The 86,825-nt window shown below is 73.6% G+C and carries 84 protein-coding genes and 1 riboswitch; of the genes, 54 read left to right on the forward strand and 30 right to left on the reverse strand.

Annotated elements, in window-relative coordinates; translation table 11 throughout:
• The first annotated feature begins 154 nt into the window (after positions 1 to 154).
• From H6X67_RS05770 to H6X67_RS05780, 3 genes are all read left to right on the forward strand, one after another.
• Positions 155 to 2,581: a glycoside hydrolase family 3 N-terminal domain-containing protein gene (locus H6X67_RS05770; protein WP_249368802.1), complete on the forward strand. Its 2,427-nt coding sequence runs from the start codon at positions 155 to 157 to the stop codon at positions 2,579 to 2,581.
• An 82-nt stretch (positions 2,582 to 2,663) separates the two neighbouring features.
• The gene (locus H6X67_RS05775; RefSeq protein ID WP_249368803.1) at positions 2,664 to 3,434 is read left to right on the forward strand and encodes a carboxymuconolactone decarboxylase family protein; all 771 of its coding nucleotides are present in this window, start codon (positions 2,664 to 2,666) and stop codon (positions 3,432 to 3,434) included.
• 120 nt (positions 3,435 to 3,554) lie between these two features.
• Positions 3,555 to 6,158: an MMPL family transporter gene (locus H6X67_RS05780; protein WP_249368804.1), complete on the forward strand. Its 2,604-nt coding sequence runs from the start codon at positions 3,555 to 3,557 to the stop codon at positions 6,156 to 6,158.
• Positions 6,159 to 6,308: 150 nt separating this feature from the next.
• Here the strand turns inward: H6X67_RS05780 and H6X67_RS05785 are convergent, their stop codons facing one another.
• On the reverse strand, positions 6,309 to 6,854 hold the full coding sequence (locus H6X67_RS05785) for an NAD(P)H-dependent oxidoreductase (protein ID WP_249368805.1): 546 nt from the start codon (positions 6,852 to 6,854) through the stop codon (positions 6,309 to 6,311).
• Positions 6,855 to 7,061: 207 nt separating this feature from the next.
• Between H6X67_RS05785 and H6X67_RS05790 the strand changes: the two genes are divergently transcribed.
• On the forward strand, positions 7,062 to 7,589 hold the full coding sequence (locus H6X67_RS05790; RefSeq protein WP_249368806.1) for a methylated-DNA--[protein]-cysteine S-methyltransferase: 528 nt from the start codon (positions 7,062 to 7,064) through the stop codon (positions 7,587 to 7,589).
• A 24-nt stretch (positions 7,590 to 7,613) separates the two neighbouring features.
• Here the strand turns inward: H6X67_RS05790 and H6X67_RS05795 are convergent, their stop codons facing one another.
• Positions 7,614 to 8,114 (reverse strand): protease inhibitor I42 family protein, encoded by a 501-nt coding sequence (locus H6X67_RS05795; protein ID WP_249368807.1) that lies wholly within the window; start codon positions 8,112 to 8,114, stop codon positions 7,614 to 7,616.
• 189 nt (positions 8,115 to 8,303) lie between these two features.
• Here H6X67_RS05795 and H6X67_RS05800 point away from each other — a divergent pair, with 189 nt between their 5' ends.
• Together H6X67_RS05800 and H6X67_RS05805 are read left to right on the forward strand one after the other, a co-directional pair.
• Positions 8,304 to 11,699 (forward strand): ATP-binding cassette domain-containing protein, encoded by a 3,396-nt coding sequence (locus H6X67_RS05800; protein WP_249368808.1) that lies wholly within the window; start codon positions 8,304 to 8,306, stop codon positions 11,697 to 11,699.
• Between the two features lie 368 nt (positions 11,700 to 12,067).
• Positions 12,068 to 12,664 (forward strand): DJ-1 family glyoxalase III, encoded by a 597-nt coding sequence (locus H6X67_RS05805; protein WP_249368809.1) that lies wholly within the window; start codon positions 12,068 to 12,070, stop codon positions 12,662 to 12,664.
• Between the two features lie 104 nt (positions 12,665 to 12,768).
• Here the strand turns inward: H6X67_RS05805 and H6X67_RS05810 are convergent, their stop codons facing one another.
• Positions 12,769 to 13,635, reverse strand: coding sequence for an aldo/keto reductase (locus H6X67_RS05810; protein WP_249368810.1), 867 nt, complete (start codon positions 13,633 to 13,635; stop codon positions 12,769 to 12,771).
• Positions 13,636 to 13,812: 177 nt separating this feature from the next.
• Here H6X67_RS05810 and H6X67_RS05815 point away from each other — a divergent pair, with 177 nt between their 5' ends.
• Complete coding sequence (locus H6X67_RS05815; protein ID WP_249368811.1) at positions 13,813 to 14,580, forward strand: aldo/keto reductase; 768 nt, start codon at positions 13,813 to 13,815, stop codon at positions 14,578 to 14,580.
• A 163-nt stretch (positions 14,581 to 14,743) separates the two neighbouring features.
• On the opposite strand, the gene H6X67_RS05820 is transcribed toward H6X67_RS05815, so the two are convergent.
• From H6X67_RS05820 to H6X67_RS11855, 3 genes are read right to left on the reverse strand one after another with little or no spacing between them, the layout of a single operon-like run.
• On the reverse strand, positions 14,744 to 15,289 hold the full coding sequence (locus H6X67_RS05820; protein ID WP_249368812.1) for a glutathione peroxidase: 546 nt from the start codon (positions 15,287 to 15,289) through the stop codon (positions 14,744 to 14,746).
• 44 nt (positions 15,290 to 15,333) lie between these two features.
• Positions 15,334 to 15,903, reverse strand: coding sequence for a hypothetical protein (locus H6X67_RS05825; RefSeq protein ID WP_249435472.1), 570 nt, complete (start codon positions 15,901 to 15,903; stop codon positions 15,334 to 15,336).
• A 54-nt stretch (positions 15,904 to 15,957) separates the two neighbouring features.
• Positions 15,958 to 18,315, reverse strand: coding sequence for a PspC domain-containing protein (locus H6X67_RS11855; protein ID WP_283251326.1), 2,358 nt, complete (start codon positions 18,313 to 18,315; stop codon positions 15,958 to 15,960).
• A 115-nt stretch (positions 18,316 to 18,430) separates the two neighbouring features.
• Here H6X67_RS11855 and H6X67_RS05835 point away from each other — a divergent pair, with 115 nt between their 5' ends.
• The 18 genes from H6X67_RS05835 to H6X67_RS05920 all read left to right on the forward strand — a co-directional run bounded on the left by H6X67_RS05835 (position 18,431) and on the right by H6X67_RS05920 (position 35,310).
• Entirely contained in the window at positions 18,431 to 19,834 is a 1,404-nt protein-coding gene (locus H6X67_RS05835) for an ATP-binding protein (RefSeq protein WP_249435473.1), read from the forward strand.
• On the forward strand, positions 19,831 to 20,571 hold the full coding sequence (locus H6X67_RS05840) for a LuxR C-terminal-related transcriptional regulator (RefSeq protein ID WP_249435474.1): 741 nt from the start codon (positions 19,831 to 19,833) through the stop codon (positions 20,569 to 20,571). The genes H6X67_RS05835 and H6X67_RS05840 overlap by 4 nt, the downstream gene beginning before the upstream one ends.
• A gap of 28 nt (positions 20,572 to 20,599) precedes the next feature.
• Positions 20,600 to 21,865 carry an exo-alpha-sialidase gene (locus tag H6X67_RS05845; protein ID WP_249435475.1) on the forward strand — a complete coding sequence of 422 codons (1,266 nt, stop codon included), beginning with the start codon at positions 20,600 to 20,602 and terminating at the stop codon, positions 21,863 to 21,865.
• Positions 21,862 to 22,581 carry an L-threonylcarbamoyladenylate synthase gene (locus H6X67_RS05850; RefSeq protein ID WP_249368295.1) on the forward strand — a complete coding sequence of 240 codons (720 nt, stop codon included), beginning with the start codon at positions 21,862 to 21,864 and terminating at the stop codon, positions 22,579 to 22,581. Before H6X67_RS05845 ends, H6X67_RS05850 begins: the two co-directional genes overlap by 4 nt.
• Positions 22,578 to 23,729: an MraY family glycosyltransferase gene (locus H6X67_RS05855; RefSeq protein ID WP_249368297.1), complete on the forward strand. Its 1,152-nt coding sequence runs from the start codon at positions 22,578 to 22,580 to the stop codon at positions 23,727 to 23,729. The genes H6X67_RS05850 and H6X67_RS05855 overlap by 4 nt, the downstream gene beginning before the upstream one ends.
• Positions 23,726 to 24,169, forward strand: a complete 444-nt coding sequence (locus H6X67_RS05860) for a hypothetical protein (protein WP_249368299.1) — start codon at positions 23,726 to 23,728, stop codon at positions 24,167 to 24,169. Before H6X67_RS05855 ends, H6X67_RS05860 begins: the two co-directional genes overlap by 4 nt.
• 177 nt (positions 24,170 to 24,346) lie before the next feature.
• Positions 24,347 to 25,183 carry a F0F1 ATP synthase subunit A gene (gene atpB, locus H6X67_RS05865; protein WP_249368301.1) on the forward strand — a complete coding sequence of 279 codons (837 nt, stop codon included), beginning with the start codon at positions 24,347 to 24,349 and terminating at the stop codon, positions 25,181 to 25,183.
• Positions 25,184 to 25,282: 99 nt separating this feature from the next.
• Positions 25,283 to 25,486 (forward strand): ATP synthase F0 subunit C, encoded by a 204-nt coding sequence (atpE, locus tag H6X67_RS05870; RefSeq protein WP_311765843.1) that lies wholly within the window; start codon positions 25,283 to 25,285, stop codon positions 25,484 to 25,486.
• Between the two features lie 14 nt (positions 25,487 to 25,500).
• The gene (locus H6X67_RS05875; protein WP_396121332.1) at positions 25,501 to 26,100 is read left to right on the forward strand and encodes a F0F1 ATP synthase subunit B; all 600 of its coding nucleotides are present in this window, start codon (positions 25,501 to 25,503) and stop codon (positions 26,098 to 26,100) included.
• The gene (gene atpH / locus H6X67_RS05880; protein WP_249368305.1) at positions 26,097 to 26,912 is read left to right on the forward strand and encodes an ATP synthase F1 subunit delta; all 816 of its coding nucleotides are present in this window, start codon (positions 26,097 to 26,099) and stop codon (positions 26,910 to 26,912) included. The genes H6X67_RS05875 and atpH overlap by 4 nt, the downstream gene beginning before the upstream one ends.
• 74 nt (positions 26,913 to 26,986) lie before the next feature.
• Positions 26,987 to 28,618: a F0F1 ATP synthase subunit alpha gene (gene atpA, locus H6X67_RS05885; RefSeq protein ID WP_249368307.1), complete on the forward strand. Its 1,632-nt coding sequence runs from the start codon at positions 26,987 to 26,989 to the stop codon at positions 28,616 to 28,618.
• A 1-nt stretch (position 28,619) separates the two neighbouring features.
• Entirely contained in the window at positions 28,620 to 29,564 is a 945-nt protein-coding gene (locus tag H6X67_RS05890; RefSeq protein ID WP_249368309.1) for a F0F1 ATP synthase subunit gamma, read from the forward strand.
• A 65-nt stretch (positions 29,565 to 29,629) separates the two neighbouring features.
• Positions 29,630 to 31,066 carry a F0F1 ATP synthase subunit beta gene (gene atpD, locus H6X67_RS05895; RefSeq protein ID WP_249368311.1) on the forward strand — a complete coding sequence of 479 codons (1,437 nt, stop codon included), beginning with the start codon at positions 29,630 to 29,632 and terminating at the stop codon, positions 31,064 to 31,066.
• 17 nt (positions 31,067 to 31,083) lie between these two features.
• On the forward strand, positions 31,084 to 31,428 hold the full coding sequence (locus H6X67_RS05900) for a F0F1 ATP synthase subunit delta/epsilon (RefSeq protein ID WP_249368313.1): 345 nt from the start codon (positions 31,084 to 31,086) through the stop codon (positions 31,426 to 31,428).
• Between the two features lies 1 nt (position 31,429).
• On the forward strand, positions 31,430 to 31,834 hold the full coding sequence (locus H6X67_RS05905; RefSeq protein WP_249368314.1) for a DUF2550 family protein: 405 nt from the start codon (positions 31,430 to 31,432) through the stop codon (positions 31,832 to 31,834).
• A gap of 94 nt (positions 31,835 to 31,928) precedes the next feature.
• A complete protein-coding gene (gene nucS, locus H6X67_RS05910) occupies positions 31,929 to 32,624 on the forward strand; it encodes an endonuclease NucS (RefSeq protein ID WP_249368316.1) in 696 nt (231 codons plus the stop codon).
• A 45-nt stretch (positions 32,625 to 32,669) separates the two neighbouring features.
• Complete coding sequence (locus tag H6X67_RS05915; RefSeq protein ID WP_249368318.1) at positions 32,670 to 33,989, forward strand: DNA glycosylase AlkZ-like family protein; 1,320 nt, start codon at positions 32,670 to 32,672, stop codon at positions 33,987 to 33,989.
• Between the two features lie 94 nt (positions 33,990 to 34,083).
• Positions 34,084 to 35,310, forward strand: a complete 1,227-nt coding sequence (locus H6X67_RS05920; protein ID WP_249368320.1) for an N-acetylglucosamine-6-phosphate deacetylase — start codon at positions 34,084 to 34,086, stop codon at positions 35,308 to 35,310.
• 228 nt (positions 35,311 to 35,538) lie between these two features.
• On the opposite strand, the gene H6X67_RS05925 is transcribed toward H6X67_RS05920, so the two are convergent.
• The 11 genes from H6X67_RS05925 to rpmB all read right to left on the reverse strand — a co-directional run bounded on the left by H6X67_RS05925 (position 35,539) and on the right by rpmB (position 41,700).
• Complete coding sequence (locus H6X67_RS05925; RefSeq protein ID WP_249368322.1) at positions 35,539 to 36,105, reverse strand: beta-class carbonic anhydrase; 567 nt, start codon at positions 36,103 to 36,105, stop codon at positions 35,539 to 35,541.
• Between the two features lie 125 nt (positions 36,106 to 36,230).
• Positions 36,231 to 36,833: an NADPH-dependent FMN reductase gene (locus tag H6X67_RS05930; RefSeq protein ID WP_249375364.1), complete on the reverse strand. Its 603-nt coding sequence runs from the start codon at positions 36,831 to 36,833 to the stop codon at positions 36,231 to 36,233.
• A gap of 1 nt (position 36,834) precedes the next feature.
• Positions 36,835 to 37,872, reverse strand: a complete 1,038-nt coding sequence (nrdF, locus tag H6X67_RS05935; RefSeq protein ID WP_249368326.1) for a class 1b ribonucleoside-diphosphate reductase subunit beta — start codon at positions 37,870 to 37,872, stop codon at positions 36,835 to 36,837.
• Between the two features lie 38 nt (positions 37,873 to 37,910).
• Positions 37,911 to 38,378: a class Ib ribonucleoside-diphosphate reductase assembly flavoprotein NrdI gene (gene nrdI / locus H6X67_RS05940; protein ID WP_249368328.1), complete on the reverse strand. Its 468-nt coding sequence runs from the start codon at positions 38,376 to 38,378 to the stop codon at positions 37,911 to 37,913.
• Positions 38,379 to 38,587: 209 nt separating this feature from the next.
• Complete coding sequence (locus H6X67_RS05945) at positions 38,588 to 39,304, reverse strand: metal-dependent transcriptional regulator (RefSeq protein WP_249368330.1); 717 nt, start codon at positions 39,302 to 39,304, stop codon at positions 38,588 to 38,590.
• Between the two features lie 9 nt (positions 39,305 to 39,313).
• Positions 39,314 to 40,201, reverse strand: coding sequence for a formyltetrahydrofolate deformylase (purU, locus tag H6X67_RS05950; protein WP_249368332.1), 888 nt, complete (start codon positions 40,199 to 40,201; stop codon positions 39,314 to 39,316).
• Between the two features lie 233 nt (positions 40,202 to 40,434).
• Entirely contained in the window at positions 40,435 to 40,557 is a 123-nt protein-coding gene (rpmJ, locus tag H6X67_RS05955) for a 50S ribosomal protein L36 (RefSeq protein WP_249368335.1), read from the reverse strand.
• Between the two features lie 53 nt (positions 40,558 to 40,610).
• Positions 40,611 to 40,874: a type B 50S ribosomal protein L31 gene (locus H6X67_RS05960; protein ID WP_249368336.1), complete on the reverse strand. Its 264-nt coding sequence runs from the start codon at positions 40,872 to 40,874 to the stop codon at positions 40,611 to 40,613.
• 87 nt (positions 40,875 to 40,961) lie between these two features.
• On the reverse strand, positions 40,962 to 41,267 hold the full coding sequence (rpsN, locus tag H6X67_RS05965; protein WP_249368339.1) for a 30S ribosomal protein S14: 306 nt from the start codon (positions 41,265 to 41,267) through the stop codon (positions 40,962 to 40,964).
• The gene (rpmG, locus tag H6X67_RS05970) at positions 41,267 to 41,437 is read right to left on the reverse strand and encodes a 50S ribosomal protein L33 (protein ID WP_249368341.1); all 171 of its coding nucleotides are present in this window, start codon (positions 41,435 to 41,437) and stop codon (positions 41,267 to 41,269) included. The genes rpsN and rpmG overlap by 1 nt, the downstream gene beginning before the upstream one ends.
• On the reverse strand, positions 41,437 to 41,700 hold the full coding sequence (gene rpmB / locus H6X67_RS05975) for a 50S ribosomal protein L28 (protein ID WP_502797303.1): 264 nt from the start codon (positions 41,698 to 41,700) through the stop codon (positions 41,437 to 41,439). Before rpmB ends, rpmG begins: the two co-directional genes overlap by 1 nt.
• A 22-nt stretch (positions 41,701 to 41,722) precedes the next feature.
• On the opposite strand from rpmB, the gene H6X67_RS11860 reads away from it, so the two are divergent.
• From H6X67_RS11860 to H6X67_RS05990, 3 genes are all read left to right on the forward strand, one after another.
• A complete protein-coding gene (locus H6X67_RS11860; RefSeq protein WP_283251327.1) occupies positions 41,723 to 42,892 on the forward strand; it encodes a CobW family GTP-binding protein in 1,170 nt (389 codons plus the stop codon).
• Positions 42,893 to 43,002: 110 nt separating this feature from the next.
• A riboswitch (ZMP/ZTP riboswitch) is annotated at positions 43,003 to 43,103 on the forward strand.
• A gap of 49 nt (positions 43,104 to 43,152) precedes the next feature.
• On the forward strand, positions 43,153 to 44,457 hold the full coding sequence (gene glyA / locus H6X67_RS05985; RefSeq protein ID WP_283251328.1) for a serine hydroxymethyltransferase: 1,305 nt from the start codon (positions 43,153 to 43,155) through the stop codon (positions 44,455 to 44,457).
• A complete protein-coding gene (locus H6X67_RS05990) occupies positions 44,454 to 45,359 on the forward strand; it encodes a bifunctional methylenetetrahydrofolate dehydrogenase/methenyltetrahydrofolate cyclohydrolase (protein WP_249368345.1) in 906 nt (301 codons plus the stop codon). The genes glyA and H6X67_RS05990 overlap by 4 nt, the downstream gene beginning before the upstream one ends.
• A gap of 100 nt (positions 45,360 to 45,459) precedes the next feature.
• Here the strand turns inward: H6X67_RS05990 and H6X67_RS05995 are convergent, their stop codons facing one another.
• Positions 45,460 to 46,293: an exodeoxyribonuclease III gene (locus H6X67_RS05995; RefSeq protein ID WP_249375366.1), complete on the reverse strand. Its 834-nt coding sequence runs from the start codon at positions 46,291 to 46,293 to the stop codon at positions 45,460 to 45,462.
• A gap of 42 nt (positions 46,294 to 46,335) precedes the next feature.
• On the opposite strand from H6X67_RS05995, the gene H6X67_RS06000 reads away from it, so the two are divergent.
• From H6X67_RS06000 to H6X67_RS06010, 3 genes are all read left to right on the forward strand, one after another.
• Positions 46,336 to 46,671 (forward strand): acylphosphatase, encoded by a 336-nt coding sequence (locus H6X67_RS06000; RefSeq protein ID WP_249368357.1) that lies wholly within the window; start codon positions 46,336 to 46,338, stop codon positions 46,669 to 46,671.
• Positions 46,672 to 46,679: 8 nt separating this feature from the next.
• Positions 46,680 to 46,898, forward strand: coding sequence for a hypothetical protein (locus tag H6X67_RS06005; protein ID WP_249368347.1), 219 nt, complete (start codon positions 46,680 to 46,682; stop codon positions 46,896 to 46,898).
• 513 nt (positions 46,899 to 47,411) lie between these two features.
• Complete coding sequence (locus tag H6X67_RS06010) at positions 47,412 to 48,242, forward strand: hypothetical protein (protein WP_249368349.1); 831 nt, start codon at positions 47,412 to 47,414, stop codon at positions 48,240 to 48,242.
• A 270-nt stretch (positions 48,243 to 48,512) separates the two neighbouring features.
• Here the strand turns inward: H6X67_RS06010 and H6X67_RS06015 are convergent, their stop codons facing one another.
• From H6X67_RS06015 to galK, 4 genes are all read right to left on the reverse strand, one after another.
• Positions 48,513 to 49,847, reverse strand: coding sequence for an ABC transporter permease (locus tag H6X67_RS06015; RefSeq protein WP_249368878.1), 1,335 nt, complete (start codon positions 49,845 to 49,847; stop codon positions 48,513 to 48,515).
• A complete protein-coding gene (locus tag H6X67_RS06020; RefSeq protein ID WP_249368879.1) occupies positions 49,844 to 50,584 on the reverse strand; it encodes an ABC transporter ATP-binding protein in 741 nt (246 codons plus the stop codon). The genes H6X67_RS06015 and H6X67_RS06020 overlap by 4 nt, the downstream gene beginning before the upstream one ends.
• A complete protein-coding gene (locus H6X67_RS06025; protein WP_249368880.1) occupies positions 50,581 to 51,621 on the reverse strand; it encodes a permuted SH3 domain-containing protein in 1,041 nt (346 codons plus the stop codon). The genes H6X67_RS06020 and H6X67_RS06025 overlap by 4 nt, the downstream gene beginning before the upstream one ends.
• A gap of 192 nt (positions 51,622 to 51,813) precedes the next feature.
• Positions 51,814 to 53,127 (reverse strand): galactokinase, encoded by a 1,314-nt coding sequence (gene galK / locus H6X67_RS06030; protein ID WP_249368881.1) that lies wholly within the window; start codon positions 53,125 to 53,127, stop codon positions 51,814 to 51,816.
• A gap of 190 nt (positions 53,128 to 53,317) precedes the next feature.
• On the opposite strand from galK, the gene H6X67_RS06035 reads away from it, so the two are divergent.
• From H6X67_RS06035 to H6X67_RS06105, 15 genes are all read left to right on the forward strand, one after another.
• Positions 53,318 to 53,878 (forward strand): 2'-5' RNA ligase family protein, encoded by a 561-nt coding sequence (locus H6X67_RS06035; RefSeq protein ID WP_249368882.1) that lies wholly within the window; start codon positions 53,318 to 53,320, stop codon positions 53,876 to 53,878.
• 84 nt (positions 53,879 to 53,962) lie between these two features.
• Positions 53,963 to 55,213 carry a YihY/virulence factor BrkB family protein gene (locus H6X67_RS06040; RefSeq protein WP_396121343.1) on the forward strand — a complete coding sequence of 417 codons (1,251 nt, stop codon included), beginning with the start codon at positions 53,963 to 53,965 and terminating at the stop codon, positions 55,211 to 55,213.
• Positions 55,214 to 55,222: 9 nt separating this feature from the next.
• On the forward strand, positions 55,223 to 56,401 hold the full coding sequence (locus H6X67_RS06045; RefSeq protein WP_249368883.1) for a mannose-1-phosphate guanylyltransferase: 1,179 nt from the start codon (positions 55,223 to 55,225) through the stop codon (positions 56,399 to 56,401).
• A 212-nt stretch (positions 56,402 to 56,613) separates the two neighbouring features.
• Entirely contained in the window at positions 56,614 to 57,705 is a 1,092-nt protein-coding gene (locus tag H6X67_RS06050) for a BMP family lipoprotein (protein WP_249368884.1), read from the forward strand.
• 182 nt (positions 57,706 to 57,887) lie between these two features.
• Entirely contained in the window at positions 57,888 to 59,438 is a 1,551-nt protein-coding gene (locus H6X67_RS06055; protein WP_249368885.1) for an ABC transporter ATP-binding protein, read from the forward strand.
• Positions 59,438 to 60,703 (forward strand): ABC transporter permease, encoded by a 1,266-nt coding sequence (locus H6X67_RS06060; protein ID WP_249368886.1) that lies wholly within the window; start codon positions 59,438 to 59,440, stop codon positions 60,701 to 60,703. Before H6X67_RS06055 ends, H6X67_RS06060 begins: the two co-directional genes overlap by 1 nt.
• Positions 60,704 to 60,706: 3 nt before the next feature.
• The gene (locus tag H6X67_RS06065) at positions 60,707 to 61,990 is read left to right on the forward strand and encodes an ABC transporter permease (protein WP_249368887.1); all 1,284 of its coding nucleotides are present in this window, start codon (positions 60,707 to 60,709) and stop codon (positions 61,988 to 61,990) included.
• Between the two features lie 98 nt (positions 61,991 to 62,088).
• A complete protein-coding gene (locus H6X67_RS06070) occupies positions 62,089 to 62,601 on the forward strand; it encodes a cytidine deaminase (protein ID WP_249368888.1) in 513 nt (170 codons plus the stop codon).
• Between the two features lie 29 nt (positions 62,602 to 62,630).
• The gene (locus H6X67_RS06075; protein ID WP_249368889.1) at positions 62,631 to 63,968 is read left to right on the forward strand and encodes a thymidine phosphorylase; all 1,338 of its coding nucleotides are present in this window, start codon (positions 62,631 to 62,633) and stop codon (positions 63,966 to 63,968) included.
• A 28-nt stretch (positions 63,969 to 63,996) separates the two neighbouring features.
• Positions 63,997 to 64,749: a hypothetical protein gene (locus tag H6X67_RS06080; RefSeq protein ID WP_249368890.1), complete on the forward strand. Its 753-nt coding sequence runs from the start codon at positions 63,997 to 63,999 to the stop codon at positions 64,747 to 64,749.
• An 86-nt stretch (positions 64,750 to 64,835) separates the two neighbouring features.
• On the forward strand, positions 64,836 to 65,489 hold the full coding sequence (gene deoC, locus H6X67_RS06085; protein ID WP_249368891.1) for a deoxyribose-phosphate aldolase: 654 nt from the start codon (positions 64,836 to 64,838) through the stop codon (positions 65,487 to 65,489).
• 235 nt (positions 65,490 to 65,724) lie between these two features.
• On the forward strand, positions 65,725 to 66,933 hold the full coding sequence (locus tag H6X67_RS06090) for a metal ABC transporter substrate-binding protein (RefSeq protein WP_249375424.1): 1,209 nt from the start codon (positions 65,725 to 65,727) through the stop codon (positions 66,931 to 66,933).
• 18 nt (positions 66,934 to 66,951) lie between these two features.
• Positions 66,952 to 67,836, forward strand: coding sequence for a metal ABC transporter ATP-binding protein (locus tag H6X67_RS06095; RefSeq protein WP_249435476.1), 885 nt, complete (start codon positions 66,952 to 66,954; stop codon positions 67,834 to 67,836).
• Positions 67,833 to 68,810: a metal ABC transporter permease gene (locus tag H6X67_RS06100; RefSeq protein WP_249367674.1), complete on the forward strand. Its 978-nt coding sequence runs from the start codon at positions 67,833 to 67,835 to the stop codon at positions 68,808 to 68,810. Before H6X67_RS06095 ends, H6X67_RS06100 begins: the two co-directional genes overlap by 4 nt.
• Positions 68,807 to 69,667 carry a metal ABC transporter permease gene (locus H6X67_RS06105; protein WP_249367637.1) on the forward strand — a complete coding sequence of 287 codons (861 nt, stop codon included), beginning with the start codon at positions 68,807 to 68,809 and terminating at the stop codon, positions 69,665 to 69,667. Before H6X67_RS06100 ends, H6X67_RS06105 begins: the two co-directional genes overlap by 4 nt.
• A gap of 91 nt (positions 69,668 to 69,758) precedes the next feature.
• On the opposite strand, the gene H6X67_RS06110 is transcribed toward H6X67_RS06105, so the two are convergent.
• Positions 69,759 to 71,474 carry a phospho-sugar mutase gene (locus H6X67_RS06110; RefSeq protein WP_249367638.1) on the reverse strand — a complete coding sequence of 572 codons (1,716 nt, stop codon included), beginning with the start codon at positions 71,472 to 71,474 and terminating at the stop codon, positions 69,759 to 69,761.
• Positions 71,475 to 71,639: 165 nt separating this feature from the next.
• On the opposite strand from H6X67_RS06110, the gene H6X67_RS06115 reads away from it, so the two are divergent.
• Together H6X67_RS06115 and H6X67_RS06120 are read left to right on the forward strand one after the other, a co-directional pair.
• Positions 71,640 to 72,434, forward strand: a complete 795-nt coding sequence (locus H6X67_RS06115) for an LOG family protein (RefSeq protein ID WP_249367639.1) — start codon at positions 71,640 to 71,642, stop codon at positions 72,432 to 72,434.
• Positions 72,435 to 72,609: 175 nt separating this feature from the next.
• Positions 72,610 to 72,777 (forward strand): DUF3117 domain-containing protein, encoded by a 168-nt coding sequence (locus H6X67_RS06120; RefSeq protein WP_166855599.1) that lies wholly within the window; start codon positions 72,610 to 72,612, stop codon positions 72,775 to 72,777.
• A gap of 199 nt (positions 72,778 to 72,976) precedes the next feature.
• Here the strand turns inward: H6X67_RS06120 and H6X67_RS06125 are convergent, their stop codons facing one another.
• On the reverse strand, positions 72,977 to 73,612 hold the full coding sequence (locus tag H6X67_RS06125; protein ID WP_249367640.1) for an O-methyltransferase: 636 nt from the start codon (positions 73,610 to 73,612) through the stop codon (positions 72,977 to 72,979).
• A 200-nt stretch (positions 73,613 to 73,812) separates the two neighbouring features.
• Here H6X67_RS06125 and H6X67_RS06130 point away from each other — a divergent pair, with 200 nt between their 5' ends.
• Positions 73,813 to 74,916 carry a twin-arginine translocase TatA/TatE family subunit gene (locus H6X67_RS06130; RefSeq protein ID WP_249367641.1) on the forward strand — a complete coding sequence of 368 codons (1,104 nt, stop codon included), beginning with the start codon at positions 73,813 to 73,815 and terminating at the stop codon, positions 74,914 to 74,916.
• 36 nt (positions 74,917 to 74,952) lie between these two features.
• On the opposite strand, the gene H6X67_RS06135 is transcribed toward H6X67_RS06130, so the two are convergent.
• From H6X67_RS06135 to H6X67_RS06145, 3 genes are all read right to left on the reverse strand, one after another.
• The gene (locus tag H6X67_RS06135) at positions 74,953 to 76,101 is read right to left on the reverse strand and encodes an Mrp/NBP35 family ATP-binding protein (protein WP_249367642.1); all 1,149 of its coding nucleotides are present in this window, start codon (positions 76,099 to 76,101) and stop codon (positions 74,953 to 74,955) included.
• A gap of 82 nt (positions 76,102 to 76,183) precedes the next feature.
• Positions 76,184 to 76,798 carry a DUF1003 domain-containing protein gene (locus H6X67_RS06140; protein WP_249367643.1) on the reverse strand — a complete coding sequence of 205 codons (615 nt, stop codon included), beginning with the start codon at positions 76,796 to 76,798 and terminating at the stop codon, positions 76,184 to 76,186.
• Positions 76,791 to 78,098 (reverse strand): magnesium transporter MgtE N-terminal domain-containing protein, encoded by a 1,308-nt coding sequence (locus tag H6X67_RS06145; protein ID WP_249367644.1) that lies wholly within the window; start codon positions 78,096 to 78,098, stop codon positions 76,791 to 76,793. The genes H6X67_RS06140 and H6X67_RS06145 overlap by 8 nt, the downstream gene beginning before the upstream one ends.
• Positions 78,099 to 78,175: 77 nt before the next feature.
• Here H6X67_RS06145 and H6X67_RS06150 point away from each other — a divergent pair, with 77 nt between their 5' ends.
• Positions 78,176 to 78,895 (forward strand): YflT domain-containing protein, encoded by a 720-nt coding sequence (locus tag H6X67_RS06150; protein ID WP_249367645.1) that lies wholly within the window; start codon positions 78,176 to 78,178, stop codon positions 78,893 to 78,895.
• A gap of 1 nt (position 78,896) precedes the next feature.
• Positions 78,897 to 79,754, forward strand: coding sequence for a sugar phosphate isomerase/epimerase family protein (locus H6X67_RS06155; protein ID WP_249367646.1), 858 nt, complete (start codon positions 78,897 to 78,899; stop codon positions 79,752 to 79,754).
• A 55-nt stretch (positions 79,755 to 79,809) separates the two neighbouring features.
• On the opposite strand, the gene H6X67_RS06160 is transcribed toward H6X67_RS06155, so the two are convergent.
• The 3 genes from H6X67_RS06160 to H6X67_RS06170 all read right to left on the reverse strand — a co-directional run bounded on the left by H6X67_RS06160 (position 79,810) and on the right by H6X67_RS06170 (position 83,088).
• Positions 79,810 to 80,784, reverse strand: coding sequence for a cation diffusion facilitator family transporter (locus H6X67_RS06160; protein ID WP_249367647.1), 975 nt, complete (start codon positions 80,782 to 80,784; stop codon positions 79,810 to 79,812).
• On the reverse strand, positions 80,781 to 81,161 hold the full coding sequence (locus H6X67_RS06165) for an ArsR/SmtB family transcription factor (RefSeq protein WP_249367648.1): 381 nt from the start codon (positions 81,159 to 81,161) through the stop codon (positions 80,781 to 80,783). The genes H6X67_RS06160 and H6X67_RS06165 overlap by 4 nt, the downstream gene beginning before the upstream one ends.
• A gap of 325 nt (positions 81,162 to 81,486) precedes the next feature.
• Positions 81,487 to 83,088, reverse strand: coding sequence for an aminopeptidase P family protein (locus tag H6X67_RS06170; protein ID WP_249367649.1), 1,602 nt, complete (start codon positions 83,086 to 83,088; stop codon positions 81,487 to 81,489).
• An 83-nt stretch (positions 83,089 to 83,171) separates the two neighbouring features.
• Here H6X67_RS06170 and H6X67_RS06175 point away from each other — a divergent pair, with 83 nt between their 5' ends.
• The 3 genes from H6X67_RS06175 (at position 83,172) to H6X67_RS06185 (ending at position 86,596) form a co-directional block, all read left to right on the forward strand.
• Positions 83,172 to 84,041 (forward strand): PHP domain-containing protein, encoded by an 870-nt coding sequence (locus H6X67_RS06175; protein WP_249367650.1) that lies wholly within the window; start codon positions 83,172 to 83,174, stop codon positions 84,039 to 84,041.
• Positions 84,042 to 84,128: 87 nt separating this feature from the next.
• Positions 84,129 to 84,758 carry a MarC family protein gene (locus H6X67_RS06180; RefSeq protein WP_249367651.1) on the forward strand — a complete coding sequence of 210 codons (630 nt, stop codon included), beginning with the start codon at positions 84,129 to 84,131 and terminating at the stop codon, positions 84,756 to 84,758.
• Positions 84,759 to 84,856: 98 nt separating this feature from the next.
• Complete coding sequence (locus tag H6X67_RS06185) at positions 84,857 to 86,596, forward strand: inorganic phosphate transporter (protein WP_249367652.1); 1,740 nt, start codon at positions 84,857 to 84,859, stop codon at positions 86,594 to 86,596.
• Positions 86,597 to 86,825: the final 229 nt, after the last annotated feature.

The following is an 86,825-nucleotide window of genomic DNA, read 5'->3' on the forward strand; positions in this document are numbered from 1 at the left end:
ACCGAGGAGGTGGGTGGGAGAGGGGCGGAGGAGAGGCAGGGGCTGGCGCTTTTTTGTACCGGGCGGTAAGATAATCTGCGTCGCCGGTCACAGCGTCCAGCCATACCCCTGTGGCCCGGCAGCACCCGCAGCAACGACGGCGAAGGAGCCAGACGTGGAACAGTTCGAGATCGACCACCTCGCGACCGTGAGGGCCGCCGCCCCCGAGTCCATGGTCCTGCTCAGGAGCGACGGCAGCTTCCCGCTCGCCGCCCCCTGCCGCATCGACGCCTACGGCACCGGTGTGCGCCGCACCGTCAAGGGCGGCACTGGCTCCGGCGACGTCAACTCCCGCCACGTCGTCGGCGTCGAGGAGGGCCTGGCCCGGGCCGGCTTCGAGGTCACCACCGCCGCCTGGCTCGACGCCTACGACGCCCTCGCCGACGCCGAGTACCAGGCCTTCGTCGCCGACATCAAGACCAGGGCCAAGGCCGCCGGCGTGCCCCCCATCTTCTTCGGCATGGGCGCCGTCGTCCCCGCCCCCACCATCGACCTGCCCCTCGACGGCGACGGCGACGTCGCCGTCTACGTCGTCTCCCGCGACTCCGGCGAGGGCGCCGACCGCCGGCCCGTGCCCGGCGACGTCATGCTCACCGACTCCGAGGTCCGCGACATCCTCGCCCTCGAGGCCGCCGACAAGCCCTTCCTCCTCGTCCTCAACGTCGGCGGGCCCGTCGACCTCAGCCCCGTCAAGGACGTCGCCAACATCCTCGTCCTGTCCCAGCTCGGCGCCGTCACCGGCGACGCCTTCGCCGACGTCCTGCTCGGCAAGGCCTACCCCTCCGGCCACCTCGCCACCACCTGGGCCGCCTGGGAGGACTACCCCGCCGTCGGCACCTTCGGCGAGAACGACGACACCGAGTACCGCGAGGGCCTCTACGTCGGCTACCGCTACCTCGACTCCGTCGGCTCCCAGCCCCTCTTCGCCTTCGGGCACGGCCTGGGCTGGACCACCTTCGCGATCGGCGAGGCCACCGCCGCCATCGAGGCCTCCACCGTCACCGTCACCGTCCCGGTCACCAACACCGGCACCCACCCCGGCAAGGAGGTCGTCCAGGTCTACGTCTCCGTCCCCGCCGGCGACCTCGACCAGCCCTACCAGGCCCTCGCCGGCTTCACCAAGACCGCCGAGCTGGCCCCCGGCGCCGGCGCCGGGGTCTCCGTCTCCTTCGACCTGGCCGATCTCGCCTCCTACGACGAGGCCACGGCCGCCACCGTCCTCGAGGCCGGCGACTACGTCGTGCGCGTGGGCACCTCCAGCCGCGCCACCCGCCCCGCCGCCGTCGTCACCCTCGACGAGACCGCCGTCGTGCGCCGCCTCCACGACGTTCTCGGCGACCCCGGCTTCACCGACTGGCGCCCCGAGGCACCCACCGCCGTCGAGGTCCCCGCCGGTGCTCCGCGCCTGGCCGTCGCCGCCGCGGACCTGCGCCGCGAGGACACCCAGGACGCCGTCGACCTGAGCGAGGAGCTGGCCTTCGTGCGCGCCTTGAGCGACGACGACCTCACCTACCTCGTCCTGGGCGACTACGCCGAGGCCGCCGACAAGCAGTCCATCATCGGCCAGGCCGCCTCCAGCCTCATCGGCGCCGCGGGCCAGTCCACCACCCGCGTCGAGGGCGTGCCGCCCCTCGTCCTGCCCGACGGCCCCGCCGGCCTGCGCCTGACCCCCCAGGTCGGCGTCGACGAGCGCGGCGCCTTCCCGCTCGGCAACGCCTTCGGCGGGCTCATGGGCGACCTCATGGACGAGGAGTCCCTCGCCGCCCTGGGCGTCGTCGAGGAGCCCCGCACCCCGCAGTCCACCTACGAGCAGTACACGACGGCGATCCCGATCGGCACCGCCGTCGCCCAGACCTGGGACCCCGCCCTCGCGGCCGCCTACGGCGACCTCGTCGGCACCGAGATGGAGCACTTCGGGGCCCACCTGTGGCTCGCCCCCGCCTTCAACCTGCACCGCTCCATCCTGTGCGGACGCAACTTCGAGTACTTCTCCGAGGACCCGCTGCTCAGCGGCCGCATCGCCGCCGGCATCACCCGCGGCGTCCAGCAGCACCCGGGCCGCGGCGTCACCGTCAAGCACTTCGCCTTCAACAACCAGGAGACCAACCGCCTGAACTCCAACAGCAGGGTCTCCAAGCGCGCAGCCCGCGACCTGTACCTGCGCTCCTTCGAGATCTGCGTGCGCGAGGCCCAGCCGCACGGCCTCATGACCTCCTACAACCTCGTCAACGGCGTCCACACCTCCGAGTCCGCCGACCTGCTCGAGAAGGTCCTGCGCGAGGAGTGGGGCTACCAGGGGCTCGTCATGACCGACTGGGTCGTGCGCTCCATGACCCGCACCGACCTCAAGCACCCGCGCGCCGCCGCGGGCGCCACCGTCGCCGCCGGCAACGAGCTCTACATGCCCGCCTGCGAGGAGGACCGCCAGGACATCCTCGCCGCCCTCGCCGGCGGCTCCGAGTCCGGCGCCGCCCTCACCCGCGAGCGCCTGGAGCTGCAGGCCGCCCGCGTCGTGCGCATGGCCTGGAGGCTCGCCCGCTGAGACGCGCACGCGTGCCGCGCACCGTTCGCTTGCCACCCACTGACCGAGCACCGCTGACCACACACTGCTGACCGGAGACGACATGCCCCTGACCCCCGCTGCCCGCGAGACCTACTCCCGGCTCTTCGGCGCCGAGCCCGAGCCCAGCCCCACCGACCCCGAGCTCATGGAGACCCTCCAGAACCACATCTTCGGCGAGGTCTTCTCCGCCGGGGTCCTCACCGACGTCGAGCGCGAGCTGATCACCGTCACGTGCCTGGCCTCGATGCAGACGCTGCCGCAGCTGCGCGCCCACGTGGGCGCGGCCCTGGGCGCGGGCGCCACGCCCGAGCAGCTGCGCGAGACCCTCTACCAGTGCCAGCCCTACATCGGCTACCCCAAGACGCTCAACGCCGTCGCGGTCCTCAACGAGGTCCTCACCGAGCGCGGTGTCGCCCTGCCGCTGGAGCCCGCCGCCACGGTGGCCTACGAGGACCGCGAGGAGGCCGGCGCCGCCATCCAGCGGCCCCTCTACGGGGACGAGGTCAAGGAGGTCTTCGCGGGCCTGCCGGAGCCCTTCGACACCCAGGTCCCGCACCTGCTCACCGCCGTCGGCTTCGGCGAGGTCGAGTCTCGCGGGGTCCTCGACCTCTCCTTCCGCGAGCTCGTCAGCCTCGTCGCCATCGCCGCGCTCGGCGCCGCTGTCCAGCTGCGTCCTCACGTGGCCGGGGCGGTGAGGGCCGGCAACACCCTGCAGAAGGTCGCCGCCGCCCTGGTCCAGGCAATGCCCTACATCGGCGGGCCCTACGCGCTCAGTGGCCTCGTCCTCGTCGCCGGCTACGAGGAGGGGGCGTCCGCCGAGGCCTACCGCTGAGCAGGGTGGGGCCGCCGCCCCGCGGCTTGCCGGAGAGCCTGAGGCCCCTGGTCTCAGTCCCCGACCAGGGGCGCTGACTACCATGGGACACAGCCCCGAACCCGCCTCCAGGAGGCCCCCGTGCTCGCCAAGCTCGCCTCACTCGTCGTCGACCACCGCCGCGTCGTCGTCGCCCTCCTGGCCGTCCTCACGGCCGCCACCGCCCTGCTCGTCCCGCGCGTCGGCGTCATCACCGATCAGCGCGAGTTCCTGCCCGACGACTCCCAGATGCGCGCCGGCATGCGGGTGATGGAGGACGAGTGGGGCCAGGAGGAGGCCACGGCGAGCGTGCGCGTCATGGTCACCGGCCCCGCCACCGAGACGGACCGCGCCGCCGTCGCCGACCAGCTCGCCGCCATCGATGGGGTCACCGACGTCGACTTCGCCGAGGATGAGCACCACGTCGCCCAGGTCGACGGCGCCACCGCCTCCCTCTACACCCTGAGCATCGACGGGGACTACGACTCCGAGGCCTACGTCCGGGTCGCCGACGCCCTCGAGGCCCAGGAGGCCTCCGGCCTCGTGTGGAGCACCGACAACCCCTCCAACGCCTCCCAGGTGCCCCTGTGGATCCTCGTGGCCGCCGTCGCCATGGCCGTCGTCATCCTCATGCTCATGTGCGCCTCCTGGATCGAGCCGCTGCTCTTCCTCGTGACCGTCGGGGTCGCCGTCGTCATCAACATGGGCACCAACGTCATCCAGGGGCAGATCTCCGACGTCTCCAGCTCCATCGCCGGCATTCTGCAGATGGTGCTGTCGATGGACTACTCAATCATCCTCGCCAACCGCTACCGCCAGGAGCGAGCGGCCCAGCGGGCCACCGGCACCGACGCCGAGGCCGGTGCCACCACCACCGCCATGAAGGCCGCCCTGGCCAAGGCCTTCACCGCCGTGTCCTCGGCCTCGCTCACCACCTTCGTCGGCCTGCTCATGCTCACGCTCATGAGCTTCCGCATCGGTGAGGACCTGGGCATCGTGCTCGCCAAGGGCGTGCTCATCTCCCTGCTGTGCGTCCTGACCCTCCTGCCCGCGCTGCTCATCTGGTGCGACGGCCTCATCACCCGCACCGCCAAGCCCTTCCTCGAGCCGCACCTGGGCGGCCTCGCCCGGGCCGAGCACCGGGGACGGTGGGCGATCACGGCGGTTTTCGTCGTCCTGCTCGCCGGTGCCGGCCTCGCCCAGGGCCAGGTCACCACCGCCTACACGCTCGAGCGCGATGACGCCGTCGCCGAGGTCTTCGCCAAGGACAACCAGGTGGTCCTCGTCTACGCCAACGAGGACGAGGCCGCCGCCACCGCCCTCGGCGAGCAGCTCGCCGCCGACGATGACAGCCGGGTCCGCTCCGTCCAGGGCTACGGCACCACCCTCGGCGCCCCGCTCACCGCCCAGCAGATGCAGGCCTCCCTCACCGCCCAGGCGGGCCAGTCCGACGGTGCCCCCGCCCTGGACGCGCAGTCCCTCGCCCTCATCTACTACCGCTACCACGGCGGCGAGGCCGGCACGATGAGCGTCAATGACCTCGCCGCCTACGTCACCGAGCTGCAAGCCGCCCAGGCGGAGGGCGCCGCCGGGGGGCAGGCGCCGCCGTCGGCCCTGACGCAGGAGGACGCCGCCGCCCTGGCCGGGCTGTCCCAGCTCGGCGACGCCGCAGCCGCCGGCCTCATCGACCCCGCCCTGCTCACGGCGCCGCTCACCCCCGAGGAGATGGCCGCCACCCTCACCCGCATCCAGGTCTTGCAGGCCCAGGCCGCCGCGGCCCAGCAGGGCACGGTCCTGGACGAGGCGAGCGCCGCCGCCACGGTCGGGCCGGGCGTCGACGCCGCCACCCTCGAGATGCTCTACCTCAACCGGGCGGCCGCCACCTCATCGGACCCCGCCTGGACGATGAGCACCGACGAGCTGCTCACCTACGTCACCTCCACCGTGCTCGCGGACCCCGCCTACGCCGATCTCGTGAGCCAGGAGCAGGCCGATGCGCTCACCGCGGCCAAGGAGCAGGCCGACGCGGCCCGCGCCGAGCTCGTCGGCCAGAGCCGCTCGCGCATGGTCATCACCACCGGGTACCCGGAGGAGAGCCCCGAGACGAGCGCCTTCATCGAGGACCTCACCGCCCGGGCCGACGACGCGCTCAGCGCCCCGCACTGGACCATCGGCTCCTCCGTCATGGTCCAGGAGATGCGGTCCGGCTTCGCCTCGGAGAACCTGCGCATCGCCCTGCTGACGGCGCTGGCGATCTTCGTCATCGTCGCCCTCACCTTCCGCTCGCTCGCCGTGCCGGCGATCCTCGTCCTGCTCGTTGAGTGCGGCGTGCTCGTGACCGTCGCCGCCTCCGGCCTGGTGGCGGGCTCCATGTACTACCTGGCGATGCTCGTCGTGCAGTGTATCCTCATGGGCGCCACCATCGACTACGCCATCGTGCTGACGACCTACTACCGCCAGCACCGGCGCACTGAGGACGTCATCGACTCCCTCAAGGGCGCCTACGACGGGGCCATCCACACGATCCTCACCAGCGGTCTCATCATGGTCCTCGTCACCGGTGTCCTCGGCTGGCTCTTCGAGAACCCGACCGTCGGCCAGATCTGCCAGACGATCTCCGTCGGCGCGCTCAGCGCGGTCCTGCTCATCGTCCTCGTCCTGCCGGCCCTGCTGGCGGTCAGCGACCGGTGGGTGAGGGGGCGCTGAGGGCATGGCTGTCACGATCCAGGCCATTGCCCCGTCCTGACGCGACGTAGCGCCGAGGCGCCCGCGGAGTCACGCGGCATGGCAGCGCGCTGGGCGGGTGGGGCAGCGGCAATGGCCTGGATCGTGACACTGACGCAGCAGGCGCGCCGGTCAGACCTCGAGGTCGCCCAGGACCTGCCGCGGGGCGGTGAGGGCCTCGGCGTACTCGACGGCGCGGGCGGCCAGCGCGTCGTCGGAGATGCTCATGGTCCCGGCGGTGACGAAGGGGCGCAGGAAGGTGGTGCCGATGAGGTTGCTCGTCGCCTGCAGGGGACGCAGCAGCTCGGCCACCTCGTAGCGGTAGGCGCCGTCGCGGCGGTACCTGTCCGCCCCGGCGCCCGGGGAGACCGCCACCAGCAGCTCCTTGCCGTGCAGGGCCGTGCCCCTCGAGCCGTAGGCCCAGCCCCAGGTGAGGACGTCGTCCTGCCACTGCTTGAGCAGGGCGGGCGTGGAGTACCAGTACATGGGGAACTGCAGGACGATCCGGTCCGCGGCCTCGAGGACGGCCTGCTCGGCGGCCACGTCGATGCGGAAGTCCGGGTAGAGGTCGTAGAGGTGGCGCACCTGGACGCCGGCGGCCTGGGCGGAGGCGGCGAGGGCGGCGTTGACGCGCGAGGTGCTGCGGTGCGGGTGGAAGACGAGGACGGTGGTGGTCATGGTGCTGATGGTGCTCCGGGTCTCAGGTGCGGCTGTCACGATCCAGGCCATTGTCCCTCGGTCTGGCGGCCCGGCGCTCAGCCGACCGTGGAACCACGTGGGGCAGCGGCGCGCGCGACGGCTGGGGCAGCGCCAATGGCCTGGATCGTGACACGAGGGCCGTGCCCCGTAGGATCCACGCAGGACTGCCACCAGGAGGAGGACCCCGTGCGCACCGTCACCACCGCCTACGACTCGCCGCTCGGGCCCATGACGCTCGCCGCGGGGCAGGGCCTGCCCGACGGCGACGCCCTCACCGGCTGCTGGTTCGACGGCCAGCGCCACGACCGGGCCGGGCTGAACGAGGACGCGGCCGCCGGCACGCCGGACGAGGTGCCCGTCCTGGCCGAGGCCACCGCCTGGCTCGACGCCTACTTCGCCGGGCGCGACCCCGGCCCCCGCCCCGCCCTCGCCGCCCGGGGCACGCCCTTCCAACGGCTCGTGTGGGACGCGCTCCTGGCGGTCCCCGCAGGGCAGACCCGCACCTACGGCGAGCTGGCGCGCGCCCTCGAGGCCCGCACCGGACGGCGCACCTCCGCCCGGGCCGTCGGTGGGGCCGTCGCCCGCAACCCGGTGAGCGTCATCGTCCCTTGCCACCGCGTCCTCGGCGCCGACGGCTCCCTCACCGGCTACGCCGGCGGCGCAGAGCGCAAGGCGCACCTGCTGCGCCTCGAGGGCGCTGACCCCGGGCTGTGACCGGCCCGCGCCCCCTGACCGTGCTCACTGCGACATGCGCGCGATGACGCCGTCCTCGACCGTGAGACGGTAGACGCGCGAGTCCGCCGGCTCGCGCGTGCCCTCGCCGCCCAGGTGCGCGTAGGTGAAGGTCAGCGTGGTCTCGCCGTCGGCAACCGCCTCGAGCACCCACCAGGCGGTCCCCCCCCCGAGGCCGGACATCCCCTCGGGGTTGGGCTCCGGCGTGTACCCGGAGTCGACCTCGGCGAGCACGCCCTCGGGCTGCGCGGTGTAGCGCCACTTGAACGGGGTCGTGTTGTTCGCTCCCAGGCTGAGGCGCACCGCGGTCGCGTCGCTCGAGAGCTCGACCCCGGGGGCTGCGCCCACCCACGCGGTGGGCAGCGGGTCGGACGTGGGGGAGGGGGACGCCGGGCTCGCGCCCCGCCCACCGCCCGTGCCCTCGCTCCCGCAGGAGGTGAGCGTGAGCGCGGTGAGGACCGTGGCGCACAGGTGGCCCAGGCCACGGCGGTTGAGGTGGGTGGTCATGCGGCTCCTTCGACGGCGGGACGGCGTGCCCCAGCCTGCCCGAGGCCCGCGCCGGTCGGCGACGGGCTGCTCTCCCCACCGGGCGGGTGCTCGGTCTGCCCGTCCGCTGCGGGCTGAGCGCAGGGGCCACCGGCCCGCGCGCCCCCGTAGGCTGAGGAGCGCACCACTGACCCCACGGGAAGAGGCACTGTGCTCGAGCTGCGCTCCGTCACCAAGGCCTACCGCACGGCCTCCCTCACGCAGACCGCCCTCGACGGCGTGACGCTGGCCTTCCGGGACAACGAGTTCGTGGCCGTCCTGGGCCAGTCGGGCTCCGGCAAGACCACGATGCTCAACGTCATCGGCGGGCTCGACCACTTCGACTCCGGCGACCTCGTCATCGACGGCGTGTCCACGCACGACTACAAGGACCGGGACTGGGACACCTACCGCAACAACCGCATCGGCTTCGTCTTCCAGTCCTACAACCTCATCCCCCACCAGAGCGTCCTGGCCAACGTCGAGCTGGCGCTGACCCTCTCCGGCGTCCGGCGCGCCGAGCGCCGCCGTCGGGCCCTTGAGGCCCTGGAGCGGGTGGGGCTGGAGGACCACGTCCACAAGCGCCCCAACCAGCTCTCCGGCGGGCAGATGCAGCGCGTCGCCATCGCCCGCGCCCTCATCAACGACCCCGAGATCCTGCTGGCAGACGAGCCCACCGGCGCCCTCGACTCCGCCACCAGCGTCCAGGTCATGGACCTGCTGCGCGAGGTCGCCTCCGACCGCCTCGTCATCATGGTCACCCACAACCCGGAGCTCGCCCACGAGTACGCCACCCGCATCGTCGAGCTCGCGGACGGGCGGGTGCGCTCCGACTCGCGCCCCCTGGACCCCGCCACCGAGCCGGCCCGCGCCGCCAAGGAGCCGCGCCGCACCCGCATGGGCCCCCTGACGGCCCTCGCCCTGTCCTTCGACAACCTCATGACGAAGAAGGGCCGCACGGTCATGACCTCCTTCGCGGGGTCCATCGGCATCATCGGCATCGCGATGATCCTCGCCCTGGCCAACGGCGTCAACGCCTACATCGCCCGCACCGAGGAGGAGACCCTGGCCTCCTACCCCCTGAGCATCCAGGCCACCGGCTTCGACATGTCCTCGGTGCTCACCTCGCCGCCGTCGGACACCGAGCCCGCCACCGAGGGCACGGTCAGGACCCAGGCCGGCTTCACCGCGACGATGGGCTCGCAGACCAGCAACGACCTCACCTCCCTCAAGGCCTACCTCGACCGCGACGGCGGGGGCGTCAGCGCCCACACCAACGCCATCGAGTACACCTACGACATCGCCCCCCAGATCTACCGGGTGGACACCTCCGACGGCGTCGTCCAGCTCCACCCCGAGCAGGCCTTCGCCCAGATGGGCGCCGCGATGGGCGGGGCGGGCATGTTCTCCTCCCTCGTCTCGGTCGACGCCTTCCGCCAGCTGCCGGAGCAGTCCAGCCTGTACGAGTCCACCTACGACGTCGTGGCCGGACGCTGGCCCCAGGCGGCGGACGAGCTCGTGCTCGTCGTCCCCGAGTCCGGGCAGATCGAGGACGTCTACGAGTACACCCTCGGGCTGCGCGACCACGCCGAGCTGGACGAGCTCATGGCCGCCTACATGGCCGGGGAGGCCCCCGAGGACAGCGAGGGCCGCGGCGAGCAACGCAGCTACACCTACGCGCAGATCATCGGGCGCAGCTTCTCCCGGGTGGCCGCCAGCGACCGGTACACCTACGACGAGGCCTACGGGGTGTGGACGGACCGCTCCAAGGACACCGCCTTCATGCGTCAGGCGGTGGCCGACGGCGAGCGGCTGAGCATCGTCGGCGTCGTGCGCGCCAACGACGACTCCGCGCTGCTGGGTCAGGGCGTCTACTACACGCCCGCCCTCACCCACCTGGTCATGGAGGAGGCGGCCGCCTCCCAGGTGGTGCGCGACCAGATCGCCCGCCCCGGCACGGACGTCTTCACCGGCCGCACCTTCGAGGACCTGGCCTCCGGCGAGGGCGCCACCTCCTTCGACATGTCCTCCTTGTTCACCATCGACGGCGCGGCCCTCGAGGCGGCCTTCACCATCGACCCCACCGCCCTCCAGCTCGACCTGTCCGGCCTCGACCTGTCCGGCGTGGGCCCGGGATCCCTCGACCTCGCCGGCCTGGACATGTCCGGCATCGACATCTCCGCCCTGGACCTGTCCAGCGTGGGCGCGGTGGACATGAGCGGCGTGGACCTGTCCTCCCTCGACCTGTCCGACCTCACCACCCGCTACCCCCAGCTCGCCGAGGTCGACTACCAGACGATCATCACCCGGGCCCTGGCCGCCGACGGCGTCATCCGGCCCGACGCGGGCCAGAGCCTGTCCACCGCCGCTGTCGCCCTCCTGCAGGACCTCCTGCCCTGGGTCCAGGCCGAGATGCAGGCGGACCTGGCCGACACCACTGCCCCGGACCGCACCGTCGTCCAGCTCGTCACCGCCTACCTCGCGCAGCCCGCTGACCCGACCCAGCCCGACGGGCCGGACAAGGCCCAGCCCCTGCGCGACGCGGCCGCCTCCGCCATCGACACCTCAGTGCTCACCGAGCAGCTGCTGGCGGGACTGGGGCAGGACGAGGCCCTGTCCGCCGTCGCCACGGACGTCTCCCAGCAGGCCGCCACGGCCATCGGCACCCAGATCGCCACCCAGCTCGGCACCCAGCTGGCGGGCGCCGTCGGGGACCTGGTCTCGGGCTACGTGTCCACCACGATGACCACCGCCCTGACCCAGATGATGACCTCGGTCCAGACGGCCCTGGCGACCCAGATCGAGCAGGCGATGGGGCAGCTGGCCACCTCCATGGCCTCCGCCATGAGCATCGACGAGCAGGCCTTCGCGGCCGCCTTCCAGCCGAGCATGGACGAGCAGGACCTGGCGGCCCTCATGTCCACCCTCATGACGACGACGGTGCCCACCTATGAGGGCAACCTGGCCTCGCTGGGGTGGGCCGCCGTCGACTCGCCCAGCAAGATCGACATCTACCCCGCCTCCTTCGAGGACAAGGACGCGGTCAAGACCATCCTCGAGGACTACAACCAGGCGGCCGAGGCCGCCGGCGAGCAGGACCGCGTCATCACCTACTCGGACCTCGTGGGCACCCTCATGAGCTCGGTGACGCGCATCGTCAACGTCATCTCCTGGATGCTCATCGCCTTCGTCGCGATCTCGCTCGTGGTCTCGAGCATCATGATCGCGATCATCACCTACATCTCCGTCCTGGAGCGCAAGAAGGAGATCGGCGTGCTGCGGGCCATCGGCGCCTCGCGCTCGGACGTGCGGCACGTGTTCAACGCGGAGACGGTCATCGAGGGGCTGCTGGCGGGCCTGCTGGGCGTGGGGGTGACGGTGCTGCTGTCGGTGCCGGCCAACGCCCTGGTGGACGCGCGCTTCGGGGTCTACCCGATCGCCCACCTGCCGGTGACCGCCGGGGTCGTGCTCGTGCTCATCTCCGTGGGCCTGACGGTGCTGGCCGGCATCATCCCCTCGGGCAAGGCGGCCCGTGAGGACCCGGTGGAGGCGCTGCGCAGCGAGTGACGGCCGGTCGCGGGCCCGCTCATCGCCCCAGTGCCCCAGTGCGAGGCCGTCGGCGGCATCCGGTGCCGGGCTCGCCGTGCGGGTCGCACGCTCATGCGGGCAGGCGGTGGGCGCGATCCGCGGGATCCCGCCGTTTCCCGGCTCAGGCGTTTCGGGTCGTGCGGCTCCCACGTGCGTGCGTGTCACCCACGCACGTGGGAGCCACGGCAACCGGTTCCCGTGCCAGGACGCAAACCTTGAGATCCCAGTGAAAACCCCGGATCGCCAGAACCACATGCGTAACATGAGCGTGCCACCACCCCAACCCGGCGCACGGGCGCCGTTGGAGGCACGCTCCACCGTCGCCCCCCACCGCCCGAGGAGGAACCATGCCCACGCCCGACACCCTCGCCACCGGTAAGAAGGTCGCCGTCCTCGTCGCCCCCGGCCTGGAGGAGGTCGAGGCCCTGGCTGTCGTCGACGTCCTCTACCGCGCCGGTGTGCGCACGGACCTCGTGGCCGTGGCCGACTCGCTGGAGGTGACGAGCTCGCACCGCGTCACCTTCCTCGCCGACGTGCTGCTGGCGGACACGGACCTGGCCGCCTACGACCTCGTGCTGCTGCCGGGCGGGATCCCGGGCACCCCCAACCTGCGCGCCTCGCAGGCCGTCACCCGTGAGGTGCGCCGGCGCCTGGAGGCGGGTGAGCCGCTGGCGGCGATCTGCGCCGCCCCGTCGGTCCCGGCCGAGCTCGGCCTCCTGCGCGGGCGCCGGGCGACGGCGAACCCGGCCTTCATGCAGGTGCTGGCCGAGCACGGGGCCGAGGTGAGCGAGGAGGGCGTCGTCGTGGACGGCAACCTCCTCACGAGCCGGGGCATGGCGACGGCGACGGACCTGGGCCTGGCGGTCATCGAGCACCTGCTCGACGCCGAGGCCGCCGACCGCGTGCGCACCGCCATCGTCTACGGCTCGCGCCTGCCGTCCTGACCGGCTGGGACACGGACGGGGCCCCGAGCGGCCGGGGGCGGCGGGCCGCCGGCTGGCACCCAGGGCCGGTGAGGGCCTACGGCCCCACGGCTCGCGCTACCGCCTCAGAAGGTCACCTGGTCGGGGTCGTGGTGCTCGGCGCCGTCGTCGATCGCGGCCACGGCTGCCATCTGCTCGTCGCTGAGCTCGAAGTCGAAGAGCTCGGTGTTGGCCACGATCCGCTCGGGCGTCACCGACTTGGGCAGGACGACGACGTCCTGCTGCAGGAGCCAGCGCAGGGCCACCTGGGCGGGCGTGCGCCCAACCTCGGCCGCCACCGCGGTGAGCGCCGGGTCGCCCAGGACCGCGCCGGAGCCGAGCGGGCTCCACGCCTCGACGACGAGGCCGGCCTGACGGGAGGCCTCGGCGGCCTGCCACTGGCCGAAGCCGGGGTGCAGCTCGAGCTGGTTGACGACCGGCTGCTCGTGGGCAACGGCGAGCAGCGCCTGGAGGTGGCGGGGCATGAAGTTCGACAGGCCGATGGAGCGCGCACGGCCCTCCGCCTTGAGCTCCTCGAAGGCCCTCCAGGTGGCGGCGTTGACCTCGGCCCAGTCCTCGGGGTGCTGTCGGGAGCTCGCGGGCCAGTGGATGAGGTAGAGGTCGACGTGGTCGAGTCCGAGCAGGCGGGCGGACTCGTCGAAGGCGCGCAGGGCCTCGTCGTGGCCGCGGCGGGAGTTCCACAGCTTGGTGGTGACGAACAGGTCCTCACGGACCAGGCCGTTGTCCTCGAGCGCCTCGGCGATGGCGCGCCCGACCGCCGCCTCGTTGCCGTAGGCGGCGGCGGTGTCGATGTGGCGGTAGCCGGCGGCGATGGCGGCCTTGACAGCGGCGACGGCACGCTCGCCGTCGGCGACCTGCCAGGTGCCGTAGCCGATCGCCGGGATGGCGTTGCCGTCAGCGAGCGGGAGCGTGCCGGACAGGGAGGTGATCATTGTGGTGTCCTTCCGTGGTCGGGTGCCGTCGTCTCACGCGGCCCTGGGACGCCCCCACCGTACTCGAGCGCTGCCCGCGCCCCGGGTGTTGCGAGACTCCTCCGAGACGCCGCCCGCGCCCTCTAACCTGCCCGTGGTGACGCCCGGCGCCGCCAGCCGCGCGACCCAAGGTGCCCCATGACCCTCGCCGACCTGGACCAGCCCACCTGCCTGCTCAACGACGGGCGCACCATCCCGCTCATCGGCTACGGCACCTACCTCACCACGGACCCCGACGAGTGCGTCGCGGGGGTCCTCAGCGCCCTCGAGGCCGGCTACCGCCACATCGACACCGCTGAGGGCTACGGCAACAAGTCCCTCATCGGCCGGGCCCTGGCCGGCTCCTCGGTGGTGCGTGAGGACTACTTCCTCACCACGAAGGTCTCGCCGCGCTCCTTCGAGGACGCGCGCTCCCACGTCCTGGCCTCCCGCGACCGCCTGGGCGTGGACTACCTCGACCTCGTCCTGCTGCACTGGCCCTTCGCGAACTACTACAAGGCCTGGCGCGACCTTGAGGCGTTTCAGCGGGAGGGGGTCGTGCGCTCCATCGGCGTGTCCAACTTCGAGCCCAGCCAGCTCATCGACCTCATCGAGTTCAACGAGGTCGTCCCGGCCGTCAACCAGGTGGAGATGAACGTCATCTGCCAGCGGGTGGCCGAGCGCGGCTGGATGGAGCGCTACGACGTCGTCCCCGGGGCATGGGCGCCGCTGGGCCAGTGGTACCGCCGCGAGGTCATCGGCAACAGCACCGTCGCGGACGTCGCCCGGGCCCACGACGCCACGCCCGCCCAGGTGGCGCTGTCCTACCTCCTCGAGCAGGGCGTCGTCGTCCTGCCCAAGTCCGTGACCCCCTCGCGCATCGAGGAGAACCTCGCCGCCGCCTCGCCGCCGCCTCGCTGCGCCTGAGCGAGCAGGAGCGGGCGGCCCTGCGCGTGCTCGACCGGGGCCGGGCCATCGGCGGGCGCCCCAACGACCCGGACATGACCTACGCCGCGATGTCCTGGGGCAGGTGAGCACCCGGACCAAGGACCCCGCGGCGCAGCGGGCGGTGTGAGCCCGGTGCGCCGCCTCAGAGGGCGGCGACGACGGCGGCCTCGACCTCGGACATCGGCGCGGTCGGCTCGAAGCGGGCCAGGACCTCGCCCTGGCGCGAGACGAGGAACTTCGTGAAGCTCCACTTGATGTCGGGCGAGGAGGCGTAACCGTGGTCCTGCGCCTTGAGCAGGGCCCGCATGGCCAGCGCCCTGGCGGAGGAGCCCAGCCCCTCGAAGCCCTTGGCGACCTTGAGCCAGGTGAAGACCGGGGACTCGTCCTCGCCGTTGACCTCCACCTTGGAGAACTGGGGGAAGGTGGTGCCGTAGGTGAGGGTGCAGAACTCTCGGATCTCGGCGTCCGTGCCCGGGGCCTGCCCCCGGAACTGGTTGCACGGGAAGTCGAGGGCCTCGAGACCGGCCTCGCGGTGGGCCTCGTAGAGGCGCTCGAGGTCCTCGTACTGCGGGGTGAAGCCGCAGCCCGTCGCCGTGTTGACGATGAGCAGGACCTTGCCCTCGTAGCGGCCGAGGTTGACGTCGGTGCCGTCCTGGGCCCGGACGGTGAGGTCGCGCAGCTGTGCCATGGGGACGAGTCTGCCTCCGGCACCGACTCAGCGGACGCCGTGCCTCAGGCCCCCGAGCGGTCCGAGCCTCGCTGGGGCAGCAGCGCCAGCACGAGCAGGAGCACCCCGAGCGCTCCGAGCACGCTGATGCCGGCGGTGGCGAGGTTGATGCGCGCGCCCAGACCGATGAACAGGGTGATGAGCCCGATGCTCACGAGCAGCACGCCCCAGGTGAGCGTCCACGGCCGGACGGCGCGCGGGGCCTCAGGCTCGGGCAGGCTCGAGGCCGACCACACGCCGCCGACGACGCGTGCGGCGGGGGCGGGCTGCGCGGGGGCCGCGGGCCGGGCAGTGGGGCCGCCGGGGCCGGTGGACCCGGGCTGTGCGGCGCCCAGGGGCTCGGGGAGGGGCTCAGCCGACGGCTCGGCGAAGGGCCAGGCGGACGGGTCGGTGCGCTGCTCAGCCGGCTCCCCGGTCTGCTCTGTCTGCTCGGGCAGCGTGACAGTGGGTGGCTCGGCGGAGCCGGTGGACCCGGTGAGCTCAGCGGTCTCAGCGGGCTCTGCTGTCTCAATGCCCTCAGCGGGTCCGGTGGTGTCAGCGGTCCCGTCGGGGGAGGGGACGGAGGTGGTGGTCATGTCTCTGGCTCCTGTCAGCGTCAGGCGACGTCGTGCGACGTCCTCCAAGTGGGGTCACGGGGCGGTGGTGGCGGCGGTCGGTCCCGCCGACGCGGTAGCGGGCTCCGGGGTGGCGGTGGGCGCCGCGGTGGGCTCAGTGGTGGGTGAGGCCTCAGTCTCGGCACTGTCCGGCAGCTGCCCCGTGCGCACGCCGATCCGGGTGAGGACGCAGGCGTCGACCTGGGAGCGCGCGTTGTCCGGCAGCGTGTCGAGGCTGTCGGGACCCCGCGTCCAGACGTCGTCCTCCTCCCAGGTCTCGTCCTGGGCGAGCAGGTCGACGGCCTGCTCGGAGCACTCCCACACGTCGTCGGAGGACACGGCGGGGAAGGTCATGCCGGGCACGGGCAGCTCGTCGCCGCCGTGGACCGAGCCATCCGGCTCCTGCCAGGAGTCGACGACCCAGTAGGAGTCGTACATCCAGCCGGACCAGGTGACCTCGTTCCTGCGCTCGTCCACCCGGACACTGCCGATACCGACCTCGGCGTTGACCTGGAGGGCCTCGGCCGTGCTGCCGGCCTGGGCGGCGGGGGAGGAGATCTGCGCCTCGATGTCGAGGCCGCTCTGGAAGAGGCTGGTGCCCGGCCGGTTCTCCCCGGTCACCGAGTAGGTCGGCGCCCAGGGGAAGTAGCCGGTCTGGGACTGCTGGACGCCGGTGGAGTGCCACGTCTCGGCGAGGGTCCCGGTGGTCTCCCCGACCCCGACCTCGGCGTTGAGCGTCACGGCCTGGCCCTGCTGGGTCCACACCCGCACGCTGCCGACACCCACCGAGACGTCGATCGTCACCCCGCGGGCCGCCTCGGCGGACAGGCTCCTGAGGTCGATGGACACGTTGCCGGCGGCGTAGCTGCCCAGGTCGAGGCGGCCTCCCGTGCCCTCGAGCACGGCCTCGGTGACGACGATCCTCTCCTCATGGCTCGCGATGGTCCCGTCGAGGGCGCCCGCGCCGCTGACGACGGAGCCGACGACGAGGGAGGGCGCGGCGGACATGAGGGTGAGGAGGCCCCAGAAGGACATCCAGCCTCCGCGACGTCCCCGCAAGGCGCTGATGACGACGCCGGCGCCGAGGACGGTGGCGAGCAGGCCCGCGCAGGCGATGAGCGCGCTCATGGGGCCGAGACGGCCGGTGGTGGCGGCCCAGCCGGTGGCCGCCAGGGAGAACATCACGACGGCGAGGGCCAGGAGGCTGAGGGTGCGGCCGGGGCCGGGCACCCGCGGCCGACGGGGGGCGACGGGGGCGGGCGCTGGGGTCGCGGGCGCCTGCCACGCGGGCGGGGTGGCGGGGGCGCCCGTCCCGGGGCCGGCGGGGGCTGAGGGGCCGACGGGGGCTGAGGGGCCGACGGCGGGGGAGGGGGGCCAGGCCGTGGGAGCGGGGCCGGGGGCCGGCTCGTAGGGGGCGTGGAAGGCCCCGGTGCTCGCGGGGGCCACGGGCTGCGCCGGGCTCACGACCGGGTTCACGTCAGGTGCTGAGCCCGCTGCCTCTACGGCACCTGTCACGTCAGTGGTGCCCGCTGCGTCATCGGCGTCTGCTGTGCTCATGGTGTCCCCGGTGGTGCTGTCCGTGGTCATGGTGGAGGTCGCGGGGGCCGGCTGGGCCGGTCCATCGGGCTGTGCGAAACCGGTCGGTGCGCCTGGCTGCGGCGCACCGGGCTGCGGGGCCCTGCGCGCCCGGTGCACCTGGGTCAGCGCCCACAGCACGAGCATGATGAGCCCCACCCAGAACAGTGTGATGAGCACCCGACCGAAGGAGGAGGTGGTCCAGCCCAGCACGAACCAGGCCGGGACGAGGCCGCGCTCGCCCAGGCCGCAGCCGGTGATGAAGGCGACGACCGCGCCGGCGAGCCCGGCGTTGATGTCCCCGCCAGCCGCCTGCTCGACGTGGATGCGCCCGTCGCGCTCCTCCGGCAGGAGCGCCCAGGCCAGGCCGTAGAGCACGAGGCCGAGCCCGGAGAAGATCATGAGCACGACCCACACGCAGCGCACGAGCACCGGGTCGAGGTCCAGCCGCCGGGCGAGGCCCCCGGCGACGCCACCCACCCACCGCTCCTCGGAGCGGAACAGGCCGGTGCGCCGCACCGAGGCGAAGAAGGAGCGCAGCGGGCTCGTCCTGGGCGGGACCGCGCCGGCGCCCGGCGGGACGGCGCCCGGCTGCTGGTACCCGCCGCCCGGCGGGTACGGGCCGGCCTGCTGCCGGTACGGGTCATCCGGCTGCTGGTACGGGACCTGGTACGGCTGCCGGTAGGGGCCGTGCTGACCAGGTCGGGCACAGGGGTCCTGAGCAGCCGCGGGGCCCGGCTGCGCCTGACTGGCTCCTGCCGGGCCGGGCTGCGCGGCGCTGTCGGCCTGCTCGGGGGTGGGGATCGGGGTCTCGTCCATGACTCCATGCTCGCGCCCGCCGCCGCACCCCGACGATGGGGGGACACCCTGAACGTTCCCTGGTCGGCACCCCGGGAGAGAGGCCGGGGCCCCGGCCGCGTGCCACGATAGGCCCATGACGACGACCCCGGGACCCGTGCGCCTGCAGGGACCCCCGAGCAGCCAGGGCACCGCGGTCGGCGCGCCCGCAGCCCGGCCGCCCCTGCGCCGTCCACCGCGCTACCCCGCCCCCGCGCCCCTGCTCACCGGGCCGCGTCCCGGCCGGCTCCTCGCAGGCGTCTGCGCGGGCGTCGCCGCGCACCTGGGCGTCAGCGCCGCCCTCGTGCGCGCCGCCTTCGCGCTCGCGGCCCTCGTCGGCGGTGCGGGCCTCATCCTGTACGCGCTGCTGTGGGGCCTCGTGCCCTCCGGGGACCCCTGGGAGGAGGCCGCCGGACGCGTCCCGCCCGCCCGGGCCCGCCTGGCCTCCCGGCTGCAGGCCTCCGGTGGCGTCCCCCGCCTGAGCCCGCGCCTGGCCACGCTCCTCGGCGGTGGCGCCTTCCTCGCCGCCGCCCTGCTCGCCCTCGCCTGGCGCGCCGGGCTCCTCGACCCGGACTCCGTGCTCCTGCCCGTGCTCGTCAGCGGCGCCGGCGCGGCGCTCGCCTGGTCCCAGGTCGAGGCCGTCATCGCCCCCGACCGCGACCGCGGCGCCGTGCTGCGCCTGGCGGGCGGCGTCGTGCTCACCGCCGTCGGCATCCTCCTGTGGCTCGCCGCGGACACGCCGCCACGCGCCCTGCTCACCGGGGTGCTGACCGGTGGCGCCCTCATCCTCGGCGTCGGCCTCGTGCTCGCCCCCGTGTGGCTGTCCGCCAGCCGCGCCGTCACCCAGGCGCGGGCCGCCGAGGTCCGTGAGGCCGAGCGGGCGGACATCGCCGCGCACCTGCACGACTCCGTCCTGCAGACCCTCACCCTCATCCGCCGCCGTGCGGACGAGCCGGAGACGGTGGCCCGCCTGGCCCGCTCCCAGGAGCGCGAGCTGCGGGCCTGGCTCTACACGGACCGCCCCGCCGTGGGCACCTCCGCGGCCGACGCCGTGCGCGACCTCGTCGGAGAGGTCGAGGACCGCTACGGGGCGGAGGTCGAGCTCGTCGTCGTCGGCGACCGGCTGCCGGACCGCGACACCGAGGTGGTCGTCGCCGCCGCCCGCGAGGCACTGACCAACGCCGTCAAGCACGGGGCGCCGCCCGTGAGCGTCTACGCTGAGATGAGCGGGGACAGGCTCGAGGTCTTCGTGCGCGACCGGGGCCCCGGCTTCAGCCTCGAGGACGCCGACGCGGTCCCGGCGGACCGCCACGGCGTGCGCGAGTCCATCGTGGGCCGCATGGCGCGCCACGGCGGCACCGCGACCATCCGCCGCCTGGCCGCCGGCACCGAGGTCCACCTCGACCTGCCCGCCTCCCCGACCTGCACGGCCGCCTCCCCGGCAGCGGCCCCGACCATCCCGACCAGCCCGACCGTCCCGACCCCCTCAGGAGCAGCATGAGCGCCGCCCCCACCCCGACCGGCACGCCCCCGGACCCGGCCGACCCGACCGGCCCCCTCCCGGGGACGCCGCCCGCCGCCCGCCGCCTGCGCGTCATCGTCGTCGACGACCACGCCCTCGTGCGCGCCGGGGTCCGCGCCGAGCTCGACCTCAACGCCCCCGACCTCGAGGTCGTGGCCGAGGCCGACGACGTCGAGGGCGCCGTCGCCGCCGTCCACGCCCTCGTCCCCGACGTCGTCCTGCTCGACGTCCACCTGCCCGGGGGCAACGGCGGGGGAGGGGCCGAGGTCGTCGCCTCCTGCCACGACGTGCCCGCCACCCGCTTCCTCGCCCTGAGCGTGTCCGACGCGAGCGAGGACGTCGTCAGCGTCATCCGGGCCGGGGCCCGCGGCTACGTCACCAAGGCGATCTCCGCCGCGGACCTGGCCCAGGCGGTGCGCCGCGTCGCCGCCGGGGACGCCGCCTTCTCCCCGCGCCTGGCCGGCTTCGTCCTCGACGCCTTCGGCGCCGGCACCGGGGAGGTCGCCGTCGCCGACTCCGAGCTCGACCGCCTCTCCCAGCGCGAGCGCGAGGTCATGCGCCTCATCGCCCGCGGCTACACCTACAAGGAGTGCGCCGGCGAGCTCTTCATCTCCGTCAAGACGGTCGAGACCCACGTCTCCGCCGTGCTGCGCAAGCTCCAGCTGTCCAACCGCAACGAGCTCACCCGCTGGGCCGCCGCCCGCCGGATCGTCTGAGCCCCGCCCCGCCCACCGCCCTGCGACCGTGACCCAGAGCCCCGACACCCCCGTGACCACCACTGCGACGACCCCTGCGACCACCGTCCTGACCGCCGCCGACGTCGCCCCCGTGACCGGCCGCGCCACCCCCGGCGCCGCCCTGCGCGTGCCCGCCCTCCTGCGCCACCCGGCCACCGGACGCCTCCTGCTCGCCCACGACCTGCGGCCCGCCACCACCGCCGGCAGCGCCTGGCGGACCAGCGGCGGCGCCCTGCCGGGGGACCTGCCCAACCCCAACTCCCTGTGGCTGCGCACCAGCGACGACGACGGCGCCACCTGGTCCGCCCCCTCGCCCCTGGCCCCGGACCCCGCCACCCTGCCCGGCGTCGTCGGCCTGTCCGACCCTGTCCTCATGGCCGCCGCCACCGGCGCCCTCCACCTGCTCGCCGCCGCGAGCACCGACGTCGGGCTCTTCGGGGCCCACGCGCCCACCCGCCCCTGGCGCGCCGGCGAGGCGCCCGAGCCCGGTACCCTGCGCCTGCTGCACGCCACCAGCCACGACGCAGGCGCCACCTGGGCCTGGACGGACCTCACCGACCTGTGCCTGCCCGGCTCGGTCCTCCCGCACGGCTGCGTCCTCTTCCCCGCCTCCGGCCACGGCACCGCGCTCACCTGCGGCCCCGCCGCCGGCCGGCTCATCGCCCCGCTCGTCGCCGCCCTGCCCACGGCCCCGCAGGACGTCCTCATGCGCTCCCTGTGCCTGCTGTCCGACGACGACGGGGCCACCTGGCGCCTGGGAGAGCCCGTCCCCGTGGCTGCCGGCGCCGGACGCTCCCTCGCCGGGGGCGCGCGCACGGCCGGCACCGACGAGCACGCCGTCGCGGTCCTCGACGGCGCCACCGTGCTCATGAGCGCCCGCGACGGCTCCTACGGCGGCACCCGACTGACCAGCCTGTCCCAGGACGGCGCCACCACCTGGAGCCCCGCACAGCGCGATGAGGACGTCCCGGACCCCGGCTGCAACGCCGGCCTCGTCGCCCTCGACGGCGGCCGGGCCCTGCTGTCCCACGCCGCCGACCCGGCCGGGCGCCGCGCCGGACGCCTGAGCCTGCGCACGGCCCGGGGGCACTGGCGCGTCCTCCACGAGCTGGGCGAGGGCCCCTTCGGCTACTCCGACCTCGCCCTCCTGCCCGACGCCGACGCCCTCGTCGTCTGGGAGGCCCCCGGCCCCGACGGCTCCGGCGCGCTGCACCTCAGGCGCGTGCCCCTCGCCCGGGTGCGGACGAGGCCGGGCCGAGTCGTGGGAGGATGACCGCCGTGGACCAGCGCCTGAGCCCCCCCGCCCTCGCCGCCGCCCGCCACGTGCGCGCCTCAGGGCTGCTCGTGCTGCCCACCGACACGGTCTACGGCATCGGCTGCCTCGCCGGCGACGCCGGGGCCGTGGCCCGCCTGCTCGCCGCCAAGGGCCGCGGCCGCCAGATGCCGCCGCCCGTCCTCGTCGCCGGCCCCGACCAGCTCGACAGGATCATCGCCCACGTGCCCGCCACCGCCCGCGCCCTCATGGAGGCCTGCTGGCCCGGTGCCCTCACCCTCGTCCTCGACGCCGCCCCCGGGCTCGGCTGGGACCTAGGTGAGACGGGCGGCACCCTCGCCGTGCGCATGCCCAACCACCCCCTCGCCCTCGCGCTCCTGCGCGAGGTGGGGCCCATGGCCGTCACCAGCGCCAACCCCACCGGTGATCCCCCCGCCACCGACGCCGCCTCCGGCCGCGCCGCCTTCCCCGGCCGCGTCACCGACGCCGCCCGGACCACCGGTGAGGCCCCGGCCGACATCCTCCTGCTCGACGGCGGCCCCACGCCCGGCCCCGTGCCCTCCACCATCGTCTCCCTGGCGGGCGAGCACGCCCTCGCCCCCCTCGTCCTGCGCGAGGGCGTCATCGCCCGCGCCGCGCTCGCCGCCGTGCTCGACCCCGTCCTCACCGAGGCCGGAGCCGCCCCGCTCGCCCACGACGAGGACGCCCGCGGGTGAAGGTCTACCTCCTCGTCCTGCTCATCGCCGCTGCGGTCACCTACGTCACGGTGCCCGTCGTGCGGCACGTGGCGCTCGTGTCCAACGCCCTGACCCCCGTGCGCGCCCGCGACGTGCACACCGTGCCCATCCCCAGGCTCGGCGGCGTCGCCATGTTCGCCGGCTTCGCCACCGCCATCACCCTGGCCTCCCGCGTGCCCTACCTGCAGGCCTCCATCGACGACTCCGCCTGGGCCGTCGTCATCGGCGCCGGGATCGTGTGCCTGCTGGGCGTCGTGGACGACCTGTGGGACCTGGACTGGATGACCAAGCTCGCCGGGCAGGTCCTGGCCGCCGGCGTCATGGCCTGGCAGGGCGTCCAGCTCATCACCTTCCCCATCGGCGGGCTCACCATCGGCTCCTCGCGGCTGTCCCTCGTCTCCACCGTCCTCGTTGTGGTCGTGGCGATGAACGCCGTCAACTTCGTCGACGGGCTCGACGGGCTCGCCGCCGGCATCATCGGCATCGGCGCGGTCGCCTTCTTCGCCTACGTGTACGTGCTCACCCGCACCACCTCGCCGGAGTCCTACACCTCGCTGGCCGCCACCGTCGTCGCCGCCCTCATCGGCGTCTGCCTGGGCTTCCTGCCGCACAACTTCCATCCGGCGACGATCTTCATGGGCGACTCCGGCTCCATGCAGCTCGGGCTCGTCTCCGCCGCCGGGACCATCATCGTCACCGGCCAGGTCGACCCCGCCACCTTCGAGGGCACCACCGCCGTGCCCGTCTTCCTGCCCGTGCTGCTGCCCCTGGCCGTCCTCCTGCTGCCCCTGACCGACATGGTCATGGCCGTCGTGCGACGCACCCGCGCCGGGCACAGCCCCTTCCACCCCGACCGCATGCACATGCACCACCGCCTGCTGGCCGCCGGCCACTCCCACCGCCGGGCCGTGCTCGTCATGTACGTGTGGGCCGCGGCCGTGTCCTTCCCCGCGGCGGCCCTGGCCTTCCTGCCCTGGCGGCAGGTCGCCGTCGGCGCCGTCGTGGCCGCCTTCGCCGCCCTGCTGGTCACCGCCGACCTCATGCCCGGGGTGCGCCACGTCCTGCGCGGCGGCCGCGGCCCCGGCAGGCACGCCGCCCCTGCCCGCAGCGACCAGGAGGAGCCGTGAGCCGGGCCCCGCGTCCCGCCACCGAGACCCACGGACGGGTCTTCCGCACCGCCGCCCGGCGCGTGGGCATCGTGGGGGCCGTCCTCGTCGCCCTCAGCCTGGCCGCCGGGGCCCTGAGCGGGGGGCCGGCCTGGTCCGGCGCCCTCTGGGGCGCCGGGGCCGGGGCCGCCCTGACCGCCATCACCGTCCTCGCCCTGTGGTTCCCGTGGGAGCGCCACCCCCTGCTCGCCTCCAGCGGCGTCATGCTCTCCTTCGCGGGCAAGGTCGCCGTCATGGTCGTGGTCGTGCTCCTGCTCGGGCCCCACCGCGAGTCCATCGACCCGGTGTGGTTCTTCGTGCCCCTGGCGGCCGTCCTGCTCACCGTCACCGGTGTCGAGATCGTCACACTGGCGGCCGGCCGGACCCTCACCGTCGAGCCCGTCGCCCGCCCGGAGGACTGAGGCTGCGCCCGCAGGAGCGGGAAGGGGCCCCTCGGGGCCCGCGCCGCCCCCACGGGGGCGCTCCCGGAGGGGCGGGCGCGGCGCCCGGCCCCGCTCCGCAGGGACCTGCGACCTGGGCTATGGTTGGCCGCGGCGCCGTCCCCAGGAGGCGACGGCGCCCATCAACAAGGAGGTCTGGTGATCACGAGCGCGAGCCTCGCAGCGAGCCTGACGGCGGCCGTCGGCGCCCGCCTGCCGATGTCCGACGCCGGTGGCTTCACACCGCCGTCGATCGACGACTTCTACCCCGAGCCCTTCGCCTTCCTCGGCACCCCCCTTGAGATGAACCGGGTCATGATGGTCCGCATGCTCATGGCGGTGGCCCTCGTGCTCGTCTTCGGCATCGGCGCCTCGCGCGCCCGGCTCGTGCCCGGCCGCCTCCAGAACATCCTCGAGATGCTTATCGGCTTCGTGCGCGTCAACATCGCCGAGGAGATCCTCGGCAAGAAGCACGGCACCCAGTACGCCCCCGTGCTCACCACGATGTTCCTGGGGATCCTCTTCCTCAACATCTCCGGTGTCATCCCCGGCCTCCAGATCGCCTCCACCGGCGTCGTCGGCATGCCCCTGGTCTTCGCCCTCGTGTCCTACGTCGTCTTCATCTACGCGGGCATCCGGGCCAACGGCGTCGGCAGGTTCCTCAAGGGCACGGTCCTGCCCTCCGGCGTGCCCGGCTTCCTCGCCCCCCTCATCATCCCCATCGAGTTCCTCTCCAACCTCGTGCTGCGCCCGCTCACGCTCACCATCCGACTCATGGCCAACATGATCTCCGGGCACCTGCTGCTGAGCCTGTGCTTCATCGGCACGAACTTCCTGTTCGTCTACGCCTCCGCCGAGCTCAAGGCCGTCGGGGTCGTCACCCTGGCGGCCGGCATCGCCTTCATCCTGCTGGAGTCCTTCATCGCCGCCCTGCAGGCCTACATCTTCACCCTGCTCACCGCCGTCTACATCGAGTCCTCCGTCCACGTCCACTGACCGGCGCGAGACCCACCGCCCGCCCGGCACCCCGCCGGCACCCGACCACCACGACCCTCCCGCCCTCAGGCGCCACCACCACAAGGAGACACCATGAACATCACCGGCTCGATCACCGTCATCGGCTACGCCCTCGCCACCCTCGGCCCCGCCCTGGGCATCGGCATGGTCGTGTCCAAGACCCAGGAGGGCACCGCCCGCCAGCCCGAGGTCGCCGGCGCCCTGCGCACCAACATGTTCATCGGCGCCGCCCTCATCGAGGCCCTCGGCCTGCTCGGCTTCGCCGCCGGCTTCGTCTTCTGACCGAAGGCCCCGCCGTGACCATCGCTACCGCGGGCCCCGTGCTCGCCACCGTGCTCCCGGCGAGCGGTGCACCCGAGGGCATCGGCCTGTTCATCCCCCACCTGCCGGACCTCATCTGGGGAACGGTCGCCTTCGCGCTCATCGCCGTCGTGCTCATCAGGTACGCCCTGCCCCGCTTCAACGCGGTGCTCGACGAGCGCACCCGGACCATCGAGGAGGGCCTGGCCCTCACTGAGAAGGCCAAGGGGGACCAGAAGGACGCCGAGCTCAAGGCCGCCCGCATCGTCGAGGAGGCCCGCCGCGAGGCCGCCTCCCTGCGCGAGAGCGCCCAGGCAGAGGCCAAGGAGATCGTCACCGCCGCACGCACCGAGGCCCAGGGCGAGGCCGCCCGCGTCCTCGAGGCCGCCCGGCGCCAGGTCCAGGCCGACAGGCAGGCGGCCCAGATGAGCCTGCGCACCGACGTCGGCCTGCTCGCCTCGACCCTCGCCGAGAAGATCGTCGGGGAGCAGCTGACGGACACCGCGCTGTCCGCCCGCGTCATCGACCGCTTCCTCGACGAGCTCGACGCCCAGACCACCACGGTGGCCGCCGGCGCTGCGGGGGAGCCCCGGTGAACACCGGTACCGCCGCCTCCCGGGCCGCCGCGAGCCAGGCGTGGACCCCCGTCCTGCTCGCCGCCGGCGCGCAGGGGCTCGAGCTCGGTGAGCAGATCCTCCAGGTCGCCCACCAGGTCGCGGTCCGCTCCCTGCGCGGACCGCTCACCGACCCCGCCCGCACCGCCGACGACAAGGCGGCCCTCGCCGCGCGGCTGCTCACCGGCAGGGTGGACGAGCGCGTCGTCGCCCTGCTCCAGGCGCTCGTGCGCGGACGCTGGTCCAAGCCGGTCGACCTCGTCAGCGCCCTGCACGACCTCGGCATCGAGGCCGTCCTGTCCGGCGCCCGCACCGGCGGCACCATCAGCGCCGTCGAGCAGGAGCTCTTCGACGTCGCCGAGGTCCTGGGCCGGGACCGCGAGCTGCGCAGCGCCCTCGGGCCCTCGCGCCGCACCGAGACCGAGGCGCGCGTGCGCCTGGCCCACCGGGTCTTCGGCCCCCACCTGAGCGCCTCGGCCCTGAGCCTGCTCACCTGGTGCGTGCGCCACCACGCCGAGGGGGGCGTGCCCGCCAACCTGCGCCGCGTCACCGAGCTCGCCGCTGCCATGCAGCAGCGGGTCATCGCCGACGTCGTCACCGCGGTGCCCATGACCGCCGCCCAGGAGGAGCGCCTGCGCGCCCTGCTGGCCCGCCGTGCGGGCAGCGAGGTCGAGCTCAACACCCTCGTCGACCCCCAGGTCGTCGGTGGGGTCAAGGTCACCGTCCGTGACACCGTCATCGACTCCACCGTGCGCTCCACCGTCCTGGGACTGCGCAGCGCCCTGGTGGGCTGAGCCCACCGCACCCCACAGACACCCGCCGGGCCGCACCCGCCGACCGGCACACACGAACCACAAGGAGACGACAGATGGCAGAGCTGACCATCAGGCCGGAGGAGATCCGCTCCGCGCTCGACGAGTTCGTCGAGTCCTACACGCCCGCCGAGGTCGCCGCCGAGGAGGTCGGGCACGTCGTCTTCACCGCCGACGGCATCGCCCACGTCGAGGGCCTGCCCGGCGTCATGGCCAACGAGCTGCTCACCTTCGAGGACGGCACCGCCGGACTGGCCATGAACCTCGACGAGCGCCAGATCGGCGTCGTCATCCTCGGTGACTTCACCGGCATCGACGAGGGCCAGACCGTGCGCCGTACCGGCGAGGTCCTGTCCGTGCCCGTCGGCGACGGCTACCTCGGGCGCGTCGTCGACCCGCTGGGCCGCCCCATCGACGGCCTGGGCGAGATCGCCTCCGAGGGCCGCCGCGCCCTCGAGCTCCAGGCCCCCGGCGTCATGGCCCGCAAGTCCGTCCACGAGCCGCTGCAGACGGGCCTCAAGGCCATCGACTCGATGATCCCGGTCGGCCGCGGCCAGCGCCAGCTCATCATCGGTGACCGCAAGACCGGCAAGACCGCCATCGCCCTGGACACCATCCTCAACCAGAAGGCCGCCTGGGACACCGGCGACCCGGCCCAGCAGGTGCGCTGCATCTACGTCGCCACCGGCCAGAAGGGCTCGACCATCGCCTCGGTGCGCGCCACCCTCGAGGAGCGCGGCGCCCTGGAGTACACGACGATCATCGCCTCCCCGGCCTCCGACCCCGCCGGCTTCAAGTACCTGTCGCCGTACACCGGCTCCGCCATCGGCCAGCACTGGATGTACGCCGGCAAGCACGTCCTCATCGTCTTCGACGACCTGTCCAAGCAGGCCGAGGCCTACCGCGCCGTCTCCCTGCTCCTGCGCCGTCCGCCGGGCCGCGAGGCCTACCCGGGTGACGTCTTCTACCTGCACTCGCGCCTGCTGGAGCGCTGCGCCAAGCTCTCCGACGAGCTCGGCGCCGGCTCGATGACCGGCCTGCCGATCATCGAGACGAAGGCCAACGACGTCTCGGCATACATCCCGACCAACGTCATCTCCATCACCGACGGCCAGATCTTCCTGCAGTCGGACCTGTTCAACTCCAACCAGCGTCCCGCCGTCGACGTCGGCGTCTCCGTCTCGCGAGTCGGAGGCTCCGCCCAGATCAAGGCGATGAAGAAGGTCGCCGGCACGCTCAAGATCACGCTCGCGCAGTACCGCTCGATGCAGGCCTTCGCGATGTTCGCCTCCGACCTGGACGCCGCCACCCGCCAGCAGCTCACCCGCGGTGAGCGCCTCATGGAGCTGCTCAAGCAGCCCCAGTTCACGCCCTACCCCGTCGAGGAGCAGGTCGTCAGCGTCTGGACCGGCACCAACGGCTACCTCGACGACCTCGAGGTAGCCGAGGTCCTGCCCTTCGAGGAGTCCCTCCTGGGCTACCTGCGCCGCAGCTCCACCGTGCTCGCCACCATCCGTGAGACCGGACAGCTCACCGAGGAGACCGAGGAGCGCCTGCGCGCCGACGTCGAGGCCTTCCGCGCGTCCTACGCGGCCGGCGGCCGCCTGCTCCCGGGCGAGGTCTCCCTCGAGGAGGACGAGGCCCCCGCTGAGCGCACGGCCGAGCGGATCGTCCGCAAGAGGGGCTGACGTGGCAGGCAACCAGCGTGTCTACAAGCAGCGCATCCGGTCCACCCAGACCCTTCAGAAGGTCTTCCGGGCGATGGAGCTCATCGCCTCGTCCCGGATCGGTGCCGCGCGCCGCGACGCGCAGGGGGCGGGGCCCTACGACCACGCCCTGAGCCAGGCCGTCGCCGCCGTCGGCACCTACGCCCACCTCGACCACCCCATCACCCGGGAGCGCACCGACACCCGGCGCGTGGCGGTGCTCGTCGTCACCTCCGACCGCGGCATGGCGGGCGCCTACTCGGCCACCGTCCTGCGCGAGTCCGAGCGGCTCATCGAGCAGCTCATCGAGGAGGGCAAGGAGCCGGTGGTCTTCACCTCCGGGCGCCGCGCCGCCTCCTACTTCGCCTTCCGCGGCCGGCCGGTCGAGTTCTCCTGGACGGGCGAGTCGGACCGCCCCACCCCCGAGGTCATCGACTCGGTCTCCTCCCTCCTGCTGGAGTACTTCCTTGCCCCCGTCGAGGCCGGCGGCGTGGCAGAGGTCCACATCGTCTTCACGCGCTACGTGTCGATGGTCTCCCAGGTCCCCGAGGTGCGCCGCATGCTGCCGCTGACCGTCGTCGACGTCGACGGGCCCGGCGAGCTCAACCGCGAGGACATCGCCGCCGGCACCGAGGGCCAGCGCGCCGAGCTGACCGGCGCCTCACCCATCTACGAGTTCGAGCCCAGCGCCGAGCGGGTGCTCGACGCCCTGCTCACCCGCTACGTCTCCAGCCGCATCCGCAACGCCCTGCTCCAGGCCGCCGCCTCCGAGCTCGCCAGCAGGCAGCAGGCCATGCACACGGCGACGGACAACGCCGAGGAGCTCATCAACACCTACACCCGCCTGGCCAACGCGGCCCGACAGGGCGACATCACCCAGGAGATCACGGAGATCGTCTCGGGAGCCGACGCCCTGGGCGTCGAGTAGCCGCCACAGACCACACGGGAGCCACGGCCCCCTGCCCCACCCACACGGACACGGAAGAACGCATCATGGCTGAGACCACCACCGCCACCGGGCGCATCACCCGGATCATCGGCGCCGTCGTCGACATCGAGTTCCCGCCGGACGCCATCCCCGCGATGTACAACGCCCTCAAGACCACCGTCCGGGGCACCGGCGAGGGCGAGGAGGACCACGAGATCACCCTCGAGGTCGCCCAGCACCTGGGCGACAACATCGTGCGGGCCATCTCCCTCAAGCCCACCGACGGCCTCGTGCGCGGCACCGAGGTGCGCGACACCGGCTCCCCGATCACCGTGCCCGTCGGCGACGTCACCAAGGGCCACGTCTTCAACGTCACCGGCGAGGTCCTCAACCTCAAGGAGGGCGAGACGCTCGAGGTGACCGAGCGCTGGCCCATCCACCGCCAGCCCCCGGCCTTCGACCAGCTCGAGGCCAAGGAGCAGATGTTCGAGACCGGCATCAAGGTCATCGACCTGCTCACCCCCTACGTCCAGGGCGGCAAGATCGGCCTCTTCGGCGGCGCCGGCGTCGGCAAGACGGTCCTCATCCAGGAGATGATCCAGCGTGTGGCCCAGAACCACGGCGGTGTCTCCGTGTTCGCCGGCGTCGGCGAGCGCACCCGCGAGGGCAACGACCTCATCGTCGAGATGGACGAGGCGGGCGTCTTCGACAAGACCGCCCTCGTCTTCGGCCAGATGGACGAGCCGCCGGGCACCCGCCTGCGCGTGGCCCTGAGCGCCCTGACGATGGCGGAGTACTTCCGCGACGTCCAGCACCAGGACGTGCTGCTGTTCATCGACAACATCTTCCGCTTCACCCAGGCCGGCTCCGAGGTCTCCACGCTGCTGGGACGCATGCCCTCCGCCGTCGGCTACCAGCCCAACCTCGCCGACGAGATGGGCCAGCTCCAGGAGCGCATCACCTCCGCCGGCGGGCACTCGATCACCTCCCTGCAGGCCATCTACGTGCCCGCGGACGACTACACGGACCCGGCCCCGGCGACCACCTTCGCGCACCTGGACGCCACCACCGAGCTCAGCCGCGAGATCGCCTCCCGGGGCATCTACCCGGCCGTGGACCCGCTGGCCTCCTCCTCGCGCCTGCTCGCCCCCGAGTTCGTCGGCAAGGAGCACTACGAGGTCGCCACCCGGGTCAAGTCCATCCTCCAGAAGAACAAGGAGCTGCAGGACATCATCGCCATCCTCGGCGTCGACGAGCTCTCCGAGGAGGACAAGGTCACCGTCAACCGCGCCCGCCGCATCGAGCAGTTCCTCAGCCAGAACACCTACATGGCGGAGAAGTTCACGGGCGTGCCCGGCTCGACGGTCCCCCTGACGGAGACCATCGAGGCCTTCAGGCGCATCGCCGACGGCGACTACGACCACGTCCCCGAGCAGGCCTTCTTCAACATCGGCGGCATCGAGGACCTCGAGCGCCGGGCCGCCGAGCTCGCGGGCGCCTGAGCACGGGTGGCACGCAGATGAGCTCCTCCCGCACGCTCGTAGTCGAGGTCGTCTCCCGGCGCGGCGGCACCGCCTTCGCCGGCCGGGCCGCCAGCGTCTCGGTGCCGCTGGACGACGGCGAGCTGGGCGTCCTGCCCGGGCGCCAGCCGATCCTCGCCCTCCTGGGGCGCGGCGCCGTGCGCGTGACGCTGGCCGACGGCACCACCGAGCGCATCGAGGTCGCCGGCGGCTTCTGCTCGGTGGACCACGACGTCGTCACCGTCGCCGCGGACCGCACCGGGGACGAGATCACCGGCACCGCCGCCGACTTCGACCTCATGGCCGAGCACGTGGTGGACACCGCCTCCGAGGACCTGGACTGACATGGCGACGGCCGGGTGGTGCGCGCTGGGGCTGGTCGCCCTCGTGCTGCTGCTCGCCGTCGCCTTCCTCCTGAGGATCCGGGTCCTGGCCTCCAGCGTGGGCTCCTTCGAGTGCGCGCTGCGCCCGGCGGGGACCGCCCGGCTCATGAGCGGGGTCGCCGCCTTCGGGGACGAGGCCATCACCTGGCACCGGCTTGTGTCCCTCAGCCCCTGGCCGCGCTACCGCATGGCCCGAGAGGTCTTCGAGATCAACGAGTCCCACCCGCGGGGCGCGGACGGGCGGGTCATCGACGTCAGCTGCACGGTCGGCGGCCAGAGGCTCGAGCTGGCGATGCTCGAGGACTCCCACTCGGCGCTCGTGGCCTGGCTCGAGTCCGCCGCTCCCAGCCAGCCGCGGCTGTTCTGAGCGCGGTCCGCCGGGAGAACGAGGCGGGCCGGGTGGGTCGGGACCCGTGCCCGGGGCGTCCGGGGGCCGGCCCGGCAGCCGGTAGGCTGCGCGGGTGCGCGTCGTCATTGCCTCCTGCTCCGTGGACTACTCCGGCCGCCTGGACGCCCACCTGCCCCAGGCGCGCCGCCTCATCATGGTCAAGGCCGACGGCTCGGTCCTCGTCCACTCCGACGGCGGCTCCTACAAGCCGCTGAACTGGATGAGCCCGCCCGCGCGGCTGAGCGAGGTCGAGCCCGACGAGGAGGACCTCGAGGCCGGCGTCACCGCCCGCTGGGAGGTGCGGGCCGCCAAGAGCGACGACCGCCTCGTCATCCGGATCTTCGAGGTCGTCTCCGACTCCAGTGTGGACCTCGGCGTCGACCCGGGCCTGACCAAGGACGGCGTGGAGGCCCACCTGCAGGAGCTGCTGGCGGACCAGCCCGAGGTGCTGGGAGCCGGCTGGCACACCGTGCGCCGCGAGCACCCCACGCCCATCGGGCCCGTCGACCTGCTCGTGCGCGACGCTGACGGCGGCTCCTGGGCCGTGGAGGTCAAGCGCGTGGGCGGCATCGACGGCGTCGAGCAGCTCACCCGCTACCTCAGCATGCTCGAGCGCGACCCCCTGCTCGCCCCCGTGCGCGGGGTCTTCGCCGCCCAGACCATCAAGCCGCAGGCCCGCGTGCTCGCTGAGGACCGTGGCATCCGCTGCGTCGTGCTCGACTACGACGCCATGCGCGGCCTCGACGACCCCACGACCCGCCTCTTCTGAGGCGTCGTCGCCTCCGACGCACCGACGCCACGGCAGGAGCCTCCCGTGCCCGCACCCTCGACCACCGCAGCCGCCTCCACCACCCCGACCGCCTCAGTCACCGGCTCGCCGTCGGCCGCCCTGCGGGAGGTGTCCCTGCTGCGCATCGTCGCCCAGGGCCTCGTGAGCGCCACGAGCGCGCCCGACGTCGCCGAGGCGGTGCGGCGCCAGCTGGCCATCCAGGGCCAGCAGGTCTCCGCCGTCCCGCACGCCCTGCTCTCGCGCACCACGGGCACCCGGATGGCCGAGGTCGAGCGGGCCTTCGCCTCCGGCCGGCTCGTGCGCTCCTGGCCCATGCGCGGCACGGTCCACATCACCACGGCCGAGGACCACCACTGGTTGCGCGAGGCCCTCGCCCACCGCACCGACTCGTGGGCTGCGGCCTCATGGCAGCACCTGGGACTCACCCCCGCCGACGTCGACCGGGCCGGCGAGACGGCGCTCGCTCTCATCGCCGAGGAGGGACCGCTCACCCGCTCCCGGCTCATGGGGGCCTGGGGCGAGACCGGTCTGCTGGGCGCTGTCGGGGAGGCGGCATCCGCCACCAGCGCCGGGCGGCGGCGCCACCTCCTCGTGCACCTGCACCGCCTCGGCGTCCTGGTCCAGGGGCCGCGCGGCACCAACGAGCACCTCGTCGTCGACGCCCGCAGCCTGCCGGCAGCCTCGACCGGACCGGGCGGGGCGAACGGGGCCCGCCGCGGCTCCGACGGTCACCGTGCCGCCCTGGCGGAGATCGCGCGCCGCTACGCCACGAGCCACGGCCCGGTGACGGCGGCGGACCTGTCGCGCTGGACGACCCTCCCCCTGGGGGAGGCCGTGCGGGCGCTGGAGGACGCCCTCGAGATGACGAACGCTGCCGGCTACGCGGCGGGGGAGGTGCGCGCCGCTGAGCGCGGGCTCGTGCCCCTGAGCCGTGCCCGGGTGGAGGAGGGGCCCCGCGGTGGCCTCGTCGTGACGGGGGCCGGGGGCGCGGCGGCGCCGTCGGCGCGCGAGCGCGCCACGACCCTCTACCTGCGCGCGGACCTGCCGGACCTGCTGGAGGCCTCACGGCGCCAGGCCCGCGCCACGCTCTTCCTCCCCTCCTTCGACGAGCTGCACGTGGGTTACAAGGACCGCAGCTGCCTGACGGATGAGGCGGGTGAGCGGCTCATCTGCCCGGGGGCCAACGGCATGTTCCGGCCACTGCTCGTCGACCGTGGGCGCGTGGTTGCGGTGCGGCCGGTGGGGCAGGGGCTCATCTGGGACCGGTCGGTGCGGCGCTCGGCGCGCCTGGAGACGGACGTGGAGCGGGCGGTGGGGCGCATGGAGAGGCGGCTGTCCTCCTGAGGCGCCGCGTGCTCCACGCCCCTCGCGTGGGCCCTTCCCACCAGTAGGCATCAGACGTCAGACAACTCGTGGTCGGGAGGCGTATGCTCGCCCCATGAGCACCGTCGCTTTCACCGGCCGAGTCGTCACCCCCTTCCAGATCATCGAGGACGGCGCCGTCGTCCTCTCCGGCTCCCACATCGCGTGGGTCGGCCCCTCCGAGGACGCCGAGCGCTTCGGCTTCACCGAGGCCATGGCCGGCGCCACCCCCGCCCCCGAGGGCGGCTACCTCCTGCCCGGCCTCGTGGACGTGCACTGCCACGGCGGCGGCGGCGAGTCCTTCCCCAACGCCGAGACCCCCGAGCAGGCCATGGTCAGCGTCCTCGAGCACCGCCGCCACGGCACCACCAGCCTCGTCGCCTCCTGCGTCACCGCAGCCCCGGACGTCCTCAAGGAGCGCACCAAGGTCCTGGCGGACCTGTGCGACGCCGGAGAGCTCGCCGGCATCCACTTCGAGGGCCCCTTCGTCTCCCACGAGCGCTGCGGCGCCCAGGACCCCACCTACATCATCGACCCCGACGCCGCCCTGACCCGCGAGCTCATCGAGCTCGGCCGCGGCCACGTCGCCACCATGACCATCGCCCCGGAGAAGCCCGGCATCACGGGCGACGACGGCGTCGTCGCCGCCCTCATCGAGGGCGGGGCCCTGCCCTCCTTCGGGCACACCGACTCCGAGGCCGCCCCTGTGCGCGCCGGCATGGCCGACGCCTCTGAGCGCATCCGCGCCCGCGTCGAGGCCGGCCTGCCCGTGCGCTCGGGCCGCTCGACCGCCACCCACCTGTTCAACGGCATGCGCCCCATGCACCACCGCGCCCCCGGCCCGGTCCCGGAGTTCCTGGCGGCCGCCGTCAGCGGCGACTGCGTCCTGGAGATGATCGGCGACGGCACCCACCTGAGCCCGGCCATCGTCCTCGACATGTTCGAGACGCTGGGGCGCGAGAACGTCGTCCTCGTCACCGACGCCATGGCCGCCGCCGGCATGGCCGACGGCGACTACGTCCTGGGCCCGGCGTCCGTCAAGGTCGAGGACGGGGTCGCCTACGTGGCCGGCACGGACACCATCGCCGGTGGCACCGCCCACCTCATCGACGTCGTCCGCACGACCTGGAAGGGCGGGGTCGACCTCGTCGACGCCGTCTTCGCCGCCTCCTGCCAGGGCGCCGAGATCCTCGGCGACGACTCCGTGGGCGCCCTCGAGCCGGGCATGTGGGCCGATGTCGTCGTCACCGACGCCGACCTGCGCCCCGTGACCGTCGTGCGCCGCGGCGAGACGGTGGTCTGATCCGGCGTTGCCCGTCCCCGTGGTGGGGGCGGGGCGCTCGGCGCGGACGGTTGCACGCTCATGTGAGGCACGTGATTCGAGCGATCCGGGGTTTTCGCTGGTGTCACGCGGTTCGGCCGCCGATGCCGACTGCGGTCGCCGACGCTCCCACGTGCGTGAGCGACCGGCGCGCACATGGGATCTGAAGGGCGCGACAACGAACGAGAGAATCGCGCGGTCATGCCCCAGCTACTGACCGGCGCGCACCTCGGTGAGGCTGCCGTCGACGACGTCGTAGACGAAGCCCCGGGCCGTCGCGCCCGCGGGGACGTGCGGGTCCCGGGCCAGCGAGGCCAGGGCCCGGCGCAGGTCCTCCTCGAGGTCGGCGAAGCCACCAGGGCGCCAGGTGGGACGCTGCCCGGTGGCCTCGGTGAGCGCGGACAGGAGGGCCTCGTCGTCCAGGCCGTGCATCCCGCAGTCCGTGTGGCGCACGAGGAGGACCTCCTCCACGCCCAGCGCGTGCTGGGCCACGGCCAGGGAGCGGCGCACGTCCTCGGTGACCAGGCCCCCGGCGTTGCGGATGACGTAGGCCTCCCCGGCGCGCAGGCCGAACAGGCTCATGACGTCGAGACGGCGGTCCATGCAGGCGACGACAGCCACGCGCGCGCCTGCGCCCCGGGCAGGGGTGAAGGCCTCGGCATGGCGGCGCGCGGCCTCGAGCATGGAGGCGCTGGTCACCCCGCCGTCGCCCGGCGTGTGGTCGCTCGTGCCCGCGGGGCGGGCCCGACCGGTGCTGTGAGACGGCGGGGTGGGCATCACGTGGTCCTCCTGGGCGGGGGCGGTGGTTGGGGCCAGCCTGCCACGTGGGCGGCCCCGCGGGCGCACGACCACGGGAGGGCGCCTGCAAGGCCGGGGCGCAGGCTGGCGCCCCGGCCCCCTGCTCAGCGCCTTCTTGGGGTGCGCAGGCGTACCAGGTCGGCGAAGGACTGCGTCCAGGTGGCCAGGAACCTCTGCGTGTCGGGGCGGGTGAGGTTGCCCTCCTCGTCGAGGAAGGAGCCCGTGGAGCCGAGGAAGGCCTCGGGCTGGCCCGTCATCGGCATGTCGAAGTAGCTCAGGGCCAGGCGCAGGTTCTTGTGCGCGCTGTAACCGCCCATGCGCCCGACCGAGTGGCTGACGATGCCCGCGGGCAGGTCGAGCCACACGCTCTCGCCGTTGGGCTTGGAGCCGACGTCGACGGCGTTCTTGAGGCAGGCGGGCACGGTGTGGTTGTTCTCCGGGGTGACGAACAGGACGCCGTTGGCACCCGCCAGGGCCCAGCGGAAACGCTGGTACTGCTCAGGAAGGGGCTTGTCCTCGACCGCCGGGTCGTCGTAGTCGGCGTCGTAGAGCGGCAGGCCGCCGATCTCGACGACCTCGGTCTCGAAGCCCGGGGGCAGCATGTCCGCCACCACGCGGGCGATGGCCCGTGAGCGCGAGCGGCGTCGCAGACTGCCGAGGATGACGGCGACGTGCAGGGGACGGTCGTAGGTCGGTGCGCTCGTCATGTCACAGCTCCCAGTCGTCGTCGTCGGTCTCCTCGGTCCGCCCGATGACGTAGGAGGAGCCGGAGCCGGAGAAGAAGTCGTGGTTCTCGTCCGCGCTGGGGGACAGGGCGGCCAGGACAGCGGGGCTGACCTGGGTCTGCGAGGAGTCGAAGGGGGCGTCGTAGCCCAGGTTCATGAGGGCCTTGTTGGCGTTGTAGCGCACGAAGGCGGCGACGTCGTCCATGAGGCCGAAGGGCTCGTAGAGCTGGCCGGAGTAGTCGAGCTCGAGCTGGTAGAGCTCATGCATGAGGCCGTGGGTGAAGTCGTGCATCTGTGCGACCCGGTGGGGCTTGGACTCGAGGCTGCGCTGGTACTTGTAGCCGGAGTAGTAGCCGTGCACCGCCTTGTCCCGCAGGATGAGGCGGACCATGTCGGCGGTGTTGGTCAGCGTCGCGTGCACCGACAGGTACAGGGGCAGGTAGAAGCCGGCGTAGAGCAGCAGGGAGGACAGCAGGGTCGAGGAGGCCTTGCGCTTGAGGGGGTCGTCGCCCTCGTAGTGGACGAGGACCTTCTTGGCGCGCTCCTGCAGGACGTCGTTGCCGACGGCCCACCTGTAGGCGTCGTCGATCTCCTGGCTCGAGCACAGGGTGGAGAACACCGAGGAGTAGGAGCGGGCGTGGATGGCCTGCATGAAGGCGATGTTCGTGTACACGGCCTCCTCGTGCTCGGTCTGGGCGTCCTGGATCTGGCTGACCTCGCCGACGCTGGCCTGGACCGTGTCGAGGAGGGTCAGGCCGGTGAACACGCGCATGACGAGGGTCCGCCACTCGGGGTCGAGCTCGCGCCAGGAGGGTTGGTCGTTGGACAGGGGGACCTTCTCGGGCAGCCAGAAGTTGGCGGTGAGGCGGTTCCACACCTCGAGGTCCTTGGGGTCCTGCAGGAGGTTCCAGTTGACGGGGCGGATGCGGGCCGTGGGGTCGCGGTGGAAGCCGCGCGGTGTGACGGACCAGGCGGTGTAGGGCAGGTGCTCGCTGCTGCTCGGGACAGGGGCTGTCGGCATGGTGGTCTCCTGGTGTGGTGTGTGCTGGTGGTGAGTGGTCAGGCGGCGAGGGGGCTCGTCGCCCAGAAGCGCTCGAGCCCCTGGCGGACCGTGGCGACATCGTCGTCCGTCCCCAGCAGCTCGAAGCGGTACATGTCGGGGACGTGGCACTTGCCGGCGATGATGGGGCCGGCCGCGCAGTAGGCGGTGCCGAAGTTGGTGTTGCCCGACGAGATGACGCCGCGCAGGAGACGGCGGTTGGCCGGGATGTTGAGGAACTGCGCGACCTGGCGCGGCAGGGCCTTGGAGAGGTCGCCGCCGCCGTAGGTGGGCACGAGGATGACGTAGGGGCGGCTGACCTGGATCATCCCCTCAGTGCGGGGGCGCAGCGGGATGCGGGTGGCGGGCCGTCCCACGCGCTGGACGAAGCGGTGGGTGTTCTGTGAGGCGCTGGAGAAGTAGACGAGGTCGTGGGACTCGTCCTCGGGCAGGACGGTGACGGCCGACGGCGTGGCGGGGCTGGGCATGGGAGCACGACTCCTTCCGGGCGGTGCTGAGGACCTTCTGGCGCCCAGACACAACATCTGGTGGGGTGCTGACCTGTTGGGCGCAAGATCTAGTAGTAGCAGGTTTGCCGCCAATGCTCGATGAGGCGAAGAGTGAAGTACGTCTACACGAACTTTTGAGAATGTGATCGCGTCATGAGCCAGCACTGATCAGTGCCGGGCCGCTGGGCTCAGGGAGCCCGGGACGGCTCCGGCGAGATCAGCACGCGCTCGCAGTCCTCACGGCTCAGCGTCAGCCGCCGCCCGTCCTCGGCACCACCGTCGTCATCGGTGGCGCTGACGACGCTGACGACGGCGACGTCCTCGAAGGGGGAGGAGGGCTCCACCACGACCAGGGTCCCTAGCCCGACCCCCGCCTCGCGCAGGCGGCGCAGAAGCCCGGCGTCGCGGTCGTCGACCCGGCGCACGCGCAGGCGCTCGCCCGCACCCGCGTCCGCGAGCGGAGCCAGGCCCAGGTGCTCGACCGCGCCGTCCGCCGAGGGGATCGGGTCGCCGTGAGGGTCGAGGCGGGGGAAGCCGAGCGCGGCGTCGATGCGCTCGACCATGAGCGCGGACACCGTGTGCTCGATCGCGTCGGCCTCGGCGTGCACCTCGTCCCAGGCGTAGCCCAGCGTCCTCACGAGGAAGAGCTCGAGCAGCCGGTGGCGCCTGACGAGCGCGAGCGCCTGCGCCACCCCCTGCTCGGTCAGGGTGACGGAGCCGTAGGGGGCGCGCTCGATGAGCCCGGCCGCCTGCAGCCGCCTGAGCGCGTCGGAGACCGTCGAGGGGCGCACCCCGGTGCGGGCGGCGAGGTCGCCCGGCGCAGTGGGGGACCCGGACCACTCCTGCAGGGTCCACAGGGTCTTGAGGTACTCCTCGTTGCTCGCGCTCAGGCCGCCGCGTGCCACACGGGCCCCTCAGGCGAAGACGACCGTGCGCCGGCCGTTGAGCAGCACGCGGTGCTCGGCGTGCCACTTGACGGCCTGCGCCAGGACCCGGCGCTCGACGTCCTGGCCCTTGCGCTGCAGCACGAGGGCGGAGTCGGCGTGCGAGGCGCGGGTGACGTCCTGCTCGATGATGGGGCCCTCGTCCAGGTCCTCGGTGACGTAGTGGGCGGTGGCCCCGATGAGCTTGACCCCGCGCTCGTGGGCCTGGTGGTACGGCTTGGCGCCCTTGAAGGACGGCAGGAAGGAGTGGTGGATGTTGATGACGTTGCCGTGCAGGCGCGCGCACAGGGCGGGGGAGAGGATCTGCATGTAGCGGGCCAGGACGACGAGCTCGACGCCCAGCTCCTCCACCAGCCGCAGCAGCTCGGCCTCGGCGGCCTCCTTGGTCTCCCGGGTCACGGGGACGCAGTGGAAGGGGACCTCGTAGAACTCGGCGACGTCCCGCAGTGTCTCGTGGTTGCCGACGACGCCGACCACCTCGATGGGCAGGCCCTGGCTCTTGGCGCGAAAGAGCAGGTCGGACAGGCAGTGGCCCTCCTTGGACACCATGAGCAGGGTCCGCACGCGCCGGTCGGCCTCGTCCAGGGCCCAGGTCATCTCGTAGGTGGTGGCCAGCTCGGCGAGGTCCGCCTCGAGCTCGCTGCGCGGCACGCGGGTGAGGACCGCCACGCGCATGAAGAACAGGCCGGTCTCGTCGTCGCCGTACTGCTGGGACTCGGTGATGTTGCCCCCGCGGCGGGCGAGCGCGCCGGTGACGGCGTGGACGATGCCGGGACGGTCCGGGCAGGACAGGGTGAGGACGAGGTGCTGCGCGTCGGCCGCGGTGCCGGCCGCGGCGGGGGAAGCGGAGATGGTCATGGCCAGAGGGTAGCCGCCGCGTGCGGGCGCGCCGAGCCGGGGTGCCGTCCGGGGCGCTGCGTGCCCCGGACGGGCTGCGCGGGCCGGACCGCCCCACGGCCTTGGGGTGGCCCCGGGGGTCGCCGTCGGTCATCCCATGAGGGGGCGGGCCGACGGCGGCCGACCCGCTGAGGGGATGGTCGCCGTCGGCCCGTGGCGCGACAGGGCGCCGGGTGCCTGCGCTGCGGCGCCGGTCAGCCCTGGCGGGCCTTGAGGTGGGGGTTCTTCTTGTTGATGACGTAGGTGTGCCCGCGGCGTCGGACCACCTTCGAGCCGGGCTGGCGGGCGAGCGAGCGGATCGAGGCTCGGACCTTCATGTGCTCCTCCTGGGGTGCGGGGGTAGTGGGGTGTGGTCGCGCCTGCGGCGGTCTCAGCGCGTGCGGCGGCCGTAGCGGCGCTCGAAGCGCTCGACCCGTCCGGCCGTGTCGAGGACGCGGCCCCTGCCGGTCCAGAACGGGTGCGAGGCGCTGGAGACGTCGACGTCGACGACGGGGTAGGTGTGCCCGTCCTCCCACTCGATGGTCTGCCCCGGCGGGACGCGCGGAGCGAGGGTCGAGCGGGTGAGGAAGGCGAAGTCGGCGGCCTTGTCGCGGAAGACGACGGGGCTGTACTCGGGGTGGATGCCGGGGCGCATGGTGCTCCTACGGGTCGTGGCTGTGCTCTGTGGCGTTCAGCGGCGTTCGGTGGCGTTCGGTGGTGGGGCGGCGGTGCTGGGCGGCCGTCACCAGGACGACTTGGTGATGCCGGGCAGCTCGCCGCGCAGGACCATCTGGCGGAAGCGCACCCGGGAGGTGCCTGTGACGGCGAGGTAGCCGCGCGGGCGGCCGTCGACGACATCCCGGTTGCGCAGGCGGGTGGGGGAGGCGTCGCGGGGCAGGGCGTGCAGCGCGCGCATGGCGGCGGCGCGCTCCTCGGCGCTCAGGTGCGGGCTGGTGCTGGCGCGCTTGAGCTCGGCCCTGCGCTCGGCGTAGCGGGCGACGACCTCGCGGCGCTGGGCGTCGCGGGCGATCTTGGACCTCTTGGCCATCAGCGGGACTCCTTGAACTCGACGTGGCGGCGCACGACGGGGTCGAACTTGCGCAGGACGAGGCGGTTGGGCGTGTTGCGCCGGTTCTTGCGGGTGACGTAGGTGTAGCCGGTGCCGGCGGTGGAGACCATCTTGATGATGGGGCGCAGGTCCTTGGTGCGGGCCGCCATCACAGACGCTCCCCCCGGGCGAGCATGCGGGCCACGGCGACGTCGATGCCGATCTTGTCGATGGTCCTGATCCCCTTGGCGGACACCGTCAGGCGCACGGTGCGGCCCAGGGAGGGCACCCAGTAGCGCTTGGTCTGGAGGTTGGGGTCCCAGCGGCGGCTCGTGCGCCGGTGGGAGCGGGAGACGCTCTTGCCGAAGACCGACTTGGCTCCTGTGACTTGGCAGTAGGTGGTCATGGCGGCACAATAGAGAATGATTCTCATCATTATCAAGTTGGAGCCAGGTATGCCCCGTCACGCCCTCGTCCTCGTCAGCACCGTCGAGCCCCTGCTGCGCGACCTCGCCGCCCTCACCCTCGGGCCCGAGGCCCCCGCCCTCATCCAGGTCGACGTCCTCGCCTGCGCCACCGCCTGCGACGACCCCGCCGACAACGGCGCCCCCGCCGTCCGCCTCCAGGGCGAGGCCGGCGTCCTCGACGTCCCCATGGAGCGCGAGTGCTGGACCTGCTCCGTGCGCGAGACCCTCCTGAGCGTCGCCGCCGAGAGGGCCGACGGCGACGGCTGGTCGGGCGGGGCCGATGACGCGGGCGGGTCCGACGACGACGGCCGGGAGGACACCGCTGCCGCCGTCCCCGAGGGCACCACCGTCATCCTCCTGCCTCCCGGCCTCGAGCTCGTCCACCTCGTGCCCGCCCTGGCGACCGCGCTCGCCGAGCACGTGCCCGGGGCCCGTCTCGCCGGCGTCGTCCACGTCATCGACGCCTCCACCGCCGCCTCCACGCTCCTCGAGCACCACCCGCTCAGCGAGGTCCTGGCCCATCTCGCCCCCGGCGACGAGCGCTGCAGCGGGGAGGTCCACATGAACGCCCTCGGCTACGCCGACCTCGTCCTGCGCCTGGGCGAGGACCCCGTCGGCTCCGACCTCATCGAGCACCTGCGCCCCCACGACACCCTCCTCCTGCCGGGGCTCGACAGCCCGGTCCTGGCCGAGGCCCTCGCCGTCGACCACGACGCCCAGGCCGCCCTGGCCCGCGTCCACCCCGCCACCACCCGGGCCTGGGGCGGCCCCGACGACCACGGCGTGCGCACCCTCGACCTGTCCTCCGACCTGCCCTTCCACCCCGGGCGGCTGCGCGAGCTCGTCGGGGACCTCGCCGGCAGGGGACTGCTCGCCCGCGGCTGCTTCTGGGTCCCCACGCGCCCCGGACGCGTCTGCGCCTGGGAGGTCGCCGGAGGCGTCGTCTCCGTGGGCGACGCCGGCACCTGGGGTCAGGCGGGCGACGGCACCGCCCGCAGCCACCTCGTCGTCACCGGCCTCGCCGACGACGCCGAGTGCGAGGCCGTGAGCCGGGCCTTCTCCCGCATCCTCCTGCGCTCCGACGAGCTCGTCGAGGCTCTCGCCTGGCCGCGCTACCCCGACGGGCTCGAGGACTGGCTCGGCGTCGCCGAGGCCTGAGGACCCGGGCGGCCGAGGGGCCCGGGGAGGCTGAGGGGCCCGGCCGGCGCCCGTCCGCGCCCCGCCGGACGGCCCCGGCAGCACCACCACCCGGCGCGGGCTAGCATGGGCCACGCCGTCGCGACTGGCGCAGGTGGGCCAACCACCGGGGAGCGGCGGTGCTGCCGGGCCACCGGCAAGGAGCAGTTGGTCGCCCGCCTGGGCCGATGCCGCAGCCGCCGGCGCACCACGCCGGCGAAGTCCGGACACCAAGGAGAAGCATGACCGCCCCCACGACCCTCAACACCATGCCCCTGGCGCAGTTCGACCCCGAGATCGCCGCCGTCCTCGACGGCGAGCTCGCCCGCCAGCGCGGCACCCTCGAGATGATCGCCTCGGAGAACTTCGTGCCCCGCGCCGTCCTCCAGGTCCAGGGGTCCGTGCTCACCAACAAGTACGCCGAGGGCTACCCCGCCAAGCGCTACTACGGCGGCTGCGAGGTCGTCGACGTCGCCGAGTCCCTGGCCATCGAGCGCGCCCTGGCCGTCTTCGGCGGCGACTACGCCAACGTCCAGCCGCACGCCGGCGCCCAGGCCAACGCCGCCGTCCTGCACGCCCTGGCCGACCCCGGCGACACCATCCTCGGCCTCGCCCTTCCCCACGGCGGCCACCTCACCCACGGCATGAGGATCAACTTCTCCGGCCGCCTCTACCGCGCCACCGCCTACGGCGTGGACGAGACCACCCACCGCATCGAGATGGACCAGGTGCGCGAGGCCGCCCTGCGCGAGCGCCCCAAGGTCATCATCGCCGGCTGGTCCGCCTACCCCCGCCACCTCGACTTCGAGGCCTTCCGCTCCATCGCCGACGAGGTCGGCGCCTACCTGTGGACGGACATGGCGCACTTCGCCGGCCTCGTCGCCGCCGGCCTGCACCCCAGCCCCGTGCCCCACTCCGACGTCGTGTCCACCACCGTGCACAAGACCATCGGCGGGCCGCGCTCCGGCATGATCCTGTCCAGCCGCGGTGAGGCGCTGGGCAAGAGGCTCGACTCCGCCGTCTTCCCCGGCCAGCAGGGCGGCCCGCTCATGCACGTCGTCGCCGCCAAGGCCGTCGCCATGCGGATCGCCCAGACCGACGAGTTCCGCGACCGCCAGGCCCGCACCATCGAGGGTGCGGCGATCCTCGCCGAGCGCCTGCTCGCCGACGACGTGCGCGCCGCCGGCATCAGCCTCGTCACCGGGGGAACGGACGTCCACCTCGTGCTCGTGGACCTGCGCGAGGCCGCCCTCGACGGCCAGCAGGCCGAGGACCTCCTCCACGCCGCGGGCATCACCGTCAACCGCAACGCCGTCCCCTTCGACCCGCGCCCCGCGCGCGTGACCTCCGGCCTGCGCATCGGCACCCCGGCCCTGGCCACCCGCGGCTTCGGCGCCGCCGAGTTCACCGAGGTCGCGGACATCATCGCCACCGCCCTCGTCGCCGGTGCCGCCGGACGGGCCGACGACGAGCTGCTCGCAGGCCTGCGCGCGCGCGTCGAGGCCCTGACCGAGGCCTTCCCGCTCTACGACGGGCTCGAGCAGTGAGGGCCCCCTGGACGGGCGCCGCACGGGTCCTGGACGGGACCGCCGCGGCCGGCGCCATCAAGGCCGAGCTGAGGCAGCGGGTGGACGCCCTGCGCGCGCGCGGCGTCGTGCCGGGCCTGGGCACCGTGCTCGTCGGTGAGGACCCCGGCAGCGTGCGCTACGTGGCTGGCAAGCACGCCGACTGCGCCGAGGTCGGCATCGAGTCCATCCGCGTGGACCTGCCCGCCACGGCCACCCAGGCCGAGGTCGAGGCGGCTGTCGACCGGCTCAACGAGGACCCGGCCTGCACCGGCTACATCGTCCAGCTGCCGCTGCCCCGGGGCATCGACACCAACGCCGTGCTCGAGCGCATCGACCCGGACAAGGACGCCGACGGCCTGCACCCGACCAACCTCGGGCGCCTCGTCCTGCGCGGCAGCGAGCCCATCACCTCGCCGCTGCCCTGCACGCCGCGCGGGTGCCTCGAGCTCCTCACCCGCCACGGCATCGACCTGGCGGGCAAGGACGTGTGCGTCGTCGGGCGCGGCGTGACGGTCGGCCGCTCCATCGGGCTGCTGCTCATGCGCAAGGACGTCAACGCCACCGTCGACGTCTGCCACACGGGCACGGCGGACCTGGCCGGGCACGTGCGCCGCGCGGACGTCGTCGTCGCGGCCGCCGGCAGCGCCGGGATCATCACGGCCGACATGGTGCGCCCCGGCGCCGTCGTCCTCGACGTCGGGGTCTCGCGCGTGGTGGACCCGGCCACCGGCAAGGGCCGCATCATGGGGGACGTGGCCGACGGCGTCGACCAGGTCGCCTCGTGGCTGTCCCCGAACCCCGGGGGAGTGGGGCCGATGACCCGCGCGCTGCTGCTCGCGAACGTCGTCGAGACGGCCGAGCGCCTGGCCGCCGGGGCCTGAGCCACCCGCTTCCCGCCCACTGAGGTTGGTGCTGACGCCGGCGGGTCCCGGGTCCTTCGCGGGCCCGGGACCCGCCGGCGCGCGGTGTGGGCGGAGCCCGTCAGCCCGCGTAGTCGACGACCAGCGGCGCGTGGTCGCTCCAGCGCTCGGCGTAGGAGGCCGCCCGGTTCACCCTCGCCGACGAGGCGCGCGCGGCCAGGGCCGGCGTGGCCACCTGGTAGTCGATGCGCCAGCCGGCGTTGTTGTCGAAGGCCTGGCCCCTCTGGGACCACCACGTGTAGGGGCCCTGCTCCTCGGGGGCGAGGGCCCGGGCGACATCGGTCCAGCCCGAGGAGAACCAGGACTCGAGGTGGGCGATCTCCTCGTCCATGACCCCGGCGATCTTGTTGTGGTTCGGCTTCCAGTTCTTGATGTCCTGCTCGGAGCGCACGACGTTGAGGTCACCGGCCATGAGGACCTGGGGGCCGCCGTCGGCGGCGCGGGCGAGCAGGGCCGCCATGCGCGCGTCGACGAGGTCGAGGTGGGCGTACTTCTGGTCCATCTTCTCGGTGCCGAGCTGGCCCGAGTGCAGGTAGGCGGACACGACGGTGAGCGCGGCCCCCTCCTCGGCCCCGGAGGGCAGGAGGTCCACCTCGAGCCAGCGCCCGGAGTCGACGTCGGGCTCCTCGGTGCCGGGCGCGGCGACGCCGTAGCGGACCTCGCCCGCGGTGAGGGGACCGTCCTCGCGCACGGCCACGGCGACGCCCGCACGGCCCTTGACTCGGCAGGGCCAGACGATGGAGGTGTAGCCGGGCAGGAGCGCGGCGGCCGTCTCCTCGTCGGCGCGGACCTCCTGCAGGAGCAGGACGTCGGGGGCGCAGGACTCGATCCAGGAGGCCATGCCCTTGCGGGCGGCGGCACGGATCCCGTTGACGTTGGCAGTGGCGATACGCATGGCGCCAGGGTACGTGCCGCCAGGAGGTGGACAATGACCCGCATGAGGCGATCAACAGGACAGCAGGCGGCCGCCTCCGGGGCCGGTGGCCCTGACGGGCGCAGCCGCACGGTGCGCGCCGTCGTGTCAGGGATGGTCCAGGGGGTGGGTTTTCGCTGGTCCTGCCTGCAGGAGGCCAGCTCCCTCGGGCTCGTCGGCTCCGTGAGCAACCTCGACGACGGCACCGTCGAGGTCCTCGCCCAGGGGCCGTCCGACGACGTCTCCCGGCTCATCGCCTGGCTCTACCGCGGCCCGGGCTGGGCCCGGGTCGACGGCGTGCTCGTGGAGGAGAGGGCGCCCGGCTCCCTGACCGGCAGCGCCTTCGAGGTCGCCCGATGAGCCGGGCGGTGTCCAGCCCCGGCCGCGGGCTCATGGTCGGCGGCGCGCTGCTCATGGTGGTCGCCGCGCTCCTGCCGGTGGCCGCCAGCCTGCTGCCCGTCGGCGCTGCGGCCACGGTCCTGTGGCTGGTCTCCATGCCCGGCTGCCTGGCCGGCGCCGCGCTGACGGCCGCCGGGCTCCTGCGCCGACGCCGCGGCCAGCCCGACCGCGATGAGGGCTGGGGCTGAGCCCCGGGCGCCAGTGGCGCACCCCCGGTTGCCCGGCTGCGTGGGCCCGGCCACCGCGCCGTCGAGCACACGGCACCCCATGAGGCGGGTCCCCGGCTGCGTGGGCGCAGCCCGAGTCACGGCTGCGCGCTCGCTCAAGGACAACCTTCTCGCGCTAGGACAACGTGCGCACAGCAGGACAACCGTGTGGAGGCACATAGGTTGTCCACGCAGCGCCAGGTTGTCCTGCTGCACAGAGGTTGTCCATCCAGGGCGAGGTGGTCCGTGGGCGGGCGCGGTGGGAAGGACACGGAGACCAACGGGCCGCCGGGCTCCACAGGGGCCCTCCGCGACAGGCAGGGCGGTCAGCCATCCACACCCGGGGGCCGCGGGCTGCGAGCCGGTGAGCAACAGAGCCACGATCACGGCATGTGGACCGCACCCGCACCGATCCTCCTCAGCCGGGAGCAGACCCGGCTCGGTCTCTCAGCGCACGCACTGTCGCATGCTGCGAGAGGGCCGGGCAGCCGCCTCGTGCGACTGGTCCCTGGCGCCTACGCCAGGCGCGGCGACGTCGAGAGGCTGAGCCGGGCGGAGCGCCACCGGTTGCTCGTCGTGGCCGGGCGCCTGACCGGGCTCCTCGACGGCGAGGCCGTCCTCGCTCGGGAGTCGGCCGCGGTGGTCCACGGCCTGCCGCTCGTCGGGGCCCTGCCCTCGCGCATCGAGCGGGCCCAGCGCGGTCGGGACGGCGGCCGACGCACCAGCTGCTGCCGCACCCTGCGCGCCTACGAGGGCTGGCAGACCACGGAGAACGACGGGCTGAGCATCGCCTCCGTCGGGCAGACCCTCGTCGACCTGGGGCGGCGCCGCTCGCTCGCCTCCAACCTGGCGAGCCTCGACCACGCCCTGCGCAACGGGCTGGTGAGCCGGGAGGAGGTCAAGGACCTGGCGTCCCGGCGCCCAGGGGCTCGTGGGAACCCGGCCCTGCTCTTCGCGCTCGAGCGCGCCGACCCCCGCGCCGAGTCGCCCGGGGAGAGCCTCAGCCGCGCCGTCATGATCGAGAACCACCTGCCGGAGCCCGGTCTTCAGACCGAGGTGCACGACCATCGCGGGCACCTGGTGGGACGCGTCGACTTCATGTGGCCGCAGCACGGGGTCATCGGGGAGTTCGACGGGTACGTCAAGTACGCGCGGGAGATGACGGGCAGGCCCGTTGAGGACGTCATCCTGGCGGAGCGGCGACGGGAGATCGAGATCGAGAACGTCACGGGGATGCGGGTGGTGCGCTGGACGTGGCGGGACGCCTACAGGGTCGACGGAATGCTCAACGCGCTCGCCGAGGCGGGGATCCGGCCCCTGCACTGAGCCTCGGCGCTCGTCGCGCTGCGCCCGGTGCCCGCTGACGGACCACTGTCCTGCAGCAGGACAACGTGCGTGCAGCAGGACAACGTGCGGGAGCACTTCACGTTGTCCTGCTGCCGACAGGTTGTCCTTGCGAGAAGAGGTTGTCCTGGGGACGGCAGGTTGTCCGTGTGCCAGGAGGGGGGCCGAGATCGGGGGAGGGGGCCGGGGCAGACGCCGGAGCCGCCCAGCCCGGGCCCCGGCCTGGGCTGGGCGTCTGCCCCGGCCCAGGCGTCAGAAGCGGATGGCGTCGATGGGGCGGATGCGCACGGCGACGACGGCGGGGATGATGCCCGCCAGGGCACCGACGCCGGAGGCCGCCACCAGGCCGATGAGCGCCGCCGACATCGGGAAGGGCGGCCGGTTCGACACCGTGTAGCCGTTGAACAGGACCTCCAGCGGCACGAAGCGCATCGCCACGATGGCGACACCGATCCCGATGACGCCCGCGACGACCGTCGCCACCACCGACTCGAGCATGATGGAGAAGAAGACACGCCGGCTCGTCGCCCCGAAGGAGCGGCGCACACCGATCTCGTGGATGCGCTGGCGCACCGTCACCATCGAGATGTTGATGAGCCCCAGGGCGCCCAGCACCATGATGAACACGCCGGCGGAGGTCACCACGAGCGTGAAGGTCCGGTCGAACTCCTCCATCGAGTCGAACTCGTTGTTCCAGGCGGAGGCCGCGTTGTGCCCGAAGATGGCGTTGAAGTGGTCCTTCATGAGGTCCCCCATCTCGCTGCCCTTGCCCACCCCGGCCCACACCTCGAGCGTCGGGGCCGAGCGCTCGACGGTGGACGGCAGGAGACGGTAGTAGGGCTCGGAGAGCACCATCGCCGTCATCGGCGCGTCGCACACGTCCTCGCCGGTCTCAGGATCCGAGTAGCAGGAGACCGAGCCGTCCCCCTTGAGCACCCCGACGATCGTGTAGGTCGTCTCCACCGGGGCCAGCCCGCGTACGCGCAGCGGGGCGTGGAGCTCGGGCACCCCGAGCGCGTCGAGGACACCCTGGCTGACGAGGATCGAGGGGGACAGGTCGTCCTCGTCGTCGGCGCTGAACCACCGGCCCTGGAGCACCTGGGTGCGGTGCAGGATCCCGTAGCCGCCCGAGACGACCTGCGTCTGCACGTTGGTGGGCATGCCGCCCAGGCTCAGGCGCAGCGTCGTGCGCTCATTCGTCGCCCAGTGGCTGATCTTGTAGCGCTCGACGAAGTCGGTGTAGGCCTTGTCGACCTTCTCGGCAGCGCTGAGCGCGGTCGGGTCCGCCGCCTGGCCGCCGCCGGCCTGCGCCGGAGTGTCGGGGCCCGTGCCACCGGGGCCCGTGCCGTCGGAGTCCTCCGACGACGGCGTCACGTTGAGCATGACCGTGCCCGGACGGCCGTTCCACTGCTGCATGAGCTCGGCCTGGACGGCGGCGGAGACCTGGCCGAAGGCGATGACGAAGGTCATCGCGGCCACGGCCACCCCCACGCCGACCAGGGACAGCAGGACACGCAGCTTGCCGATGCGCAGCTGGGTCCAGGCCTCGACGAGGGCGCCGACGGTCCCGGTGAGGAAGCCGTTCACGCTCCCACCTCCTCAAGCCTCTCGAGCGAGCCCTGCTCGCGCTCACCGACCGCGATGGGCGTGAGCACGCCGTGCTCCAGCCGGTACTGGCTGCGTGCGCGGCTGGCGACCGCCAGGTCGTGGGTGATGATGATGAGGGCGGCGCCGGTCTCGTGGCACTGGCGCTCGAGCAGGCTCATGACGCTCGCGCCCGTGTCGACGTCCAGGGCCCCGGTGGGCTCGTCCGCCAGGATGACGCGGGGGCGGCGGGCGATGGCCCGGGCGATGGCGACGCGCTGCTGCTCACCGCCGGAGAGTCGGTCGATCCGCCCGCCGGCCTTGTCGGCGAGCCCGACGGCGTCGAGCAGCTCCTCGGCGCGGGCCGTGCGCCCCCAGAAGGCGAGGCCGCGGTCGTACAGCAGCGGCGCGGCGACGTTCTCGGTCGTCGTCAGGCCGGGGATGAGGTTGAAGGACTGGAAGACGAAGCCGAAGGTCGCCCCGCGCAGGAGGGCGCGGCGGCTCTCGCCCAGGCCGGAGGTGTCCTTGCCGTCGAGGAGGTAGGAGCCCCCCGAGGGGTGGTCGATGAGACCGAGGATGTTGAGCAGCGTGGACTTGCCGGTGCCGGATCGGCCGACGATGGCCACGTGCTCGCCCTCGTGCACGTCGAGGTCGACGCCGGTGAGGATGTGCAGCGGGCCCGAGTCGGGGACCTCGAAGGTCCGTGCGACGCCCCTCAGGCTGAGGATGGGGTCGCTCACAGGTACTCCTGGCCGTTCTCGTCGTAGCAGGCGTACTGGTCGCAGGAGTTGGGCTCGCCGGTGCGCACGACGTCCTTGCCGGGCACGAACAGCAGGATCTCGTCTCCCTCGCTCAGCCCGTCGGTCACCTGGATGGAGGTGCCGTCGTTGATGCCGAGCGTGACCTCGCGCTTCTCGGCGAGGTCCGGGTTGGCCGGGTCGGTCACCACCCAGACGTTGCCGGTGGTGGTCGAGCCCTCGACGGCGGTCACGGGGACGATGAGCGCCCCGGTCGCCGAGCCGGCGTCGATGCCGATGGTCACGGGCAGCCCCGGGAAGACCTGCTGGGAGGAGGGGATGGGGCAGCGGACCTCGACGCTGGTGCCGTCCGAGGGGGTGCTGGCGGAGCCCTCCGGCGTGGTCGTCTTCTGCGTCTTGGTGCCGATGGTGAGGTTCTGGCACTCGAAGGGGGCGGGGCCGCCCTCGAGGGTGAGCATGGCGGTGGAGGGGGCGTTGGTCAGCTGGTACTGCTGGGAGGGGGTGATGGTCCCGACGGCGGAGTAGGTGCCCGGGGAGACGGTGGCGACGACCATGCCGATGGTCGTGTCCTGCCCCTCGATGACGTTGTAGGAGACGATGCCGTCCGCGGGGGCGTAGACGGTGGCCCAGGTGACCTTGTCCGCCACCGGGATGGTGGTGACGGTGCCGTCCTCGCCGACCTCCTGGATGGGCTCCTGGGGCTCGACCTTCTTGAGGTAGATCAGGGGCGCCCCGGCGGTGACGTAGGAGCCCTTGGCGACGTCGAAGGAGTCGACGACGCCGTTGAGGGTGGCCTGTGCCTGGACGGCGGCGTCCTCGACCACCTGGCCCTTGACGCCGACGGTGTTGGAGATGTCCCCGATGACCGCCTGGGTGGTCTGGGTGGCGACCTCGTAGGAGGGGGTCGGCCCCGTGGAGGTCTCGTCACCGCCGTCGGGGAAGAAGGCGATCTTGGCCAGCGCGACGGCGATGACCAGCGCGATGAGGACCTTGACGGTGGGAAGGACGTAGCGCTTCACAGGGCTCCTCCGGGGAACGGCGAGGACGCGGACGGGACAGTGGCAGGCTAGGGCAGGGGCGGCTGGACGGGTCTCATCCCCTGGGAGGAGATCACCCTGAGGCGCCCCTGTCTTGTCCCTGAGACGGTGGGTGGGCTCCCCCTCAGGGGAGCCCACCCACCGGAGCCCCGGTGCCCCGGGGCGGGTCCCGGGTCAGGCCAGACGGCCGGCGGGCGCCGAGGGCACGGCGTCGAGGAAGGCGGGCGGCGTGAAGCCGGCCTCGGCGTAGGCGGCGACGACGGCGCGCGCCACCTCGTCCACCTTGTCCGCGTCCACCAGCGCGATGGCGGAGCCGCCGAAGCCGCCTCCCGTCATCCGGGCCCCGTGGGCCCCGGCCGCGCGGGCGGTGTCGACGGCGAGGTTCAGCTCCGGGCAGGTGCACTCGTAGTCGTCCCTGAGCGAGTCGTGCGAGCCGTCCAGCAGCGCGCCGACCTCGGCGAGCGTGTCCCCGGCGAGCGGGCGCCCGTCCTGCAGGAGCGCGACGAGGCGCTGCGTGCGGTCGATCTCGGTGACGACGTGGCGCGTGCGCCTGACGAGCTCGGCGGCGTTGTCCTCTCCGGAGGCCGCCAGGCGCTCCAGGGCCTCGTCGAGGCCGGCGACGTCGATGTCCGCGAGCAGCTCGACGCCCAGGACCTCGGCGGAGCGCTCGCAGGCGGCGCGGCGGGCGCCGTACTGCCCGTCCACGAGGGAGTGCTTGGCCTTGGTGTCGATGACGAGCAGCGCCAGCCCGGCGGCGGCCAGGTCGAAGGGCACCTGGGCGGCCTCGCCGGTGCGGCAGTCGAGCTCGAGGGCGTGGCCCGCGCGGCAGCGCAGGGAGGCGGACTGGTCCATGCCCCCGGTGGGGGCGCCGGCCATCTCGTTCTCCGCGCGCACGCAGGAGCTCACCAGGCGGGCGCGCCCGGCGTCGTCGGGCTCCTCGACGGTCCCTGCCAGGCCCAGGCCGCAGACCTCGTCCAGGGCGACGGCGGTGGAGGCCTCCAGGGCCGCGGAGGAGGACAGGCCGCCGCCCAGCGGCACGCAGGAGTACAGGGCGGCGTCGAAGCCGGTGAGGGGGCCGAGGCCGTCCTGCTCGAGGGCCCAGGCGACGCCCGCCACGTAGGCGTTCCAGTGGCGGACCTCCCCGGGCGTGCCCTTGGGGCCGATGGCGTCGAGGTCGAGCACGTCCACGCTCTGGCGGGTCTGGGGGGAGACGAGACGGATCGTGCGGTCCTCGCGCCGGCGCAGCGCCAGGTGGGCGCGGTGGGGCAGGGCGATGGGCAGGGCGAGCCCGCCGTTGTAGTCCGTGTGCTCACCGATGATGTTGACGCGGCCGGGGGCGTACCACACGCCGTCGGGCTCGCCGCCGAAGACCTCGCGGAACAGGTCGGTGGCCGCGGCGACGCCCTCGTCGGGCGTGAGCGCGGGGGAGAAGACGGGGGCGGTGGCTGCGGTGCTGGTGCCGGGGGCGGGTGTGCTCTCGTAGGACATGGGCACATCCTGCCAGAGCACCGCCCGGCGGTCCCCTGCGCCGGGGCGCTTGCGCCCGGCCCCCGCAGGCTCGGGCGGACCGCCCCCGGTCCGATAGGCTTCGGCGCGGGCCGGCACGTCGCGGTCCGCCCGGGCCCGGCCGCCCCCGGGCCCCCGGGCACGGCTCGCGCCGCGCAGGCAAGGAGGTGCTGTGGAGGTTCCTGAGACCGACGCGCACCAGTGCGTCGTGGGCGTCACCGTCCCCCTGCCGCAGCCGTGGGCGGCCCAGGTGCGGGTGGTCCGGCTCGACGCCGGGGACCCCCTGGCCCTGTCGATCCCACCGCACGTCACCCTGGTCCCGCCCACCGCTGTCGACGCCCGGCGCCTGGGGGAGGTGCGCTCCCACGTGGCCCGCGTCGCCGGGGCCGCGGCCCCCTTCCTGTGCGAGGTCGGGGGAGCGGCCTCCTTCCGCCCGGTGAGCCCCGTCGCCTACCTGGCCGTCGGCGACGGCGCCGCCGAGCTCGACGCGCTGCAGGCCGCCCTGCGCGCCGGGACGGGCCCCCTGGCCGGGGACCTGCGCTTCCCCTTCCACCCCCACCTCACGCTCGCCCACGAGGTCGACGATGACGCCCTGGACGACGCGCTCGCCGCCGGGGAGGGCATCCACGGCCAGTTCGTCGTCGACTGCGTGCGCCTGGACCGGATGGGGGACGACGGCGTCTGGCACCTGCTCGACGTCGTGCCCCTGGGCCGCGTCCCGGGGCGGGACTGAGCACGCCGGGGCCGGGTCCGAGAGGGGCGGGGCCCGGGACGCCACGACACCGAGACCACCACCGATGCCACGAGAGGGACGTCGATGACTGACCACCCCACCCGCACGAGGACGGGCCACCGGGCTGAGGACGACGGTCCCCGGGACCGCACCCACCGGGCAGCCGCGTCCCGGGACGGCGGGAGCCGGGCAGACGGGGACCGGGACGCGGCAGGAGCCGCCCCCAGGGCCCTCGGGCGGGCGGTCGCCACCGTCCAGCGCCTGGGCGCCGCGGCCATGGCCTCGCGCCCGGGCCGCACCCAGGCCCGCTACACCAGCGCTCGCGGCCCCCTGCTGGCGGGAGGCATCGCCTACACCGGCCTCTTCTCCGTCTTCGCTGCGCTCGCCATCGGGGTCACCGCCCTCATGACGGCCCTGGGCAGCCACCCCGGGCTGCGCGACGCGGCGATCAGCGCCATCGACGACATGCTCCCGGGCGTGCTCGACGACGGCTCGGGCAACGGCATCGTGAGCATCGACCAGCTGACCCTCGACTCCGCCCTCAACCCGGGCTCGGTCATCGCCCTCCTCGCCCTGCTGTACTCCGCGCTGGGGCTCATGCGCGCCCTGTCCAGCGGAGTGCGGGCCATGTTCGGCATCGTGCGCGTGCCCCGCAACATCGTCGTCGCGGAGCTGACGAACCTCCTGGGCTTCCTCGTCATCATGGTCTCGGTCGTCGTCACCGCCGCGGCCTCCCTCGTCACCGGGGCGCTCGTGGGCGCCTTGGAGCCCCTGCCCGGGTGGCTGCCGTCGTGGGTCGCCGGAGGGAGCACACGGGTGCTCACCCTGGCCGTCTCCCTCCTCATCGACTCGGCGGTCCTCGCGCTGCTCATCCGCTCCTGCGGTGTGCGCGTGCCCCGCAACGACCTCCTGCGGGGAGCCGCCCTCGGCGGCCTCGCCTTCGGGGTCCTGCGGGCGCTGGGAACGGGCGCCGTCGGGTCGGCGGGGGCCAACCCGCTGCTCGCCTCCTTCACGGCGCTGGTCGTGCTCGTCCTGTGGCTGCACCTGGCCAGCCGCGTCGTGCTGTACGTGTGCGCCTGGACGGCCAACCCACCGGCCCCCGCCGTCATCGACCACCCCGACGAGGTCCACGCCTCCCAGACGCCCAACTACGTCACCCTGTCCGCACCCGAGACCCTTTCCTGGCCCCGCCAGGACATCACCGGAACCCTCGAGGTCGACCCGACGGCGCACCCCGACTACGAGTCCGACGACGGCGCCCACGACAGTGCCGATGACAGCGCCGACGGCGATGCCGGTGCCGAGCCCTCCGGCGGGCGTCCGGGCAGCCGGTAGCCTGGGGCGGTGACAGAGACCACCGCCGCGGGCCTGGGCGCCCCCCTCATCCACGCCATCATCCCCGCCGGAGGCGCAGGCACCCGGCTGTGGCCGCTGTCGCGGCGCCACCACCCCAAGTTCCTGCTCGACCTCACCGGGGCGGGGCGGACCCTCATCCAGGGCACCGTCGCCCGGCTGGAGGCGGTGACCGTCACGACGACGGTCGTCACCGGCAGCGCCCACCTGGCGGCCGTGGCCGACCAGCTGCCGGGCGTGCCGCGCGAGAACCTGCTGGCCGAGCCCAGCCCGCGCGACTCCATGGCCGCCATCGGCCTGGCCGCCGCCGTCATCGCCCGCCGCCACGGGCGCGAGGCCGTCGTCGGCTCCTTCGCCGCGGACCAGACCATCGCCGACGAGGCCGCCTTCCACGGCGCCGTCCGCCAGGCGGCCCTCCTGGCCGAGGCCGGCTGGGTCGTCACCATCGGCATCGAGGCCACCGGCCCCTCCACCGCCTTCGGCTACATCCGCGCCGGCGAGCCCACCGAGGTGCCCGGCGCCCCCGACGGGCGCCGCGTGCTCGGCTTCACCGAGAAGCCCGACGCCGCGACCGCCGCCCAGTACCTGGCCACCGGTGACTACCGGTGGAACGCCGGCATGTTCGTCACCCGCGCCGGCGTCCTGCTCGACCACCTCGCGCGGCTCAGGCCCGCGCTGGCAGCGGGCATCGAGCAGATCGCCGCCGCCTGGGACACCCCGCAGCGCGAGGAGGTCCTTGAGCGCGTGTGGCCGGGCCTGGAGAGGATCGCCATCGACCACGCCATCGCCGAGCCCGTCGCCGCAGCCGGGGGCGTGGCGACCGTGCCCGCCTCCATGGGCTGGGACGACGTCGGCGGCTTCGACGCGCTGGCCGGTCTCGTCCCGGTGCGGGCCGGGGGACCGGCCGCCGGGACCGCCGTCCTGGCAGCCGGCACGGGCGGCACAAGCGGTAAAGACGGTGCCGGTGACCCCGGCCGGGTGACGGCCGTGGGCTCGCCCGGTGCGCTCGTGGCCTCCACCACGCACCGCCGGGTCGTGCTGCTGGGCGTGCCGGGCCTCGTCGTCGTCGACACGCCGGACGCGCTGCTGGTCACCACCCCGGAGCAGTCGCAGGCCGTCAAGGGCGTCGTTGACGGCCTCCGGACCGAGGGCCGCGACGACCTCCTGTGAGCCTGCGGGCGCGAACCGGGCCCGGCACGGCCCGGGTGCGTGACTGCCCACACAGGTGGCCGTGCGTGTGCGAGCATGGTCCCCTTGGCCCCACCACGTGACCACCGGCCCTGGACCTGGCAGGATCACCCTCTATCCTGAGGGTGAACGTCCCAGGCCGAGTGCCAGTGCCACGGGGCCGGTCCCCACCACCCCCGACCGGAGGTCCCACAGTGAAGACGAAGAAGCCTTACTACGCCCTGGTGCTCGGCCTGGCCGCCGCCCTGGGCCTGGCCGCCTGCGGCAGCGCGCCGACAGACTCCACCACCACCCAGACCGCGGGCTTCAAGGCCTGCATGGTCTCCGACGAGGGCGGCTTCGACGACCAGTCCTTCAACCAGTCCGGCATGGAGGGCCTGCAGCGCGCCAAGGACGAGCTCGGCGTCGACATCGTCGGCGTCGAGTCCAGCTCCGACGCGGACTTCCAGCCCAACATCGACTCCCTCATCCAGCAGAACTGCAACCTCATCATCGGCGTCGGCTTCGTCATCGCCCCCGCCCTGACCGAGGCCGCCCAGGCCAACCCGGACGTCCAGTTCGCCATCATCGACTCCTCCTTCCAGAGCGCCGACGGCCAGACCGTCGAGCTGGAGAACGGCAAGCCGCTGTCCTTCAACACGGCCGAGGCCTCCTACCTCGCCGGCTACGTCGCCGCGGGCACCACCAAGACCGGCACCGTCGCCACCTACGGCGGCGTCGCCATCCCGACCGTCCAGATCTTCATGGAGGGCTTCGCCCAGGGCGTCGCCAAGTACAACGCGGACCACGGCACCAACGTCCAGGTCCTCGGCTGGGACCCCGCCAACCCTGACGCGGGCTCCTTCACCGGTGACTTCACCGACACCGCCAAGGGCCAGCAGCTGACCCAGCAGTTCCTGTCCCAGGGCGCGGACATCATCCTGCCGGTCGCCGGCCCCGTCGGCCAGGGCACCCTCGCCGCCCTCCAGGACAGCGGCTCCACCACCAGCGCCGCCATCTGGGTCGACGCCGACGGCTACAACACCACCGAGTTCGGCTCCTACATGCTCACCAGCGTCATCAAGGAGATCGGCAACGCGGTCTACGACACCGTCGAGCAGTCCGCCAACGGCAAGTTCACCAACGAGCCCTACGTCGGCACCCTCGAGAACGGCGGCGTGTCCATCGCCGACTTCCACGACTGGGACGCCAACGTCAGTGCCGACCTCAAGAAGGAGGTCGAGGAGATCAAGCAGCAGATCATCGACGGCACCCTGGACGTGTCCACCGCCTACGACCCCTCCTGACCGGGAGCCCCGCACCCACCGGTGCACAGGTCCCTCACGAGACATGACCCCCTGACCCGCCGCTGACGCCGCCGCCCGTGGGGCGGCGGCGTCAGCGGCGGGTCAGGGCCGTCGCGTGAGGCGGCGACCCATCCCCCCCTGCCCTTGACGGGGCACCCGACCCACGACGGAAGCGAGCACACGTGCAGCTCGAGCTACGCGGGATCACGAAGGTCTTCGGGCCTCTCGTGGCCAACGACCACATCGACATCACGGTCGAGCCGGGACAGATCCACGCCCTCCTGGGAGAGAACGGCGCCGGGAAGTCCACCCTCATGAACGTCCTGTACGGGCTCTACCAGCCCGACGCCGGACAGATCCTCATCGACGGTGAGCCGGTCAGCTTCTCCGGCCCCGGCGACGCCGTCGCCGCCGGCATCGGCATGGTCCACCAGCACTTCATGCTCGTGCCCGTCTTCACCGTCGCCGAGTCCGTCGCCCTGGGCTACGAGCCCGCCGGGCGCCTCGGCGGCGTCATCGACGCCCGGGCCGCCGCCGCCAAGGTCCGCGAGATCTCCGAGCGCTTCGGCTTCGACGTCGACCCCGGTGCCTACATCGAGGACCTTCCCGTCGGCGTCCAGCAGCGCATCGAGATCATCAAGGCCCTCTCGCGCGACGCCAAGGTCCTCATCCTCGACGAGCCCACCGCCGTGCTCACCCCGCAGGAGACCGACGAGCTCATGGGGATCATGCGCGACCTCAAGGCCTCGGGCACCTCCATCGTCTTCATCACCCACAAGCTCCGCGAGATCCGCGAGGTCGCCGACACCATCACGGTCATCCGCCGCGGCAAGGTGGTCGGCACCGCCGCCCCCACCGCCTCCCAGGCCGAGCTCGCCGGCATGATGGTGGGCCACAACGTCTCCCTCACCGTGGACAAGGAGCCCGCCGCCCCCGGCGAGGCGGGTCTCGAGCTCGCCGGCGTGAGCATCGTCGACGACGACGGCGCCCTCCTGCTCGACGACGTCACCCTCACCGTGCACGACGGCGAGATCCTGGGCGTCGCGGGTGTCCAGGGCAACGGGCAGACCGAGCTGGGCGAGGTCGTCCTCGGACTCACCCCGGCCTCGGCCGGCACGGTCCGCATCGGCGGGAAGGACATCACCCGCCTGAGCGTGCACCAGCGCCTGGGCGCCGGCCTCGGCTTCGTCCCCGAGGACCGCTCCACCGACGGCCTCGTCGCGGACTTCTCCGTCGCCGAGAACATGATCCTCGACCGCTACGACGACCCCGCCTTCGGCGCGGGTCCATCCATCAACCCCGCCAAGGTCCGCGCCCACGCCGAGAGGCTGCGCGAGGAGTTCGACGTACGCGTCACCGACGTCGCCGACCCGATCTCCACCCTGTCCGGCGGCAACGCGCAGAAGGCGATCCTCGCCCGCGAGCTCTCCCGCCCCCTCAAGGTCCTCGTGGCCTCCCAGCCCACCCGCGGGCTCGACGTCGGCTCCATCGAGTTCGTCCACAAGCGCATCGTGGCCGAGCGGGACAACGGCACCGCCGTCCTCATCGTCTCCAGCGAGCTCGACGAGATCTACTCGCTCAGCGACCGCATCGCCGTGATGTACAAGGGCCGCGTCGTCGGCGTCGTGGCGCCCGACACCCCGCGAGACGTCCTCGGCCTCATGATGGCCGGCGTCCCGCTCGACCAGGCCCTGGCCCCCGCCGGCGCCGCCCAGGACACCGAGGAGAAGTGATGAGCGAGAGCACCACCCCCGCCGCGGGCAGGGACGAGTCCCAGCCCGGCCTGGCGCGCCAGATCGCCGAGTCCAACGGCCTCATGGGCCTCCTGGCCGTCGTCAGCGCCCTCATCGTCGGCTCCGTCCTCATCCTCATCGCCGACGCTGACGTGCGCATGACCGCCGGCTACCTCATGGCCCGGCCCTCCGACTTCCTGGGGGCCTGCGCCACCTCCCTCGGCGAGGCCTACTCCGCGCTCCTGCGCGGCGGCCTCTTCGACTGGCAGGCCTCCTCCACGGCCCGCATGTGGCGCCCGCTGACCGAGACGCTGGTCAACGCCACCCCGCTCATCTTCGCGGGCCTGGGCATGGCGGTCGCCTTCCGCGCGGGCCTGTTCAACGTCGGCGGCCAGGGGCAGCTCATCCTCGGCGCCGTCGTCGGCGGCTACGCCGGATTCGCCTGGGACCTGCCTGCCGGGCTGCACCTGGTCGTGGCGATCCTCGGCGCGATCGTCGGCGGTGCCCTGTGGGGCGCGGTCCCCGGCGTCCTCAAGGCCACCACCGGGGCGAGCGAGGTCATCACGACCATCATGCTCAACTCCATCGGCGCCTACCTCATCGCCCACATGCTCACCCTCAAGACCTTCATCGGTGAGGGCAACTCCAACCCCCGCTCCCTGCCCGTGGGCTCCGGCGCCACCTACCCGCTGCTGCTCGGCCCCTCCTTCCGGCTGCACGCCGGCTTCATCCTGGCGCTGCTGACCGCCTGGTTCGTGTGGTGGCTCCTGGAGCGCTCCACCCTCGGCTTCCAGTTCCGCGCCACCGGCCTCAACCCCGAGGCGGCCCGCACGGCGGGCGTCAACGTCCCCCGCGTTACCGCCCTGGTGATGATCGTCTCCGGCGCCCTGTGCGGCCTGGCCGCCACCGGCCCGGTCCTGGGAACCCAGAAGTACCTCACCGCCTCCATCGCCGGCTCCATCGGCTTCGACGCCATGACCGTGGCGCTGCTGGGCCGCTCCAAGCCCCTGGGGACCGTGCTCGCCGGCATCCTCTTCGGCGGGCTGACCGCCGGCGGCACCCTCATGCAGGCCGCCACCGGCACCCCCATCGACATCGTCCTCATCCTGCAGTCCACCATCGTGCTGTTCATCGCGGCCCCGCCGCTCGTGCGCGCCATCTACCGGCTGCCGGCCCCCGGCTCCTTCAAGCGCGCCCAGGAGAGCAAGCGCCTGGAGGCCGAGACCGCGGCCGCCGCCACCGCCGCACCCGGACAGGAGGCCTGAGCCATGCCCGTCACCACCACCCGGACAGCTACCCGGACCGACGGCGGCGCAGCTGCCGCGGCCCTCGCCCCCGTCTCCTGGAAGATGCCGGTCACCGGCGCCGTCGTCGTGCTCCTCGCCGCCCTCATGGCGGCCACCGCCCACGGCCGCACCCGCTTCCAGCTCGCCACCAGCGCCGACTTCTTCCAGCTGCCGGTCCTCACCCTCGCCGCCCGCCCCGTCATCCTCCTCATGGCGCTGGCGGCCGCCGCCGCCACGGCCCTGGCCTACCGGCGGGCCGTCGCCCGCGCCAAGGTGCCCGCCTGGGTCGTCGCCACCATGGGCGCCGCCTTCGTCGTCGCCTTCCTCACCTGGGCCGGGGCCGGCCGTGACACCCTCATCCCCCTCGTGACGATCCTCGCCTCGACGGTCGCCCTGAGCGTGCCCCTCGTCTTCGGCGGCCTCGCGGGCGTCGTCGGAGAGCGCTCGGGCACGATCAACATCGCCATCGAGGGCCAGCTCCTCGGCGGCGCCTTCTTCGCCGCCGTGGCCGCCTCCGTGACCTCCAACGCATGGATCGGCCTGCTCGCCGCCCCCTTCGCGGGCATGCTCGTGGCCCTGCTGCTGGCCCTGTTCGGCCTGAGGTACCGCGTCAACCAGGTCGTCGTCGGCGTCGTGCTCAACGTGCTCGTCTCCGGCCTCACCGGCTTCTTCTTCTCCACCTTCCTCGCGGACTCCCCCACCCTCAACCGGGCCATGCGCCTGCCCACCCTCGCGATCCCGCTGCTGAGCCACGTGCCGGTCCTCGGCCCGGTGCTGTTCAAGCAGACGATCCTCGTCTACGCCCTCTACGCCGTCGTCGGGGTCCTGTCCTTCATGCTCTTCCGCTCCCGCTGGGGACTGCGCATGAGGGCCGTCGGCGAGCACCCCAAGGCGGCGGACACGGTCGGCATCAAGGTGATGCGCACCCGCGTCAACAACCTCGTCCTCGGCGGCGCCCTCGCCGGCCTGGGCGGTGCCTTCTTCACCGTCGGCTCCGGCCTGCGCTTCACCGAGGACATGAGCGGCGGCAACGGCTACATCGCCCTGGCCGCCATGATCCTGGGCGCGTGGAACCCGCTGGGGACCCTGTACGCCTCGCTCCTGTTCGGCTTCGCCACCGCCGTCGGCCAGACCCTGGGCGTCATCGGCTCGCCCATCCCGGCGAACTTCGTCCTCATGATCCCCTACGTCGTGACGATCCTCGCCGTCGCCGGGTTCGTCGGCAAGGTCCGCGCACCCGCCGCGGAGGGCGTGCCCTACCCGTGACACAGGGCGGTGCCGCAGCGGCCCCCACCAGCGAGGTGAGGGCCGCTGCGGTGTATGTTCACGTCAGCGACACACCTCGGACAGGAGCCGGCACCCGCATGAGCACCGACACCGCAGGGACGGCCGCCACCACCGGCGGCAGCCTGGGCCACAGCGTCGGCCCACAGGACGTCGACGACGCCCTGTGGGCGCGGCTGACCGACCTGGCCCGCGAGGCCATGACCCACGCCTACGCCCCCTACTCGCGCTTCAAGGTCGGGGCCGCCGCCGTCACCGACGACGGCCGGCTCGTCTCCGGCTGCAACGTCGAGAACGCCGGCTACGGCCAGACCCTGTGCGCCGAGTGCGGGCTCGTCTCCGAGCTCGTGCGCACCGGCGGCGGGCGGCTCGTCGCCTTCGCCTGCGTCGACGGGCGCGGCGAGCGCTGCGCCCCCTGCGGGCGCTGCCGCCAGACCCTGTCCGAGCACGCCCACCCGCAGATGCGGCTGCTCATGCCCAGCGGGACCATGACCATCGACGAGGTCCTGCCCGGACGCTTCAGCGTCGAGGACATGGCGCTGGTCGACGGCGCCGTCGCACCCGCAGACGCCACCGGCGTCCCCGAGCCCTGAGCCGGGCCACGACCCACGAGGAGCACCACATGACCACCACCTCCGCCGTCGAGCCCTTCGACGCCGTTGACGTCATCGCCGCCAAGCGCGACCGCCAGCGCCTGACCGACCCCCAGATCGACTGGGTCATCGACGCCTACACCCGCGGCGTCGTCGCCGAGGAGCAGATGGCCGCCCTGGCGATGGCGATCTACCTCAACGGCATGGAGCCGCAGGAGATCGCCCGCTGGACCGACGCCATGATCCGCACCGGCGAGCGCATGGACTTCTCCGGCATCGGCCGGCCCACCGCGGACAAGCACTCCACCGGGGGCGTGGGCGACAAGATCACCCTGCCGCTGGCCCCGCTCGTCGCCGTCTTCGGCGTGAGCGTGCCCCAGCTCTCAGGCCGCGGCCTGGGCCACACCGGCGGCACCCTCGACAAGCTCGAGGCCATCCCCGGCTGGCGCGCGGCCCTGAGCAACGAGGAGGTCCTCGACATGCTCGGCGAGGGCGGGCCCGGCGCCGTCATCTGCGCCGCCGGCAGCGGGCTCGCCCCGGCCGACAAGAAGCTCTACGCCCTGCGCGACACCACCGGCACCGTCTCCTGCGTGCCGCTCATCGCCTCCTCGATCATGAGCAAGAAGATCGCCGAGGGCACCGGCGCCCTCGTCCTGGACGTCAAGGTGGGATCCGGGGCCTTCATGCGGCAGATGCCGATGGCGCGCGAGCTCGCCGAGACGATGGTCGCCCTGGGCAGGCAGGCCGGTGTCACCACCCGTGCGCTGCTGACCGGCATGTCCACCCCACTGGGGCTCACGGCCGGCAACGCCCTCGAGGTGCGCGAGTCCCTGGAGGTCCTGGCCGGTGGCGGTCCCGAGGACGTCGTCGAGCTCACGCTGGCGCTGGCCGGCGAGATGCTGGACGCCGCCGGGCGCCCCACGGGCGAGGACGAGCTGCGCGCCGCCCTCGCGGACGGGCGGGCCATGGACGTGTGGCGCGAGATGGTCCGCCGCCAGGACGGCGACCCCGACGCCCCCCTGCCCGTCGCACCCGACACCGAGGTCGTCACCGCCGACGAGGACGGCGTGCTCACCGGGCTCGACGCCCTCAAGGTCGGGGTCGCCGCCTGGCGCCTGGGAGCGGGGCGCGCTCGCAAGGAGGACCCGGTCCAGGCGGTGGCCGGGGTCGAGATGCACGCCAAGCCGGGCGACACCGTCACCAAGGGGCAGGCGCTGCTCACCCTCCACACCGCCACGCCCGAGCGCTTCGCACGGGCCGTGGAGGCCCTTGAGGGCGGTGTCACCATCAGCCCGGCCGGCTCGCCCGCCGCCGCTGACGCCCTCGCCCGCCGCGAGGCCGGCGTCGTGCTCGACCGGATCGTCTGAGCCCCCGGGCCTCCACGAGGAGCCGGTGGTGAGAGTGCGCGCGCGGGTGGACTCGGGCCGGCTCGTCCTCGGCCCGGGACCCGGCCCGCAGGAGCGGGACGTCCCCCTCGTCCAGGAGGACCCGAGGACCTGCGGGGCCACCTGCCTGCTGGCCGCACGCCTCCTGTGCGAGCGCGACGGCGGCGCCGCCGCGCGCCTGGGCTCTCTCACGGGGCCCGCGGGCGGGCTGCGCGGGGCCCTGCGCGCCGAGCAGCTGCGCCTGCAGGCGCTGATGAACCGGCGTGCCCGCGGCCCGCTGGGACCGCTGCCCTGGCCCCGGGGCCTGGGCTCGACCCCCTGGGCCGTGGCCGGGCTCCTGGACCGGGCCGTGCCCCGGGGGCGCGGCGGCCGGGCCGCCTACGCTGTCACCTGGGTGGGGGACGCCGGCCCGCGCTGGGCCGCAGCAGTGGTGCGCCTGCGCGGCCACCTGGCCGACGGCGCCCCCGTGCTCCTCGTCGTCGGTGGCCCGCTGCCCGTGCCCCGTGAGGGCGGCGGCCCGGTGGCCCGTGCGCTCAGGCGGGCCGCCGGCCGTCTGCCCGCGGTACCGCGCCACTACGTCCTCGCCCTGCCCTGGACGCTGCTGGGGCGGGCGGACCCGGGGGAGGGACGCGTCCACGTCTACGACCCGGCCTCGGGCTCGGTGGGCCCGCTCGACCTCATGGCGGCGCGCGACCCGCGCCGTCCGGGCCCGCGCGGGCTCGGCTACTGGCCGCGGGTGCTCGCCCTCGTCGAGCCGTCCTGAGGGTGCTGCGCGCCCGGAGGTGCTGCCGGTGCGGCTCCGGCGCCGTAGGCTCTCCCAGAGCCCTCCCCTGACGAAAGGACGCCCCGATGACGACCCGCCGCGAGATCGCCGCCATGATCGACCACACCCTCCTCAAGCCCGAGGCCACGGGGGAGCAGGTGGCCGCCCTCGTGGCCCAGGCCGCCGAGCTCGGCACCTGCTCGGTGTGCGTGAGCCCGAGCCAGCTGCCCCTCGAGGTGCCCGAGGGCCTGAAGGTGGCCACGGTCTGCGGCTTCCCCTCGGGCGCCCACGCGAGTGCCGTCAAGGCGGCCGAGGCCGCCGACTCGGTCGCCAAGGGCGCTGACGAGGTGGACATGGTCGTCAACCTCCGCCAGGTCAAGGAGCACGACTGGGACGCCGTCGAGGCGGACGTGAGGGCCGTCAAGGAGGCCGTCGGCGCCGCCCTGCTCAAGGTCATCATCGAGTCCGCGGCGCTCACCGACGAGGAGGTCGTCGCCGTCTGCCAGGCCTGCGAGCGCGCCGGCGCGGACTACGTCAAGACCTCCACGGGCTTCCACCCCGCCGGCGGCGCCAGCGTCCACGCGGTGCGCCTCATGCGCGAGACGGTCGGTGAGCGCCTGGGCGTCAAGGCCTCGGGCGGCATCCGCACGGCTGAGGACGCCCTGGCCATGGTCGAGGCCGGGGCCTCGCGCCTGGGCGTGTCCGCGAGCGTCGCGATCCTCGACGGCCTGGAGGCCTGAGAGCCCCGACCGCCCCTGGCGGTGCCCGGTGGCACCCGTCACGGGGCGGCCGGCACGACTGGTACGGCGTCGGCGCCTGACACGAGCAGGAGGTGCCGGCGCCGTCGGCGTGCGGCGGTCCTGGCACGGCGCCGCGCGCAGGGCCTCAGGAGGGCGGTGAGAGACGGAGCACATCGCCGGTGGAGGGCCGGACCCTCAGTTGAATGTTTCGGGTCACCGAAATATTCTCAGCCGCATGAGAACAGTTATCAGGTCATCCCGGCGCGCCGCCCTCGCGCTGGCCGCCCTCACCCTCGCCGCCCCGACCCTCGCCGCCTGTGGCTCCTCCCAGACCGGCACCGACGCCAACGTCAACCCCGAGGCCACCACCATCCACGCCGTCGCCTCCACCACCCAGGTCTGCGACTACGTCACACAGCTCGCCTCCGGCGGCGACGACCTGTCCTTCTCCCGCACCGGCGCCGACGGCACCACCGCCGAGCTCGGTGCCGACCCCGCCACCGCCCCCGCGCGCCTGACCCTCACCTGCCTCCTGGCCCCCAACGCCTCCGCCCACGAGCACGAGATGACCGCCGCCCAGTCCGCGGCCCTCGCGGAGGCCGACCTCTTCCTCGTCAACGGCGTCGACCTCGAGCACTTCCTCGACGACGCGGTCTCCTCCACCGGCTTCAAGGGCACCATGGTCGTCACCTCCGGGGTCCTCACCGCCGACGACGTCGACAACCCCGGCGCGAGCAAGGAGGCCGAGGCCACGCTGCCCTACACCATCGACCGCGGCACCCAGGCCGTCGAAGTCGCCCCCTGGCCCTTCGCCCCCGAGCCGGGCGAGGAGGCCGAGTTCCGCTACGACCCCCACGTGTGGACCAACCCCCGCAACGCCGCCATCCAGGTCGCCAACATCGGCGCCGCCCTGACCGCTGTCGCCCCCGAGGCCTCAACCACGATCAACAGCCACGTCAAGGCCTACGCCGACCTCCTCGCCTCCCTCGACCAGTGGGCCGCGCAGAGCCTGGACACCGTGCCCGCCGAGCACCGCGTCCTGTTCACCAGCCACGACGCCTTCGGCTACCTCTCCAAGGCCTACGGCATCCGCTTCGAGGGCGCGGCCATGAGCGACTTCAACGCCCAGCAGGACGCCACCGCCCAGAAGATCCAGGAGACGGCCGACGCCATCACCGCCTCGGGCGCCGTGGCGATCTTCGCCGAGAACTCCAACAACCCCGAGTCCGTCGAGAAGGTCGCGGCCCTCGCCGGCGTGCGCGCCGTCATCGGCGACGAGGCCCTGTACGGCGACTCCCTGGGCGAGCCCGGCTCCGATGGTGAGACCTACACCGGCTCGATCCTGCACAACGTCACCAACCTCACCACCGCCTGGGGAGGTACCGTCTCCGAGGTGCCCGCCGAGCTGTCCCAGTGGGCCCCCACCGACGTCGTCAAGCCCTGACCCTCGGAGAGAGACTGCATGACCACCGCTGAGCAGCCGCACGCAGCCGCGAGGCACGAGCCCGGCACCACCGCCGTCGAGCTCACGGACCTCGCCCTGGCCTACGGGCGCGACCCCGTCCTCACCGGCGTCACCGGCACGCTGCGTGCGGGCCAGGCGCTGGCGCTCGTCGGCCCCAACGGCTCAGGCAAGACCACGCTGCTGCGTGCGCTGCTCGGCACGGTCCGCGTCGTCCACGGCTCCGCCCGCGTCAACGGCCAGGCTCCCGGCCGCGCCCCGGCCGGGAGCATCGGCTACGTCCCGCAGGTCGCCGACCTCGACCCGACCTTCCCCGTCACGGCCCTCGACGTCGTCGTCATGGGTACCATCTCCGCCCTGGGACCGCTGCGGCGTCCCGGGCGCAGGGAGCGCGAGCGCTCCCGCCGGGCCCTGGAGGCCGTCGGGCTCTCCCACGTCGCCGGACGGCGCTTCGGAGAGCTCTCCGGGGGCCAGCAGCAGCGCGTCCTGCTCGCCCGCTGCCTGGCCTCGCGCCCCCGCCTCGTCCTGCTCGACGAGCCCTTCAACGGCCTCGACCAGCCCAACCGGGACGCCCTGCTGCGCATCCTGGCCGGCCTGAAGTCCGACGGCGTCGCCGTCGTCGTCTCCACCCACGACCTCGTCCTGGCCCGCGAGGTCTGCGAGCAGGTCGCCCTCCTGGCGGGGCGCCAGGTCGCCTTCGGGCCCCGTGAGGAGGTCCTCGTCCCCGCGCTCGTCGAGCAGGCCTACGGCGCCGGCCGCGAGCACGCCGCCCGGCTCCTCGGCCTGCCCGTCACCCTGCCGACCGTGACGACGGCGGGCCCCGCCCCCTCCCGCGAGGGCGGGGCCGCCGCCCCCGCCGGCCCCCTGCCCGTGACCGCCGTATGAGCACCGCCGACGCCCTCACGCACCTCGTGGCCGCAGCGGTCGAGGCGCTGCGCACGACCCTGTCCGGCGTCCCCGGCATCGCCCCCCTGGCCACGGCCCCCTTCCTGTTCCGGCCCCTCGTCCTGCTCGTCGTCCTGGGCTGCGTGTGCGCCCTGGTGGGCACGCTCGTCAACCTGCGCCGCGCCGAGTTCCACGCCGAGGCCCTCGTCCACGCCGTCTTCCCCGGCATCGTCGTCGGCGCCGTCACCGCGGGGACGGACATGATCGTGCCCGCCGGTGCCGTCGCCGGGGCGCTCGCCGCCGCCGCCCTGACCTGGGTGGACCACCACTCGCGGCGCGACGCCTCCGAGGCCGGGACCGCCGTCGTCCTCACCGGGTTCTTCTCCGTCGGCATGGTCGTCCTGCTCGCCAGCGGGGACATGTCCGGCCAGCTCGAGGCCCTCATGTTCGGCAGGCTGCTCGAGGTCACCGACCTGCGCCTGGCCCAGGCCCTCCTCGTCAGTGCCCTGGCGCTGCTCCTGGTGTGCCTGACCTGGAAGGAGCAGGTCGCCACCGCCTTCGACCCGCTCGGGGCCAGGGCCTCAGGGCTGCGGGTGCTCGCCCTCGACCTCGTCCTCAACGCCGCGGTGGCGGCCGTCGTCGTCGCGGCCTCCACCGCCGTCGGCACCCTCCTCGTCATCGGCATGCTCACCCTGCCCGGCACCACCGGCCGCGTGCTCGCCCGCACCGTGCCCGGCATGGTCGCCACCGCCGTCGTCGTCGGGGTGGGTGGCGGCTGGCTCGGGCTGCTCCTGGCCGTCTCGCCCTCCCCTCGGCCGGTCTCGCCCCAGGCGGCCGTCATCATGGTCATGGCCCTGGCGCTCGTCGCCGCGGTCGGCGGGGTGCGCCTGGTCGGCGCGGCCCGCGCGCGCTCAGGCGCGGGGCGTGGGCGCCGCCGACAGGAGGCACTGAGCGCGGGGCGGGGGGCGCCGTGAGCACCACCGTCTCCTGGCAGCTGCTTGAGCTGCCCGTCACCGTCGCCGTCCTCGTGGGCCTGCTGGCGGGCGCCGTCGGCGCCATCGCCCTCATCGAGCGCCGCATCTTCCTGGCCGAGTCCCTCACGCACTCGACCTTCCCCGGGGCGGTGGCCGGCGTGGTCACCGCCGCCTGGGCCGTCCCGGCGATCTGGGGGGAGCGGGCGGGCTACGGCGCCCTGTCCGTGGCCGTCCTCGTGGGAGCGGCCCTCATGTGCCTGCCCATGCTCGCCCTGGCCCGCTGGTTCCAGAGCGTGCCCGGCGTCTCGGCGCAGGCCGCCGCCGGCGCGGTGCTGTCCATCGGCTTCGCCCTGGGCTACCTGCTGAGCACCTGGTTCGCCCCGCTGCCGCTCAAGGTGGACGGTTTCCTCGCCGGCTCGCTGCTCAACGTCAAGACGACCGACGCCTGGACGGCCGGTGTGTGCCTGGCCCTCACCGCGCTCCTGCTGCTCACGATGGGTCCGCGCCTGGCCTTCCACGCCTTCGACCCCGTGGGGCACCGGGCGTCGGGCCTGAGCGCGCGCGCCGCGGAGGCCACGGTCATGGGGCTCGTGTGCGTCACCATCGCCGTGCTCGTGCCCTCGCTCGGCACGATCCTGCCCATCGCGCTCATCGCCGCCCCCGCGGCCGCGGTCGCCCCCTGGGTGCGCAGCGTGCGTGCCCTCGTGCTCGGCTCGGCGCTCGTGGGGGCCTCCTGCGCCCTGGCGGGCCTCGCCGTCGCGGTGGCGGGCGAGCTGAGCGCCGGAGGGTGCATCGGGGTCCTGTGCGCCCTGGTCTGGGCGGGCTCCGTCGGCACCCGCCGGGCGCTGCGGGCCTGAGCGGCCCCACGGCGCCGCCGACGAGACGCCCCCTCGTCACCCCTGCTCGGACGAGAGGGGGTGACGAGGGGGCGCCTCGCGCGGGCCCGGGTCAGACGCCGAGCACGGCCCTGAGGTCGTTCTTGATGCGCTCCAGACGGTCGGCGGCCGTGCGGCGGGCCACCTCGACGGGCTCGTCGACGGCGACCGGCACCACCACCTCGCAGTAGCACTTGAGCTTCGGCTCCGTGCCCGAGGGGCGGATGACGACGCGGTCGTCCGCCGCCGTCTTGAAGATGAGGCCGTCCGTCGGGGGCAGCTGGTTGCCGTTGCCGTCACTGGCGCCGTCAAGCAGGTCGAAGACGTCCACGACCGGCGAGCCCGCCAGGTGCGCCGGGCCGCCGCCCGCCCGCAGGCGCTCCATCGCGTCGGTGATGAAGGACAGGTCCTCCACGCGCACGCTCAGCGGGCTCGTGGCGTACAGGCCGTGCTCGCGGGCCAGGCGGTCGAGCAGGTCGAGCAGGCTGCGCCCCTGCTGCTTGAGCACCGAGGCCAGCAGCGCCAGGCGCACCGAGGCGGAGATGCCGTCCTTGTCCCGCACGTTCTTCGGGTCGACGCAGTATCCCAGGGCCTCCTCGTAGCCGAAGACGAGGCCGGGCACCCGGCTGATCCACTTGAAGCCCGTGAGCGTGATGCGGTGCCCCAGGCCGTGCGCCTGGGCGATGCGTCGCAGCAGGCGCGAGGAGACGATCGAGTTGGCCAGCACGCCGGTGCCGGCGAAGGCCGCCAGCTCGGCCGCCTGCTCACCCAGCAGTGAGCCCACCTCGTCGCCCGTGAGCTGGCGCCACCCGCCGGGCGCGTGCGGGTCCGGCACGGCCGCCGAGCAGCGGTCCGCGTCAGGGTCGTTGGCGATGACGAGGTCCGCGCCCACCTCGCGCGCCAGGGCCAGGGACAGGTCGAGGGCGCCGGGCTCCTCCGGGTTCGGGAAGGAGACCGTCGGGAAGTCCGGGTCCGGCTCGAACTGCTCGGGCACGACGACGACGTCGTCGAAGCCGACCCGCCTGAGGGCCTCCCGGCAGATCTGCCCACCCACGCCGTGCATGGCGGTGAGCACGATCCTCAGGCTCGCGGCGGCGGGCACGCGCGAGACGCAGGCTGCGGCCGTGTACTCCTCGATGAGCTCCTCACCGACCTCCTCCCAGCCGGACCCGGGCCTGGGCACGCTGGCCAGCGGGCCGACGGCGGCGATGGCCTCGGCGATGGCGGCGTCGTAGGGCGGCACGATCTGGGCGCCCTGACCGGAGTCGGTGACCGCACGTCCACCCAGGTAGACCTTGTAGCCGTTGTCCTGAGGCGGGTTGTGCGAGGCGGTGACCATGACACCGGCGTCGGCCCCCAGGCGCCGCAGCGCGAAGGCGAGGACCGGGGTGGGGCAGCAGCGGTCGAAGAGGACCGCCCGACCACCGGCACCGGTGACCACGGCCGCGGTGTCGCGGGCGAAGACCTCGGAGCCGTGACGGGCGTCGTAGCCGATGACGACGCTGAAGTCCTCGCCGAGCCGGCCCCTGAGGTAGGCGGCCAGCCCCGCCGCGGCGCGGATGACGACGACGCGGTTCATGCGGTTCGGCCCGCCGCCCAGGCGTCCGCGCAGCCCGGCGGTGCCGAACTGGAGGGTGCCCGAGAAGGCGTCGGTCAGCTCGGCGGTGGCCGACGCGTCACCGGCCTCGTGGGCCGCCAGGAGGGAGGAGAGCTCTGCGCGGGTGACGGCGTCCGGGTCCTCGTTGATCCAGGCGCTGACCTCGTCGATGAGGGAAGGGGTCTCAGTCATGCTGCGAACGTACCGGCCCGGACCGGCGGTGGGAGGTGATCGTGACCGCCCTCATGGGTTATCCGGGACACAGGGACTTTGTGCCCGCCTCGCGTCGGTGGGCGACGACGACGGGCGCCCCCGCCCCTGGGCGACAACACCCGCGTCATGCGCGAGGATCGCCCCATGGCACCACGAGAGCACAGAGAACACCGAGAGTCCTACCGCAAGGGGCCCGTGCTGCTGCGCGGCTCCCAGATCCCCGCCGAGACCACCGACGCGCGCCTGCTCACCAGCCGCGACGGCACCGACTGGCTCCACGCGGACCCGTGGCGGGTGCTGCGCATCCAGTCGGAGTTCGTCGAGGGCTTCGGCGCGCTCGCCGAGCTGGGCCCCGCCATCAGCGTCTTCGGCTCGGCCCGCACGACGCCGCAGGACCCCGCCTACGCCCTGGCCTCGCAGGTCGGCGCGGGACTGGCGCGCCACGGCTACGCCGTCATCACCGGCGGCGGCCCCGGCATCATGGAGGCGGCGAACAAGGGGGCGCACGAGGCCGGGGGCGTGAGCGTCGGCCTCGGGATCGAGCTGCCCTTCGAGCAGGGCATGAACGAGTACGTCGACCTCGGGATCAACTTCCGCTACTTCTTCGCCCGCAAGACGATGTTCGTCAAGTACTCCGACGGCTTCGTCGTCATGCCCGGCGGCTTCGGCACGATGGACGAGCTCTTCGAGGCGCTCACGCTCGTCCAGACGCAGAAGGTCGACGGCTTCCCCGTGGTGCTCGTGGGCACCTCCTTCTGGGGCGGTCTCATGGACTGGGTGCGGGGCGCCCTCGTGGGAGCCGGGGTCATCTCGCCCGGGGACGTCGACCTCGTGCACGTCGTCGACACTGCCGAGGAGGCCGTGGAGTACGTCGTCGGGGCCGCGCGCCGCCTGCGGGCCGACCAGGCAGTCTGGGCAGTCCGGGCCGCCCGGGCCTGACGGGCCTGGCAGGGGCCGGCCCACTCCCGGCCGGTCCGGCGCCGGGCGCGTGGGCCGCCCGTGCCCGTCCCCGGGTCCGAGTGGATTTCGCCACGAAGCGCCCACTACGGCCGCCAGGTGGCCTAAGATGCTAGGAATCGCGCGACTAGCGCGCTCTTCACCGAAAGGGGATCACATGGCTGCCATGAAGCCCAGGACGGGTGACGGCCCGCTCGAGGTCGTCAAGGAGGGTCGCTCGATCATCATGCGGGTCCCGCTCGAGGGAGGCGGCCGTCTCGTCGTCGAGATCAGCCCCGACGAGATCAAGCAGCTCCAGGAGGCCCTGGGCTCTGTCAAGATCTGACTCAGTGAGGACGTCAGTGACGATCTGATCCTGGACGATCTGATCCTGCACCACGAGGCGGCTCGCAGCGGGGCAAGGGCCCCGCGGGCTGAGCCTCCGGCACGTCGAGACGGGGCCGGGTCCCAGGGAGGACCCGGCCCCGTCTCGTCACCGCCTCACGGCCCCGACGCCGGTCACGCGACGCCCGCGTGCGCCGGGCTCAGGCGCGGCGCACCGCCGCCAGCAGCCCGTCACCCACCGGCAGCAGGCAGACCACCAGGTCCTCGCGCTCACGCAGCGCCTTGCCCAGCTCGCGGGCCGCGACCGTCGCCGCGTCACGACGGGCCGGGTCCGCCACGTGGTCGTTCCACAGCGCCCTCGTCACCGCCAGCACCCCGCCGACGCGGAGCATGCGCAGCGCCTCCTGCGTGAGAGCCGCCGCCTCCTGCGGGTCGACGTCGAGCACCACCATGTCGTAGGAGCGCGCCGCCATCCGCGGCATGACGTCCGAGGCCCGCCCCTGGATCACGCGCGTGCGCGAGCCCGGGTACCCGGCCGCGTCGAAGGCCCGGCGGGCCTCGCGCTGGACCTCGGCCTCGACGTCGATCGTCGTGAGCACACCGTCCGGGCCCATCCCCTGAAGCAGCCACAGCCCCGAGACCCCCGTGCCGGTGCCGACCTCGGCCACCGAGCGGGCGCCGACGGAGGCCGCCAGCGTGCTGAGCAGGGCGCCGGTGGCGGGGGAGACCGGGCTGACCCCCAGCTCGATGCCGCGCCGCCTGGCCTGCGCCTGCGCCTCGGCCTCGAGGGGGAACTCCTCCGTGTAGGACCAGCTCAGCGTCTTGTCACCGCTCATGGGTGCTCCCTCTCTCCCGTCAGGCGCGTGCGGGCCGCGCGCGCCGCCGCCATTGTCCCAGGTCCGCGGCCCCGCGGGGGGCGGCACGGGCACGGCGTGGGACGACGGGGACCCGTCAGCCGGTATCGCCCTGGGCGGATACGGCAGGAGCGGGGCGGACAGCGGCCGGGAGGCCCCCGCCGTCTCCCTATACTGACCGGGTGCTTGGCATCTCAGGGAATGAGTTCATCGTCCTCCTGCTGGTGCTGGTGGTCGTCATCGGCCCCCAGCGCCTGCCGGAGTACACCCGAAAACTGACCCAGTGGGTGCGCCAGCTGCGCCTCTTCCTCGACAACGCCAAGGCCCAGATCGCCGAGGAGGTCGGTCCCGAGCTCGCCGACCTCAACCTCCAGGACCTCAACCCCCGCAACTACGACCCGCGCAAGATCGTGCGCGACGCCCTGGGCGAGGACCTCGACGCGATCCGCCGGGACCTGTCCCAGCCCTTCGAGTCCTTCGCCTCCGCCGCCAAGGAGTCCGGTGACGCCGCCGCCAAGGCTGTCAAGGAGGACACCCGCTCCCGCCACGGCAGCAAGTCCCTGTCCTCGATGATCGACGACAAGGCCGAGGAGACCCGCAAGGCGGCCAACCCCAAGGTGGCGGCGGCCGGAGCGGCCACCGCGGCAGCGGGGGCCAAGGTTGCCGCTGCCGCGGCACAGCGTGAGAGCCTGGAGGAGGCCGCCGCCGAGGCCGACGCCGTCACCGTGGAGATGCCCCAGGTCGCCGCCCCGGAGGCCGCGAGCACTGAGGACGCCCCGGTCGCGCAGGAGCCCGTCGACGCGCTCACTGACGAGCAGGCCGAGGCCGCCGTCGGTGCCGCCCGCGGCGCCGGGGTCCTGCCCGGGCTGACCGAGGAGAGCACCACCAGGCACCGCGCCGCCCGCGCTCTCGCTGACGACGCCGCCTTCGCCGTCGTGCCCGACGACGAGCCTCAGGCCGCCGAGGAGGAACCGGCCCGTGAGGGCGAGCCGGACGGGGACGCCGTCCAGGAGTCCCCGGAGCCCCGGCAGGAGGCCGCCCCTGAGCAGGTCGAGGACCCCGAGCGCCGCGGGCTCATCTCCGGCGCGGTCGGCGCCGTCGTCGGTGCCGCCCAGGCCGTCGAGGGGGCCGTGGACCTCGTGCCGGACGAGGAGATCCCCTCCACCCTCGTCGCCGGGGCCCCCCGGGCGGCGCGCGTGCGGCCGCTGTCCCCGCGCGACGTCGTGCGCGCCTCCGCCGCTGCCGCCCGCACCTCGCGCGAGGCGCTGACCGCCGCCGTCGACTGACCCCCGCCCGGGCCGTGAGCGACCGTGAGGGGACGCTCAGCCCACCGGGCTGATACCGAGCCGCATCCCGGCCAGACCCCGCCGGGTGCGGCCCAGGCGCTGCGCCACCTCGCTCAGGGCGAGGGCCGCCGGTGCGTCGGCCGGGGGACGCCCGCCGTCGGCCACCGTCACCGGCACACCGCAGTCGGAGCCCTCGCGCAGCCGGATGTCGAGCGGCAGCTGGGCGAGCAGCGGCACCTCGTAGCCGAGCGTCTGGGACAGCGACGCCGAGACGGCCTCGCCCCCGCCCGCGCCGAAGATCTCCAGGCGCGAGCCGTCCGCCTGGGGCAGGTAGGACATGTTCTCAATGACCCCGGCGACCTTCTGCCTCGTCTGCGTCGCGATGAGGCCCGTGCGCTCAGCGACCTCGGCCGCCGCCGTCTGCGGGGTCGTCACCACGAGGACCTGCGCGTTCGGCAGCAGCTGCGCCACGGAGATCGTCACGTCGCCCGTGCCGGGCGGCAGGTCGAGCAGCAGCACGTCCAGGTCGCCCCAGAACACGTCCGTGAGGAACTGCTGGACGGCGCGGTGCAGCATGGGGCCGCGCCAGACGACCGGCTGCTTGTCCTCCACGAACATGCCGATGGAGATGACCTTCACCCCGTGGGCCACCGGCGGCACGATCATGCCGTCGAGCTGGGTGGGCACGTGGCTGACGCCCAGCATCCGGGGGATGGAGAAGCCGTAGATGTCCGCGTCGACGACGCCGACGCTCAGGCCCTGGGACGCCAGGGCCGCCGCGAGGTTCGCCGTGACCGAGGACTTGCCGACCCCGCCCTTGCCCGAGGTGACCGCGTACACGCGCGTGAGGCTGCCCGGCTTGGTGAAGGGCACCTCCGGCTCCGCCTGGCCGCCGCGCAGGCGCACGCGCAGCTCGGCGCGCTGCTCGTCGGTCATGACGCCCATCCGCACCCGCACGCCGGTGACGCCCGGCAGGGCGCCGACCTCCCGCTCGGTGTCCGCGGTGATGGTCTCGCGCAGGGGGCAGCCGGCCACGGTCAGCAGGACGCCGACGGTGACGACGCCGTCGGCGCCGACCTCGACGGACTCGACCATGCCGAGCTCGGTGATGGGCCTGCGGATCTCCGGGTCGTTGACCCGGCCCAGGGCCTCGCGGACCTGCTCTTCAGTGGGGATCGTGGGCATGGTGCCATCGTAGGGGAGAGGACCGGGCCCGCCGCGGGCCCGGGGGTGGATGGGACGAGCCTCTCGTCAGGCGCCGGCAGGCTCAGCCGGCCGCCTCGGCGCCGGCCGGCCCCGGCTCCCGGTCCGGCTCGTCCTGCGCCTCGTGCTCGGCCCACTCGTCCGCCAGCTCCTCGACGATCTCGCCGACGATCTCCTCGCGCGAGCGGCGCTCCTCCTCCAACAGCTCGGCGAGCATGTCTCGCAGCTCACCGCGCACGAAGTCGCGGGTCGCCACCTCGTTCATCGCCAGGCGCAGCGAGGCGATCTCACGGGTGAGGTACTCCGTGTCCTCCAGGTTCGCCTGGGCGCGCTGACGGTCCTGCTCGGCCGTCACCCGGTCGCGGTCGTCCTGCCGGTTCTGGGCCAGGAGGATGAGCGGCGCCGAGTAGGAGGCCTGCAGCGAGAGCATGAGCGTCAGGGCCGTGAAGCCGAGCTCGGCCTTGTCGAAGCGCCACGAGGCCGGGGCGAAGGTGTTCCACGCCATCCACACGACGACGAAGAGCGTGAGCCAGATGAGGAAGGTCGGCGTGCCCGAGAAACGGGCGATCGCCTCGGCCACGCGCCCCGAGGTGTCGGAGGTGGCGTGCTTGCGCGGACGCATCCAGCGCAGCCGGCGGGCGCGGCCCTCCTCCAGCGGCTGGTCCAGCTGCTCAGGCATTGGCGCTCCTCTCGATCATCTCGTCGGTCACGGCGTCGTCGGCCTCGCGCCAGTCGTCCGGCATGAGGTGGTCCAGGACGTCGTCGACGGACACCGCGCCCAGCAGGCGCCCGGCCTCGTCCTGGACCGGCAGCGCCGTGAGGTTGTAGGTCGCCAGCAGGCGCGTGACCGTGCCGATGGAGTCCCCGGGCAGCACGACGTCGAGGTCCTTGTCGAGGATCGAGCCCAGCGGCTGCTGCGGGCGCTCGCGCAGGGCCCGCTGCAGGTGCACCATCCCCAGGAAGCGTCCGGCGGGCGTCTCCAGGGGCGGGCGGCACACGAAGGCCACCGCCGCCAGCGCCGGCGCAGTCTCCGCCTTGCGGGCCTGGGCGAGGAAGGTCGCCACCGTGGCCTCGGGCGGCAGGATGATCGGCTCGGTCGTCATGAGTCCACCGGCGGTGTAGCCGTCATAGGTGAGCAGGCGGCGCACGTCCTCGGCCTCGTCCGGCTGCATGAGGTCCAGCAGGGCGTCCGCCTGGGCGGCCGGCAGCTCGGCCACGAGGTCGGCGGCGTCGTCGGGCTGCATCGCGTCCAGCACGTCCGCGGCCCGGGCGGCGTCGAGGGCGGAGATGAGGGCGACGGCCTCGTCGTCGCTCAGCTCCTCGACGGCGTCGGCCAGGCGGGCGTCCTCCAGCTCGGCGGCCACCTCCACCTGCCTCGCCAGGGGAAGGTCGGCCAGGACGTCGGCCAGGTCCGCCGGCTTGAGGTCCTCCATCGTCGCCAGCAGGGCGGTGGCGGACTGGGGCTCGAGGGACCCGGCCAGGCCCGTGACCTCGTCGGGGCGCACGATGAAGGTCTCGCCGCGGCGCAGGCCCAGCGGCCCGGAGGAGGCCCGCTGGACGAACAGGCGCGTGACCTTCCAGTCGCGGTTGCGGTCCTTCTCGATGGCGACGTCGCGCACGCTCACCTGGCCCGAGCCGTCGCGCATCGTCACCACCCGGTCCAGCAGCTCGGAGAAGACGAGGGTCTCGACCGCGCGCTGCTCGAAGCGGCGGATGTTGACCAGGCCCGTGGTGATGACCTGGCCCGGGTTGATCGCCGTCACGCGCGAGAGCGGCAGGAACACCCGACGGCGGCCGGCCACCTCGATGACGAGGCCGACGGCGCGCGGCTCGCCGCGGTGGGCCAGCAGCACGACGACGTCGTGGACCTTGCCGACGGCGTCGCCCAGCGGGTCGAAGACGCCCGTGCCGACGAGTCGGGCGACGAAGACGCGCGTCGCCGAGGGCCGGCTCGCGCTGCGGGTGCTCGTGTTCTCCACGGGCACAGCCTATGCGCCCTCAGCGTGACGGCGCCCTCGGTGCCCTGCCGCGCACGCCCGCGTGGGACGATGGCCTCATGAGCCAGCCGATGAGCGCCCACCCCGCGACCCGTGCCAGGACCATGCCCCAGGGGGAGGAGGTCGCCTCCTTCGCCACCTACCCGCAGGCCCAGGCCGCCGTCGACTCCCTGAGCGACGACGGCTTCCCCGTCCAGCACCTGGCCATCGTCGGCACCGACCTGCGCCAGGTGGAGAACATCACCGGGCGCATGAGCTGGGGGCGCGCCGTCGCCTCCGGTACCGCCTCGGGCCTGTGGCTCGGCGCGCTCGTCGGGGTCATGCTCTCCTTCTTCGGCAACGCCTCCGCCGGGGGCGCGGGCTTCCTGGCGGCGGTGCTCCTGGGCGTCGTGTGGGGGATCCTGTTCCAGGTGGTCGGCTACGCCCTGACCCGCGGCCGGCGCGACTTCACCTCCACGAGCTCGGTCATCGCCTCGCGCTACTCCATCATCGCCGCCCACCAGGCCTCGCAGGCGGCCCAGGCCCTGGCCCAGGCGCCCGGCAACCTCACGCGGGGCGGGGCCGCCGCGCGCCGCGCCGAGGAGCGCCGGGCCGCCCGAGAGGCCGCCCGGGCCGCTGAGCCCACGGCCTTCGGGTCGCGCCCGGACGAGCGGCCGCGCTTCGGCGTGCGGATCTCCGACGTCGGGGCCGACGGCGGGGTGGGCCCCGGGGCCGACGGCGCCGCGCCCGGCAGCGAGACATCCGGGACGTCCGGGGCGCCGTCGGACCGGGAGGCCTGAGATGGCGGTCCCCGTCGGGCTGTCGACCTCCTCGGTCTACCCCGGTAACGCCACCGCGGCCTTCCGCACCGCCGCCGAGCTCGGCTACGACGGCGTCGAGGTCATGGTCTGGTCCGAGCGCGTCACCCAGGACGCCACGGCCCTGGGGCGCCTCGCCGAGCACTACGGCCAGCCGGTGCTCGCCGTCCACGCCCCCACGCTCATCCTCACCCGCCCCGTCTTCGGGCCGGACCCGTGGGAGAAGATCGACCGCTCGGTGGCGCTGGCCGAGGCCCTGGGCGCCCCCACCGTCGTGCTGCACCCGCCCTTCTTCTGGCAGACCCGCTACGCGCGCCAGTTCGTGCGCGGCATCGACATGCGCGAGCAGACGGGCACGGTCCACCTCGCCGTCGAGAACATGTTCACCTGGCGCCCGCGCCAGCCGCACTCGACCCGCGACTTCCAGGGCTACTCGCCCACCTGGGACCCGGTGGGGCAGGGCTACCGCTCGGTCACCCTCGACATCTCCCACGCGGCCACCTCCGGCTCGGACGCCCTGGCCATGGCGCGTGCACTGGGCCCCACGCTGCGCCACCTGCACCTGACCGACGGCGTGCCCGGCTTCCACGACGACCACCTCCTGCCCGGCCAGGGCGACCAGGACTGCGCGGGCGTGCTCAGGCACCTCGCCGCCACCGGCTTCGAGACCGGGGGAGGGCAGGTCGTCGTCGAGGTCTCCACGCGCGGGATGAGCGAGGAGCAGCGGTTGGAGGCGCTGGCCTCCTCCCTGGCCTTCGCCCGCGAGCACCTGGAGGGCGCCGGGGACACGGGGGCGGTGCGCGTGCCCGCCCCGACGCGGCGGCGCTACCGCCACGGCTGAGGCCGGTGCCCGTGCCGGTGAGGGCCGGGGACGGGCCGCGTGGGACCGGCGGGGCTCAGGCGCAGGACCCGGGCTCGCGGTGGCCGGCCGGCTCGATCTGGAAGGTCGAGTGCGCGATGCGCACCGGGAAGTGCTCGGCGACGCAGGACTGCATGGCTCTGAGCAGGTCGTCCGTGGCCCCGGCCGCGTAGCGCTCGTCGGTGACGACGACGTGCGCGGTGAGCACCGGCAGCCCTGAGGCCACTGTCCAGGCGTGCAGGTCGTGGACGGCGACGACCCCGTCGAGGCCCGTGAGGTGGCGGCGCACCTCGCCGAGGTCGAGGTCCTGGGGCGTGAGGTCCATGAGGACGCTGCCGGCCGAGTGCAGCAGGGACACCGCGCGCGGCACGATGAGGACGACGATGAGCAGGGAGGCGACGGCGTCGGCGCGCTGCCAGCCGGTGAGGGCGATGACGATGGCGGCCACGACGACGCCGACGGAGCCGAGCGCGTCGTTGGCGACCTCGAGGAAGGCGGCGCGCATGTTGAGGCTCTCGCCCCGCCCGCCCGCGAGCACGAGCAGGGCGGCCGCGTTGGCGGCCAGGCCGATGACGCCCATGACGAGCATCGGTGCCGCTGCGACCTCGGAGGGGCGGACCAGGTCGATGACGGCCCGCACCGCGACCACGAGGCCGACGACGGACAGCATGCCGGCCTGGAGGGCGGCCCCGATGACCTCGGCGCGGCGCATCCCCCAGGTGGAGCGGTCCGAGGCCGGGCGGCGTGCGAGGACGGCGGCGGCCAGCGCGATGACGACGCCGGCCGAGTCGGTGGCCATGTGCCCGGCGTCGGCCAGCAGGGCGAGTGAGCCGGACAGGAGCGCGGCGACCACCTCTGCGGCCAGGACCGTCGCGGTCAGGGCCAGGACGACGGCGAGGCGCGTGGTCGAGGAGGCTGCTGCGTGGGTGTGGGGGTGCGAGGGGCACTGCGCGCGGCCGCCGGTGCCGTCGCCGTCGTGCGTGACGCGCTGGTCGCCGTCGTGCCCGCTCACGGCCTCCGCCCCGCGTCGGTGGCCGCTGCGGGCGAGGCGGCGGAGGCAGCGGTGAGCAGGGCGCGGGTGGTGACGAGGACGGTGGTGAGCAGGTCCTCGTGCTCCAGGCGGCTGACCCGGGCGCGCCCGTGCGTGTGGGTGGAGATGAGCCCGGCGTCGCGCAGGAGCCCCAGGTGCTGCGAGACCGTGGACTGCGCGAGGCCGAGGTGGTCGGAGAGCTCGCCGACGCGGTGCTCGCCCCCGCGCAGGTGCTGGAGGACCGCCAGGCGCGTGGGGTCGGCCAGGACGGACAGGAGCGCGGCGAGGTCCCTCGCCTCCTCGACCGAGCCCGTGTCGAGGGTGAGGTCCGTCGGCAGAGGTCCATGAATCATCGGCATGTACCGATGATATCGGTGTGTGCCGACATGTCCAGGGGTGTCGTGCCCGGGGCGGCAGCCGCAGCGGACCACGAGATCGCCCCAGGACAACCTGCGCGCCCACGGATCACGTGCTGCTCGAAGGACAACCTGCGCTCCGTTGGACAACGTGCTGGCGCCCCACAGGTTGTCCTGGGGAGAACAAGTTGTCCTTGGGCGAATAGGTGGTCCTTGGGCGGGCGTGCACGTTTCGGGCTGCGTGCGCCCGTCCCCGTGCGGCGAGTGGCGCACGGGCGGACAGGGCTGCGTGCGCGGCTGGCCCCCGTGCGGCGAGCGCTGCCGCCCCTCAGCCCGCGAGGAGGCCGCTCACCCAGGCCTCGACGTCCTCGACCGTGCGGGGGATCGCCGCCGTCAGGCGCTCGGCGCGCCCGTCCTGGCGGATGACGACGTCGTCCTCGATCCGCACGGCCATCCCGCGCATCTCCTCGGGCACGAGCAGGTCGTCCGCCCGGAAGTACAGGCCCGGCTCGATCGTGAAGACCATGCCCGGCACCAGCAGGGCGTCCATGCTCATCTCACGGCGCGCCTGCGCGCAGTCGTGCACGTCCAGCCCCAGGTGGTGGCTCGTGCCGTGCACCATCCAACGACGGTGGTACTGCCCGTCAGGGGCCAGGCTCGCCTCGGGGGTCACGCCCTCGGGCAGCAGCCCCCACTCGAACAGGCGCTGGGCCAGCACCCTCATCGCGGCCGCGTGCAGGTCGCGGAAGCGCGCCCCCGGCTCACTCGCCACGGCGAAGGACGCGTCCGCCGCCTCCAGCACCGCCTCGTACACGCGGCGCTGGGGCTCGGTGAAGCGGCCGTCCACCGGGATCGTGCGGGTGACGTCCGCGGTGTAGAGCGAGTCCACCTCGACGCCGGCGTCCACGAGCACCATCTCGCCCGGGCGCACGGCGCCGTCGTTGACGATCCAGTGCAGCGTGTTCGCGTGGTTGCCGCAGGCCGCGATCGTCTCGTAGCCCAGGCCGTTGCCCTCCTCGCGCGCCCGCGCCCCGAAGGCCCCCTCGAGGACGCGCTCGCCGCGCCAGTGCGCCGTCGCCCTCGGGATCGAGCGGATGAGGTCGTCGAAGCCGGCCCTCGTGGCGTCCACGGCCGCCTGGAGCTGGGCGACCTCCCAGTCGTCCTTCGTCAGACGCAGCTCGCTGGCCGCCTCCGCCAGGGCGTCGTCCACCTGCTGGGCCTCCTGCCCGCTGGCCAGCCCCGCCGCCTGGCGCACCTGGTCCACCAGGGCCGTGACGGCGGCGTCGGCCTCCACGACCACCCGCAGCCGCACGCCCTCCACGCCCGCGTCCTTCGCCAGCGCGTCGCCCAGGGAGTCGATGTGCGCGGCGCGCACGCCCGTGCCCGCCTCGACCTCCTCCAGGGAGGGGCGCACCCCCACCCACAGCTCGCCGTAGCGCGGGTCCGCGTAGAACTCCTCGCTCGTGCGCGAGGCCCGCGGGCGGAAGTAGATGACCGCCTCGTGGGAGGGCCCGCCGTCGGCCGGGGCCTGCCCGGGGGCGGTGAGCGGGTCCAGGACGAGGACCGCGTCGGGCTCGAAGTCCGTGCCCGTGCCGGCCAGGTGCGCGAAGGCCGAGTGCGGGCGGAAGCGGTAGTCGGTGTCGTTGCTGCGGACCTTGAGGGGCCCGGCCGGCAGGACCAGGCGCTCGCCGAGGAACTGGGCGCCCAGGCGCTCGCGGCGCCCGGCGGCCCAGGGGGCGGCCTCGCTCAGCGGCGGCAGCCCGGCCGGGCGCGGCCCCCAGGCGGAGCCGATGAAGTCCCTGAAGGCGGGGTTCGTGGGCCGGTGGGAGCGGTTGTCGCCGCGCTGCGCGAGCGACTGCGGGTCCTGGGGCGCGACCTCGCTCTGGTCGGGGCTGGTGGTGGGCTGGGCCTGGTTCGGGGAGTGCGTCATGAGCCGCATCCTCCCACTCCCGGCCGCCGCGCTCGACACCGGCGCCGGCACGGGCCCCGGTGGCCCCCGCCTACACTGTCGGCGTGATCGACGGCCTGCCCCTGTCACCGAGCACCGACCCCCACACCCACTCGTCCTGCTCGGACGGCACCGACACCCCGGCCGAGCTCATGGCCTGCGCCGCACGGGCCGGGCTCGACGTCGTCGGCCTCACCGACCACGACACGACCGCCGGGTGGGACGAGGCGGCCGACGCCGTCGCCACCACCGGCGTCACCCTCCTGCGCGGCGCCGAGATCTCCTGCGCCGACCGGGGCGTCACCCTCCACCTGCTGGCCTACCTCTTCGACCCCGACGACGAGGCCCTCACCCGGGCCCTGGCCACCGCCCGCCGCTCCCGGGAGAGCCGCAGCCGGCGCATGGTCGAGCTGCTGAGCGAGGACTACCCCGTCACCTGGCAGGACGTCCTCGAGCAGGCCGCGGGCTCACGCACCATCGGCAGGCCCCACATCGCCGACGCCCTCGTGGCCGCAGGCTCCTTCCGGGACCGCTCAGCCGCCTTCGACGGGCCCCTGGCCACCTCCAGCCCCTACTACGTCCACCACTGGGCGCTCGACCCCGTCGAGGCCTGCGAGCTCGTGCGCGCCGCCGGGGGCGTGCCCGTCGCCGCCCACCCCCGGGCCGCCGGGCGCCAGCGCCGCCTCGTGCCGGACGAGACCTTCGCGCTCATGGCCGAGGCGGGCCTGGCCGCCCTGGAGGTCGACCACCGCGACCACACCCCCGCCCAGCGCGAGCAGGCCCGCGCGCTGGCCGAGCGCCTCGGGCTGGGGGTGTCCGGGTCCTCGGACTACCACGGGACGGGCAAGCCCAACCGGCTGGGGGAGCACCTCATGCCGGCCGGGCTGCTCGAGCGGGTCCTCGACGAGGGCATGCTGGGGCTCGTCCTGCCCTGAGCGCCGCGCCGGGACCAACCCGGGTACGGTTGTCCTAAACCGCTCACGGCACCACCGCGCCCCGCCCTCCTTCACCCCGGACACCCCATGCTCGAGTCGATCTTCAGCCCCGTCCTGTTCGCGACGGCCTTCACCACCATCCTCGTCATCCAGGACCCCCTGGGCGCCATCCCCATCTTCCTCACCCTCACCGGCCGCCAGGAGGACGCCGACCGGCGCCGCTCCGCCGCCCAGGCGACCCTGGTCTCCTTCTGGGTCATCCTCGTCTTCGCCCTCTTCGGCCGCTACATCCTGCAGTTCCTGGGCATCAGCGTGCCCGCCCTGCAAGTCTCCGGGGGGCTGTTGCTGCTCCTCGTCGCCCTCGAGCTGCTGACCGACGGCGACGAGGAGGCCGCCCCCTCCTCCAGCTCGACCAACACCGCCCTCGTCCCGCTGGGCACGCCCCTGCTGGCCGGGCCGGGCGCCATCGTGGCCGCCATGGTCGCCGTCGAGTCCGCTGAGACGCCCGTGGTCGGCTGGGTGACGGTGGCCCTCGCCCTGCTGGCCACGCACGTGGTCGTCTGGGCCTCCCTGAGGTACTCGGTCGGTCTGCACCGGGTGCTGGGGGACACGGCGATCCGTGTGCTCACGCGCATCCTCGGCCTCCTGCTGGCCGCCATCGCGGTGCAGATGATGGGCGACGGGCTCGTCTCCTTCATCAAGGTGAGCTTCTTGTGACGACCCGCTAGCGGGCGTTACCTTCCGTTCACCTAGCGTCGTCATGCTTCCACCGCCGCGCCCGACGGCGCGGTCCCCGCATCTCTCAGGAGGACACCGTGTCCGCTGGCGTGCCCGACGGCATGATCCCCGACTCCCCCCAGGGCGGCAGCCCCCTCGCCGCTCCTCCCACCAACCCGGACCTCGTCTCCGAGGTCGCCCACGAGCTCAACCAGGCGGACAGGCTCAAGGGGGACGCGGACGCTGAGGCACCCGCCGCCCCGGCCTCGCGCCTCCTCGGCGCCGACCGCAACTGGCACCTCGTCTTCGGTGCCATCCTCGTCGTCGCCGCCGTCTGGTTCACCGCCTGGGCCATCGGTTACGTCAACGACCCGGGCGACCACCTCATCCTGCTGGTGACCGCCGCCGTCGGCCTGTTCATGGCCTTCAACATCGGGGGCAACGACGTCGCCAACTCCTTCGGCACCTCGGTGGGTGCCGGCACCCTGTCGATGAAGCAGGCGCTCATCGTCGCCGCGGTCTTCGAGGTCTCCGGCGCCGTCCTGGCCGGTGGGGACGTCACCGAGACGGTGCGCTCGGGCATCGTCGACCTGTCCCACGCGGCGCTCGCGCCCATGGACTTCGCCTTCATCATGATGTCCGCCCTGCTCGGGGCGGCCCTGTGGCTCCTCATCGCCACGAGGATGGGCTGGCCCGTGTCCACCACGCACGCGATCATCGGCGGCATCGTCGGCGCGGCCGTCACCCTCGGGCTGGTCACCGGCACCGGCGGCTTCGAGATGGTCCAGTGGAGCGAGATCGGCACGATCGCCGTGTCCTGGGTCCTGTCGCCCTGCCTGGGGGCCCTGGCCTCCTGGTTCGTCTTCAGCCGCATCAAGAAGCACATCCTCATCTACGGCGAGGAGGCGGACGCCCGCATGCGCGCCATCCACGCCGAACGCATCGCCCACCGCGACGCCCACCGCGCCTCCTTCGAGCGCCTCACCGAGCTGCAGCAGCTGGCCTACACCAACAAGATGACGCGCGACGCCGCCGCCCTGGCCATGCCGGACTTCGAGGAGGACGAGCTCGAGTCCGACTACTTCAAGGAGCTGCTGCGCATCGAGCGCAAGGCGGACAAGATCCAGTCCCACAAGGCCCTGGAGACGTGGGTGCCCCTGCTCGCGGCCGCCGGCTCGGTGGTCATCTCCGCCATGCTCCTGTTCAAGGGCCTGAAGAACCTCGCCCTGGGCCTGGACCTGTTCCAGAACGCGCTCATCATGGGCATGATCGCCGCCGTCGTCTGGTTCTCGATCTTCATCTTCGCCCGCTCGATGAAGAAGAAGTCCCTGTCCAAGGCGACCTTCACCCTCTTCTCCTGGATGCAGGTCTTCACCGCCTCCGCCTTCGCCTTCTCCCACGGCTCGAACGACATCGCCAACGCCGTGGGCCCCTTCGCGGCCATCATCGACGTGCTGCGCACCGACTCCCTGTCCGCCGAGGCCGCCGTGCCCGCCGCGATCACGATCGCCTGCGGCGCCGCCCTCATCTCCGGCCTGTGGTTCATCGGCCGCAACGTCATCAGGACCGTCGGCTCCGGCCTGACGAAGATGCACCCCGCCTCGGGCTTCGCCGCCGAGCTGTCGGCCGCGGCCGTCGTCATGGGCGCCTCGGTGATGGGCCTGCCCGTGTCCTCCACGCACATCCTCATCGGCGCGATCCTCGGCGTCGGCATCGTCAACAAGAGCGCCAACTGGCAGCTGATGAAGCCCATCGGCCTGGCCTGGGTCATCACCCTGCCGGCGTCGGCGGGCATCGGCGCCGTTGGCGTCCTCCTCCTGCGGGCCCTCTTCGGCTGAGTCGCAGTTCGGCTGAGCCGCGGGACCCCGCGATCCTGGGGCTCGCGGCTCGAGCCCGCAGGGCCCGCCGGACAGACGCGCTCGGGGCCGGCCACCAACATGGTGGCCGGCCCCGAGCGCGTCAGCACATCGGCGTGGGGTCTCAGTCCCCGGAGCGGGCGGCACCGCCGCCGCGCGTGCGCTTGCGGCCCCGCGAGCGCGGCGCGCGCCCGGTCGCGCCGTCCCCGCC

The organism is Actinomyces sp. AC-20-1 (assembly GCF_023369555.1).
Lineage (GTDB): Bacteria > Actinomycetota > Actinomycetes > Actinomycetales > Actinomycetaceae > Actinomyces.

Coding starts and splice junctions, on each gene's coding strand:
- H6X67_RS05775 (WP_249368803.1), top strand. CDS start 2,664: ATGCCCCTGACCCCCGCTGCCCGCGAGACCTACTCCCGGCTCTTCGGC.
- H6X67_RS05785 (WP_249368805.1), bottom strand. CDS start 6,854: ATGACCACCACCGTCCTCGTCTTCCACCCGCACCGCAGCACCTCGCGC.
- H6X67_RS05795 (WP_249368807.1), bottom strand. CDS start 8,114: ATGACCACCCACCTCAACCGCCGTGGCCTGGGCCACCTGTGCGCCACG.
- H6X67_RS05805 (WP_249368809.1), top strand. CDS start 12,068: ATGCCCACGCCCGACACCCTCGCCACCGGTAAGAAGGTCGCCGTCCTC.
- H6X67_RS05810 (WP_249368810.1), bottom strand. CDS start 13,635: ATGATCACCTCCCTGTCCGGCACGCTCCCGCTCGCTGACGGCAACGCC.
- H6X67_RS05815 (WP_249368811.1), top strand. CDS start 13,813: ATGACCCTCGCCGACCTGGACCAGCCCACCTGCCTGCTCAACGACGGG.
- H6X67_RS05820 (WP_249368812.1), bottom strand. CDS start 15,289: ATGGCACAGCTGCGCGACCTCACCGTCCGGGCCCAGGACGGCACCGAC.
- H6X67_RS05825 (WP_249435472.1), bottom strand. CDS start 15,903: ATGACCACCACCTCCGTCCCCTCCCCCGACGGGACCGCTGACACCACC.
- H6X67_RS11855 (WP_283251326.1), bottom strand. CDS start 18,315: ATGGACGAGACCCCGATCCCCACCCCCGAGCAGGCCGACAGCGCCGCG.
- H6X67_RS05835 (WP_249435473.1), top strand. CDS start 18,431: ATGACGACGACCCCGGGACCCGTGCGCCTGCAGGGACCCCCGAGCAGC.
- H6X67_RS05840 (WP_249435474.1), top strand. CDS start 19,831: ATGAGCGCCGCCCCCACCCCGACCGGCACGCCCCCGGACCCGGCCGAC.
- H6X67_RS05850 (WP_249368295.1), top strand. CDS start 21,862: ATGACCGCCGTGGACCAGCGCCTGAGCCCCCCCGCCCTCGCCGCCGCC.
- atpA (WP_249368307.1), top strand. CDS start 26,987: ATGGCAGAGCTGACCATCAGGCCGGAGGAGATCCGCTCCGCGCTCGAC.
- atpD (WP_249368311.1), top strand. CDS start 29,630: ATGGCTGAGACCACCACCGCCACCGGGCGCATCACCCGGATCATCGGC.
- H6X67_RS05900 (WP_249368313.1), top strand. CDS start 31,084: ATGAGCTCCTCCCGCACGCTCGTAGTCGAGGTCGTCTCCCGGCGCGGC.
- H6X67_RS05905 (WP_249368314.1), top strand. CDS start 31,430: ATGGCGACGGCCGGGTGGTGCGCGCTGGGGCTGGTCGCCCTCGTGCTG.
- H6X67_RS05920 (WP_249368320.1), top strand. CDS start 34,084: ATGAGCACCGTCGCTTTCACCGGCCGAGTCGTCACCCCCTTCCAGATC.
- H6X67_RS05925 (WP_249368322.1), bottom strand. CDS start 36,105: ATGCCCACCCCGCCGTCTCACAGCACCGGTCGGGCCCGCCCCGCGGGC.
- H6X67_RS05930 (WP_249375364.1), bottom strand. CDS start 36,833: ATGACGAGCGCACCGACCTACGACCGTCCCCTGCACGTCGCCGTCATC.
- nrdF (WP_249368326.1), bottom strand. CDS start 37,872: ATGCCGACAGCCCCTGTCCCGAGCAGCAGCGAGCACCTGCCCTACACC.
- nrdI (WP_249368328.1), bottom strand. CDS start 38,378: ATGCCCAGCCCCGCCACGCCGTCGGCCGTCACCGTCCTGCCCGAGGAC.
- purU (WP_249368332.1), bottom strand. CDS start 40,201: ATGACCATCTCCGCTTCCCCCGCCGCGGCCGGCACCGCGGCCGACGCG.
- rpmJ (WP_249368335.1), bottom strand. CDS start 40,557: ATGAAGGTCCGAGCCTCGATCCGCTCGCTCGCCCGCCAGCCCGGCTCG.
- H6X67_RS05960 (WP_249368336.1), bottom strand. CDS start 40,874: ATGCGCCCCGGCATCCACCCCGAGTACAGCCCCGTCGTCTTCCGCGAC.
- rpsN (WP_249368339.1), bottom strand. CDS start 41,267: ATGGCCAAGAGGTCCAAGATCGCCCGCGACGCCCAGCGCCGCGAGGTC.
- rpmG (WP_249368341.1), bottom strand. CDS start 41,437: ATGGCGGCCCGCACCAAGGACCTGCGCCCCATCATCAAGATGGTCTCC.
- rpmB (WP_502797303.1), bottom strand. CDS start 41,700: ATGAGAATCATTCTCTATTGTGCCGCCATGACCACCTACTGCCAAGTC.
- H6X67_RS11860 (WP_283251327.1), top strand. CDS start 41,723: ATGCCCCGTCACGCCCTCGTCCTCGTCAGCACCGTCGAGCCCCTGCTG.
- glyA (WP_283251328.1), top strand. CDS start 43,153: ATGACCGCCCCCACGACCCTCAACACCATGCCCCTGGCGCAGTTCGAC.
- H6X67_RS05995 (WP_249375366.1), bottom strand. CDS start 46,293: ATGCGTATCGCCACTGCCAACGTCAACGGGATCCGTGCCGCCGCCCGC.
- H6X67_RS06000 (WP_249368357.1), top strand. CDS start 46,336: ATGAGGCGATCAACAGGACAGCAGGCGGCCGCCTCCGGGGCCGGTGGC.
- galK (WP_249368881.1), bottom strand. CDS start 53,127: ATGTCCTACGAGAGCACACCCGCCCCCGGCACCAGCACCGCAGCCACC.
- H6X67_RS06040 (WP_396121343.1), top strand. CDS start 53,963: ATGACTGACCACCCCACCCGCACGAGGACGGGCCACCGGGCTGAGGAC.
- H6X67_RS06060 (WP_249368886.1), top strand. CDS start 59,438: ATGAGCGAGAGCACCACCCCCGCCGCGGGCAGGGACGAGTCCCAGCCC.
- H6X67_RS06065 (WP_249368887.1), top strand. CDS start 60,707: ATGCCCGTCACCACCACCCGGACAGCTACCCGGACCGACGGCGGCGCA.
- H6X67_RS06070 (WP_249368888.1), top strand. CDS start 62,089: ATGAGCACCGACACCGCAGGGACGGCCGCCACCACCGGCGGCAGCCTG.
- H6X67_RS06075 (WP_249368889.1), top strand. CDS start 62,631: ATGACCACCACCTCCGCCGTCGAGCCCTTCGACGCCGTTGACGTCATC.
- deoC (WP_249368891.1), top strand. CDS start 64,836: ATGACGACCCGCCGCGAGATCGCCGCCATGATCGACCACACCCTCCTC.
- H6X67_RS06090 (WP_249375424.1), top strand. CDS start 65,725: ATGAGAACAGTTATCAGGTCATCCCGGCGCGCCGCCCTCGCGCTGGCC.
- H6X67_RS06095 (WP_249435476.1), top strand. CDS start 66,952: ATGACCACCGCTGAGCAGCCGCACGCAGCCGCGAGGCACGAGCCCGGC.
- H6X67_RS06100 (WP_249367674.1), top strand. CDS start 67,833: ATGAGCACCGCCGACGCCCTCACGCACCTCGTGGCCGCAGCGGTCGAG.
- H6X67_RS06110 (WP_249367638.1), bottom strand. CDS start 71,474: ATGACTGAGACCCCTTCCCTCATCGACGAGGTCAGCGCCTGGATCAAC.
- H6X67_RS06115 (WP_249367639.1), top strand. CDS start 71,640: ATGGCACCACGAGAGCACAGAGAACACCGAGAGTCCTACCGCAAGGGG.
- H6X67_RS06120 (WP_166855599.1), top strand. CDS start 72,610: ATGGCTGCCATGAAGCCCAGGACGGGTGACGGCCCGCTCGAGGTCGTC.
- H6X67_RS06125 (WP_249367640.1), bottom strand. CDS start 73,612: ATGAGCGGTGACAAGACGCTGAGCTGGTCCTACACGGAGGAGTTCCCC.
- H6X67_RS06135 (WP_249367642.1), bottom strand. CDS start 76,101: ATGCCCACGATCCCCACTGAAGAGCAGGTCCGCGAGGCCCTGGGCCGG.
- H6X67_RS06140 (WP_249367643.1), bottom strand. CDS start 76,798: ATGCCTGAGCAGCTGGACCAGCCGCTGGAGGAGGGCCGCGCCCGCCGG.
- H6X67_RS06150 (WP_249367645.1), top strand. CDS start 78,176: ATGAGCCAGCCGATGAGCGCCCACCCCGCGACCCGTGCCAGGACCATG.
- H6X67_RS06155 (WP_249367646.1), top strand. CDS start 78,897: ATGGCGGTCCCCGTCGGGCTGTCGACCTCCTCGGTCTACCCCGGTAAC.
- H6X67_RS06165 (WP_249367648.1), bottom strand. CDS start 81,161: ATGCCGATGATTCATGGACCTCTGCCGACGGACCTCACCCTCGACACG.
- H6X67_RS06170 (WP_249367649.1), bottom strand. CDS start 83,088: ATGACGCACTCCCCGAACCAGGCCCAGCCCACCACCAGCCCCGACCAG.
- H6X67_RS06180 (WP_249367651.1), top strand. CDS start 84,129: ATGCTCGAGTCGATCTTCAGCCCCGTCCTGTTCGCGACGGCCTTCACC.